This window comes from Roseomonas indoligenes (genome assembly GCF_017813365.1).
Taxonomy (GTDB): domain Bacteria; phylum Pseudomonadota; class Alphaproteobacteria; order Acetobacterales; family Acetobacteraceae; genus Roseomonas; species Roseomonas indoligenes.
The window spans coordinates 1-110812 of sequence record NZ_JAGIZA010000015.1 but is presented as its reverse complement, the minus strand read 5'-3'; the positions used below and the strand labels follow the sequence as shown (position 1 = coordinate 110812).

General features: G+C 70.7%; 106 protein-coding genes, 2 pseudogenes and 1 riboswitch (1 of these 109 cut by a window edge). Of the genes and pseudogenes, 43 read left to right on the top strand and 65 right to left on the bottom strand.

The window, feature by feature from the left end; all coding sequences use genetic code 11:
- From J5Y10_RS28805 to J5Y10_RS20925, 9 genes are all read right to left on the bottom strand, one after another.
- On the bottom strand, window positions 1-3252 hold the 5' portion of the coding sequence (locus tag J5Y10_RS28805) for a glycosyltransferase (protein ID WP_209376063.1). 1413 nt of this gene lie to the left of the window's left edge; the window shows 3252 of its 4665 coding nt (coding positions 1-3252); it begins with the start codon at window positions 3250-3252; its stop codon lies beyond the left edge, outside the window.
- Between the two features lie 51 nt (window positions 3253-3303).
- Complete coding sequence (locus J5Y10_RS20960; RefSeq protein ID WP_209376062.1) at window positions 3304-4167, bottom strand: glycosyltransferase family 2 protein; 864 nt, start codon at window positions 4165-4167, stop codon at window positions 3304-3306.
- A gap of 132 nt (window positions 4168-4299) precedes the next feature.
- Window positions 4300-8079, bottom strand: coding sequence for a glycosyltransferase family 9 protein (locus J5Y10_RS20955; RefSeq protein WP_209376061.1), 3780 nt, complete (start codon window positions 8077-8079; stop codon window positions 4300-4302).
- A 250-nt stretch (window positions 8080-8329) separates the two neighbouring features.
- Window positions 8330-8725, bottom strand: coding sequence for a DUF6165 family protein (locus J5Y10_RS20950; protein ID WP_245214923.1), 396 nt, complete (start codon window positions 8723-8725; stop codon window positions 8330-8332).
- Window positions 8726-9458: 733 nt separating this feature from the next.
- Complete coding sequence (locus J5Y10_RS20945; protein WP_209376059.1) at window positions 9459-11084, bottom strand: ABC transporter ATP-binding protein; 1626 nt, start codon at window positions 11082-11084, stop codon at window positions 9459-9461.
- Window positions 11081-11917: an ABC transporter permease gene (locus tag J5Y10_RS20940; RefSeq protein ID WP_209376058.1), complete on the bottom strand. Its 837-nt coding sequence runs from the start codon at window positions 11915-11917 to the stop codon at window positions 11081-11083. The genes J5Y10_RS20945 and J5Y10_RS20940 overlap by 4 nt, the downstream gene beginning before the upstream one ends.
- Complete coding sequence (locus J5Y10_RS20935; RefSeq protein ID WP_209376057.1) at window positions 11917-12900, bottom strand: ABC transporter permease; 984 nt, start codon at window positions 12898-12900, stop codon at window positions 11917-11919. The genes J5Y10_RS20940 and J5Y10_RS20935 overlap by 1 nt, the downstream gene beginning before the upstream one ends.
- A 9-nt stretch (window positions 12901-12909) precedes the next feature.
- Entirely contained in the window at window positions 12910-14496 is a 1587-nt protein-coding gene (locus J5Y10_RS20930; RefSeq protein WP_209376056.1) for an ABC transporter substrate-binding protein, read from the bottom strand.
- A 501-nt stretch (window positions 14497-14997) separates the two neighbouring features.
- Window positions 14998-15186, bottom strand: coding sequence for a soj family protein (locus tag J5Y10_RS20925; RefSeq protein WP_209376055.1), 189 nt, complete (start codon window positions 15184-15186; stop codon window positions 14998-15000).
- 225 nt (window positions 15187-15411) lie between these two features.
- Here J5Y10_RS20925 and phbB point away from each other — a divergent pair, with 225 nt between their 5' ends.
- From phbB to J5Y10_RS20910, 3 genes are all read left to right on the top strand, one after another.
- Window positions 15412-16134 (top strand): acetoacetyl-CoA reductase, encoded by a 723-nt coding sequence (gene phbB / locus J5Y10_RS20920; RefSeq protein WP_209376054.1) that lies wholly within the window; start codon window positions 15412-15414, stop codon window positions 16132-16134.
- Window positions 16135-16211: 77 nt separating this feature from the next.
- A complete protein-coding gene (locus tag J5Y10_RS20915) occupies window positions 16212-16451 on the top strand; it encodes a hypothetical protein (RefSeq protein ID WP_209376053.1) in 240 nt (79 codons plus the stop codon).
- Window positions 16452-16516: 65 nt separating this feature from the next.
- Window positions 16517-17152, top strand: coding sequence for a YciI family protein (locus J5Y10_RS20910; RefSeq protein ID WP_209376052.1), 636 nt, complete (start codon window positions 16517-16519; stop codon window positions 17150-17152).
- 42 nt (window positions 17153-17194) lie between these two features.
- Here the strand turns inward: J5Y10_RS20910 and J5Y10_RS20905 are convergent, their stop codons facing one another.
- Entirely contained in the window at window positions 17195-17554 is a 360-nt protein-coding gene (locus J5Y10_RS20905) for a phage holin family protein (RefSeq protein ID WP_209376051.1), read from the bottom strand.
- A 105-nt stretch (window positions 17555-17659) separates the two neighbouring features.
- Here J5Y10_RS20905 and yddG point away from each other — a divergent pair, with 105 nt between their 5' ends.
- From yddG to J5Y10_RS20890, 3 genes are all read left to right on the top strand, one after another.
- Window positions 17660-18526: an aromatic amino acid exporter YddG gene (gene yddG / locus J5Y10_RS28800; protein ID WP_209376050.1), complete on the top strand. Its 867-nt coding sequence runs from the start codon at window positions 17660-17662 to the stop codon at window positions 18524-18526.
- 93 nt (window positions 18527-18619) lie between these two features.
- Window positions 18620-19399 (top strand): (Fe-S)-binding protein, encoded by a 780-nt coding sequence (locus J5Y10_RS20895; RefSeq protein WP_209376049.1) that lies wholly within the window; start codon window positions 18620-18622, stop codon window positions 19397-19399.
- Window positions 19396-20028, top strand: a complete 633-nt coding sequence (locus tag J5Y10_RS20890; protein ID WP_209376048.1) for a DUF1345 domain-containing protein — start codon at window positions 19396-19398, stop codon at window positions 20026-20028. The genes J5Y10_RS20895 and J5Y10_RS20890 overlap by 4 nt, the downstream gene beginning before the upstream one ends.
- A gap of 48 nt (window positions 20029-20076) precedes the next feature.
- Here J5Y10_RS20890 and J5Y10_RS20885 read toward each other — a convergent pair whose 3' ends face one another.
- The 8 genes and pseudogenes from J5Y10_RS20885 to J5Y10_RS28995 all read right to left on the bottom strand — a co-directional run.
- Window positions 20077-20844: an SDR family NAD(P)-dependent oxidoreductase gene (locus J5Y10_RS20885; protein ID WP_209376047.1), complete on the bottom strand. Its 768-nt coding sequence runs from the start codon at window positions 20842-20844 to the stop codon at window positions 20077-20079.
- A gap of 23 nt (window positions 20845-20867) precedes the next feature.
- A complete protein-coding gene (locus tag J5Y10_RS20880) occupies window positions 20868-22037 on the bottom strand; it encodes a zinc-dependent alcohol dehydrogenase (RefSeq protein ID WP_209376046.1) in 1170 nt (389 codons plus the stop codon).
- A 28-nt stretch (window positions 22038-22065) separates the two neighbouring features.
- Complete coding sequence (locus J5Y10_RS20875) at window positions 22066-22938, bottom strand: SDR family oxidoreductase (RefSeq protein ID WP_209376045.1); 873 nt, start codon at window positions 22936-22938, stop codon at window positions 22066-22068.
- A gap of 430 nt (window positions 22939-23368) precedes the next feature.
- Window positions 23369-24220, bottom strand: coding sequence for a carbohydrate ABC transporter permease (locus J5Y10_RS20870; RefSeq protein ID WP_209376044.1), 852 nt, complete (start codon window positions 24218-24220; stop codon window positions 23369-23371).
- Window positions 24217-25092, bottom strand: coding sequence for a carbohydrate ABC transporter permease (locus J5Y10_RS20865; RefSeq protein ID WP_209376043.1), 876 nt, complete (start codon window positions 25090-25092; stop codon window positions 24217-24219). Before J5Y10_RS20865 ends, J5Y10_RS20870 begins: the two co-directional genes overlap by 4 nt.
- Window positions 25093-25108: 16 nt before the next feature.
- A complete protein-coding gene (locus J5Y10_RS20860) occupies window positions 25109-26392 on the bottom strand; it encodes an ABC transporter substrate-binding protein (RefSeq protein WP_209376042.1) in 1284 nt (427 codons plus the stop codon).
- A 19-nt stretch (window positions 26393-26411) separates the two neighbouring features.
- Window positions 26412-26768 (bottom strand): TOBE domain-containing protein, encoded by a 357-nt coding sequence (locus tag J5Y10_RS29000; RefSeq protein ID WP_432761260.1) that lies wholly within the window; start codon window positions 26766-26768, stop codon window positions 26412-26414.
- Between the two features lie 243 nt (window positions 26769-27011).
- Window positions 27012-27503, bottom strand: a pseudogene (locus J5Y10_RS28995) (ABC transporter ATP-binding protein); the annotation flags it as partial.
- A 265-nt stretch (window positions 27504-27768) separates the two neighbouring features.
- On the opposite strand from J5Y10_RS28995, the gene J5Y10_RS20850 reads away from it, so the two are divergent.
- From J5Y10_RS20850 to J5Y10_RS28925, 3 genes are all read left to right on the top strand, one after another.
- Complete coding sequence (locus J5Y10_RS20850) at window positions 27769-28596, top strand: DeoR/GlpR family DNA-binding transcription regulator (protein ID WP_209376040.1); 828 nt, start codon at window positions 27769-27771, stop codon at window positions 28594-28596.
- A gap of 92 nt (window positions 28597-28688) precedes the next feature.
- A complete protein-coding gene (locus tag J5Y10_RS20845; RefSeq protein ID WP_209376039.1) occupies window positions 28689-29477 on the top strand; it encodes a glycerophosphodiester phosphodiesterase in 789 nt (262 codons plus the stop codon).
- On the top strand, window positions 29456-29617 hold the full coding sequence (locus J5Y10_RS28925; RefSeq protein WP_408901596.1) for a hypothetical protein: 162 nt from the start codon (window positions 29456-29458) through the stop codon (window positions 29615-29617). The genes J5Y10_RS20845 and J5Y10_RS28925 overlap by 22 nt, the downstream gene beginning before the upstream one ends.
- A gap of 46 nt (window positions 29618-29663) precedes the next feature.
- On the opposite strand, the gene paoC is transcribed toward J5Y10_RS28925, so the two are convergent.
- The 8 genes from paoC to J5Y10_RS20805 all read right to left on the bottom strand — a co-directional run bounded on the left by paoC (window position 29664) and on the right by J5Y10_RS20805 (window position 37941).
- Window positions 29664-31883 carry an aldehyde oxidoreductase molybdenum-binding subunit PaoC gene (gene paoC, locus J5Y10_RS20840; protein WP_209376038.1) on the bottom strand — a complete coding sequence of 740 codons (2220 nt, stop codon included), beginning with the start codon at window positions 31881-31883 and terminating at the stop codon, window positions 29664-29666.
- A 4-nt stretch (window positions 31884-31887) separates the two neighbouring features.
- On the bottom strand, window positions 31888-32838 hold the full coding sequence (locus tag J5Y10_RS20835) for an FAD binding domain-containing protein (RefSeq protein WP_209376037.1): 951 nt from the start codon (window positions 32836-32838) through the stop codon (window positions 31888-31890).
- Window positions 32835-33482 (bottom strand): aldehyde dehydrogenase iron-sulfur subunit PaoA, encoded by a 648-nt coding sequence (paoA, locus tag J5Y10_RS20830; protein ID WP_209376036.1) that lies wholly within the window; start codon window positions 33480-33482, stop codon window positions 32835-32837. The genes J5Y10_RS20835 and paoA overlap by 4 nt, the downstream gene beginning before the upstream one ends.
- A 481-nt stretch (window positions 33483-33963) precedes the next feature.
- Entirely contained in the window at window positions 33964-34749 is a 786-nt protein-coding gene (locus tag J5Y10_RS20825) for an enoyl-CoA hydratase/isomerase family protein (protein ID WP_209376035.1), read from the bottom strand.
- 22 nt (window positions 34750-34771) lie between these two features.
- A complete protein-coding gene (locus J5Y10_RS20820) occupies window positions 34772-35428 on the bottom strand; it encodes a 3-oxoacid CoA-transferase subunit B (RefSeq protein ID WP_209376034.1) in 657 nt (218 codons plus the stop codon).
- A gap of 26 nt (window positions 35429-35454) precedes the next feature.
- Window positions 35455-36150: a 3-oxoacid CoA-transferase subunit A gene (locus J5Y10_RS20815; protein ID WP_209376033.1), complete on the bottom strand. Its 696-nt coding sequence runs from the start codon at window positions 36148-36150 to the stop codon at window positions 35455-35457.
- A gap of 57 nt (window positions 36151-36207) precedes the next feature.
- Entirely contained in the window at window positions 36208-36777 is a 570-nt protein-coding gene (locus J5Y10_RS20810; RefSeq protein WP_209376032.1) for a 3'-5' exonuclease, read from the bottom strand.
- 102 nt (window positions 36778-36879) lie between these two features.
- Entirely contained in the window at window positions 36880-37941 is a 1062-nt protein-coding gene (locus J5Y10_RS20805; RefSeq protein WP_209376031.1) for a transglutaminase-like domain-containing protein, read from the bottom strand.
- Window positions 37942-38147: 206 nt separating this feature from the next.
- On the opposite strand from J5Y10_RS20805, the gene J5Y10_RS20800 reads away from it, so the two are divergent.
- Window positions 38148-38384 carry a hypothetical protein gene (locus J5Y10_RS20800; protein ID WP_209376030.1) on the top strand — a complete coding sequence of 79 codons (237 nt, stop codon included), beginning with the start codon at window positions 38148-38150 and terminating at the stop codon, window positions 38382-38384.
- Between the two features lie 81 nt (window positions 38385-38465).
- On the opposite strand, the gene J5Y10_RS20795 is transcribed toward J5Y10_RS20800, so the two are convergent.
- Window positions 38466-40040, bottom strand: a complete 1575-nt coding sequence (locus J5Y10_RS20795) for an ABC transporter substrate-binding protein (protein WP_209376029.1) — start codon at window positions 40038-40040, stop codon at window positions 38466-38468.
- A 120-nt stretch (window positions 40041-40160) separates the two neighbouring features.
- Window positions 40161-40265, bottom strand: a riboswitch (TPP riboswitch).
- A gap of 142 nt (window positions 40266-40407) precedes the next feature.
- On the opposite strand from J5Y10_RS20795, the gene J5Y10_RS20790 reads away from it, so the two are divergent.
- The 9 genes from J5Y10_RS20790 to J5Y10_RS20750 all read left to right on the top strand — a co-directional run bounded on the left by J5Y10_RS20790 (window position 40408) and on the right by J5Y10_RS20750 (window position 47605).
- Complete coding sequence (locus tag J5Y10_RS20790) at window positions 40408-41388, top strand: NAD-dependent epimerase/dehydratase family protein (RefSeq protein WP_209376028.1); 981 nt, start codon at window positions 40408-40410, stop codon at window positions 41386-41388.
- Window positions 41389-41625: 237 nt separating this feature from the next.
- Window positions 41626-42615 (top strand): Bug family tripartite tricarboxylate transporter substrate binding protein, encoded by a 990-nt coding sequence (locus J5Y10_RS20785; RefSeq protein WP_209376027.1) that lies wholly within the window; start codon window positions 41626-41628, stop codon window positions 42613-42615.
- 258 nt (window positions 42616-42873) lie between these two features.
- Window positions 42874-43167 carry a YciI family protein gene (locus tag J5Y10_RS20780; protein ID WP_209376026.1) on the top strand — a complete coding sequence of 98 codons (294 nt, stop codon included), beginning with the start codon at window positions 42874-42876 and terminating at the stop codon, window positions 43165-43167.
- Window positions 43164-43574: an EVE domain-containing protein gene (locus J5Y10_RS20775; RefSeq protein ID WP_209376025.1), complete on the top strand. Its 411-nt coding sequence runs from the start codon at window positions 43164-43166 to the stop codon at window positions 43572-43574. The genes J5Y10_RS20780 and J5Y10_RS20775 overlap by 4 nt, the downstream gene beginning before the upstream one ends.
- Window positions 43571-43918 (top strand): Rieske (2Fe-2S) protein, encoded by a 348-nt coding sequence (locus J5Y10_RS20770; RefSeq protein WP_209376024.1) that lies wholly within the window; start codon window positions 43571-43573, stop codon window positions 43916-43918. Before J5Y10_RS20775 ends, J5Y10_RS20770 begins: the two co-directional genes overlap by 4 nt.
- 130 nt (window positions 43919-44048) lie before the next feature.
- Window positions 44049-44336: a hypothetical protein gene (locus J5Y10_RS20765; RefSeq protein WP_209376023.1), complete on the top strand. Its 288-nt coding sequence runs from the start codon at window positions 44049-44051 to the stop codon at window positions 44334-44336.
- A 133-nt stretch (window positions 44337-44469) separates the two neighbouring features.
- Window positions 44470-46407, top strand: coding sequence for an acetate--CoA ligase (acs, locus tag J5Y10_RS20760; protein ID WP_209376022.1), 1938 nt, complete (start codon window positions 44470-44472; stop codon window positions 46405-46407).
- A complete protein-coding gene (locus tag J5Y10_RS20755) occupies window positions 46404-46895 on the top strand; it encodes a hypothetical protein (RefSeq protein ID WP_209376021.1) in 492 nt (163 codons plus the stop codon). Before acs ends, J5Y10_RS20755 begins: the two co-directional genes overlap by 4 nt.
- Window positions 46892-47605 carry an isochorismatase family protein gene (locus J5Y10_RS20750; RefSeq protein ID WP_209376020.1) on the top strand — a complete coding sequence of 238 codons (714 nt, stop codon included), beginning with the start codon at window positions 46892-46894 and terminating at the stop codon, window positions 47603-47605. Before J5Y10_RS20755 ends, J5Y10_RS20750 begins: the two co-directional genes overlap by 4 nt.
- Before the next feature lie 169 nt (window positions 47606-47774).
- On the opposite strand, the gene J5Y10_RS20745 is transcribed toward J5Y10_RS20750, so the two are convergent.
- Together J5Y10_RS20745 and hemE are read right to left on the bottom strand one after the other, a co-directional pair.
- Window positions 47775-48755 (bottom strand): Tim44 domain-containing protein, encoded by a 981-nt coding sequence (locus J5Y10_RS20745; protein WP_209376019.1) that lies wholly within the window; start codon window positions 48753-48755, stop codon window positions 47775-47777.
- 104 nt (window positions 48756-48859) lie between these two features.
- Window positions 48860-49921 (bottom strand): uroporphyrinogen decarboxylase, encoded by a 1062-nt coding sequence (gene hemE / locus J5Y10_RS20740; protein WP_209376018.1) that lies wholly within the window; start codon window positions 49919-49921, stop codon window positions 48860-48862.
- A gap of 345 nt (window positions 49922-50266) precedes the next feature.
- On the opposite strand from hemE, the gene J5Y10_RS20735 reads away from it, so the two are divergent.
- Complete coding sequence (locus tag J5Y10_RS20735; protein WP_209376017.1) at window positions 50267-51148, top strand: pyruvate, water dikinase regulatory protein; 882 nt, start codon at window positions 50267-50269, stop codon at window positions 51146-51148.
- 24 nt (window positions 51149-51172) lie between these two features.
- On the opposite strand, the gene J5Y10_RS20730 is transcribed toward J5Y10_RS20735, so the two are convergent.
- The 4 genes from J5Y10_RS20730 to J5Y10_RS20715 all read right to left on the bottom strand — a co-directional run bounded on the left by J5Y10_RS20730 (window position 51173) and on the right by J5Y10_RS20715 (window position 53764).
- A complete protein-coding gene (locus J5Y10_RS20730; protein WP_209376016.1) occupies window positions 51173-51427 on the bottom strand; it encodes a hypothetical protein in 255 nt (84 codons plus the stop codon).
- A 14-nt stretch (window positions 51428-51441) separates the two neighbouring features.
- The gene (locus J5Y10_RS20725) at window positions 51442-52449 is read right to left on the bottom strand and encodes a DNA/RNA non-specific endonuclease (RefSeq protein WP_209376015.1); all 1008 of its coding nucleotides are present in this window, start codon (window positions 52447-52449) and stop codon (window positions 51442-51444) included.
- A gap of 329 nt (window positions 52450-52778) precedes the next feature.
- Window positions 52779-53093, bottom strand: coding sequence for a hypothetical protein (locus tag J5Y10_RS20720; protein ID WP_209376014.1), 315 nt, complete (start codon window positions 53091-53093; stop codon window positions 52779-52781).
- On the bottom strand, window positions 53090-53764 hold the full coding sequence (locus J5Y10_RS20715) for an AzlC family ABC transporter permease (protein WP_209376013.1): 675 nt from the start codon (window positions 53762-53764) through the stop codon (window positions 53090-53092). Before J5Y10_RS20715 ends, J5Y10_RS20720 begins: the two co-directional genes overlap by 4 nt.
- An 87-nt stretch (window positions 53765-53851) precedes the next feature.
- On the opposite strand from J5Y10_RS20715, the gene J5Y10_RS20710 reads away from it, so the two are divergent.
- Complete coding sequence (locus J5Y10_RS20710) at window positions 53852-55162, top strand: NAD(P)/FAD-dependent oxidoreductase (protein ID WP_209376012.1); 1311 nt, start codon at window positions 53852-53854, stop codon at window positions 55160-55162.
- A 32-nt stretch (window positions 55163-55194) separates the two neighbouring features.
- Here the strand turns inward: J5Y10_RS20710 and J5Y10_RS20705 are convergent, their stop codons facing one another.
- Window positions 55195-55593: a response regulator gene (locus J5Y10_RS20705; RefSeq protein WP_209376011.1), complete on the bottom strand. Its 399-nt coding sequence runs from the start codon at window positions 55591-55593 to the stop codon at window positions 55195-55197.
- A 79-nt stretch (window positions 55594-55672) separates the two neighbouring features.
- Window positions 55673-56422, bottom strand: coding sequence for an IclR family transcriptional regulator (locus J5Y10_RS20700; RefSeq protein WP_209376010.1), 750 nt, complete (start codon window positions 56420-56422; stop codon window positions 55673-55675).
- Window positions 56423-56508: 86 nt separating this feature from the next.
- On the opposite strand from J5Y10_RS20700, the gene J5Y10_RS20695 reads away from it, so the two are divergent.
- Together J5Y10_RS20695 and J5Y10_RS20690 are read left to right on the top strand one after the other, a co-directional pair.
- The gene (locus J5Y10_RS20695) at window positions 56509-57492 is read left to right on the top strand and encodes a hydroxymethylglutaryl-CoA lyase (RefSeq protein ID WP_209376009.1); all 984 of its coding nucleotides are present in this window, start codon (window positions 56509-56511) and stop codon (window positions 57490-57492) included.
- Complete coding sequence (locus J5Y10_RS20690; RefSeq protein ID WP_209376008.1) at window positions 57489-58691, top strand: CaiB/BaiF CoA transferase family protein; 1203 nt, start codon at window positions 57489-57491, stop codon at window positions 58689-58691. Before J5Y10_RS20695 ends, J5Y10_RS20690 begins: the two co-directional genes overlap by 4 nt.
- Before the next feature lie 9 nt (window positions 58692-58700).
- On the opposite strand, the gene J5Y10_RS28555 is transcribed toward J5Y10_RS20690, so the two are convergent.
- From J5Y10_RS28555 to J5Y10_RS28990, 10 genes are all read right to left on the bottom strand, one after another.
- A complete protein-coding gene (locus J5Y10_RS28555; protein WP_209376007.1) occupies window positions 58701-59516 on the bottom strand; it encodes a coiled-coil domain-containing protein in 816 nt (271 codons plus the stop codon).
- A gap of 453 nt (window positions 59517-59969) precedes the next feature.
- Window positions 59970-60941, bottom strand: coding sequence for a Bug family tripartite tricarboxylate transporter substrate binding protein (locus J5Y10_RS20680; RefSeq protein WP_209376006.1), 972 nt, complete (start codon window positions 60939-60941; stop codon window positions 59970-59972).
- On the bottom strand, window positions 60938-62524 hold the full coding sequence (locus J5Y10_RS20675) for a hydantoinase B/oxoprolinase family protein (RefSeq protein WP_209376005.1): 1587 nt from the start codon (window positions 62522-62524) through the stop codon (window positions 60938-60940). The genes J5Y10_RS20680 and J5Y10_RS20675 overlap by 4 nt, the downstream gene beginning before the upstream one ends.
- Window positions 62521-64536 (bottom strand): hydantoinase/oxoprolinase family protein, encoded by a 2016-nt coding sequence (locus tag J5Y10_RS20670; protein WP_209376004.1) that lies wholly within the window; start codon window positions 64534-64536, stop codon window positions 62521-62523. The genes J5Y10_RS20675 and J5Y10_RS20670 overlap by 4 nt, the downstream gene beginning before the upstream one ends.
- 334 nt (window positions 64537-64870) lie before the next feature.
- Window positions 64871-65683, bottom strand: a complete 813-nt coding sequence (locus J5Y10_RS20665) for a ParB/RepB/Spo0J family partition protein (RefSeq protein WP_209376084.1) — start codon at window positions 65681-65683, stop codon at window positions 64871-64873.
- A 23-nt stretch (window positions 65684-65706) separates the two neighbouring features.
- Window positions 65707-66546, bottom strand: coding sequence for a ParA family protein (locus J5Y10_RS20660; protein WP_209376003.1), 840 nt, complete (start codon window positions 66544-66546; stop codon window positions 65707-65709).
- Window positions 66533-67138, bottom strand: coding sequence for a 16S rRNA (guanine(527)-N(7))-methyltransferase RsmG (gene rsmG / locus J5Y10_RS20655; RefSeq protein WP_209376002.1), 606 nt, complete (start codon window positions 67136-67138; stop codon window positions 66533-66535). The genes J5Y10_RS20660 and rsmG overlap by 14 nt, the downstream gene beginning before the upstream one ends.
- On the bottom strand, window positions 67135-69027 hold the full coding sequence (gene mnmG, locus J5Y10_RS20650) for a tRNA uridine-5-carboxymethylaminomethyl(34) synthesis enzyme MnmG (RefSeq protein WP_209376001.1): 1893 nt from the start codon (window positions 69025-69027) through the stop codon (window positions 67135-67137). Before mnmG ends, rsmG begins: the two co-directional genes overlap by 4 nt.
- 31 nt (window positions 69028-69058) lie before the next feature.
- Complete coding sequence (mnmE, locus tag J5Y10_RS20645; protein WP_408901595.1) at window positions 69059-70369, bottom strand: tRNA uridine-5-carboxymethylaminomethyl(34) synthesis GTPase MnmE; 1311 nt, start codon at window positions 70367-70369, stop codon at window positions 69059-69061.
- A 5-nt stretch (window positions 70370-70374) separates the two neighbouring features.
- Window positions 70375-70605, bottom strand: a complete 231-nt coding sequence (locus J5Y10_RS28990; protein ID WP_432761261.1) for a (2Fe-2S) ferredoxin domain-containing protein — start codon at window positions 70603-70605, stop codon at window positions 70375-70377.
- Window positions 70606-70904: 299 nt separating this feature from the next.
- Between J5Y10_RS28990 and J5Y10_RS20635 the strand changes: the two genes are divergently transcribed.
- Window positions 70905-71426, top strand: a complete 522-nt coding sequence (locus tag J5Y10_RS20635) for a methylated-DNA--[protein]-cysteine S-methyltransferase (RefSeq protein WP_209375998.1) — start codon at window positions 70905-70907, stop codon at window positions 71424-71426.
- A 10-nt stretch (window positions 71427-71436) separates the two neighbouring features.
- The gene (locus J5Y10_RS20630; protein ID WP_209375997.1) at window positions 71437-72411 is read left to right on the top strand and encodes a quinone oxidoreductase family protein; all 975 of its coding nucleotides are present in this window, start codon (window positions 71437-71439) and stop codon (window positions 72409-72411) included.
- Between the two features lie 163 nt (window positions 72412-72574).
- Here the strand turns inward: J5Y10_RS20630 and J5Y10_RS20625 are convergent, their stop codons facing one another.
- A complete protein-coding gene (locus J5Y10_RS20625; protein WP_245214921.1) occupies window positions 72575-73333 on the bottom strand; it encodes a GNAT family N-acetyltransferase in 759 nt (252 codons plus the stop codon).
- 146 nt (window positions 73334-73479) lie between these two features.
- On the opposite strand from J5Y10_RS20625, the gene J5Y10_RS20620 reads away from it, so the two are divergent.
- A complete protein-coding gene (locus J5Y10_RS20620; RefSeq protein WP_209375996.1) occupies window positions 73480-73728 on the top strand; it encodes a hypothetical protein in 249 nt (82 codons plus the stop codon).
- A gap of 131 nt (window positions 73729-73859) precedes the next feature.
- Here the strand turns inward: J5Y10_RS20620 and rho are convergent, their stop codons facing one another.
- Window positions 73860-75146 (bottom strand): transcription termination factor Rho, encoded by a 1287-nt coding sequence (rho, locus tag J5Y10_RS20615; RefSeq protein ID WP_209375995.1) that lies wholly within the window; start codon window positions 75144-75146, stop codon window positions 73860-73862.
- A gap of 310 nt (window positions 75147-75456) precedes the next feature.
- On the opposite strand from rho, the gene J5Y10_RS20610 reads away from it, so the two are divergent.
- On the top strand, window positions 75457-76719 hold the full coding sequence (locus tag J5Y10_RS20610) for an AmpG family muropeptide MFS transporter (RefSeq protein ID WP_209375994.1): 1263 nt from the start codon (window positions 75457-75459) through the stop codon (window positions 76717-76719).
- 266 nt (window positions 76720-76985) lie between these two features.
- Here the strand turns inward: J5Y10_RS20610 and J5Y10_RS20605 are convergent, their stop codons facing one another.
- Window positions 76986-77426: a DMT family transporter gene (locus J5Y10_RS20605; protein ID WP_209375993.1), complete on the bottom strand. Its 441-nt coding sequence runs from the start codon at window positions 77424-77426 to the stop codon at window positions 76986-76988.
- A 67-nt stretch (window positions 77427-77493) separates the two neighbouring features.
- Window positions 77494-78462 (bottom strand): hypothetical protein, encoded by a 969-nt coding sequence (locus J5Y10_RS20600; protein ID WP_209375992.1) that lies wholly within the window; start codon window positions 78460-78462, stop codon window positions 77494-77496.
- 270 nt (window positions 78463-78732) lie between these two features.
- Between J5Y10_RS20600 and J5Y10_RS20595 the strand changes: the two genes are divergently transcribed.
- The gene (locus J5Y10_RS20595; RefSeq protein ID WP_209375991.1) at window positions 78733-80607 is read left to right on the top strand and encodes an LCCL domain-containing protein; all 1875 of its coding nucleotides are present in this window, start codon (window positions 78733-78735) and stop codon (window positions 80605-80607) included.
- 4 nt (window positions 80608-80611) lie between these two features.
- On the opposite strand, the gene crcB is transcribed toward J5Y10_RS20595, so the two are convergent.
- The 3 genes from crcB to J5Y10_RS20580 all read right to left on the bottom strand — a co-directional run bounded on the left by crcB (window position 80612) and on the right by J5Y10_RS20580 (window position 81940).
- Window positions 80612-81061 carry a fluoride efflux transporter CrcB gene (gene crcB, locus J5Y10_RS20590; protein ID WP_209375990.1) on the bottom strand — a complete coding sequence of 150 codons (450 nt, stop codon included), beginning with the start codon at window positions 81059-81061 and terminating at the stop codon, window positions 80612-80614.
- A 208-nt stretch (window positions 81062-81269) separates the two neighbouring features.
- Entirely contained in the window at window positions 81270-81500 is a 231-nt protein-coding gene (locus J5Y10_RS20585) for a tautomerase family protein (RefSeq protein WP_209375989.1), read from the bottom strand.
- 44 nt (window positions 81501-81544) lie between these two features.
- Window positions 81545-81940, bottom strand: a complete 396-nt coding sequence (locus J5Y10_RS20580) for a (R)-mandelonitrile lyase (protein WP_209375988.1) — start codon at window positions 81938-81940, stop codon at window positions 81545-81547.
- A 221-nt stretch (window positions 81941-82161) separates the two neighbouring features.
- Between J5Y10_RS20580 and J5Y10_RS20575 the strand changes: the two genes are divergently transcribed.
- On the top strand, window positions 82162-83133 hold the full coding sequence (locus J5Y10_RS20575) for a Bug family tripartite tricarboxylate transporter substrate binding protein (protein WP_209375987.1): 972 nt from the start codon (window positions 82162-82164) through the stop codon (window positions 83131-83133).
- 35 nt (window positions 83134-83168) lie between these two features.
- Here the strand turns inward: J5Y10_RS20575 and J5Y10_RS20570 are convergent, their stop codons facing one another.
- Window positions 83169-84182, bottom strand: a complete 1014-nt coding sequence (locus J5Y10_RS20570; RefSeq protein WP_209375986.1) for a threonine ammonia-lyase — start codon at window positions 84180-84182, stop codon at window positions 83169-83171.
- A gap of 68 nt (window positions 84183-84250) precedes the next feature.
- Here J5Y10_RS20570 and J5Y10_RS20565 point away from each other — a divergent pair, with 68 nt between their 5' ends.
- Window positions 84251-85582 (top strand): aminotransferase-like domain-containing protein, encoded by a 1332-nt coding sequence (locus J5Y10_RS20565; protein ID WP_209375985.1) that lies wholly within the window; start codon window positions 84251-84253, stop codon window positions 85580-85582.
- A 16-nt stretch (window positions 85583-85598) separates the two neighbouring features.
- Here the strand turns inward: J5Y10_RS20565 and J5Y10_RS20560 are convergent, their stop codons facing one another.
- Window positions 85599-86477 carry a LysR family transcriptional regulator gene (locus J5Y10_RS20560; protein WP_209375984.1) on the bottom strand — a complete coding sequence of 293 codons (879 nt, stop codon included), beginning with the start codon at window positions 86475-86477 and terminating at the stop codon, window positions 85599-85601.
- Window positions 86478-86612: 135 nt separating this feature from the next.
- Between J5Y10_RS20560 and J5Y10_RS20555 the strand changes: the two genes are divergently transcribed.
- The 4 genes from J5Y10_RS20555 (at window position 86613) to J5Y10_RS20540 (ending at window position 91822) form a co-directional block, all read left to right on the top strand.
- A complete protein-coding gene (locus J5Y10_RS20555) occupies window positions 86613-88139 on the top strand; it encodes a UxaA family hydrolase (protein WP_209375983.1) in 1527 nt (508 codons plus the stop codon).
- Window positions 88140-88159: 20 nt separating this feature from the next.
- Window positions 88160-89704 carry a UxaA family hydrolase gene (locus tag J5Y10_RS20550; protein ID WP_209375982.1) on the top strand — a complete coding sequence of 515 codons (1545 nt, stop codon included), beginning with the start codon at window positions 88160-88162 and terminating at the stop codon, window positions 89702-89704.
- On the top strand, window positions 89701-90759 hold the full coding sequence (locus J5Y10_RS20545) for an Ldh family oxidoreductase (RefSeq protein ID WP_342452977.1): 1059 nt from the start codon (window positions 89701-89703) through the stop codon (window positions 90757-90759). Before J5Y10_RS20550 ends, J5Y10_RS20545 begins: the two co-directional genes overlap by 4 nt.
- 61 nt (window positions 90760-90820) lie before the next feature.
- Window positions 90821-91822, top strand: coding sequence for a Bug family tripartite tricarboxylate transporter substrate binding protein (locus tag J5Y10_RS20540; protein ID WP_209375981.1), 1002 nt, complete (start codon window positions 90821-90823; stop codon window positions 91820-91822).
- A gap of 52 nt (window positions 91823-91874) precedes the next feature.
- On the opposite strand, the gene J5Y10_RS20535 is transcribed toward J5Y10_RS20540, so the two are convergent.
- The 5 genes from J5Y10_RS20535 to J5Y10_RS20515 form a co-directional block, all read right to left on the bottom strand.
- On the bottom strand, window positions 91875-92879 hold the full coding sequence (locus J5Y10_RS20535; protein ID WP_209375980.1) for a Bug family tripartite tricarboxylate transporter substrate binding protein: 1005 nt from the start codon (window positions 92877-92879) through the stop codon (window positions 91875-91877).
- A gap of 67 nt (window positions 92880-92946) precedes the next feature.
- Complete coding sequence (locus J5Y10_RS20530; RefSeq protein ID WP_209375979.1) at window positions 92947-93798, bottom strand: fumarylacetoacetate hydrolase family protein; 852 nt, start codon at window positions 93796-93798, stop codon at window positions 92947-92949.
- Window positions 93795-95384 carry a bifunctional 3-(3-hydroxy-phenyl)propionate/3-hydroxycinnamic acid hydroxylase MhpA gene (gene mhpA / locus J5Y10_RS20525; protein ID WP_209375978.1) on the bottom strand — a complete coding sequence of 530 codons (1590 nt, stop codon included), beginning with the start codon at window positions 95382-95384 and terminating at the stop codon, window positions 93795-93797. Before mhpA ends, J5Y10_RS20530 begins: the two co-directional genes overlap by 4 nt.
- Complete coding sequence (locus J5Y10_RS20520; protein ID WP_209375977.1) at window positions 95381-96274, bottom strand: VOC family protein; 894 nt, start codon at window positions 96272-96274, stop codon at window positions 95381-95383. The genes mhpA and J5Y10_RS20520 overlap by 4 nt, the downstream gene beginning before the upstream one ends.
- A gap of 10 nt (window positions 96275-96284) precedes the next feature.
- On the bottom strand, window positions 96285-97274 hold the full coding sequence (locus tag J5Y10_RS20515) for an amidohydrolase family protein (protein WP_342452976.1): 990 nt from the start codon (window positions 97272-97274) through the stop codon (window positions 96285-96287).
- A 242-nt stretch (window positions 97275-97516) separates the two neighbouring features.
- Here J5Y10_RS20515 and J5Y10_RS20510 point away from each other — a divergent pair, with 242 nt between their 5' ends.
- Window positions 97517-98272: a GntR family transcriptional regulator gene (locus J5Y10_RS20510; RefSeq protein ID WP_245214920.1), complete on the top strand. Its 756-nt coding sequence runs from the start codon at window positions 97517-97519 to the stop codon at window positions 98270-98272.
- Window positions 98273-98352: 80 nt separating this feature from the next.
- Window positions 98353-98721: a response regulator transcription factor gene (locus J5Y10_RS20505; protein ID WP_209375975.1), complete on the top strand. Its 369-nt coding sequence runs from the start codon at window positions 98353-98355 to the stop codon at window positions 98719-98721.
- Window positions 98722-98751: 30 nt separating this feature from the next.
- Here the strand turns inward: J5Y10_RS20505 and J5Y10_RS20500 are convergent, their stop codons facing one another.
- The gene (locus J5Y10_RS20500; protein ID WP_209375974.1) at window positions 98752-100362 is read right to left on the bottom strand and encodes a PAS domain-containing sensor histidine kinase; all 1611 of its coding nucleotides are present in this window, start codon (window positions 100360-100362) and stop codon (window positions 98752-98754) included.
- A 373-nt stretch (window positions 100363-100735) separates the two neighbouring features.
- Here J5Y10_RS20500 and J5Y10_RS28795 point away from each other — a divergent pair, with 373 nt between their 5' ends.
- From J5Y10_RS28795 to J5Y10_RS20485, 3 genes are all read left to right on the top strand, one after another.
- A complete protein-coding gene (locus J5Y10_RS28795; RefSeq protein WP_209375973.1) occupies window positions 100736-101635 on the top strand; it encodes a helix-turn-helix domain-containing protein in 900 nt (299 codons plus the stop codon).
- 149 nt (window positions 101636-101784) lie between these two features.
- Entirely contained in the window at window positions 101785-102558 is a 774-nt protein-coding gene (locus J5Y10_RS20490; RefSeq protein ID WP_209375972.1) for an SDR family oxidoreductase, read from the top strand.
- A 29-nt stretch (window positions 102559-102587) separates the two neighbouring features.
- Window positions 102588-103694 carry an alkene reductase gene (locus J5Y10_RS20485; protein WP_209375971.1) on the top strand — a complete coding sequence of 369 codons (1107 nt, stop codon included), beginning with the start codon at window positions 102588-102590 and terminating at the stop codon, window positions 103692-103694.
- Between the two features lie 336 nt (window positions 103695-104030).
- On the opposite strand, the gene J5Y10_RS20480 is transcribed toward J5Y10_RS20485, so the two are convergent.
- From J5Y10_RS20480 to J5Y10_RS20470, 3 genes are all read right to left on the bottom strand, one after another.
- Complete coding sequence (locus J5Y10_RS20480) at window positions 104031-104993, bottom strand: Bug family tripartite tricarboxylate transporter substrate binding protein (protein ID WP_209375970.1); 963 nt, start codon at window positions 104991-104993, stop codon at window positions 104031-104033.
- Window positions 104994-105261: 268 nt separating this feature from the next.
- Entirely contained in the window at window positions 105262-105669 is a 408-nt protein-coding gene (locus tag J5Y10_RS20475) for a hypothetical protein (RefSeq protein WP_209375969.1), read from the bottom strand.
- A 98-nt stretch (window positions 105670-105767) separates the two neighbouring features.
- Complete coding sequence (locus tag J5Y10_RS20470; protein ID WP_209375968.1) at window positions 105768-107381, bottom strand: PAS domain-containing sensor histidine kinase; 1614 nt, start codon at window positions 107379-107381, stop codon at window positions 105768-105770.
- Window positions 107382-107390: 9 nt separating this feature from the next.
- Here J5Y10_RS20470 and J5Y10_RS20465 point away from each other — a divergent pair, with 9 nt between their 5' ends.
- Both J5Y10_RS20465 and J5Y10_RS20460 read left to right on the top strand, forming a co-directional pair.
- A complete protein-coding gene (locus J5Y10_RS20465) occupies window positions 107391-108068 on the top strand; it encodes a response regulator transcription factor (protein ID WP_245214919.1) in 678 nt (225 codons plus the stop codon).
- A gap of 64 nt (window positions 108069-108132) precedes the next feature.
- Entirely contained in the window at window positions 108133-108501 is a 369-nt protein-coding gene (locus J5Y10_RS20460) for a response regulator transcription factor (RefSeq protein ID WP_209375967.1), read from the top strand.
- Window positions 108502-108535: 34 nt separating this feature from the next.
- Here the strand turns inward: J5Y10_RS20460 and J5Y10_RS20455 are convergent, their stop codons facing one another.
- Entirely contained in the window at window positions 108536-108934 is a 399-nt protein-coding gene (locus tag J5Y10_RS20455; RefSeq protein ID WP_209375966.1) for a limonene-1,2-epoxide hydrolase family protein, read from the bottom strand.
- Between the two features lie 53 nt (window positions 108935-108987).
- Window positions 108988-109374: a hypothetical protein gene (locus J5Y10_RS20450; RefSeq protein ID WP_209375965.1), complete on the bottom strand. Its 387-nt coding sequence runs from the start codon at window positions 109372-109374 to the stop codon at window positions 108988-108990.
- 364 nt (window positions 109375-109738) lie between these two features.
- On the opposite strand from J5Y10_RS20450, the gene J5Y10_RS20445 reads away from it, so the two are divergent.
- Both J5Y10_RS20445 and J5Y10_RS20440 read left to right on the top strand, forming a co-directional pair.
- Complete coding sequence (locus J5Y10_RS20445; RefSeq protein WP_209375964.1) at window positions 109739-110560, top strand: alpha/beta fold hydrolase; 822 nt, start codon at window positions 109739-109741, stop codon at window positions 110558-110560.
- A 54-nt stretch (window positions 110561-110614) separates the two neighbouring features.
- Window positions 110615-110812 (top strand): annotated as a pseudogene (locus J5Y10_RS20440) (efflux RND transporter periplasmic adaptor subunit); the annotation flags it as partial.

Here is a 110812-nt window from a genome sequence, read left to right as displayed (position 1 = left end):
CAGCCGTTCGTCCAGGTTAGGCTCGGATGCCAGCATTTCCTGGCGCTGGAAGGTGCGCCCATGCGGGATCACCCGGAAGTCCCGTTCCGCCAGGTCGGGGAAGTTGCGGAGCATCGTGTCCCGCGCGGATGGCGACGTGGTGACGAAGGCATCGCAGGCCAGGATCGTCTCGGCCATCATCGCCTGCCACCGATGGACGAAGCGATGCCGCAGGGGGGGCACGGATCCGGCCGGCCAGAGCTCGGCGGTGCAGTCCGCCTCCCCGTCCGTGCAGGGGCCGCCGCAGAAGCGCCCTTCCGCGTCCAGCAGCTTCGTGACGGGGCAGGCCATGTAGAAGTCGTGGAAGGACAGCACGACAGGCACGCCCAGCCGCCGGCAGATCTGGGGCAGGCCGAGCCCGTGCCATGCGATGTGGCGGATATGCACCAGCTCGAAGCCATGCCGCAGGATGAGGTTCGCCACATGACGGTCATACTCGGCAGAGCGATGCGTGGCCGGCTCGATCGCGCGCTCGAGGGAGATCGTCTCGATGACAGTATCGGCCCCGCCGGACCCCGCATCCGCGTGGCGGGACAGCGTCAGGGTGCGAGAATCGCAGCGAAGCAGCCAGGATTCGTAACGGTCCGACAGGGCGCCCATCAGGTCGCGATTCGTCTGCGGCGTCCCTCCGCTCTCGGTCGAGATCACGAAGAGCACGCGAGGGCAGGGAATCACGCCGTCCGTGAGGGCATGTTGCACCGCCCGCCGCACCCGCCAGCGCATGGCCAGCATGGCGGGGTCCGTCAGGAACATCCGGGTGAGGAACTGGTATTCCGGGTAGCGCTCCTCCAGCACCGCGCGGCCCTGTGCGTTCAGCGTCACCTTCTCCGAACCGAAGGAGGCGGAGCGCAGGTGCCAGACGAAGGTCCGGTCATCCAGCACGTTCTCGAACCCTGCCCGAGCCGCGCGCATGCAGAAGTCGTTCTCCTCACCATAGCCGCGCGGGAACGCCGCTTCATCGAAGGCGCCCACGGCGTCCAGGCACTCGCGCCGGATATAGAGGCAGAAGCCATGGCCGGTTGGAACCACAGGCAGGAGCGGAAGGGCGGCTCCCCGCACCAGCCTTGCCATGTCGTCCACGCCGAACCAGGCCGGCATGGGGTTGTCGAGGTTGAATTCTGGCACGGAAAAGGCGCCGGCATTGTTCGAGACCGCCGTAGCGGTGCCGGTACGCGGGCCCGAGCGGGCGGCGGCGCGCAGCCCGTCGAGCCAGCCCGGCCCAACCGCGGTATCTGAGTTCAGCAGAACGACGTCATCGCGTCCGGCGAGCGCGATCCCGCGATTGGCGGTTCGGGTGAAGCCGAGATTGCCGGTGTTCCCGTGGATCTCGATCCCGGGCCTGCCTCTCCAGCGCTCAAGGACCTCGGACACCTCGGGCTGCGGGCTCGCGTCGTCGATCAGGATCAGGCGGGCCGCGCCGGTCGTGTGACGCACGACGCTCTCGATGCAGCGGGCCAGCTCGGACGCGGCGTTGTAGATAGGAATGACGACCGAGACGGGCACCCGGCCATCATCGGGCATCCGAAAGGCGATCTCGCCGAAGTCCCTCCGCCAGGCGGGCCGTGCCTCCAGCACGGTTGTCCCCGGTAGCGTCCCGGTTCCATGCCGGGGAACCGCCTCGACCCGAAGCGATCCGCCCTCGCCCGGATGGGCCGGCGGCAGGGCCACGCGAAAGCCGCCACCGCGACGGACAAGGCCAGGCGCGATCAGATCGGGACGTTGGAGATCGGCCTGCACCGTCGTCCAGCGTGTCCCGTCCAGCAGGAGATCGACCGCGTGCTCGTCCTGGGGCCGGCCTCGCTCGGCAACCCACCCAACGGCCTCTGCCCCATCGGTTCGTTCGAGCTTGCCGATCATGTCGCGCCGGGCGACGACTGTCTGGCGGGCGAGTTCGGTGCCCGAGGCGACCAGGACGATCTCGCGCGGCCGGCCGTCAAAGAGGGTGGCGGCGGGATCGTTCTGACGGAGATGCTCGCCCAAGACCTCGAGAGAGACATGGAAGCCGAGCAGCGGCGCTTCCGTGCCATCCTCGAAGGGCAGGTCGGGCCGGTGAACGTTCAGGGGCATCGGCAAGGGCCGGCTGCCCTCGAGCAGGAGCAGAGGCTGCTCGCCGGGCGCGTCGACCGTCCAGCCGCTCACGCCTTCCCGGCCCGGCACGTCCAGTCCGCCCCGCGGGCGGAACGGGGTGGGCCGGAGCAGGGCGGGGGTGAGGGGCAAGGCCTCCCCGGCCAGTTCGAGGGTGGCCGTAGCCGGGTCGTCGGTCTCGGGGCCTTCCAGCAGGACCTGAAAGCCCCGCCCGGCCGGCAGGCCCCCCTGGGCCGGCACGTCCTGCCGCTCACGGAAGCGGCGGAGCGCGATCTCGCGGCGCTCCCCTTCCCAGCGCAGCACCAGCCGTGGCATCCGCTCCGAAAGATCATCCCCGGCGACCTGGAACCAGCCGGCCACGTAGAGGAACCGGCCATGCCGCGCGAAAACCTCGACATGGCCTCGGCCACGCTCCACGGCCTCTGCCCCATCGGTTCGTTCGAGCTTGCCGATCATGTCGCGCCGGGCGACGACTGTCTGGCGGGCGAGTTCGGTGCCCGAGGCGACCAGGACGATCTCGCGCGGCCGGCCGTCAAAGAGGGTGGCGGCGGGATCGTTCTGACGGAGATGCTCGCCCAAGACCTCGAGAGAGACATGGAAGCCGAGCAGCGGCGCTTCCGTGCCATCCTCGAAGGGCAGGTCGGGCCGGTGAACGTTCAGGGGCATCGGCAAGGGCCGGCTGCCCTCGAGCAGGAGCAGAGGCTGCTCGCCGGGCGCGTCGACCGTCCAGCCGCTCACGCCTTCCCGGCCCGGCACGTCCAGTCCGCCCCGCGGGCGGAACGGGGTGGGCCGGAGCAGGGCGGGGGTGAGGGGCAAGGCCTCCCCGGCCAGTTCGAGGGTGGCCGTAGCCGGGTCGTCGGTCTCGGGGCCTTCCAGCAGGACCTGAAAGCCCCGCCCGGCCGGCAGGCCCCCCTGGGCCGGCACGTCCTGCCGCTCACGGAAGCGGCGGAGCGCGATCTCGCGGCGCTCCCCTTCCCAGCGCAGCACCAGCCGTGGCATCCGCTCCGAAAGATCATCCCCGGCGACCTGGAACCAGCCGGCCACGTAGAGGAACCGGCCATGCCGCGCGAAAACCTCGACATGGCCGACTGAACGGGTCGCCCCCTGGTCCTCGGTGACCTCGTTCACGCGATCATCCTCCCTATTCGGCGCCATCCAGGATGCTCCGACGGAAAACGTCTAGCCGAGGTTCCAGGCGTGCCGAAGGTCACGAAGATAGTGACGCATCTTCTCGTCCTGCTCAGCCTTTCGATCCAGGAGCCGTCGCAGTGTCGAGTGCATGGCGACAACCTCCGCGAAGTGACGGACAACGGGTATGGAGCCCGTGACACTCGAGGCGTGACGACGGTGGAGGTTGAACGGACGCGCCTCGTAATGGATGCTTGCATGCATCCGAGCGGCCTCCGTGTAGATCCGCCAGTCACCGGCACAGCGCCAGCGGCCGATGGAATCGCCCAGGCTTTCCAACGCGGCACGCAAGGCCTCAGTGCGCCACAGCACGGCACTGGCGCTGACGACGAGGTTGCGCGGGCAGAGACAGCGGCCGATGAACTCCTGCCCGGTCAGGGTCGCGTCCCCCTTCAGCAAGTCATCGCCCATCATAGCGGCGTATGGCTTACTGCTCTCCGCGGTAACGACGCCGTCCACGTCGATCGCGGCCGAGTCTGAGAATGCGAATGCCGCGGATGGATCACTGGCGAGACGCTGAGCAAGAGCATCCAGCATACCCGGCCTTGCGCTGTCGTCCGCTTCCGCGATCCAGAGGAACGGTGTCCCGGCAGCCTCGGCGCCACGGGCCCATTGCCGGAACACCGATCCGGAATTGACGGCATTGCGCTGTGCCGTGACTGAGATCGAGAGGCCTGCGAGAAGAGGCTCGGCCACCTCCATGCTGTTGTCGCTCGAAGCATCGTCAAGGAAGGTCAGATGCCGGACGATCCGGCCCTGCGCGACGATGGAAGCGAAACGCTCCGGCAAGTAACGTGCATAATTGTAGTTGGGAACAACGACGCTCACCGAGCCCATGAGCGAGCTGGCAGCCATCACGGATCAGCCTGTTGGGAAAGGCGGGCCTGCATCGGCATCAGGGCCCTGTGGCGAGATGGGCTCGACTGGACGAGACCAATCGGACCGAGACGACGATGCACCGCATACCTCATCTCTCCTCGCGCTCCGCTACCCCTGAACATCGTGGAAGGTCATGGCAGGCCATACCTTCCCCTCACCTCCTGCTTCCAGGAGCAGATCGTGGCGCCGTAATTCCGCAAACACGTGGTCGCGGACGGTGCGATAATCCAGTTCCTGGATGCAGCTGCATTCGCTGGAAAGAAAGGTCTTCATGTGGGACGGCCTGATCTCACACGGCGAGCAATCCTTCGTAAGGCCAAGCCAGGAGCTCGTCGGGCGGAGCGGGCCGCGCGTCCTGGGATTGGTGGGGCCGAACAGCGCCGTAAGGGGAATGCCAAGTGCGTTCGCAATGTTCATCAGGCCACTGTCATTGGAGATGAAGTACGAGCAGGTCATCATCCCCTCAATCATCTCGGAGATTGTGCCGCCGGTCAGGTCCAGTGTCTCCGGGACGCGTTCCGTCTCGACTCCAAAGGAGGCCACCTCGTAGCCGTGCTGCTGCAGCTCCCGCGCCAGGTCCACGTAGCCGGGCCACCGCTTGCTTCTCCAGAACCCGTCCTTCGAGCCGCCGTGGATGCCGATCCGGCGGCCGTTCAGGGGTTTCTGGTACGTGTAATCCGCGACGAAGTATCCGGTCACGTCCTCATCGTCGTAGGGGACCCCGAGCAGCGCCTTGGCCGCCTCCAGATTGAACACGGTCTCATGGAACGGCCCACCGGGTTCGAACATCATCCAGTCTCGGGAATATTGCGTCCGGCGTGCCAGGAAAGGCACGCGCGCACTGCCGAACGAGTGTGTGATGAACACCTGATCATAACGCTTGCGCAGCACCGTTTGCCGCAGCGAGAAGGCGGCGTTCACGTAATCCGAGTTCTGCAGGAGAAAGAGACTGCTCTTGTGGTCCTCCGCCACGACAAGGTCGACCTTGCGGCCAAGTCGGCGGGCGATGTTTCGCACCATGGGCGCAACATGCAGCATGTTGCCGATACCGGAGCCGATGCCGATCAGGATCTGGTCGCCGAGGCTGGAGATGATCCCATGGAGCGACCGCCGCTGCCTGTCGTAGCTGTAGCGGGAGGAGTTCTGTTCTGCCCGGGTGACTAGACCGCGGTAGTAGGAGGGATCGTCATAGATCCGCCGCAGCTCGGCGGCCCAGCGGTCCGCATTCTCCGGCAGGACCACGCCTGATTCCTGGAGGAGATAGGGAACATTTCCGCGGTCCGAGCCGAGTACCGGCCTTCCGAAGCGTTGGGCCTCGATACAGACACGGCTAAAGGTTTCCACGAAGTGGTAGCTCGGTACCGCGACCACCTTGCTCCTGCTGTAGAGAAGGTCGATGCGATCGGTCCGGGGGAGGATCGCGACATTCCCGGCACCCGCGTCAGCGACGGCAGCCTCCGCCTCGCTCTGGTCTGATTGGCTGGAGATGGCGACAAACGGGATGTCCGGGCAGAGACGCGCCGTCGCGAGCAGCAGGTCGAAGCCCTTCTCCCCCTTCGCGTTGACGAGCAGAACGAAGTCCCTTCGATCGCCCAGCAGATCCTGGGCTTCCCGCTCCCGTTCCGCTTGCACCGACGGATCCACGTCGCGCGGCAGGGAGTAGATGATGGGCGTCCGGGCATGGAAGGCCTCCTCCAGCACGGCCTGCGTGTAGCTGGAATTGGAGTAGACCGTCGCGGCGCGCTGCAAGATGCGGCGAAAGGCCGGACGCGGAACCGGATCGCGATCAAAATTCAGGAAAAACTGGTTATCGCCCTCTATCAGGCCGAGGCAGTCGCGCCAAAAGTGGACACCATAGACAAACGGGACGTCCAGGTACTCGAGCGCGTCGGCCACCTGGTAGCCGAGCCCCGACAGCACATGAACAATCGCGGGCTTCACCTCCAGGAAGAACTGCCGCATGGCGGCCGCAGTCTCCTCGACGAAGTGGAAGGCGCGGCCGTTCTCCACGCCGGACTGCCCCACCATGTCGGCGCGGGTGCCCACGATGACCGGATCGAAGCCCATCTCCGCGTAGTGCTCGGCCATGCTGTCGAGGAACTGCTCGCCGCCCCCGAACTTGACGACGCCGTGCTTCGACATCAGCACGACGGTCCTGCGGCCCCGCCACCCTGGTGCGTGCGACGACACAAGGGATCCCGATAGATCGATGGTCGCGACCATAGCGGCATGTTCGGCAAGATCGCCCGGGAGTTCGGCCAAACCACGAAGCAGCCCGGACTCAATCAGGAGAGTGATCAGGTCACGGCGCCAGATCTCCAGCGGCGCACCCGCTTCGTCGGCCATCAGCACGCGCCCGCTCCAGCGAAGCCCGTTCTCGTGCAACTTGGCCATCCAGGCCGCAGAAATCACGGGGGGCGCCCGACCGGCGGGGAGGGGTATGACCCATTCGGCAGGCAAGCTGCTGAGCAGTTGCAGAGAATCAACCGCGGGCGGCGTTTCGGGAAGCGCCGTCTCCAGCAGTTGGCCATCCACAACGCTGAAAATCGAGCCGGTCACCGTATCGGCCTGCGGCAGGATCGTCAGCAGAGCCAAGGATTCGCCCCCCGTACGATCCTCATCGTCGTCGATGAGGGTCCGGAGCGAGCGGAGTTGATACTGAGCTCCCTGATGTCCGGGCTCGATCTCGAGGACCCGCCTTGCAATGGCAAGCGCGTCGGCCGGCCGGTTCAGCGCAAGCAGGATGTCACTGCGCAACATCAGCGATGGCACGCCATCCGGCTTCAGCTTCAGCAGCTTGTCCGTCGCTGCCAGCGCCTCCGGAAAGCGGCGCAGATCAAAGAAGTTCCGCGCTATCCGGAATCCCAGATTCTCGGCACGGTTCGGATTGACCTGGATGGCCATCCGGCACGCATCGATGCTCTCCTCCAGCAAAGCCGTTCGGCTGGCCTGATCTGTCGTCTTCTGTCGGGCAAGCTGGCGCAGAACGGCACTCTGGTCGGCAAGAAACTGATCGTTTTTCGGCCGTAATGCGATCGCGCGGCGGCCGAAGCCAACGGACTTCTCGAGTTCATTGTTCCGTGCGAGCGCCACGGAGGAATAGAACTGGATCGTCGCGTCGCTTTCGAATTCCGTTGCAAGACTGCTCAGTAGCCGTGCTGCGGTATCGTATTCCCCGGCGTAGATATGGCTGCGGCCGATCATGGTCTGGATCTCGGCACGCTTCTTTCGCGCGGCCTCGCCAGCCTTATGGAGGGCATTCAGATCGGCCCACTGCTTCTCCCGAAAGAGCTGTCGGACGCGTTTGCCGAGGATATTCTCCTCTAGCTTAGTCCAGAATTCGCCAAGCTCGGCCGCGGGAAGCGTCTGGAGCAGCTGCCCCAAGACCTCGGCCGCCACCGCCGGCGTGGCATAGGCAGGATCCGGCAGGAGGGTGGCAGCCGGCTTGTTCTCCTGCATCGCCCGTTCCGGTCCCAGAACAGGCTCCAATGCCCGCAGGATCTCCGGGCGATGCGCCGGAGAGAGGATGGTCGGACCTGCCGCCGGGTCCCGCAACAGAAGCAGAAGCAAGTCGCGCCATGTGCGCGCCGCGCGCGCAGCGGCTGCGGCCTCCGGTTTCGCGAGGTCGACGATCCAATCGACGAGCGGGGACTGCGGAGAGGCCTGACGGCGCTCGTGGGGCAACGCTTCGCTGCCTGCCAAGCGAAGCACAACATTCTGGAAGAATTCTTTGGACGAGGTCAGACGCTGAAGGAGCGCGACCGGCGACATCCGGGCCATTTCCGCCACTGTCGCGGCGGGGCTTGCCGATCGACCTAGCAACAGGGCGAATGCCGCATGCACCATATCGGTGCCGGCATGCTCCCGTTCGTTCTCCACTACCGTCATGCCCACTTGCCCTGTGTAAATGCGCGGAAATTCTCGGCGCGCCACTTAGATATCGGCCGCCACGGACAGCAGGACATTACCGCCGCCAAAGCTTGCGCCTTCCAACGGTATCCGGCGAAGAGGCAGCCTTGTTCCGATCCACCGTTTGGTGGGCAGCAGAAGCGCCGGACCAAGTCGCCCATGTGGCAACAAGGAAAGCACCCGGATTCCGGAGTAGGTTGATCGGGAACGGGCACAAGCGCGACTGCCGTTAGAATTCCTTATAAGATTTTTCTTCGATGAACTTTGAGCCCAGCATGATGTTGAGCTTTTTCTTCAGAGCGGCTCGCTCGTCATTCGTGAAGTAGACAGCCCGGGCCAGTCGGATGAACTCTTCGCCGAAGTCCTTCAGCCTCTCCCGATCACGTATATCGTCCTCAACCACCCAAAGCGTCTCGTTGACCTTCCGGAGTTGGTCGATCAACTCAGCAGTTCCCTCAGGCGCGGCGGCCTGAATGGGTGAGAAGATCCCCGACAATGCATCCAACTCAAGTCGGATATTATTCAACTTCTCCGAATCCGAAACGAACCGCGCCTTAAGCTCAAGTATTGTGATCTTGTCGATCAGTTCACCAATAGACGTGGGGACGAGAACCTCTTGGGACAAAACTGTCTCCATACTGCTGCACTTCACCCTCCCATGACGATAAGATGCTACTTGCTCGCACGCAAGTACAGCCGATTTCTCTTAACTTGATCTCAGTTGACTGAATCCGTCTATTTTTTGCTCATTTCTTGTGATTTTGCTCAGGAGCGGCGATTGGCTTCGGGTAGTTATTCGGGAACTGCCATGGCTGAGAAGCCAGTGCCAGCCACAGCAGCACTCAGGAGGTAGAGTTCCACGGCAGCAAGCCCCCGCGCCGCTGGCGGCCGCCTCAAGTTGATCAGCGAAGCCGCGGGGGTGAGGGAGGCCTGCGATGTCGAACAGCCTTTTCACGGCGGACGGCGTGCCGGCCAGCGGCCCGCCCGCTGCGACAGCGGCCACGACCGCACCTGCCGTGGCGTTGGGCTCCATGACGTCGCGCGCGTCAGGCACCGGCACGCTCACGCCCGGAACACTGGCCCGGGCTCCGCATGGTTCTTCAGGGCGAAAGGAGAGGATCAGCCGGGCTGCGCTCCCCACCGCCATTCCGGCGTCAGGGGCATCCCCGCAGAGCGGTCGAGCCGTCCATCCGGGCCAGCCGGCTCTTCGCGCGCGGTCTGTCCCGGGGCAAGGGGAGGGATTTCCCTCTACCCCGGCCCCCTCACCATTATCTTCTTCTAGAAGCTGGAGTCACTCAGCTCGCGGTGCGCCTGCAGGGACACGGGCTCTTCCCGATCGGCTACCAGCGTCCTCCCGGTCAGGGAAAGTGCGGCCTTTCCCGCGGAGGCGGTGTCCAACCCCGCCCGGGGATGCTGTCCAGCAGGGCGCGGGTATAGGGATGGGCGGGGCTGGCGAAAACCGCGGCAGTCGGGCCCTGCTCCACGATGGCCCCGCGCTGCATCACGGCCACGCGGTCGCAGATCTCCGCGGCCACGCGCAGGTCGTGGGTGATGAAGAGCATCGTCAGGCCCAGGCGCTTCCGGATGTCGGCCAGCAGGGCCAGCACCTGGGCCTGGACGGAAACGTCGAGGGCAGAGACCGGCTCGTCGGCGATCAGCAGCTCCGGCTCCATGGCCAGCGCCCGGGCGAGGCCGATCCGCTGGCGCTGGCCACCGGAGAACTCGTGCGGGTAGCGGTCCATGGCGCCAGGATCGAGCTGGACGAGGCGCAGCAGTTCCCGCGCCCGGCCCAGGGCCTGGGCGCGGGGGGTGCCATGGGTGATGGGACCCTCCGCGATCGCCTCGCCGACGGAGCGGCGGGGGTTGAGCGAGGCGTAGGGGTCCTGGAACACCATTTGGATCTGGCGGCGGAAAGGCTTCCAGGCCTCGCGGCTCAACGGGCGCAGGTCGGTGCCGTGGAAAAGGATCTCTCCCTCCTCCGGGCGGACCAGGCGGACCACGGCGCGGGCCAGGGTGGACTTTCCGGAACCGCTCTCGCCGACGATGCCGAGTGTCTCGCCCGGGTTGAGGGTGATGTCGGCGTCGTGCACGGCCTGGAAGGACTGGCCCTTGCCGAACCAGCCGCCACCACGGTGATAGGTCTTCCGCACGCCCTTCAGCGCCAGGATCGGGGCGCCGGGCTCCACGGGCGGGCGCTCAGCCGGGGTGCCGTGGGGTACGGCGGCGATCAGGGCCTTGGTGTAGTCGTGCTGGGGGGCGTTCAGCACCTGGGATGCGGGGCCGGATTCCACGATCCGGCCGCGCTGCATCACCGCCACCCGGTCCGCGATCTCCGCCACAACGCCGAAATCGTGGGTGATGAACATCACGCCCGTGCCGCGCCGGCCCTGCACCTCCCGGATCAGCTTGAGGATCTGCATCTGGGTGGTGACGTCGAGCGCGGTGGTCGGCTCGTCCGCAATCAGCAGGGCGGGCTCCAGCGCCAGGGCCATGGCGATCATCACGCGCTGCCGCTGCCCGCCGGAGAGGCGGAAGGGATAGCTGCGGGCCAGGCGCTCCGGGTCCGGCAGGTTCACAGCCGCCAGAAGCTCCGGCACGCGGCGGGCGGCGTCCGCCGCGGCGCCATGGACGCGCAGTGCTTCCGCGATCTGGTCGCCCACGCGCATCAAGGGGTTCAGGGCCGTCATCGGCTCCTGGAAGATCATGGCGAGGCGGGAGCCGCGGAGCTTGCGCATCTCCTCCCGCGGCTTCGCCAGCAGGTCCTCGCCCTGGAACAGGATCCGGCCGGACCGCACGGGAAGGCCGGGCGGCAACAGGCCCATGGCGGCATTGGCCGTCATCGACTTGCCGGACCCGCTCTCGCCGACGACGCAGAGGATCTCGCCGGGCGCGACGGTGAGGGTGATGTCCTCGATCGCGTTCGGGCGGTCGCCGCCCGGGGGCAGGCCGACCGTCAGGCCCTCGACGGAGAGAAGAGTGCTCATCGTTCACCCCTCTTGCGCAGCCGCGGGTTCAGGGCGTCGGACAGGCCTTCTCCGATCAGGTTCAGCGCCAGCACGGTGATGAAGATCGCAACACCTGGGAAGACGCTCATCCACCAGGCGATCTGGATGACGGAGCGGCCGGTGCCGATGAGGAAGCCCCAGGTCATGAGGTTCGGGTCGCCCAGCCCAAGGAAGGAGAGGGAGCTCTCCAGCAGGATCGCGCTGGCGGTGTTGAGGGAGGCGAGCACGATGATGGGCGAGAGGGCGTTGGGCAGGATGTCCGTCAGCACGATGGAGATCGGGCGCTTGCCCAGCACCTCCGCCGCCTGGACGAACTCACGGTTCCGGAGCGAGAGGAACTCCGCCCGCACCACCCGCGCCACCGGCGGCCAGGAGACAATCGCGATCGCCACCACGATGGAGGTGATTGAGGGGGTGAAGATGGCCACGAGCAGGATGGCCAGCACGAAGCTGGGGATGGTCTGGAAGAACTCGGTGAAGCGCATCACCGCGTCGTCCACGATCCCGCCGAGATAGCCGGCGGTGGCGCCCAGCGCGACGCCGATGAGGATGGAGACGACAGTGGCGACGATCCCGACGAGGAGGGACACGCGCGCCCCATAGGCGATCCCGGCGGCGAGGTCGCGGCCGAGGCTGTCGGTCCCGAGCAGCATCCCGTCCTCCCCTGGCGGGGCGAAGGGGGCACCGGCCATGTCCCAGGGGGAGCCGGGGAAAAGCACGGGCGCGAGGAGGGCGGTGGCGATGACGAGGATCAGCGCGACAGCCCCGACCACGGCGCCGGGGTGGCGGACGAAGCGGCGGAGAAGGGCCATCAGGCGACCTCCACCCGCGGATCGACCAGGGCGTAGAGCAGGTCGGTGAGCAGGTTGAACACGACCACCACGACGGAGGTGACGAAGAACACGCCCATCAGCACCCCGTAGTCGCGCGCCAGCAGCGCCTCGAAGGCTAACCGCCCGATGCCCGGCCAGGCGAAGACCGTCTCGACCAGGATGGAGCCACCGACAAGCTGCCCGGCCTGGATGCCGGCGAAGGTGATCACGGGAAGCAGGGCGTTGCGGAGGATATGGGCGCGTAGAACGCGCCCCTCCGGCACGCCCTTGGCGCGGGCGGTCTTCACGAAGTCCTGGTCCGCCACCTCCAGCATCGTCGCCCGCGTCAGGCGCGCATAGACCGCAAGGTAGAACAGGCCGAGCGTGACGGCGGGCAGCACGAGATGCTTCGCCACGTCCAGCGCCAGCGCCAGGCCGGTGGCATTGAGGCCCGGGTCGCTCATACCGAAGCCCGGCAGCCATTCGAGCGTAACGCTGAACAGCAGCACCAGCATCAGCCCGACCCAGAAGAGAGGCGTGGCGTAGAAGGCCAGCGCCACCACCGTGATCACGCTGTCCGCCCAGGTGCCCACGCGCCGCGCCGCCAGCGCGCCCATGGCGACGCCGCCGGCGATGGCGATGAGGAAGGCGGCGCCCGTCAACAGCAGCGTGGCGGGCAGCCGGTCCGCGATCAGCCCGGCCACGCCTGCCTGCTGGCGGTGGCTGTAGCCGAGGTCTAGCTGCAGCACGCCCTTGAGGTAGATCCAGAGCTGCGTCGTCAGCGGCTGGTCCAGCCCGAACTGGCGGCGGAGCTGTTCCATGTAGGCCGGGTCCGCCGCGCCCGACTGGCCCGCCATGACGGTCGCCGGGTCACCCGGCGCCGCATGGATCAGGAAGAAATTGCAGACCACGATCGCCAGCACGACGACGATCGATTTCAGCACCCGGCGCAGAAGGAAGCCGGGCAGGCGCGACAATTCCATAGGACCCCGTTACGCGAGGAAGACGTCGTCGTAGCTGGCGTGGTCGCCGGTGCCGAGCTGGACGGCGTTGTGCAGCTTCTTGTCCGTGATGGTCGGGTAGTTCACCTCCACCACCCAGAGCAGCGGCATGTCCTCCACCAGCGTCTTCTGCACCTCGGAGAAGGCGGCGCGCCGATCCGCCTCACCGCCGGAGACGCGCGCCCTGTTGAAGAGCTCGTCCACCTTGGGGTTGGAGTAGCCGGACGTGTTGGTGAAGAGGATCTTCTGGATATTGGAGGAGACGTAGCTCCGCTCCACGCCCAGCGTCGGGTCGCCGAACTGGTAAAGCACGTTGGAGGTCGTCTCGAAGTCCCAGTTCGCCACGCGCGAGCCCCAAGTGCCCGCATCCGTCGATTCCAGCGTCACCTCGAAGCCGATCTGGCGCATGGCCTGGCGGAAGTACTCGCCCATCCGCGTCCAGATCTCGCCATAGGGCGGGATGAGGTGCTTGAAGGATCCGCGGATGCCCTGCGCATTGGCCCGCACTCCCGCCTCGTCCAGCAGGGCGCGCGCCTTCGCCACATCGAAGGGCGCGACCTTGGCGCTGGCGTCGTAGAAGCGGGTGGTGGAGGCGACGGGGCCCGTGGCGGCCTTGCCCAGCCCGAACCACAGGCGGTTGACGATGAAGTTGCGGTCCAGAGCCATGCTCATCGCCTGGCGCACCCGCTTGTCGTCGAAGGGCTTGATGCGATGGTTCGGCTCGTACCAGAACATGGGGGAGAAGTACTCCCAGCCCTTAGTCGTCACGTTGAGGTTCGGCGCCTGGCGCAGCGCGGGCACGTCGAAGGGCTCAATATCGGTCGCGGTCGCCATCTGCACCTGCCCGCCCGTGAGGGCCACGCGGCGGCTCTGCGCGTCCGGGATCACGCGCCAGAGAATGCCGTCCAGATAGGGCTGGCCGGGCTTCCAGTAATTCTCGTTTCGCTCCATCCGCACGAAGTTGCCGCGCTGCCACTCCACGAACTTGAAGGGCCCGGTGCCGACCGGCTTGGCGTTGAAGGGGTTCGAGCGGATGTCGTTGCCGTCGTAAATGTGCTTTGCCACGATCGGCAGGGCGGTGGCGTCGAAGCAGAGCAGGAAGGGCTGGAAGGCCTGCTTCAGCACGAAGCGCACGGTGTGGGGGTCCGGCGCCGTCGCCTCGGCGATGCCGGAGAGGACGCCGCGCAGGCGGGGCGCGATCTCCCGGTTGAAGGTCATCACGGAATAGATGACGTCGTCCGCCGTAAAGGGGCGGCCGTCATGCCACTTCACGTTCTCCTGCAGCCGGAACACGTATTCCAGCCCGTCCGGGCTCACCGTCCAGCTCTTCGCCAGTTCCGGCAGCGGATCGAGCGTGGGGGAAAACTTCAGCAGCCCCTGCGTGATCTTCGTGCCCTGGATCAGGGTCGGCGTCTGATTGTTGACGCCGATCTGCAGCACCGGCGGCTCGGGGTTGAGGATGACGTTCAGCACCCCGCCGCGCTTGGGCTGGATCCCCTGCGCCAGGGCATGGGAAGCACTCATCAGGACCGGCGCCGAAGCCGCTCCGGCGAGAAGGTTGCGGCGCGTCAGGCTCATCGCGGCATCTCCGATGCGTCAAACCGCGCGAAGGCTAGGTCGGAAGGATACCACGGCGATAGGGGGGGCGTGACGGCCGAAGGAAGGGACGGGGCAAGAGGCTGCACGCCGTTTGGGCATCCTGCCGCACCCTGGGCAGGGAAGAGGTCACCGGAGAGCCTGTTGCGATGAGGCCTTATCCTGGGCTGTGGCTCCGGTGGCCTCAGGGGGAGAGAAGGAATTCTCTCCCCCTGGACCCCCTCTCACCTTTTCTATCGGGCTGCCGCGGGATGCTTCGCTGGCGGCGCGCCTGAGGTCGATGACCTCAGGCGACTGACACGGCGGCCCGGGCCGACATGGTTTTAAAATCGGTTCGGCTCTGCCTTTCGATCATCGCATCCGCGGCGGCCCGATGCAGGTCCAGGGTTGGACCTATAGGTCCAACCAGCCTCCTGGCAGAGGGGTCCGGGGAGGCGGAGCCTCCCCGGGGGCCTCGGAACAACCTGGGCCGGATTGGCCTGGTCAGGCCGCCATCCGCCGCTGGGCACCGTCCTCGGCAAGGCAGGCCGCGGCCTCGGCCAGGTGCGCGGCGGCATCCTCGGCGCCGATCTCCAGGCAGCAGCGCTCCAGATGGGCCACCAGCCGCATCAAGGCGGCCATGTCGCGGCGGGCGTGGTCGGGCCAGAGCACGGCGGCGATCGGGGTATCCATTGGGGTGTCCTTGAGGGAGCGCGGCTCGGGGCGAGGCGGGCGGGGTCCTACACCCGGCCGGGCGGAAAAGGCCAGAATTTGTTTGTGCGGAAAAATCGTGCCGTAAGGTCAAGCGGAAGAAAATCGTTGTTGTGCAGTGCGATAGTGCGCCTGGCGCCCTTGATGGCCCTGCGCGGCAGGGTCAGCTTTGTGCGGGAGACAACGCCTGCGGAAGGAACTTCTCGAATGGGAAAGATCGCACTCGTCACCGGCGGGCAGCGCGGAATCGGCGCGGCCATCAGCGAGCACCTGCAGAAGGCCGGGCGGACGGTGGTCGCCTCCTATGCCGGGAATGAGGAAGCGGCGCGGGCCTTCACGGAGCGGACGGGGATCAAGACCTACCGGTTCGACGTCTCCGACTGGGAACAATGCGCCACGGCGCTGAAGCGGATCGAGGAGGAGGTCGGGCCTGTCGAGATCCTCGTGAACAATGCGGGCATCACGCGCGACAACACGATGAAGCGCATGGACCGCAAGATGTGGGACGACGTGATCGACACGAATCTCGGTTCCTGCTTCAACCTCTGCAAGCTGGTCTGGGATGGGATGAGCAGCCGGAAGTTCGGCCGCATCGTCAATATCGGCTCCATCAACGGCCAGGCCGGGCAGTACGGGCAGGTGAACTACGCCGCCGCCAAGTCCGGCATCCACGGCTTCACCAAGGCACTGGCGCAGGAAGGCGCGCGGCTCGGCATCACCGTGAACGCGGTGGCGCCGGGCTATGTGGACACGGAGATGGTGCGTGCCGTGCCGGCGGACGTGCTGGAGAAGATTATCGCCCGCATCCCGCGCGGGCGGCTGGGCACGGCGGACGACATCGCCCGCGGCGTCTGCTTCCTGACGGCGGATGATGCGGACTTCATCACCGGCTCCACCCTCTCCATCAACGGCGGCCAGCACATGTACTGAGGGCGGATAGCGTTCTGGCGGCCGGAACCATGTGCGGGGCCGGCCGTTAAACTGCCTTCACGCGAAGGGAGGCCAGCATGACGTCATCGAAGCACCCCAAGGGCGGCCCGAACGAGGAGGGCCTGGGCGACGGCGTGCCCCGCCCGCCTTCCGACGACGAGCGCAACCCTGGCATTGGCTCCTCCAAGGGCACCTTCGGGCGCGGCACCGATCCTGCCGCGCTGCAGGCCGACAACACGGACGAGGGCGATGTCGGAAACGAGACGACTCGCGAGGGCGGGGTGAACCCCGGCCATCTCGGCCGTACCAACAAGTAGCGCCTTGCCGGCGGCCCATCGCTCCGCCAGCCTCCTGGGCAGCCTTGCGCGGCGGAGGATGGGCCATGTCGGAATGCCGTTTGGTGCTGGCGCGGGCCTCGGCAGAGGCCGGGGCGCTGATCGGAGGGGCACGCCCCGCGCATCTCGACCTGCTGGGAAGGATGGCGGAGGCGGGAACGCTGATCATCGGCGTGCCCCTGCTGGATACAGAGGGCGGTGGGTACCGCGGCTCCCTCATGCTGGTGAAGGCTGAGGCGCTGGAGGATTATCTGGCGGTCGAGCCATTCCGGCATGGCGGCGTATGGGAAAGCCACGCCGTGCATCCCTTCCGCATCGCAGGTCTTCCCTACCCTCCCTTCCCGGACGGGCCGGTGCCCGAGCGCCCGACACACACCATTGCCGTAGCCTGGGACGGCACGGACGAGGCGGCGAGAGAGCGGCGGCTGGCGGTGCGAGAACGGCATTTCGCCCGTGTCCGCCCTGCGGCCGAGGCCAGTGTGCTCGCCCTGGGCGGGGCGATCCTTGACAGGCCCGGCGGGGCGATGATCGGCTCCGTCGCCATCACGGCCCATGAATCGGTGGACGACGCCCGGGGCTGGTGGGCGGAAGACCCTTATGTGACGGGCGGCGTGTGGGAGAGGGTGGACTGGTACGCCACCCGCATCGCGCCCCTGCCCTATCGGGCGCTGCCGACGGGGTGAGGGGGCGGGGTGAGGGGCAGCCTCGCGGCTGCCCCCGTGTCCTCAGCCGACGGGCTGGACGGTGCGCTCGCCGACCAGCTTGTTGGCGATCCAGGAGACCACCCAGATGATGATCGCCGCGATGAAGGCCGTGCCGAAGCTGGTGATCCGCATGCCCGGCATCAGCAGCGCGGTCAGCGCGAGCATCAGCGCGTTGATCACCAGCGTGAACAGCCCCAGCGTGAGGACCGTCAGCGGCAGGGACAGGGTGGCGACGATCGGCCGGATAAGGGCGTTGACGACGCCGAAGACGATCGCCGCGATGATAAGGTTCGTCAGGCTCGGGAAGTAGAGCCCGGACACGAGGTTCGCGGCGATGTAGAAAGCCACGGCCGTGATGACCGTGCGAATCAGGAAGCCCACCTTGCTCCACTCCTATGCCAATGCGGCGCCGGATGAACCCGGCGGGACGCGGGGGCAACGCGGCCTTCGCGCGACGGTTGCCCCCCGCGACGCGCGACGCGCGCGGTGAGCCGCGCAACGCTCTCCGGTGTGGCCGCGCTGCTGCTCTGGGCCTTCCTGGCGGTGCTGGCGCGCGGCTCGGCAGGGGTGCCGCCGCTGCAGATGACGGCCATGGCCTTCGGCACGGCGGGGGTGCTCGCCACGGCCTGGCTGGCCTTTCAGGGAAGGCTGGGCGTGCTGCGCCAGCCGCCCCTGGCCTGGCTGCACGGGGTGGGCGGACTGTTCGGCTATCACGCGCTGTATTTCGCCGCCCTGGCCTGGGCCCCGCCGGTTGAGGCGAGCCTTCTGAACTATCTCTGGCCGCTGCTCATCGTGCTGCTCTCGGCGCCGGTGCTGGGAATGCGGCTGGGGGCGCGGCGGCTGGCGGGGGTGGTGCTGGGGGGCCTCGGCTGCGCGCTGGTGGTGGGGCCGGGCGCGGAATTCCCGCCGGGGGCCGGACCCGGCTTCCTTTGCGCGGCCGCGGCGGCCTTTGTCTGGGCCACCTACTCGGTCACCTCGCGCCGGATGGCGGCGGTGCCGACGGAGGCCGTGGCGGGGTTCTGCCTTGCCTCGGCCATCCTGGCGCTGCTGGCCCATCTTGGCTTCGAGGCGACGGTGGCGCCGGATGCCCGGCAATGGATCTCGGCGGTCCTGCTCGGGCTGGGGCCGGTAGGGGTGGCCTTTTTCCTGTGGGACGTGGGCATGAAGCGCGGCGACCCACGGCTGCTGGGCACCCTGGCCTATGCGGTGCCGGTGGCCTCCACCCTGCTGCTCCTGCTGACCGGCGAGGGAACGGCAGGGCCGCGCGTGCTGGCAGCGGCGGCGCTGGTGGTGGGCGGCGGCTGGCTGGCCGCCTCGGCGCGCGATCCCGTGACGGCAGGGGATAGGGCTTGAACGGGGGAGGATCGGCCTTGCCGTCGTCCCCCGGAGCCTCCCGGATCCCTCACCCGTGGCGAAGTCCCGGTCCCCGTTCTATCCTGCGCCGCGATGCCTGAGACCAAGCCGCGCGTGGCGCTGTTCGTGACCTGCCTGGTGGACCTCTACCGGCCCACGGTGGGATTTGCGGCCATCCGGCTGCTGGAGGCGGCGGGGTGCCAGGTGGAGGTGCCGGCCGCCCAGACCTGCTGCGGGCAACCCGCCTACAACGCGGGCGACCGGGCGACGGCAAAGGACCTTGCGCGGGCGACTATCGACGCTTTCCTGGGATACGACTTCGTGGTGGCGCCCTCCGGCTCCTGCGCCGGGATGATCGCGCACCACTACCCCGGCCTTTTCGCCGACGACCCGGATTACCGCGCCCGCGCGGAGGCGCTGGCGGCCCGCACGCAGGAGCTGACGGCCTTCCTTTCCGACGTGATGGGGATGGAAGCTTCGCCCGCCCCTTACGACGGCGTCGCCGCCTACCACGATTCCTGCTCCGGCCTGCGGGAGATGGGGGTGCGCGAGCAGCCGCGCCGCCTGCTGGCGGCGGTGCCGGGGCTGACGGTGAAGGAACTGGCGGATCGCGACGTGTGCTGCGGCTTCGGCGGCACCTTCTGCGTGAAGTACCCCGACATCTCCGCCCGCATGGTCACGGACAAGGTGGCGGATATCCGGGCCACCGGAGCGGACACGCTGCTGGCGGGCGACATGGGCTGCCTGCTGAACATCGCCGGCCGCCTGAAGCGCGAGGGTAGCGAGGTGCGGGTGCGCCATGTGGCGGAGGTGCTGGCCGGCATGACCGACGCGGTGCCCCCGATCGGCGAGGCGGAAGAGTCACTCCGGTGATCGTGCCCCGCCTCAGCCGCCGCCCGATCCTGATCTGGGCGCTGGCCGTGGGCGTGCTGGGCTGGGCCACGGCCTGGTTCCTGGGGGCCGGCGGGATCGCCCGCTGGCTCTTCTCCTGGGACGCTGCGGCTGTGGTCTACATGGGCGCCGTGCTGGTGATGCTCTGGGGCGCCGACCCCGACCGGATGAAGAGGCGCGCGGAGGAGCTGGACGAGGACCAGTGGACCATCCTGCTACTTTCCGTAACCGCGTCCCTCGCCTCGATCGCGGCGGTTGCCCTGGACCTGGCGGGGGCGAAAGGCACAGGGCGGGCCGAGGAGGCCGCGCTGCTGGCCGGGGCCACCATCCTCGTCTCCTGGACCTTCGTGCAGGTGCTCTATGCCCATCACTACGCCCATGCCTACTGGCTGCGGGGCGAGGGCCTGGACTTCCCGGGGAACGAGGAACCCGACTTCCCGGAATTCCTCTACTTCGCGATGACCGTGGGCATGACGGCCCAGGTCTCGGACGTGACCACCCAGTCGGCCGCCATGCGCCGCCTGGTGCTGGGCCACTCCATCCTGTCCTTCCTGTTCAACGCCGTGGTGGTGGCAGCGGCGGTGAACCTGGCGGCGGCACTGGTGGGGTGAAGGGGTCCAGGGGGCGGGAGAAGTCCTCTCCCTTCCCCCTGGCCATTGTCAGCCCTTGCCGGGCTCTGCCATCCCGCGATGCATCTGCGCGGTCACGGCGGCCGGCAGCACGTTGGCCACCGCCGATTGCAGCTTGTTCTTCAGCCCGTAGACGACGTCGCCGTCCCCGCGCAGCATCGCCGCGAAGCCGGTCTTCGCCACCTCGGCCGGATCGTCCTTCTTCTGCTGGCCGACGGGCGTGTCCATCAGGTCGCCGCGCTCGAAGAACTCAGTCTCCGTCGGGCCGGGCATCAGGCAGGTCACGCTGACCTGCGTCTCCTTCAGCTCGTTCCTAATGGCCCAGGAGAAGGAGTTCAGGAAGGCCTTGGTGCCGTTGTACACGGCCTGGAAGCTGCCGGGCATGAAGCCGGCAATGGAGCCGGTAATGAGGATGCGCCCGGCGTTCCGCGCGCGCATGCCCTGCCCGACCTTGTGGATCAGGTAGAGCGTGCCGGTGATGTTGGTGTCCACCACCCCGCGGATGCGGTCGAAATCCTGGTCCAGGAAGGCGTGGCCGAGGCCGCGTCCGGCATTGGCCAGCAGGGCTTCCACCTCACGGCCCTTCGTCGCGGCGAGGAGCTTGTCCACGCCCTCCGTAGTGGAGAGGTCCGCCTGCACCGCCTCCACCTTCGCGCCGGAAGCGCGCAGTTCCGTGGCGGCGGTCTCGATCTCCGGCTCGTCGGCCGCGATCAGCAGCTCGTAGCCGTGCTGCGCGGCCTGCCTGGCGAGTTCCAGCCCGATGCCGGTGGATGCGCCGGTGACGATGGCGAGTGCCATGGTTCTTCTCCTTTCCGGAGGGCTCAGGGCTTCAGGACGACCTTGATGCAGCCGTCCTTCTTGTCACGGAAGGTCTTGTAGAGGTCGGGCCCGTCCTCCAGCCCCGCCGTGTGCGTGATGACGAAGGAGGGGTCGATCTTCCCGTCCTGGATCATCTGCAGCAGCCGCGGCAGGTAGTGCTGCACGGGGGTCTGGGCCATGCGGAAGGTCAGGCCGCGGTTGATGGCGGAGCCGAAGGGGATCTTGTCCAGGAAGCCGCCGTAGACGCCGATGATGGAGACGGTGCCGAAGTTCCGCACGCAGTGGATGGCTTGGCGCAGCACGTGCGGCCGGTCCGTTCCCATGAAGGTCGCGACCTTGATGCGGTCGATCACGGAATCGAAGCTCGCCGTGCCGTCCGCCTCGGTGCCGACCGCATCGATGCAGGCGTCGGCGCCACGGCCCTTCGTCATCTCCTGGATGGCGTCGTAGATGTCCACCTCACGGAAGTCGAGCGTCTCCGCACCCGCCGCGCGGGCCAGCGCCAGGCGCTCCGGCACCGTGTCAATCGCGATGACGCGCTCCGCGCCGAGGATGAAGGCGCTGCGGATCGCCATCTGGCCGACCGGGCCGCAGCCCCAGATGGCGATCGTCTCGCCGCCCTGGATGTTGCAGAAATCCGCGCCCATGAAGCCGGTGGGGAAGATGTCGGACAGGAACAGCACCTGCTCGTCCGTCATCCCCTCGGGGACCTTGATCGGGCCCACATCGGCGTAGGGAACGCGCACATACTCCGCCTGCCCGCCGGGGAAACCGCCGAGGATGTGGGAGTAGCCGAACAGACCGGCCGGGGAATGGCCCCACAGCTTCTCCGCCACCTTGGCATTCGGGTTGGAACGCTCGCAGCCGGAGTACCAGCCCTTCTGGCAGAAGAAGCATTCACCGCAGGAGATGGTGAAGGGCACCACCACGCGGTCGCCGACCTTCAGCCTCTTGTTGTCCTTGCCAACCTCGACCACCTCGCCCATGCACTCATGGCCGACGACGTCGCCGCGTTCCATGCCGGGGATCATCCCGTCCATGATGTGCAGGTCGGATCCGCAGATGGCGCAGGACGACACCTTGATGATGCAGTCGCGGCCGTCCTCGATCTTCGGGTCGGGCACGGTCTCACACCGCATGTCGCCCTTGCCGTGCCAGGTGATCGCCTTCATGCGCGTTTTCCCTAAGTTCTGAGAGAGTTCAGCCGTTCACCACGTCACCGCCATTCGGATGCAGCACCTGCCCGTTGATGTAGGAGCTGTCCGAATCCGAGGCGAGAAAGATGTAGGAGGGCGCGACCTCGTCCGGCTGCCCCGCACGGCCCATCTGGGCCGACGCGCCGTGCTCCGCCGTCTTCTCCGCGTCGAAGCTGGCGGGGATGAGCGGCGTCCAGATCGGTCCCGGCGCGACCGCGTTCACGCGGATCTTGCGCGCCTTGTAGAGCTGGTTCGACAGGCTGCGCGTGAAGGCGACGATAGCGCCCTTCGTACTGGAATAATCCACCAGCTGCGGGCTGCCACGATAGGCCGTGACGGAGGTGGTGTTCACGATCGCCGCGCCGTCGGGCATGTGCGGCAGCGCGAACTTCGTCATCCAGAAATAGCCGAAGATGTTCGTGCGGAAGGTCCGCTCCACCTGGGCCGGATCTATGTCCGCCAGGTACTCGCAGACATGCTGCTCCGCCGCGTTGTTCACCAGCACGTCGATCCGACCGCCGAGAAAGGACACAGCCTTCTCCACGGCCTGCTTCGCAAAGGTCGCGTCGCCCACGTCGCCCGCGATGCTTTCGCAGCGGCGCCCCGCAGCCTCCACGAGCCGCTTCGTCTCCGCGGCATCCCCGTGCTCGTCCTTGTAGAGGATGAAGACGTCGGCACCCTCCTTGGCGAAGCCCACCGCGACGGCGCGCCCAATGCCGGAATCCCCTCCGGTCACCAGCGCCTTCTTGCCCTCCAGCTTGCCCGAACCCTTCCAGTCCTCCATCGCCGAGCGGGGGCGCGGCGTCATCTCGCTCTCGACGCCGGGCTGGTGTGCCTGCTGCTGCGGCGGCTGGGGCGGCTTCGGGTTCTCGCTCATGCGGCAGCTCCTTGGAGGCGGTGCCAGAACGGTGCGCGAGGGGGCACGGTTGCGCTGCCTCGGGACCGTTGCTGGAACGCAGTGCCCAGGCGGAACGTTGAATTAGCTTATGTTGATCCGATCGCACTCCGTATGGGGCCGTGCGCGTTGCGCCAGGGGGCGTTGCTTCCCTGGCCCCTCCACCAGGAGCCTGAGGCTCCTGGACCTGCTTCGGGCTCTGCCGCGGATACGATGACGGAGGGCAGCACAAGGGATTCTACATCCGCGTCAGTCCGGGCCGCGCTGTCAGTCGCCTGGGTCATCGACCTCAGGCGCGCCATCGGACGAGCATCCCGCGGCAGCCCGATAGAGGGAGATGAGAGGGGGGTTCAGGGGGAAGAGAATTCCTTCTCTCCCCCAGGGGCCACGAGAACCACCCAAGCCGGATTGCTCAGCGAATCCCGGCGCGCATGAAGGATTGCACGAACTGCCGCTGGAACAGCAGGAAGGCGAGCAGCAGGGGCGCGGCCGTGAGGAGGGTGGCCGCACTGATGATGGGCCAGTCGATGCCCTGATCGGTGGAGGCGAAGACGGCGAGCCCCACGGTTACCGGCCGGGTTTCCACGCTGTTGGTGATCACCAGCGGCCAGAGAAAGTTGTTCCAGTGGTAGGCGACGGAGGTGAGGCCATAGGCGAGATAGGTCGGGCGGGCGAGCGGCACATAGACGCGCCAGAGGATGCCGAAGGTGCCGCAACCTTCCACCCGCGCTGCCTCCTCCAGCTCCCGTGGGACCTGCTTGAAGGTCTGGCGCAGCAGGAAGATGCCGAAGGCGGAGGCGATATAGGGCAGGCCGATGGCGACCACCGTGTCCACCAGGCCAAGGGCGCGCATGGTGCGGTAGTTCTCGACGATCAGCATGTCCGGCATGATCATCAGCTGCACCAGCACCACGGCGAAGAGCAGCCCCATCAGGCGCGAGGTGCTGCGGGCGAAGACGAAGGCGGCCAGCGTGCCGAGTACAAACTGCGCGCCCGTGACGAAGGTCACGAGCAGCAGGCTGTTCAGCATGTAGCGCGGGAAGGGCGCCGCGTTCCAGGCGGCGGCAAAGTTGTCCAGCGTCAGCGGTGCGAAGAGCTCGAAGCGCGTGGCGTAGCCGGTGGGGTGGATGGCGGCCCAGAGGGCGTAGAGCAGCGGCGCCGCCCAGACGATCGCCAGGGTCCAGGCACCCAGCGTCTCCAGCCACAGGCCAAGGCGCAGGCGGGGCTGCGCCGTCGCGGCCGGTATGGTGGTCGTCGCGCTCATTGGTAATGTGTCCGGCGGCCGAGGAAGGCGAACTGCGCCAGGGCGACCAGCATCAGGAGCAGCAGCAGCACCATGGTCAGCGCCGAGGCCTGCGCGGTGTCCCAGAAGCGGAAGCCGACCTCGTAGATGTAGGTCAGGAGAAGGGCGGTGGCGTTGTCCGGGCCGCCCTTGGTCATGACGATGATGTGGTCCACCAGCCGGAAGCCGTTGATCAGCGCATTCACCGCGATGAACAGGGTGGTGGGGCCCAGCAACGGCAGGGTGACGCGCCGGAACACCTCCCAGCGGGATGCACCCTCCACCGCCGCCGCCTCGTACAGCACGGGCGGGATAGCCTGCAGCGCGGCCAGGTAGAAGATCATGAAGAACCCGGCTTCCTTCCAGACAGCGATGACCATCATCGCGCCCAGCGCCGTTTCCCGGCTGCCGATCCAGTTCGTGGCGCCCCAGCCCAGGAAGAAGCGGGTGAGCCGGTCCACCAGCCCGTAATCCGGCGTGTAGAAGAACAGCCAGAGGTTCGCGACGGCGATCATCGGAAGCACGGTCGGCGTGAAATAGGCCACGCGCAGGGCCGCCTTCCCGAGGATGCGGCCGTTCACCCACAGCGCCATGGCCAGTGCCAGCGCGATGGAGATCGGCACCGTGCCCAGCGCGTAGATCAGGTTGTTGGTCAGCGCCTGCCAGAAGATCGGGTCGGCGGCCAGCACCTCGTAGTTCTCCACCCCCACGAAGCGCGAAGGACGCGTCCCGCGCGGGGTGGAGAAGAAGGAGTGCCAGAAGGTCGCCACCACCGGGTAGTGGGTGAAGGCGACCAGCAGCACCATGGCCGGGCCCAGCATCAGCCAGGCGTGAAGGGTCGCGCGTCCGCGCATGGGCCCGGCGGCTCCCTTACCGGTAGCTGCGCAGGACGCGCTCGGCGTCGTCCTGCGCCTTGGTCAGCGCCGCCGCCGGCTGCACGCGGCTGGTCAGCACGGATTGTAGCGCATCCTCCAGCGCCTTCGTCACGCGCTGGTTCTCATGGGTGGAGAGCTCGGCCACCGCGTGCGGCAGCTGGTCGCGCGCTACGGCGGCGGCGGGGAAGCCGGCCACGTACTCTTTCATCTTCGGCGTCTCCCAGGCGGCGGGGCTGCTGGCCACGTAGCCCGTGTCGATGCCCCACTGCGCCGCGCGCTCCGGCTCCGTCAGGAAGCGGGCGAACTTCACCGCCGCCTCGCGCTGGGCAGGGCTGGCGGATTTGAAGACATAGAGGTTGCCGCCGCCGGTCGGGCTGCCGCGCTTGCGGCCGGCCGGCAGCATCGCCACGCCGAAGGGGAAGGGGGCATTCGTCTTCACGTTCGTCAGGTTGCCGGTGGTGGTCCACATCATCGCCACCTTGCGCTCAAAGAAGTCGCGCGGCGTGGTGCCCCACTCAACGATGCCCGGCGGTTGCACCTTGTGCTTCGTGGAGAGGTCCAGCCAGTACTGCGCCGCCTCGATTGCCTTGGGGTCGGCGAAGGAGGTGCGGTCGCCCGCCTCGTTCATCAGGCGCACGTCGTTCTGCGTCGCCATCGCCTGGAACATCCAGTAGGCGAAGCCGTTGCCGGGGATCTGGATGCCCCACTGCGTGGTGTTCTCGCCCTGCCGCTTCGTCAGCTTCTGCGCGAAGCTCACCTGCTCCGCCCAGGTCGCGGGCGCCACCTCGGGGTTCAGGCCCGCCTCACGGAAAGCGTCTTTGTTGTAGTACATCACGATGGTGGAGCGCTGGAACGGGATGCCCCAGGTCTTCCCGCCCGTGCGGCTATTCTCCATGAAGCCGGGGTAGAAGCCGCCGGTCCAGCCCTTGTCGGCGCCGGGCAGCTCGTCCCAGGACACCACCACACCCTCGTCGATGAGGGTGAACATGTCGGTGGAGAGCAGGCAGGCCATCTGCGGGGCATCGCCGCCGCGGGCCGCCGTCAGCGCCTTGGTGATGCTGTCCTGGTAGGTGCCGGTATAGACCGGGCGCACGCGGATGCCGGGGTTCGCGCGCTCGAAATCGGCGCAATAGCCGTCGATCACCTTCGTGATCGGCCCGCCCACGGCCACCGGGTAGTTGAAGGTGATCTGCACCGGCGCCTGGGCGCGAACCGCGGGCGCGGCGAGCACGGGCGTGGCGGCGAGCGCGCCGAGGGCGGCGCGGCGGGTGATCAGCATGGTTCTGGTCCTCTCGTGATCAGGCGAAAGCGGGCGCATGGACCGGCAGGGGCAGGCGTCGGCCCGTGGCGGGGTCGAAGAGGTGCGCGGGTGGCGGCAGCCGCAGTCGGATCGGGCTGCCGGGCGTCATCACGTGGTGGCCGGGGATGCGGGCCTGCACCATCTCGCTCCCCACCGCGCAGCGCAGCACCGTTTCTGCGCCCAGGAACTCCGCGCTGTTGACGGTGGCGGGCAGCCCGGGGTCGTCGGTGGGCGCCACATCCTCGGGGCGAAGGCCGAGCAGGGCGCCGGCGGCCTCGGCCGGGGCCACGGCGTGCTCCGGCGCGCCGGCGATGCAGGCGCCGCCGGGTGCCGCCTCCAGCCGCAGCAGCGACATGGGGGGCGTGCCGATGAAGCCCGCGGCGAAGGCGGTGGCGGGGCGGGCGTAGAGCTCGGCGGGGGTCGCGTCCTGTTCCACACGGCCGTCACGCATCAACACGACTTGGTCGGCCATGCTCATCGCCTCCACCTGGTCGTGGGTGACGTAGACCATGGTCAGGCCCAGGCGCTGCTGAAGCGATCGGATCTCGTGCCGCATCTCCGCCCGCAGCTTGGCATCGAGGTTCGAGAGCGGCTCATCCATGAGGCAGACCGGCGCCTCCGCCACGATGGCGCGGGCCAGCGCCACGCGCTGCTGCTGCCCGCCGGAGAGCTGGCCGGGCCGCCGTTCCAGAAGCGGGGTCAGGCCCATCATGGCCGCGGTGCCCGCCAGCCGCGAATCCCGCTCCACCCGCGCCACCTTCCGCGCGCGCAGGCCGAAAAGGATGTTCTCCGCCACGTTCAGATGCGGGAACAGCGCGTAGGACTGGAACACCATGGAAATGCCACGCGCCGCCGGCGGCAGCCCCGTGACGTCGCGCCCACCAAGGCGGACGACACCCCCTGTCGCCTCCTCCAGCCCCGCCAGCACGCGCAGCAGGGTGGACTTGCCGCAGCCGGAAGGGCCGAGCAACACGACGAGAGATCCGGGCGCGGCGGAAAGGGTGATGTCGTGAAGAGCCACCGTGTCGCCGAACTGCTTGCGCACGGCGTCCAGCTGGATGGTGGCCCCTTGGCGATCGGTGGGGTTCATGGGCGGGCTGATATCCCCGGCTTGCTTCGAATGAATGTTGCTTCGATGTCGGTTTTGTGAAGCTGCGGGCATTCCGGCAAGCGGCCCGGCTGAGCCCTGCACCGGATGAGATCCGGGCCCGAGGCAAGCGTCATCTCAACAGAATCAGGCATTTCGCCGTTCGTGGCCCCGGTTAATCCGGATTCGCCACCCTCCCCGGCGCACAACACCAATCCTTCTCGGGCATGTCACGTCTTTGAAGCACAGCGGCCCTAAGAAGCCGTGCATGAACAGGCCAACCTTTCATATGAACATCGGCGTCGCCTCCCAGGGCCGGCAGGCGATGATCGCTGAGATGCTGAAGACGCGGGATTTCCTGCGCGTGGACGAGCTCGCCCAGCATTTCGACGTGACAACCCAGACCATACGCCGTGACATCAACGGCCTCTGCGAGCAGGGCGTGGCGCGGCGCCTGCACGGCGGCATTACCTGCCCCTCCAATAGCGGCGGCAACATGAGCTTCGGGGACCGCCAGGTGATGAACCGCGCGGCGAAGCGGCAGATCGGCATGGCCGTCGCGCGCCACGTGCCGGACGGCGCCTGCGTCTCCCTCGGCATCGGCACCACGCCGCAGGTCGTGGCGGAATGCCTCTCCGGCCATCGCGGGCTGAAGATCGTGACGAACAACCTGCCCCTGGCCCTGGCCGCGGCGCAGAACCCGGAATTCGAGGTGGCGATCGCGGGCGGCGCGGTCCGCACCGGCGACCTCGACGTCTGCGGTCCGGCGGGGGAGGAGCTGTTCGGCGCCTACCGCGTGGACATCGCCGTCTTCGGCGTGGGCGGCGTGGATGCGGACGGCTCCCTGCTCGACTACTCGCGCGAGGAGGTACGGATCCGCGAGGTGATGATGCGACACGCCCGCCGCACCTTCCTCGTGCTCGATGCCTCCAAGTTCGGCCGCCCCGCGCATGTGCGCGGCGGGCGGATCGAGGATGTCTCCGCCGTCTTCTGCGATGCGGAGCTGCCGCCGGCAATCCGCGACCGGCTGGCGCATTCGGACACGGCGATCGTGCAGTGCCCGCCCCTCCTGGCGGGCGATCCGGCCCACCCCTGATCGCCCGCCTCCGCACCACCCGATAGTCCCACCCGTCCCGGCAACCGGCCGCCGCCCGCGGCCGGGCGGCCAGCCATGCCCCGAGACACCCCATGACCTTCGAGATCTTCGGCCACCGCGGCACGAATCCCTACACCGACCACTCCGCCGAGGCGCATGCCGCAGCCATGGACTGGGGCGCGGACTGGGCCGAGTTCGGCATCCAGATGACGTCGGACGGCGTGCTGGTCGTCGCCCACGACACGGGCACCATCCCTTCCACCACCTATGCCAAGCTGATGGCCTCCAGCCCCGGAACCATGACGCTGAACCAGGCCCTCGACCTCGTCGCCGCGAAGGAGGCGGAGACGGGGCGCGAGATCAAGGTCAGCATCGAGATGAAGAACCCGGCCACCCACGCCGCCAAGGGCTTGGACATGCCCAAGGCGCTCGTGGACCTGCTGGTGGCGCGCGGGATCACCGATGACGCGGACATCTCCGTCTCATCCTTCGACATCGCCTCCACGCAGCGCCTCGCGAACACGCTCTACCCGGCGGCCGGCATCAGCACCTCCATCGACTATGTCGACTACGACTTCAGCAACGTGAACCTCGCCAACGTCGCCAAGTGGGCCGACACCATCTCCGTCAACACGCCCTACATCACCGCCGACCTCGTCGCGAAGGCGCACGCGGCGGGGCTGTTGGTCTCTGCCTGGACCCATACCGGCACGGGCGAGGAGCTGCAGAGCCTCATCGACATGGGCGTGGACGGCGTCTACTCCGACAACACCCGCGTGGCCCGCGAGTACGTGGATTCCGCCGAGGGCTTCAACACCGTCTATGGCGGCACACGAACAGTAATGACGTCGTCTATGGCCTGCAGGGCAGCGACCGTCTGACGGGCGGCCAGGGCGCCGACCTCTTTGTGATCGAGGGCGGCCTCCTTGCCGGGGTGGAGACGATCACGGGCCTCCAGGTCGGCGCCGTCCACCTCCTTGGCGTGTCCGGTGTGTCGGACTGGAACACGCTGATGGGCTGACAGGGCGGCAACCGGGGGGAGGGGTCGTGCCCCTCCCCCCGGGCCGTCAGGCCGGCTCCGGCAGGCGCTCGATGAGCTTGTCGAGCGCGATGGGGTAGTCGCGCACGCGGATGCCGGTGGCGTTGTGGATGGCGTTCGCCACCGCCGCGCCCACGCCGCACAGGCCAAGCTCGCCCACGCCCTTGGCCTTCATGGGGGAGGAGACCGGGTCCACCTCGTCCAGGAAGATCACCTCCTGGTGCGGGATGTCGGCATGCACCGGCACCTCGTACCCGGCCAGGTCGTGGTTGACGAAGAAGCCGTGGCGCGTGTCCACCTCCAGCGCCTCGCTCAGCGCGGCGCCGACGCCCATGGTCATGGCGCCGATCACCTGGCTGCGCGCCGACTTCGGGTTCAGGATCCGGCCCGCGGCACAGACGGCCAGCATGCGGCGCACCCGGGTCTCGCCCGTCATCGCGTCCACGCCCACCTCCACGAAGTGGCCGGCGAAGGTGGATTGCTGGTAGCGCTTGGCGAGGTCGCCGTACTCGATCACGTCCTCCGCCACCATGCCGTCCGGCCCGGCGGCCCCGGCGATCGGCGCGCTGCGGTTGCCCGCCCGGACCTGCCCGTCCACGAACTCGGCCTCGGACGAGTTGAAGCCGAGCTTCTGCGCCACCTGCTCCCGCAGCTTCACGCAGGCGGCATAGACGCCGGCGGTGGAGTTGTTGGCGCCCCACTGACCGCCCGATCCGGCGGAGGCGGGGAAGTCGGAGTCGCCGAGCTTCACGACCACCTTCTCCAGCGGCACGCCCATCATCTCCGCTGCCGTCTGGGCAATGATGGTGTAGCTGCCCGTGCCGATATCCGTCATGTCCGTCTCGACCGTGACGGTTCCGGCGCTGTCCAGCCGCACGCGGGCCGCGGACTTCGTCAGCAGGTTGTTGCGGAAGCCGGCGGCCACGCCCATGCCGACGAGCCAGCGGCCTTCCCGCCGCGTGCCGGGCCGCGCGTTGCGGTTGGCCCAGGCGAAGCGCTCCGCGCCCATCCGCAGGCACTGGACGAGCTGGCGCTGTGAGAAGGGGCGCTCCGGGTGCTCCGGGTCCACCTGCGTGTCGTTCAGGATGCGGAACTCCACCGGGTCCATGCCCAGCTTCTCCGCCATCTCGTCGATCGCGACTTCCAGCGCCATCAGGCCCGGGGCCTCGCCGGGGGCGCGCATGGCATTGCCCTCCGGCAGGTCCATCTCGGCCAGGCGCATGGCGGTCAGGCGGTTCGCGCCGGCATAGAGCAGCTTCGTCTGCGACACCGCCGTCTCGGGCTTGCCGTCCTTCAGGTTGCCGGAGGTGCTCTCATGCGCGATGGCCGTGATCTTGCCGTCGCGCGTCGCGCCGAGGCGGACACGCTGGATGGTGGCCGGGCGGTGGGTGGTGTTGTTGGCGATCAGCGGGCGGGTGAGGGCCAGCTTCACCGGCCGCCCCGCCGCCTTCGCGCCCAGTGCCGCCAGCACGGCATCGGCGCGCAGGAACAGCTTGCCGCCGAAGCCGCCACCGACAAAGGGGCTGTCGATCCGCACGTTCTCAGGCTTCAGGCCGAGCGTCTTCGCCAAGTCCCGCTTGCCCCAGGCGATCATCTGGTTGGAGGTCCAGACGGTGAGCTTCTCGCCCTCCCAGGCGGCGATGGAGGCGTGCGGCTCCATGGCAGCATGGCTCTCGTCGGGGGTGGTGTAGGTCTCGTCGAACTTCACCGGGGCCGCCGCGAAGGCGCCCTCGAAGTCGCCGACGCGATCCTCCGGCGGCGCACCGCTGCCCTCCTCGCTATCGCCGCCGACCAGGGGTGCCCCCGCGGCCTCGGCGGCTAGGTCGAAGCGGCCCTTGGCCCGGGCATAGTCCACACGGATCATCGCCGCGGCGTCGCGTGCCTGCTCGAAGGTCTCTGCCACCACCACGGCGATGGCCTGGTGGTAATGGTCGATCTCCGGCCCGCCGAACAGGACGGCGACGTTCGTCTGCCCCTTCTCCAGCCGGGGCATGTCGAGCGTGCTGACGATGGCGATCACGCCCGGCGCCCGGCGCGCGGCCGCCGTATCCATGGCGTTGACGCGCCCCTTGGCGATGCCGGCACCGAGGACAAAGCCATAGGCCTGGTTCGGCACGACGTCGTGCCGCTCATAGGCATAGGGCGCCATGCCCGTGGTCTTGCGCGGCCCGTCGATGCGGTCCGTCGGCTTACCGACGACCTTCAGCCGGTCGATCGGGTTATTGGTGGCGGGGGTGTCGAACTTCATCGTCTCAGCCCTTCGCCTCGACCAGCACGGCGGCCAGCGCCCGCTCCGCCAGCTTCACCTTGAACGCGTTGTCGTGGGTCGGCTTGGCGCCGTCCAGGATGGCCGCCGTGGCGGGCCTGGCGCCGCGCGGCAGCTCGGCTTCCGCCGCCTCCACCCGCCAGGGCTTGTGCGCCACCCCGCCCAGCGCCACGCGCCCCGTGCCGTCCCGCTGCACCACGGCCGCGACGGAGACAAGCGCGAAGGCATAGGAGGCGCGGTCGCGCACCTTGCGATAGAAGTGCCGCCCGCCGAGCGGGGGTGGCAGGGTCACGGCGGTGATGAACTCCCCCGCCTCCAGCGCCGTCTCGATATGCGGCGTGTCGCCGGGCAGGCGGTGGAACTCGGCGATGGGGATGCGGCGGGTCGTGCCGTCGGCCTTCACCGTCTCCACGGTCGCGTCCAGCGCGCGCATGGCCACCGCCATGTCGCTGGGATGGGTCGCGATGCAGGCCTCGCTGCTGCCGATCACCGCCAACGCCCGCGTGACGCCGCCGATGGCCGAGCACCCGCTGCCCGGCACGCGCTTGTTGCAGGGCTGAGCGGTGTCATAGAAATAGGGGCAGCGCGTGCGCTGGAGCAGATTGCCCGCCGTCGTCGCCTTGTTCCGCAATTGCCCGGAGGCGCCGGCCAGCAACGCGCGGGAGAGCACGCCGTAGTCGCGCCGCACCCGCTCGTCCGAGGCAAGGTCCGTGTTCCGCACCAGCGCGCCGATCCGCAGCCCGCCCTCGGGCGTCGCCTCGATCTTGTCGAGGCCAAGGCCGTTCACGTCGATGAGGTGCGTCGGCACCTCGATCTGCAGCTTCATCAGGTCGAGCAGGTTCGTCCCGCCCGCGATGAACTTGGCGCCCGGCGTACGGGTGGCCGCGGCCGCCGCCTCGGCGGGGGTGCGGGCGCGCTCGTAGGTGAAGGGCCTCATGCCTGCCTCCCCGCGACTTCGGTGATCGCGTCCACGATGTTGGAATAGGCGCCGCAGCGGCAGATGTTGCCGCTCATGCGCTCGCGGATCTCCTCCGCGCTCACCTGGGGCGTCTCCATCAGGTTCGCCGTCGCGTGGCTCGGCACGCCCGCCTTGATCTCCTGCAGCATCGCGACGGAGGCGCAGATCTGGCCCGGCGTGCAGTAGCCGCACTGGTAGCCGTCATGCTTCACGAAGGCGGCCTGCATGGGATGCAGGTTCTCCGGCTGGCCCAGCCCCTCGATCGTCGTGACCTCGTCGCCCTCATGCATCACGGCCAGGGTCAGGCAGGAATAGACCCGCCGCCCGTCCACCATCACCGTGCAGGCGCCGCACTGACCGTGGTCGCAGCCCTTCTTGCTGCCCGTCAGCTGCATGTGCTCGCGCAGGGCGTCCAGCAGCGTCGTCCGGGTGTCCAGTTCCAGGGCACGGGGCTGCCCGTTCACCACCAGCGAGACCTTGGACAGCACCGGGGTTCCGGGGGCGGAAGCGGCGGCCTCCGTGGCAGCCCCCGCCGGGGTTGAGGCCGCGGCCAGGCTGCTGGCGGTCGCGGCCCCGGCCAGAAGGCCGCGCCGGGACATCTCGAGGGCATCCTTCCTCTGCATGATGGTTCGATCCTTTGGCTGGTGGCGCATCCACGTCGGGCCGCACCGCTGTAGCGCGGGGAGGGTTAGCCCGTTTCACGGGACGAACCCTTCCTTCTCCGGGCACACCGTCTTCCCGCGGGAAATCGGCACCCCCGGTCCGGGAGAATGGCTTTGAGGACAGAGATTTAGGGCGCTACTGGCCCGCCGATTACCGGCCCAATCCGGCAAGGCCTTATCGCCTGGCCTAATGAATACCCTGGGCAGCCCGCACGTTGCGCATGGTCGGGGATGCCTCATCCTGCGCTGCCTGCCGCAGATGCGACGACCGAGGATGTCGCCTGGGGCCTTTGGCGCCATGTCAGTCGTCTGAGGTCACAGGCCTCAGGCGCGCCACCAAATAAGCATCCCGCGGCAGCCGTCTAAAAGGAGATGAAAGGGGGTCCAGGGGGAGAGAATTCCTTCTCTCCCCCTGGGGCCACCCGAACCACCCTTTCCAGCCTCAGCTCCCGGTGAACCGCGCCGGCCGCTTCTCCAGGAAGGCTGCCCGCCCTTCCTGATGGTCGGCGGAGAGGAAGAGCGTGGTCTGGAAGTGCCGCTCCGCCTCCAGCGCCGCTTCCAGCCCGGCGGCGAGCATGGACTTGGTCAGGGCCATGGGCGTCGGGGCCTGCTCCGCCAGGTAGCGGGCGCGTTCCAGGGCGCGGGGCAGGGCCTCGCCCCGGTGGACGACCTCCTCCACCAGGCCGATGCGCTCGGCCTCCGCCGCCGTCACCTGCTCGTGCAGCATCAGGATGCGGCGGGCACGGCCGGCGCCCACACGGGCGGGCAGGGTGAAGGGCAGGCCCAGGTCGGCCATCAGCCCCACCTTGCCGAAGCCGGCCATGAAGCGGGCATCCTCCGCCGCCACGATCAGGTCGCAGGCGCAGGCGAGGGAGAGGCCGGCGCCGACGCACCAGCCCTCCACCGCCGCCACCACGGGCTTGGAGCCGGTGGCGAGGAGGCGGATGGAGCGGTGCGCGCGGCGCAGCCTCTCCCGCCCGCCGAGGGCGTCCTTCACCTCCATGCCAGAGAGGTCGCCGCCGGAGCAGAAGGTGCCGGAAGCGCCGGTGACGACGATTGCGCGGATGGCGGGATCCGCCTCCGCCTCCTCCAGCACGTCGGCCATGCGGTCGCGCAGCGGCACGGCCAGGGCGTTGCGGCGTGCGGGGTAGTCCAGGGTCAGCACCAGCACGGCGCCGTCGCGCGCCACGTGCAGCACCATGCCGTCCGGCAGGGGGGATTCGCTCATGCGGCCGATGATTCCTCGCGCGTCAGGCGCCCGCCGTCTCCCGCGCGTCGTGCAGGGGCGCGGCGGTCACGGAGCGGAGGTGGTCGAGGGTCACGCCCGGGGCAAGGTCGAGCACGGCGAAGCCACGATCCGTCACCTCGAGCACGGCGAGGTTGGTGTAGACCCGCGATACCGCCTTCATCGCCGTCAGCGGGTAGGAGCAGCCCTCCACCAGCTTCGGGCGCCCATCCTTGGTGGTGTGCTCCATCATGGCCCAGACGCGCTTGGCGCCGGCGGCCAGGTCCATGGCGCCGCCCACCGCGGGCGCGCTGTCGTTCTCGCTCGTCGCCCAATTGGCGATGTCGCCGTTATCCGCCACCTCGAAGGCGCCGAGGACGCAGAGGTCGATGTGCCCGCCGCGGATCATCGCGAAGCTGTCCGCGTGGTGGAAGTAGCTGCCGCCGGGGTGGAGCGTGACGGGCTGCTTGCCGGCGTTGATCAGCCAGGCGTCCTCCTTCCCCTTCTCCGGCGCCGGGCCCATGCCGAGGATGCCGTTCTCGGAGTGCAGCACCACCTCGCGCCCCTCGGGGATGTGGTCGGCGATGAGGGTGGGCATGCCGATGCCGAGGTTGCAGTACCAGCCGTCCGGGATGTCCTGCGCCGCGCGGGCGGCCATCTGGGTGCGGGACCAGGTTTCCATGTCTCGTTCCTCCGTCGTCCGGGGCGTCAGGCCGCGCTCGCCTCGCCCCAGGGGGCGCCGCGCTTCACGTTGAGGACGCGGTCCACGAAGATGCCGGGCGTCACCACCTGCTCCCCTTCGATCGCGCCCAGTTCCACGATCCTCTCAGCCTGGACGATGGTGAGCTTCGCCGCCATCGCCATCACCGGGTTGAAGTTCCGCCCGCTGCGCCGGAAGGTCAGGTTGCCCCAGCGGTCCGCCTCCCAGGCCTCCACCAGCGCCACGTCGCCGGGCAGGGCCAGCTCCATCACATGCGGGCGGCCGTTGAACTCCCGCTCCTCCTTGCCCTGGCCCAGCCGCGTGCCCGCGGCGGTGGGGGTGAAGAAGGCTGGCACGCCGGCGCCGGCGGCGCGCATCCGCTCGGCCAGCGTGCCCTGCGGCACGATCTCCAGCTCCAGCCGGCCGGCCTTGTACAGCTCCTCGAACACCACGGAGCCCACGCTGCGCGGGAAGGAGCAGATGATCTTCCGCACCCGGCCCAGCTCCATCAGCCGCGCCAGCCCCGTGCGCCCGGTGCCCGCATTGTTGGCCACGATCGTCAGGTCCTTCGCCCCCTGCTCGATCAGCCCCTCGATCAGGTCGTCCGGCTGGCCCGCGGCACCGAAGCCGCCCACCAGCACCGTGCTGCCGTCCGCCACACCCTCCATGGCCTCGGCCATGTCCCGGACGATCTTGTTGATCACGTCGTTCCCTCTCCCATCCCAGCCCGGCCCATCTCAGCCCCGTCTCGGCACGACAGGTCAGGCCGCCATATCGCTCACCCGGTCATTGGTGAAGCCGTGCAGCCGCATCGGCGCGGCCGGCAGCCCGTGCAGCGCCCGCAGCAGGTTCGCCGCCAGCCAGGCATCCTCCAGCGCGCCGTGCAGGTTCCCCTCCCGCGCCAGCCCGCAGGCGGCGGAGGCCTGGGCCAACCCGGCCCGCTCCCCCGGCCGGGCCCGGCGCCAGGCCAGCATGGTGCAGAACTCGCCGCTCCAGGGCCGCGCCATCTCCAGCCGGTCGAACTCCCCGCCCAGCATCCGCCGGTCGAAGGCCATGTTGTGCGCGCAGCCCAGCGCGCCGCCGAAGAAGTCGGCCACCTCCTCCGCATGCGCCGCGAAGCCGGGCTGCTGGGCCAGATAGGCGTCCGACAGTCCGTGCACCCGATAGGCGCCGAAATGGCAGCGCATCCCCGGCGCGAAGACGAGGTGCAGCGTCCCCTCAGGTTCCAGAGACGCGTCCAGCCGCACGGCGCCGAGGGAAACGACCCGGTCCCCGCCGGTGCAGCCGGTGGTCTCGGTGTCGAAGACGATGACGGGGCGGCCAAGGGACATGGGCTGGGAAACTGCCACAGGGGGAAGGGATTGGGGAGGTTTGTGCGGGTGACCCCAGGGGAGGGGGAGAATTCCTTCTCCCTCTCCCCTGCCAGGGCGATGTCAGGTCCCGATCTCACGCGAGCGGATGGCGTAGCGGAAGGCGGCCGGGTCCAGGCAGTCCGGCTCTCCCTTGGCCGTCATGGCGCAGGGGTACATCAGGAAGTTGGATTCCATCGCGCGGGGCGCGCCGGGCAGGGCGATGTTGGTGGCGCTGTTGTAACCCACCCAGTTCATCTCCCAGTTCCCGAACAGGCGCTCCCGCTGTCGGCGGACATGCTCGCTCTCCACCGGCAGGTTCTCCTCCAGCACGACCTTGCGGACGTCGGCGGGGTCCACCGGCACCCACTGGCCGCCGACATGCATCTCCGTCCGGCAGTGCTGGGCGCGGGTGATGTCGGGGCTGCCGGTGCCGAGGGAACGGGAGTTCTCCGAGGGCGCGACGCGGATGCCGTAGACGTCGCGCGCGGGAATGCCGCAGGCGCGGGCCAGGCCGGTCATCAGCGCGTTGATGTCCGCGCACTTGCCGCCGAGCCAGCCGGTTTCCAGCATGGCCTTGATGTCACCCGTGCCGCAGCCGCGGGTGGCACCGTTGCGGAAGGTGTTGTCCACCACCCAGTCATAGAGGGCGCGGAGCTTCGCCTCATCGGTCCTGAGGCCGGCGGTGATGCGCTGCGCCGTCTCGGCCACGATGCCGTCCGTGGGCACGCTCTCGGTCGGCGCGGTCCAGAGGGCGCGCTCGGCCGCGCTCAGCGCCGCGGGCTCGGTGCCCCGGGGCCGGGTGGCGACGGCCTGGGTGACAACCACCCGCTGCTCCCGGGCGGAGGGCCAGGTGACGCGGAGCATCTCCGCGCCGTAGCGGGCGTCGCGCACCCGCTCGGCGCGGCCGTTCGTCTCGATGGCCGGCTCCTCCGCGCGCTGGTAGCCGCCGGCGGTCTGGACCAGGGGAAGCCAGAGGATGGCGGGCTCGTCCCCGGTTTCCACCGTCACCTCGGTCCGCAGCTCGAAGCGGCGCCAGCCGGGCGCAAGAGGTGCCTCCGCACGGGCCAGGTTGGGCAGGAAGGGCAGCCCGGCGGCGCCGGCCAGCAGGGCGCGGCGGGTGAACGGGTTCTGGATCGGCTTCAAGGGGCGTTGTCTCCACACGGGGAACGGATGACGCGGTTCCCTTTCTGGCCGTTTTGCGCCGGAGCGCCAAGCAGACCCCGAGAGTTCCATCCACGAAGCGAATAGCGGCTATACGCTCTTTCGCGTGGCTCAGGCGCAGGATCAGAGACATATCTCACGGCAGAAGATCGGCGCGCCGCCGACACAATCAGTCCAGAGTCCATTTCATGACCCGTTCGCTCCACCTCCTGAGCCTTGCCGCCGGCCTGGCAGCATCCCTTTCCGCCGTTGGAGCCCACGCCGACACGGCGCCCCGCGTCGATGGCACCGGGGCGCGGATCGCCGAGCGCAGTGCGGACGAGGCGATCTACGATGCGCGCTACGGCACGGCGCCCCGGAACGGTGCGGGGCAGACCTCGCTGGAAGGCAGCGGCGCCACCGGCGGTGGCGGTCAGCATGGCTGATTCCACCCCCCGTGGCATCGGCAAAGGGCCGGCGGGCGATCCGTCGGCCCCGCGCCTGTCCTGGCGCCACACCTCTCGGCCTCAGCCCCGGCGCAGGTTCCAGAGGTAGGGGTTAGGCCCCTGCAGCACGCCCGATAGATCCGCGCGGAACCCGGTCTTCAGCACGAAGAGGCCGGAGGGGGCGAAGCCCACATGGTCCCAGGCGCTGCGCTGCACATCGGCAAAGGCCAGGGCCTGGCCCGCGGCGTCGGGGGCATAGAGCCAGTGCTCGATATTTGCCTCCGTCGCGGGGTCGGCCGGCCAGCCGAACCAGGCCGTCGGGCCATCCCCCCGGATGCCGGAATTCACCGCCGGGTTGGCGATGGAGGCGGCAGGGAAGTTCGTCGGGTAGATGCTCCAGCCTCCGTGATTCGCATCCTCCCGGGAGTTGCGGCGGCTGAGCATGGCGGCCCAGTCCATCTCCTGCAGATCCACCTGGAAGCCGAGCTGGCGGCAGACATCGGCGGCCAGCCGGCCCTGGGGCGCGACGGCGGCGAAATCGGTGGGGTTGATCACCACCACCTTCGCGCCTTCCGCCCCCGCCGCGCGGATGGCGGCCCGGGCTTTCGCGAAGTCGCGCGGGGGTGAGGGAAATTCCGTCACCCCGGGCAGGGTGCAGGGGAACAGGGCGTGGCACTCCCGCCAGTCGCCCGGCGCGGCCACGGCGGCCATATGGTCGGGCTGGCTGATGCAGTCGCGCACCGCGCGCCGCACCTCGATCCTGTCGAAGGGCGCGTGCAGGTGGTTGAAGCGGATCACGCCGAGGAAGCCGATGGGGTCGTAGACCTGGGTCTTCAGGTTGCGGTCCCGCTCCAGCACCGGCAGCAGATCCGGCAGCGGGTACTCGACCCAGTCCACCTCCCCGCGCTGCAGGGCGGCGCCGGCCGTCGCGCCGTCCGGGATGATGTGCCACTCCAGCCGATCGAAGTGCACGCGCTTGCCGCCCGAGGCACCCTCGGCCGGCTCGTCCCGCGGCACATAGGCCTCGTTGCGGGCATAGGCCACGAAGCTGCCGGGATTGAACTCGGCGGCCACGAACTTCCAGGGACCGCTGCCGACGATCTCCGACACCGGCCTGGCCGGGTCCGTCATCGCCAGCCGCTCCGGCATGATGAAGGGTGGCACGCCGGCGGGCTTGGCCAGGGCGTAGAGCATGGCGGGGAAGGCGCGGTTCAGCCGGATGGTCAGCGTCCGGTCGTCCGGCGTTCCCCACTCCGCCACGGCCTTGGCGAGCATCCCTCCGAAGAGGTCCCGCGCGCACCAGCGCTTCAGACTGACAACACAATCGCGTGAGAGAACGGGCGCACCATCATGGAAGCGAAGGCCGTCCCGCAGCCGGATGGTCCAGAGCAGCCCGTCCGCGCTCACCTCGTGCCCCGCCGCCATCTGCGGGTGCGGATCGAGCCTCGCATCGGTCGCGAAGAGGGTATCGAAGACGCAGAAGCCGTGGGTGGTGCTGATCGTGGCGTTCTGCACGATCGGGTCCAGCGCCGTCAGCGCGGCCTGCGGCACGAAGCGCAGCGTGCGCGCCCGCGCGGGCTGGGCCAGGGCCGGTTGAGCCAATGGAGCAAGGCCCGCGGAGAGAGCGGCGCCCTTCAGCAGGGAACGACGGTGCATGCGTTTTCCTCCCTCCCGGGGGCGGGCAGAGGCGGCGCGAGGGCTTCTCGCGCCCGCGCAGCACCGCGCCCCGGCCGCGAGCGGCAGGGGGTCGGGCCAGCGCGATCCGGGCGCGGCTTCGTCCTCAGGATGCACCGTCCCTACGCCGGTCCGAACCGGGTCAGGTTCCAGGGGTCGCGGGTTTCCCCGCCTCTCAGCCCGGTATGGGCTCCCCCCGGTGTCCTCGCGCGGTATGGAACGGTGCCGGGGCGGCCCGCAAGACGCATATGGCCCCCAGGCCTCAGCCCTGATACCTGCAGGATCCTATAGAGTGGAAACCGCCATGTTCTCCTGCCCTGCCGCCCGGCCGGCCCGCGCCTTCTGACGGATGGGCCAGGTTCTCGTCACCGGCGCGGCCGGCTTCATCGGTGCCCATGTCTGCCAGGCCCTACTCGCGCGCGGCGAGCAGGTGATCGGCCTCGACAATTTCAACTCATACTACGACCCGGCGCTGAAGGAGGCGCGGCTGGCCGCGCTGACGGGCAACAACCGGCCCGGCGCCTTCACGATGCACCGGTTGGACCTGGCCTCGACGGACGATCTCCTCGCTCTCTTCGCGGCCAATCCCGGCATCGACCGCGTGGCGCATCTCGGTGCCCAGGCCGGGGTGCGCTGGTCGCTGGAAGCGCCCTTCGCCTACACCTCCACCAACGTCACCGGCCACCTGGGCATCCTGGAGGGCGTCCGGCGCAGCGAGGGCCGCATCGGCCACACCGTCTACGCCTCCACCAGCTCGGTCTATGGCAGCCGCACGGACGGCGCCTTCCGCGAGACGGACCGCACGGACACCCCCGCCTCCCTCTACGCCGCCACCAAGAAGGCGGGGGAGGTGATGAGCAGCACCTATGCCGACCTCTACAACCTCCGGCTCACCGGCCTGCGCTTCTTCACGGTCTATGGCCCCTGGGGCCGCCCGGACATGGCCTACTGGCTCTTCACCGACGCCATCCTGAAGGGCCGCCCCATCCGCCTGTTCAACGAGGGGCGGATGCAGCGCGACTTCACCTATATCGACGACATCGTGGCCGGCATCCTCGCCGCGCTCGACAACCCGCCCGTCCAGGGGGGCCACCGCGTCTACAACATCGGCAACAGCCAGCCGGAACCCCTGCTGGACATGGTCTCCATCCTGGAGGACCTCATCGGCATGCCCGCCCGGCGCGAGTTGCTGCCCATGCAGCCCGGCGACGTGCCCTCCACCTTCGCCGACATCTCCGCCATTCAGGGCGACTTCGGCTGGGAACCGACGACGGACCTCAAGACGGGGCTCGGGCACTTCGTGCGGTGGTGGAAGGCCTATTTCGGGTAACGTCGCGCCATCGCGCGCCTCTTCCGATCAGGCCGGAACCAGGGGGCGCCGCCCCCTGGGACCCCCGCCAAGGGCCTGAGGCCGCTGGACCCCCGTCCCGCTGCCACCGCGCCGGACTGGCACGGGGTTCTGGCGTGAAGGATCAAGCCGAACAAGGACGGCGTTCTTTCCCCCCCTCGCTCCTCCCGGTGTCCTGTTGCTAGCCTGCGCGCAACGAGCCCCGGAGGAAGATGGCCCATGACACGCGTGAACCGCCGCGCCCTGCTGCGCCTGCTGCCCGCCGCTGCCCTTCTGCCATTGGCGCGCACGGCCCGGGCGCAGGCGCCGGAGGAATGGCCGGCCCGGACGGTGACCATCATCGTACCCTTCGCGCCCGGCAGTTCTTCCGACATCGTGGCGCGGGCCATGTCCGGGCCGATGTCGCAGGCGATCGGCAAGGCCGTGGTGGTGGAGAACCGGCCCGGCGCCACCGGTGAACTGGGCGCCCGCGCCGTGATCCGCAGCGCGCCGGACGGGCTAACGCTGATGCACGCGCCGATCAGCACCTGGGCCATCAACGTCGCCCTGCGGCCGAACCTTGGCTACGATCCGGTGAAGCAGCTGGCCGGCCTCAGCCAGACGGTCCGCACGCCGAACGTGCTGGTGGTGAACCCGGCGCAGGTTCCCGCGAACGACCTTCCCTCCCTCATTGCCTGGCTGAAGGCGAACCGGGCCTCCTACTCCACCTCCGGCGTTGGCTCCTCGGACCACCTGACGATGGAGATGTTCAAGCAGCTCACCGGCACGGACATCGCCCACGTGCCCTATTCCGGCGGGGCACCCGCGACGACCGACCTGATCGCCGGCAACGTCCAGCTCTCCTTCCAGAACCTCGGCTCCATCGCGCCGCAGATCGCGGACGGTCGGGTGAAGCCGATCCTCATCACCGCGGAGACCCGCCACCGGCTGCTGCCGAACCTGCCCACGGGGGTGGAGGCGGGGCTGCGCGATCTCGTCGTCTATTCCTGGCAGGCTCTGGGCGCCCCGGCCGGCCTGCCGCCGGCGCTCGGCCAGCGCATCCAGGCCCAGGCCGCCGCCGCCCTTCGCGCGCCGGAGGTGACGCGCCGCATGGACGAGATCGGCTTCGAGGTGGTGGCCAGCACCCCGGCCGAGTTCGTGGCCTTCCAGGCGAATGAGATCGCGCGCTGGAAGCGGGTGGTGGAGGCGGGGAATATCGCGCCGGCCTGATCGGCGGCTCCGCCGGGGAAGAAAAAACCCTTCCCCTCAACTTCATCATCCTCTTTTCCGGGCAGCTGCGGCAGCCCGATGCAGGTCCAAAAGGCCTCCTGGCGGAGGGCTCCATAGTGTTCGAGGCATTGCCTCGAACGCCGAAGGCCGCGGCGCCTGCCCGGTGCCACCAGCACCGCCCGGCCCGAGGTTGCACACCCCGCCCAGCGGCGCTTCCATGCGGCCCGCGCCGGAATCGACCGGCGGGGAGGAAGTACCGTGCTGTTCGCCATCGTCAGCTACGACAAGCCGGACGCGCTGGAGCGCCGGCTGGCCGCGCGGCCGAAGCACCTGGTGTGGCTGGACGCGGCGGGTCCTTCGCTGCGCTATGTCGGGCCGCTGCTGGACGAGGGCGGCAAGCAGCGCGGCAGCATCGTGGTGACGGAGCAGCCGGACCTGGAGACGGCGCGGGCCTTCGCGAAGGCCGATCCGTTCTGGGAGGCCGATGTCTTCGGCAGCCAGACCGTGCACGCGTTCCGCGAGATCTTCCGCGACGGGGCCAGGGTGGCGTGACCGCCTACTGGCTGGTGAAGAGCGAGCCGGACGCCTTCTCCTGGAATCAGCAGGTGGCGAACGGGGTGGAGCCCTGGACCGGGGTCCGCAACGCGCAGGCGGCGGCGAACCTGCGGGCGATGAGGGTCGGCGACGAGGCCTTCTTCTACCACTCCAACATCGGCAAGGAGGTGGTGGGCATCGTCGAGGTGGTGCGGGAAGCCTATCCCGACCCGAGCGACGAGACGGGGCGCTGGATCTGCGTGGACATGCGCGCGGTGCGGCCGGTGCCGCGGCCCGTGACGCTGGCGGCGATGAAGGCGGAGCCGCGGCTGGAAGGGCTGGCGCTGATCCGGCAGTCCCGCCTCTCCGTCGTGCCGGTCTCGGCGGAGCACCGGGCGCTGATCCTCTCCATGGCGGGGCTTTGACGGGGGATCGTGCCCTCTGCCGACTGGAGGAGATCCCGGCAGGCGGGGCGCGCGGCTTCCCGCCCGCGCAGGGCGGCTTCACCGGGTTGGTGGCGGTGCGGCGGGGCGGGGCCGTGCATGTCTACGTCAATGCGTGCCCGCATCTCGGCATTCCCCTGGAGAGCCTGCCGGACCGGTTCCTGGACCGCGCGGGGCGCCACTTGGTGTGCACCGCGCACGGTGCGCGCTTCCGGGTGGAGGACGGGTTCTGCGTCTCCGGCCCTTGCACGGGCGAGCGGCTGGAGGCGGTGGAGGCGCGGGTCGAGGAAGGGGTGTTGATCGTTCCCGCGGCGGCAGGCTTGTAACGCTCCGGTACGGCATGCCGTCACGATGCCGCAATTCCGCCGCCGCCTTGCGCCGATTTCTGCGTTCTATCCCTGTGAGGGACCCTGGAAGGTCCAAAAGAAAGAGGAGGCCATCTTGCGGAAACCGTTCGTGCGCATCGTCTCATGGGGCCGAAAGGCTCTCGTCCTCGCGGCGCTGATCGGCGCCCCGGCGCTGGCGGCCGCCCCGGCGGCGCAGGCCCAGCCCGTGCCCGCCGTGATGCTGGGCAGCGGCCCGGCGGCCGAGCTGGTGCCGGTGCAGTATTACGGCCCGCCGCGCGGCTATTACGGCCATCGCCACCGCCACTGGCGCCGCCCGCCGCCCCCGCCGCGCTACTACCGCCACTATGGCGGCTATCGCGGCGGCTACCACCGCGGCCCGCCGCGCCACTGGCGCTGAGGGTCAGGCCCTGAAGGGCAGGGGGCCGGGGCGGTGACGCCTCGGCCCCTCTCTTTCGAGGGGGCGCCTTGACGGGGCGGGGCGGGGGGCCACCATGGGCGGGAAGGGCCTGAAGGCCACCGAGAGGACCGCCATGACCGACAACACCCTCATCGCCGTGAAGCCCGAGATCGCCGCCGGCAGCCACGCCGATGCGGAGCGGCGCACGGCCATGGTGGCCGAGGCCACGAAGGACCCGGACGGCTTCTGGGCCCGCGAGATGAACCGCCTGGCCTGGATGCGCGCGCCGACGAAGATCAAGAACACGAGCTTCGAGGGCGATGTCTCCATCCGGTGGTTCGAGGACGGCGTCCTCAACCTGACGGAATCCTGCCTGGACCGCCATGTGGAGGGCGGGCGCGGCGATGCCGTCGCGATCATCTGGGAAGGCGACGACCCCAAGGCCGACGCGCATGTGACGTATCGCCAGCTGCTGGAGCGCGTGTGCCGGCTGGCCAATGCCATGAAGTCCCTCGGCGTGCGCCGCGGCGACCGCGTGTCGATCTACCTGCCGATGATCGTGGAGAGCGCGGTGGCCATGCTGGCCTGCGCGCGCATCGGCGCCGTGCACTCCGTGATCTTCGGCGGTTTCTCCCCGGACAGCCTGTCCAGCCGCATCCAGGACTGCGAGAGCACCCTGCTGATCACGGCCGATGAGGGCCGCCGCGGCGGCCGCACCGTGCCGCTGAAGGCGAATGCGGACGAGGCGCTGAAGTCCTGCCCGACGATCAGGAACGTCATCGTTGCGAGGAACACCGGCGGCGGCGTCGCGATGGAGGATGGCCGCGACCACGACTGGGCCGAACTGTGCGACGCGCAGTCCGCGGAGTGCGCGCCGGAGCCGATGGGGGCGGAGGACCCGCTCTTCATCCTCTACACCTCCGGCTCCACGGGGAAGCCGAAGGGCGTGCTGCACACCACCGGCGGCTACGGCGTCTGGGCCGCCTTCACGCATGAGCTGGTCTTCGACTACCGCCCGGGCGAGGTCTACTGGTGCACAGCCGATGTGGGCTGGGTGACCGGGCACACCTACATCGTCTACGGCCCGCTGGCGAACGGCGCGACGACGCTGATGTTCGAGGGCGTGCCGAACTGGCCGGATTCTAGCCGCTTCTGGAGCGTGGTGGACAAGCACAAGGTGAACATCTTCTACACCGCGCCCACCGCCATCCGCGCGCTGATGCGGGAGGGCGAGGCGCCGGTGAAGAAGTCCTCCCGCAAGTCGCTCCGCATCCTCGGTTCCGTCGGCGAGCCGATCAATCCGGAGGCTTGGCTCTGGTACTACCGCGTGGTGGGCGACGAGCGCTGCCCAATCGTGGACACCTGGTGGCAGACGGAGACGGGCGGCATCCTAATCTCCCCCTTGCCTGGTTCCGTGGCGCAGAAGCCGGGGTCCGCGACGCTTCCCCTACCGGGCGTCTTCCCCGCGCTGGTGGACAATGACGGGGCGATCCTGGAGGGCGCGACGGAGGGCAACCTCGTCATCACCGACAGCTGGCCCGGCCAGATGCGGACCGTGTTCCGCGACCACGAGCGCTTCGTGCAGACCTACTTCTCCACCTTCCCCGGCAAGTACTTCACCGGCGACGGCGCGCGGCGGGACGAGGACGGCTACTGGTGGATCACCGGCCGCGTGGACGACGTGCTGAACGTCTCCGGCCACCGAATGGGCACCGCCGAGATCGAGAGCGCGCTGGTGGCGCACCCCAAGGTGGCGGAGGCCGCCGTCGTCGGCATGCCGCACGAGATCAAGGGCCAGGGCATCTACGCCTATGTCACGCTGAAGGTGGACGAGGAGCCGACCGAGGCGCTGCGCAAGGAGCTGGTGGCCTGGGTCCGCAAGGAGATCGGGCCCATTGCATCGCCGGACGCCATCCAGTGGGCGCCGGGCCTGCCCAAGACGCGCTCGGGCAAGATCATGCGGCGCATCCTGCGCAAGATCGCGGCGAACGAGACGGACAACCTCGGCGATACCTCCACGCTGGCGGACCCGACGGTGGTGCAGGACCTGATCGGGAACCGCGTGGGGTGAGGTTCCTTCGGCCCGCGCTGGCGCTGCTGCTCCTCGCGGGCCTTCTGCCCGCCCCGGCGGCAGAGGCGGCGCGGGCCGTACGCGGGTCCTGCGAAGGCGGCACCTGCACCTGGTTCCGGGAATTGTCCCGCGACGTGGCCGGGGCCAGCGCCCGCGGGACACTGCTGCGCCTGGAAATCCGCTGGTGGACCAGCGCCGACCGTCAGGGTTCGGGGGAGGAGGAGGGGCGGCAGGAGATCCTGTACTTCCTCTGCTCCGGCAGCGGACCCGCCCTGGTGGGGCGGGAGGGCCGGCGCTGGCGAGAGAGGCCGCTGGACCCGGGCCAGCCCGCCCCGGCGGACCGCGCCGTGGCCACGGCCTATGGCTGGGTCTGCCACGGCATCGTCCCCGGCGCGCGCGGCCCGTCCCTTGCAGACCTCTATCCCAACCGCCCCGCCGCGTTGCGTGAGGGCCGGCTCCTGCAGCGCCCCGAGGACGTTCTTCGATGACCGACCGCACCCCCCAGGAACTCCCCCGCGTCCCTGGCGACCGCCTCCTGCCCGCCGAGCCCGAGGCCTTCCCGATCCTGCCCTCCCGCACCGCCCTGATCGTGGTGGACATGCAGAACGCCTACGCCTCGGAGGAAGGCTACCTGGACAAGGCCGGCTTCGATCTCTCCGGCGCGCAATCCGTTATCGGCAAGGTGACGCAGGTGGTGGCCGCCGCCCGGATGCTCGGCATCCAGGTCGTCTGGTTCCAGAACGGCTGGGACCCCGAGGGCATTGAGGCCGGCGGTCCCGGTTCACCCAATTATTGGAAGTCCAACGCCCTGCGCCTGATGCGCGAGCAGCCCGAACTGGCCGGAACCCTCCTGGCCAAGGGGACCTGGGACTACGCCCTGGTGCCGCAGATGCAGCGCGCGCCCGGCGACATCCTGATCCAGAAGCCCCGCTACGGCGGCTTCAACGGCACCCAGTTGGAGATGATGCTGCGTGCCCGGGACATCCGCGACATCCTCTTCTGCGGCGTGGCCACCAATGTCTGCGTGGAAAGCACCCTGCGCGAGGCCTTCCACCACGAGTTCTGGCCGGTGCTGGTGGAGGACGCCTGCTGGCAGGGCGGGCCGCGTTTCGTGCACGACGCGACGGTCTTCAACGTGAAGACCTTCTTCGGATGGGTGACGGATACGGCGGCGCTGACGGAGCTCGCCAGGGCTTAGCGCCCTGACACGGAGTTTCCGCGTGGTGGGTCCGGTCCTGCCTTTGCAGTCGCCTCGGCTCCACGAGCCGAGGCGCACCGTCAGCCGAGGAAAGCCAAGAACCTAGAAAGAGATGATGGTGAGGGGGCCGCGGAGAGGAAGAATTCCTTCCTCTCCCCGGGACAGACCGTCAGCCGACCTGCTGGATCGCCGAGAGCAGCCAGGTCTCGCGCGGCCGGCGGACGAAGGTCCAGATCTCCGTGGAGGTCTGCCGGGTGTTCGGGTCTCCCTCCACCACCTGGCCGGCGGTGTCGCGGGTCACGTCGATCATGCTGAAGCGCATGGCCACCGTGGCGTATTCCAGGCCGTCCTCCGCCCAGGCCTCGGAGAGGTCGCCGGATTCCAGCCGCACGTCGCGGGTTTCGTTGTGCCAGCCGCGGGCGGAGAGGTCGCGCAGGTCGCCCTCGAAGTAGCGGACCATCTCCGGCGTGGCGAGGCGGGCGAGGGTGCCGGTGTCGCGGTTGGACCAGGCCTGGTTGATGCGGATCAGGGTGTTCTCGAAGGCGGCGAAGTCCGTCTCCGTGATCTGCAGCGCGCGGGTGGCGGTGCGGCCACCGGCGCCACGGCCCATGGCGTTGCCGTCGTCCAGGCTGCGGGCCATGGCGCCGTTGGGGGTGGCCCCTGCCATGGCCGGAGCCGGGCTGCGGTTCCGCAGGGCGCGCAGCACGAACCAGATGATGCCGGCGATCAGGGCGAGCTGGAGCAGGAAGCCCAGGAAGCCCGCGCCGCCGGACATGCCGCCGAAGGCACCATGGCCGAACAGCATCCCGGCGATGCCGGCGCCAAGCAGGCCGCCCATCAGGCCGGACATGAAGCCGCCGCCGAACATGCCGCCCCGGTTGGGGTTGGTGTAGCTCGGCGTCGGGCGCGGCTGGGCGTAGCCGGGGCTGGGCGCGTTGTAGCCCGGGCGCGGCGTTTCCGTACGGTTGAAGGGGTTCGCGGTGCCGGGCGCGGTGCGGGTGCTCGGCGGCGGGGCGTAGCTGCGGCTGCCCCGGCTGCCCGAGGAGAAGCCGCCACCGGGCCGGGCCTCGGCAATGGCGGGGCCGAGCGCGAGGGCCAGGGCGGCGAAGGCGGCCAGGAGGCGGGCGCGGGGGCGGGGGCGGGGGCGCATGGACGGGTTGCTCCCGAGAGGGTTTCTCACAGCCCTGTAATATAGCGCGCGCCGCGCCGGTTTCATCGCCCTGGCTTCATTGCCCTGGCTTCATCGGGCTGCGGCTATCCCGCCTTCACCTGTCGCACCAGCTCGGCCACGTGGTCGACCGGCGTGTCCGGCGTGATGCCGTGACCGAGGTTGAAGATGAAGGGGCGGCCCTTCATGGCGGCGAGGATGGCGGCCGTCGCCTCCTTCATCCCCGGCCCGCCCTGGACCAGGAGGCGGGAGTCCAGGTTGCCCTGCAGGGTGACGTCACGCGGCAGGGTAGAGGCGGCCCAGACCGGGTCCACCGTCTCGTCCAGGCCCATCCCCTGCACGCCGGCCGAGGCGGCGTAGGAGGGCAGCCCAGGGCCGGCCAGGCGGGGGAAGCCGATCAGGGGGAAGTCTGGGCCCAGCCGGGCCCTCAGGCGGGCCGTGAGGACGGCTGTGGGAGCCACGACCCAGCGGTCAAAGAGGTCGGGGGGCAGGAGGCCGGACCAGGAGTCGAAGAGCATCAGCGCCTCGGCGCCCGCTTCGGCCTGGGCGATGAGATAGGCTTCCGCGGCCTCCAGCAGGACATCGTAGAGGTCGGCGAGGAAGTCCGGCCTTTCCTCGGCGGCACGGCGCGCCTCGGGGAAGCCGGAGCCGCCACGGCCGTCGATCATATAGCAGGCGGTGGTCCAGGGGGCGCCGGCGAAGCCGATCAGGGCGGTGCCGGGATGATCCCTTTCCAGTCCCAGGCGGATCCGGGCGACGGTCTCCATGATGGGGGAGGCACGCCGGGCCGCCTCGGCCGGGCGCAGAGCCGCCAGGGCGGCGGCGTCGCGCACCGGGTCCAGGATGGGTCCCACACCCTCCGCTCCACCCTTTCCGTAGCGGAGGCCCTGGCCCATGGCCCAGGGCAGCATCGGCAGGTCTGTGAAGAGAATGGCGGCGTCCAGGCCGGGGAAGCGGCGCAGGGGCTGGAAGGTGACCTCGGCCGAGAGCTCGGGGTTCAGGCACAGCTCCAGGAAGCCGCCCGCACGCTCCTTCGTGGCGCGGTATTCCGGCAGGTACCGGCCGGCCTGGCGCATGAGCCAGACCGGCGGCGGCCACACGGCCTCGCCGGCCAGGGCACGGAGGAAGGGTTTGTCCACGGGGTCCATCGGGCCCCTTTCACTCTAATTGGATTCTTTAAGAAAGATTGGGGTGGTTAGTAGGGGGTGTGAGTCCTGTGGACGCATCCGCCGGCGCATTTCATCCCGAGGGTTTTCCACAGGGCCGGAGGGGCGGGGACTCGCTGACTCGGGCCGAGTCGGTGACTCGCTCCCCGGGGGGTCACAGAAGGGGCGGGGATTCGATCCACCCTGGCGTGAGTCGTGACTCACCCTCCCCATGACTCAGCGGGAGTCGGGGAAGGCCGGGATTCATCCCCAGGACTCACCCCCGCGCCCCGAGTCCTCCCCAGCGGCTTCTCCTCATTCCCGCCCGATCTGGGCTAGGCTCGTCCGATGCCGCGCATCACCAACCTCCACCTCGTCTCGGACAGCACCGGGGAGACGCTGAACTCCATGGCGCGCGCGACACTGGCGCGCTTCGAGGAACCGCACGTCATCCAGCACCGCTGGTTCCTCGTCCGGTCCCGGTTCCAGCTGGAACAGGTGCTGGAGGGCATCCAGGCGGAGCCCGGCCCCGTCCTCTTCACCATGGCGGACAAGTCGCTCCGCCACTCCCTGGAGGAGTTCACGGCCCGCCTGGGCGTCACCAGCCTCTCCGTCCTCGACCAGACGCTGGACCTGCTGCAAGCCGCGATCGGCGAGGCGGCGAAGGAGAAGCGCGCTGCCCAGCACGTACTGGACGCGGACTATTTCCGCCGCATCGACGCCATGCACTACGTGCTGGCCCATGACGACGGGCAGGGCACCGCCGGCATCGCGGAGGCCGATGTCTGCCTCGTCGGCGTCTCCCGCAGCAGCAAGACGCCGACCTGCTTCTACCTGGCCAATCGCGGCATCAAGGCCGCCAACGTGCCGATCGTGCCCGGCACCGTCCTTCCCCCGGAGCTGGAGGCCCCGCCCTGCCCGGTGGTCGGGCTGACGATCGAGGTGAACGCCCTACTGGAGATCCGCCGCCACCGGCTGAAGCTCATCGGCCACAGCCCCGGCGCGATCCGCCAGGAAGCGACCGACTACGTGGACCCGGAGGCGGTGAAGGCGGAGATCCTGTCCGCCCGGCGCCTCTGCACCGCCCATGGCTGGCCGGTGATCGACGTGACCCGCCGCAGCATCGAGGAGACCGCGGCGACCGTGCTGCAACTGATGGAAGGCTGGCACGCCCGCGCCGGCCTCCTCGCCGGGCCGCACGGGGCGAACCAGGGGCCGCCGGCCCGCTAGGGGCCCAACCCGCCCCTGCGGCCGTCAGCCGAAAGGATTGCGGACGGAATCTGTATTCCCGCCAGTCTCGACCGCCTCGGGCAGCCGGTCGGCCTCTGCCTCCAGCACGGCCAGGGCGGCGTCCACCAGCCCTTTCAGCCGCCGGGCACGGTCCAGCCCGGCGCGGTCGCGGGTGAGGTCCAGGCTGCCGTGGAGGGAGACCCGGTCCAGCCGGTTCTCCGCCGTCAGCTCCCCGATGCGGAGCGTGGCGGCCTCGTCGGCATAGGGGTGGAAGGGCATGGCTGGTCCCTTTCTCATCGACGGCCGAGCACGCGGATCAGGGCCACGACCATCACCAACGCGAAAACCCCGGCCAGGATCAGCCCGATGCGGCTGCCCGAGGGCGCAAGCTGCGCCACAGGCCCGGGGGGAGAGGACGGCGCAGGCGGGGCGGGCGGCCGCGTGCCCTCCGGCTGGTTGGCGCAACTTCCGGCGATGTTGCTCGGGCGCGGATCCGGCAGCGTCATGGCGCGCGCCTTCACCGCGGCGGGCAGCGCGGGGAAGGCGTCCAGCCCCGCCACCTCGCGCAGCCCATCCAGCGAGACGGCGCGCCAGGCCAGTCCGGGCGCATTCGGGGCAAGGTAGGCCGCGGCCTCGCCGCGCCCGGGCAGGTAGATCGCCTTATACAGAAGGGTCGGCACCAGCACCCGGCCGTTCAGGCGCTGCAGCGTCGTGCCCTCGAAGATGGGCCCGGTCAGCACCCAGACCTCGCCCTCCTCCATCGCCAGATCCCGCACGGTGCTCTCGATCCCCTCCCACAGGCAGCGGTTCGAGCCGGGGTTCTGGGGAACCATGTTGGCGAGCGAAAAACTGTCCGCCTGCGCCGAGGCGGTCGGCATGTCGCCGGACGGCGCCATGTGGCCACGGTCGAAGCCCGAACGGGCATAGTCGGAGAGCCGCGCCCGCTCATCCTCCGGCAACCCGTCCTCCGCGTGGAAGGCGTCGTCCCGCTCCATTCCCCGTGCCTGCTGGATGCGCCGGCGCGTCAGGTGCTCCGCCGCTGCCAGTGGGGTGCGGGACACGCCGCTATGGACCACCGAATAGGCCTCGAAGCACAACTCCCGCGTCTCGGCCGCCAACGACGGGCGCAGGATGTCCGGGGCCTGGCCACCAGGGTGGTGCTCCGGGCAGGCAGAAGGGGCGGCCTGCGCGACCGAGGGCAGGGACAGCAGGACGAGGAGGAGCAGCGCACCGGCCCAGCCGCGCGCCTTGTCCTGATGAGGCCGGGACCAGGGGGCGCTGCCCCCTGGAACCCCCGCCAAGGGCCTGAGGCCCCTGGATCCCCGGCTGGCTACCGCCGCGCCGGCCTGACACGGGGTTTCGGCGCGAAGGACTTGATCCTGCCCTTGCAGTCGCCTCGGGTCGTGGACCCGAGGCGCACCATCAGCCGAGCCAGACCAACTCGAAGAAAAAGATGATGGTGAGGGGTCCGGGGAGAGGAAGAATTCTTTCTTCCTCTCCCCGGGACAGACCGACCGCGAAGACCTCTGCAAAGCCCCCACCACCCGCGGAGAACCGGCGTCGCCCTGGGGCCTGGATGCTGCGCGGCGTGTCTTGGCGATCATGGGGCGCATGTAGGGAGCGGGCACCATCAGTGCAGGAGCCGCTCCACGGCCCAGATGGCCGCGAGGCCGAGGGCGAGGCCGGGAAGGAGGCGGCGGCCGGTGAGGGTGAAGACGGCCAGCGCCGTGGCTGCTCCGGCCAGGCGTGCCGCAAGGGGCCAGGGGCCGGGCGAGACGAGGGCGAGGACGACCCAGGCGGAGAGGGCGGCCTCGCTGACCGCGGTGGCCCAGGCGATGGCGGGGTGATCGGCCGGCAGGCGCCAGGCGAGGGCGATGCCGGTGCCGCGCAGGGCAAGCATGAGGAGCACGGCCGCCAGCAGCGGGCCCCAGCCGCCCTCCATCATCGGCGCCGCAACAGAAAGGCGGCGGTGCCGCCGACGAGGGCGGCGAGTAGGATGCCCCAGGCCGGGGGAACGCCCGGCGGGAGGAGGAAGGCGAGGGGGGCCGCGACGGCACCGCCGAGGGAGGCGCGCCAGGGGCCGCCCCGGGCCAGGCCGGCGGCGATCATGAGGGCGAAGTAGAGCACGTTGACCATGAGGAGGAGGCGCAGCACGGCCGGGGAAAGGCCTCCGGCCAGGATGTAGCCGAGGGCGGTGGTGAGCAGGCCGACGATCCAGCTGGCGAGGGCGAAGCCGAGGAACCAGCGGGTCCGGTGTGGGGGCGGCAGGTCGGGCAGGCGGCGCATGGCGGCGGCCCAGGGGGTGATGGCGACGAAGGGGACGCAGAGCGGGGCGAGGGGCCCCCGGATGAGGGGGGCGAGGGCCGCGGCCATGGGAAGGAAACGGGCGTTGGCCATCACGCAGCCCGCCACGACCGCGGGGGCGGCCCCGGGGGCGGCACTGAGCAGCACCATCTGCCCGGCCATGCCGTAGACGCCGGCGGAGGAGGCCAGGCCCCAGCCCAGCCCGAAGCCGGCCGCCTGCACCGCGGCGCCGAAGGCGACGAAGGTGGCGGCCATGGCGACCATCTGGGCGCCGAAGGCCTCGGTGATGCCCTGGCGGAAGGCGGGGTGCATCCGCGCAGCCTGCCATGGCGGGGGCTGCGCCGGGAGGCCTGCTCGATCCGCTTGACCGGGGCGGGCGGGCGCAGGAAATCTTCCGCCATGGAACAGAGTGCCGAACCCGACGTCCTCGTGATCGGTGGGGGGCCAGCCGGGTCCACCGCCGCCGCCTTGCTGGCCAAGGCCGGACGCGACGTGGTGCTGGTGGAGAAGGAAGCGCATCCCCGCTTCCACATCGGCGAGAGCCTGCTGCCGCGGAACCTCGACATCCTCGAGCGGCTGGGAATGCTCCAGACGGTGCGGGAAATGGGCGTGCACAAGCCCGGTGCCGAGTTCGTCTCCGACCGGACCGGCCGGTCCTGCGCCTTTCCCTTCGCGCAGGCGCTGAACAAGGCGCGCACCCATTCCTGGCAGGTGCGGCGGTCGGACTTCGACGCGGCCCTCTTCTCCAATGCCCGCCGCCTCGGGGCGACGGCGCTGGAGGAAACGCGGGTGACGGACATCGCCTTCGGGGCGCGGGGCGCGCGCTCCACCGTGACGGCGAAGACGAGAGAGGGCGTGGAACTGGCCTTCCGCCCCCGCTTCGTGCTGGACGCCTCAGGCCGCGACACCTTCCTGGCAGGCAAGCTGCGGCTGAAGGAGAGCAACAAGCACAACAACACCGCCGCCATGTACGCCCACTTCACCGGGGTGGAGCGGCGCGAGGGGGAGTTGGACGGCTACATTTCCATCCATCTGGCGGAGGACGGCTGGTTCTGGCTCATCCCCCTGCCGGGTGATGTGATGAGCATCGGCTTCGTGGGCAACCAGTCGGCCTGGAAGGGCCGCAAGGGCACGGCGCAGGAGCTGTTCCTGGACCGCATCGCCTCCAGCCCCACCGTGTCCGCCCGCACGCGCGGCGCGACGATCGCGAGCGAGATCTACTCCACTGCCAACTACTCCTACCGCGCCACCTCCGGCAGCGGGGAGGGTTACCTGATGATCGGGGATGCCTTCGGCTTCGTGGACCCGATGTTCTCCACCGGCGTGCTGATGGCGATGACGGCCGGCGAGCTAGGCGCCAAGGCCGCGGAGACCTGGCTGGAGAACCCGGTGCGCGGCGCCGCCGCCTGCCGCGCGGTGAACCAGGAGCTGGCGCGGGCGATGGACCGGATCGGCTGGCTCATCTACCGGATCAACGACCCGGTGATGCGCAGCCTGTTCATGGCCCCGCGCAACACGTTTTGGATGCGGGACGGCATCATCAACATGCTGGCCGGCAATCTCGCCGGGGGACGTTTCGGCGATCCCCGCGCGGTGCTGCCCATCCTGTCCTTCAAGGCGGTGTACCACGTGCTGTCCTGGCTCCACCGGCACGGGATGGGGCCGGAGATGCCGGAGGAGCCGCGGCCGGCCATGGTGGCGGCGGAGTAGGCGGTTCGGGAGGAGGGCTGGCCTTCTCCCCCTCAGAAGGTGCTGCGTTCCACGCCCAGGGCCGGCGGCTGGCTGGGCCAAACGCCCATCTCCTGGATGGCGCGCAGAAGTTCCTCGAAGCGGAAGGGCTTGTTCAGGCGGCGCGTCCGTTCGTCGAAGGCCCGCCCCGCCCAGTTGGAGGGCATGCCGGAGAGGTAGATCACCTTCAGATCCGGTCGCGCCGCCCGGGCCCGCTCCACCACGTCGAAGCCGTTCATCGGCTCGCCGAGGTTGATGTCGCTGAGCATGAGGCGGCAGGGCCCGGAGGCCAGGTATTCCAGCGCCTCATCCCCGTGCTCCGCCATCCGCACGGCATAGCCCGCATCCTCCAGCGCCTGGACCATCACGTCCAGCACCAGGTCGTCATCCTCCAGGACGAGCACGTCGCACATGGGGGCCTTGTTCCAATTCTACCGGGAGAAGGGAGAACGCTGGCGGCAGCACCAGGGTAGGGAGGTCACCGGATTGTTTTTACGGGACCTTCTTTGGGCTATCGAAGCCCATGGCTTCGCCGTCCAGCGCCCGCGTCAGCGCCGCCCCGGCGCGCAACAGGGCGGCGGAGAGCGCGGCGTGGTGGTCCGGGTCCCGGAAGCGTGTGCAGGTGCCGCTGACCGTCAGGGCCCCGGCGAGCGCGCCGCCGGCGCGGAAGACCGGCACGCTGATGGCGGCCATCTCCGGCGTCCGCTCGCCGAAAGAGGAGTCCAGAAGGGGCTCGTCCCCGCGCCATCCCCCGGCGAAGCGGGTGAGGGTATGCCCGGCCGCACCCTGCAGGGGGAGCAGGGAGCCGATGGTGATCCAGTCCCGCACGGCCTGCTGGCCTTCCACCCGGGCGAGGAGGAGGCGGCCCTCTCCCTCGCGCACGAAGAAGCCCGCCGTCTCGCGCGTCTCCGCGGCCAGCGCGGCGAGGACCGGGTCCAGGGCCGCCCGCAGGTCGAGCCCGCGCGCGTAGGCGGCGCCGAGCCGGGGCAGGGTGGGGCCGAGCCGATAACGCCCATCCGCCTGCCGCACCGTGTAGCCGCGCCGCTCCAGCGAGGCGAGCAGGCGGAGCAGGGTGCTTTTGTACAGGCCGGTTCTGCGGGCGAGCTCGGCCAGGGGCTGCGGGCCATCGCTGGCGCCCAGCGCTTCCAGCACGGCCAGCCCGCGTTCGAGCGCCGCGACACCCTCAACGCGTGGGCTGTCCGGCTCCTCGGTGCCGTCCTGCTTGACCTTGGGGACCGCCATCGCCATTCTCACTGGAATAGAACAGCAGTTCTGTCAGACAGAACGATTCGGTGTCAACCCTGCCGTGACCTGAAGGATTTACCCTCGTGACTGACCTGCCCCGCCGCGTTTCCATCAACGAGGAGGGCCCGCGCGAAGGCTTCCAGATTGAGCCCGGGCCCATCCCGACTGCCGACAAGGTCGCGCTGATCGAGGCGTTGGCGGCGACGGGCTTGAAGCATATCCAGGTCGCCTCCTTCGTCTCGCCGAAGCTCGTGCCGGGCTGGGTGGATGCGGAGGCGGCTGTGGCCGGCTTCGCGCCGCGGCCGGGGGTGGCCTATACGGCGCTGTGGTTCAACGCGGCCGGGTTGGAGCGGGCATTGGCCTTCAAGGACCGGCTGCACCTCGCCGGATCGATCTCCCTCTCCGCCTCCGAGGCGTTTTCCCGCAAGAACCTCAACCGCGACCGCCTGGGCCAGGTGGAGGCAATGCGGAAGCAAACGGCCGCGCACCTCGCCGCCGGAATTCCGGTGAACCGCATCGGCGTCATGGCCGCCTTCGGCTGCAACTTCTCCGGCGCCGTTACCCCCGCCCAGGTCTTCACCGCGATCGAGGACGGGATGGGCGTTGCCGCGGAGGCCGGGGCTGCGATCACCCGCCTCTCGCTGGCCGACACCATGGGCTGGGCGAATCCCGCGCAGGTGGAGCGGCTGGTGGGCGAGGTCCGCGCCCGCTGGCCGGAGCCGGAGATCACCCTGCACCTGCACGACACGCGTGGCCTGGCCGTGGCCAATGCCCATGCCGGGCTGCGCATGGGCGTGGCGAGCTTCGATGCCACCGTGGGCGGCCTCGGGGGCTGCCCCTTCGCGGGCCACAAGGGCGCGCCGGGCAACATCGCCAGCGAGGAGCTGGCCCTGCTCTGCGAGGAGCTGGGCATCGAGACGGGGATCGACCTGGACGCCCTGATCGAGGCCGGGCATCTCGCCGAGCGCATCGTCGGCCACCCCCTGCCAAGCGCCTTGCTACGCGGCGGCAGCCTCCGCGCCTTCCGCGAGCGCGCGGCCCAGGCCGGTCACGGGGTGGTGGCATGAGCGCCCGTCCGCTGGAGGGGCTGAAGGTCCTCGAGTTCTCCCACACGATCATGGGCCCCTGCGCTGGCCTGCTGCTGGCCGACCTCGGTGCGGAGGTGGTGAAGGTGGAGCCGGCACCGGCCGGCGATCACACGCGCCGCCTGCCCGGCTTCGCCTCCGGCTTCTTCGCCACCTTCAACCGCAACAAGCGGTCGCTGGCGATCGACCTGAAGCGGCCCGAGGGGCGCGATGCCGTGCACCGGCTGGTGCGGGAAGCCGACGTGGTGCTGGAGAACTACGGCCCGGGCACGATGGAGCGTCTGGGCTGCGGCTGGGAGACGCTCTCGGCCCTCAACCCGCGCCTGGTCTACCTCGCGCTGAAGGGCTTCCTCGCCGGGCCTTACGAGCATCGCCCGGCGCTGGACGAGGTGGTGCAGTTCCAGGCCGGCCTCGCCTACATGACCGGCCCGCCGGGCCAGCCGCTGCGCGCCGGTGCCTCGGTGGTGGACATCATGGGCGCGGTCTTCGGCATTGTCGCCGTGCTCGCCGCCCTGCGGGAGCGGGACCGGACCGGCCAGGGACAGCGGGTGGGCAGCGCCCTGTTCGAATCTGCTGTCTTCCTCGTCGGCTCCCACATGGCCGGGGCCGTCACCACCGGTGAGCCCGTGCCGCCGATGCCCGCCCGCCGCGGCGCCTGGGGCGTCTACGAGCCTTTCACCGCCGGCGATGGCGGTCAGGTCTTCATCGGCGTGACCAGTGACGCGCAATGGGTGCGCTTCTGCGAGGTCTTCGGCTTCGGGGACCTCGCGGCCGATGAGCGCCTGCACACCAATGCCGACCGCACCCGCGCCCGCGCCTGGCTGATCCCCGAGCTGAAGGAGCGGATCGCGCGACTGCCGCGCGAGACGGTGGTGGAGAACTGCGAAAGGGCCGCTATCTCCTGGGCACCCGTGGGTAAGCCGGCCGACCTGTTCGAGGACCCGCATCTCCTCGCCGGTGGTGGCCTACTCGCCACGGCCATGTCCCTCCTCGGCGGCGGCACCGGGGAGGCCCTGCTCCCCGCCCTGCCCGTGGAGTTCGGCGGGGCGAAGGAGCGCACCACCCTGCAGCGCCAGCCACCGCGGATGGGCGAGAACAACGCCGAGGTCCTGGCCGAGGCCGGCTTTACCCCGGAGGAGATCGAGGCCCTGCGCCGGGACGGGATCCTGGCACAGGGCTGAGGCAGGCGCTTAGGGCGCGGTGCCCGGGGCGGGCACCGCCTGCCGGCGCTCGGCCAGTTGCCGGTCTAGCGCGGCAGTCTCGGCCTGCAGGGCGGCAAGCCGCCGCTCCGCCTCGGCCACCGCGGCCTGCCGGGTCCGTAGCGTCGCTTCGGCCTCGGCCTGCTGGGCGCCCAGGGCTGCCAGACGCTGCTCACCCTCCGCCGCCTGCCGCGCCGCCCCGGCCTGTCGCTCGGCCAACGCCTGCTGCGCCCGCCCGGCCTCCGCCGTGAGCGCGGCCACGCGGCCCTGCGCTGCTTCCGCCTGCTGCGTCAGCCCAGCCAGCCGCTGCTCCGCCTCGCCCACCTGGCCGCGCAGCGCCGCCAGCTGACCGTCCAGCGCCGTCGTCTCCCGGGCCACTTCGGCCTGACGCTCCGCCAGGGCCCGCTGCGCCTTCTCCGTTTCCGCAGCCAGCGACGTTACCTGGCCCTGGGCCACCTCCGTCTGCTGCCGGAGCTCCGCGATTCGCGCCTCGGCCTGAGTCACCGAGGCTGCCAGCTCCCGGCTGCGGCCTTCCGCGGCCGTGTTCGCCGCTCGCGCCGCCTCCGCCCGCTGCGTCAGCGCGGCGAGATCTCCGGCCGCCCGGCGCTCCTGCGCCAGCGTGCCCTCCAACTCCGTCACCCGCGCCGCCTGAACCCGGCGCGCGTCCTCGGCCCGCTCCAGCCCGGCGCCGCGGGAGAAGGCCAGCGACCAGCCGACAACGAGCAGGACCAGCCCCACCCCGGCCGCGGCCAGGATCGGCCAGGACAGGCCGAGCAAGCCCGCCGGAGGAGCCGGCCGCGGAGCCACCACGGGGGCTGCTATCCTCGAGGGCGGCATGGGCCCGCTCACCCGAGCCCGCGCGTTCTTCCGGTTGCCTGCCATGCTCTCGCATCCCGTCCTGATTCGCGGGGGAGGTAGCACGCTCGCTACGTCCCCCCGAGTGAAGAAGATTGACCCTTTGGTGGGGTGCTGGTGGCCCCAGGAAGGCGCCGCCTCCCTGGACCCTCCGCCAGGAGCCTGGTTGGACCTATAGGTCCAACCCTGGACCTGCATCGGGCTGCCACGGATGCGATGATTGAAGGGCGCCGACGAAGGAATTTGAAAACCGCATCAGCCGAGCCGCGCTGTCAGTCGCCTGAGGTCATCGACCTCAGGCGGGCCGTCAGCGAAGCATTCCGCGGCAGCCCGATAGAAGAAGACGAGAGGGGGTCCAGGGGGAGAGAATTCCTTCTCTCCCCCTGGGGCCACAGGAACCGAACCTCAATCATCGACCTCCACCTTGGCGGCCTGCACCACCTCCGCCCACCGGCGCATATCGGCCCGCCACATGGCATCGAACTCGGCGGCGCCGGCAGGGGAGGGCTGGGCGCCGAGGTTGGCGACGCGGGTGCGGCCGGGTTCGGTCCGCACCGTGTCCATGATGGCGGCAGAGAGCTGTTCGACCGTGCGCGGGTTCATGCCGGCAGGGCCGAAGACGCCGACCCAGCTGGAGACGACGAAGTCCGGCATGCCGGCCTCGGCCATGGTGGGCACGTCCGGCAGGTTGGGCAGGCGCTCGCGCGAGGTGACGGCGAGGGCGCGGAGGGTGCCGCCCTGGATGCCGCCGAAGACGTTGGGCAGGTTGTCGAAGATGACCTGGATGCGGTCGGCCTGCAGGTCCAGCACGGCGGGGCCGCTGCCGCGATAGGGGACGTGGGTCATCTCCAGCCCCGTGCGAAGGCGAAAGAGTTCGCCGGTGAGGTGGATGGAGGTGCCGGTGCCGGAGGAGCCGAAGTTCACGCCGCCGGGGCGGCGGGCGAGGGCGATGAACTGCTGCACCGTGCGCACGGGCAGCGCGGCGGAGACGGTCATGGCGTTGGGGAACTCGCCCACGCGGGCGATGGCCGTGAAGTCGCGCGCGGCATCGAAGGGCAGGTTCCGGCGCAGTGCCGGGGTGACGCCGTGGGTGCCGGCGCCGCCGATGAGAATGACGGTGCCGTCGTTCGTGGCCTTGGCGACGTAGTCGGAAGCGATGGAGCCGCCGGCCCCCGGCTTGTTCTCCACGATGGCGTTCAGGCCCAGGCGCTCGCGCAGGCCCTCGGCGACGATGCGGCCGATAGCGTCGAAACTGCCACCGGTGTAGCCGACCTGGACGCGGACGACCCGGCCCGGTTCCAGCTGCGCGGCGGCCGGGGTGGCCAGTGCGGCCAGCGCGGTGGCGGACAGGATCAGCGAGGCGAATGCGCGTCTCATGAAGGGGTTCCCCAGCCTCCGGCGCCGGCCGTGCCCATGAGGAGCCGGTCGCCCGTTTGCAGCACCGTGGTGAGCTTTGACCGCACTTCCTCCCGCGCGCCGTTGGCGCGGATCACCAGGGCTTCCGCGACACGGCCATCGCCGCCGCCCGCGCTGCCCCTTGCCGCATGGAAATGCCGCTCCCCCCGGAATGTGAGGGTGAGCGGTCCTTGCAGGATCTCGTATTCCCGGTCGATGCCGCAGCCGCCGGGATGCAGCCCCGCACCGCCGGAGCCGCGACGAACGCGGTAGTGGTGCACGCGCACGGGCGCATCCGCCTCCATCGCCTCCACGGGCAGGTTCATGGTGTTGCCGACATCGGTGGAGACGCCGTGCACGCCCGGCATGGCGGCCGAGCCGCCGCTGCCGCCCGTCAGCACCTCCGTCACCACCCAGGCCGTTCCGTCCGCTCGCCGGCCAGAGAGGGCCATGACGGTGGAAGTGCCGGCATTCGCGGCGGGGATGCGGTCCGGCAGTGCCTGGGCGAGGGCGCCAAGGACCGCATTGGTCAGTAGCTTCACCGTGCCCGTGCGCGCGTTCAATGGGGCGGGGCTGCGCGGGTTCAGCAGGGAGCCCTCCGGCAGCACGACGGAGAGCGGGCGGGCGCAGCCGCCGTTGTTCGGGATGTCGGGGCCGGTCACGGCGCGGAGCGCGAAGAAGCAGCCGGCCATGACGCCCGCGGGTGCGGCGTTCACCGGGCCGCGCACCTGGGGGGAGGTGCCGGTGAAGTCGAAGGCGATCTCGTCCCCCCGCACCGTCACCCGCACGCGGATGGGCACGGGGCGGTCCAGTTCCACGCCGTCGTTGTCCAGGGCGTCCTCATAGGTCCAGCTGCCGTCGGGGATGGCGCGGATGGCGGCGCGGGTGGCGGCCTCCGCGCGGCGGACGAGTTCCAGCATCATCGCCATCAGCGCATCGGCGCCGTGGCGGGCGGCGAGTTCCTCCATGCGCGTCGCGGCCACGCGGCAAGCGGCGATCTGCGCCTCCAGGTCCCAGGCGAAGGCTTCCGGCGTGCGCGTGTTGAGGGCGATGATCCGCAGGATCTGCGGGTCCGTCACGCCCGCCCGCGCCAGCTGCAGCGGCGGCAGGCGCAGGCCTTCCTGGAAAATTTCCGTGGAGTTTGTGGGGAGCGATCCCGGGGTGAGGCCGCCCATGTCCTGGTGGTGCAGGATGGTGGCGGCGAGCGCGATCACGCGGTCTTCCGCGAAGACGGGCACCATAAGCGAGACGTCCGGGATGTGCGTGCCGCCGTCATAGGGGTCGTTCATCAGGAACACGTCGCCGGGCCGCATCCCCGTCACCGGGAAGTCGCGCAGCATGCGCTGCACGGCGGGCATCAGGCAGCCCAGCAACAGCGGTAGGGAGACCGACTGCGCCATGACCGTGCCGTCCGGCAGGAAGAGGCTGGCGGAGGCGTCGTTCGCCTCCCGCACGATGGGGGAGACGGCGGAGCGCAGCATCACGCCCTGCATCTCCTCCGCGATGCCCTCCAGGCGGCGGCGGATGATCTCGACCGTTGCGGGGTCCATGCGCTCCACGGTCATGCCGCCTTCTCCATCAGCAGGTGCGCGGGGTGCGCGGTGACGTGCCAGCCGGCGGGCACCACCAGGGTCGTGTCGTCCTGCTCGACGATGGCGGGGCCGTGCAGGGTCTCGCCCGGCGCCAGGGCGGCGCGGGGCACCACCGCGACCGGCCCCGCGATGCCGGCGATGACCGCATGGCGTGTCCCGCGCGGCGGAGCAGGGCGGGGGAGGGCGCGGGCGGCGCGGTCGGGCGAGGGCAGGCGCAGCACGGCGCGGAGCGAGACCAGCCGCACGGGTGCCTGGCGCGCGTGGCCGTAGGCGGCGCGGTGCGCCTCGATGAAGCCATCCCGGATGGCGCGCGCCGGGTCCGGCGCGTCATGAGGGACCGGGACGTCCAGCGTGTGGCCTTGCCCCACGAAGCTGGCGGCCGCGGTCAGGATCACCTCCGCCGCATCGGCATTCACGCCCTCAGCGGCCATGGAGGCGCGGCACTCGGCGATCATCTCCGCGACCGCATCGCGGAGGGTGCCATCCATCCTGTCCACGACGCCGCCGAAGCCGCGCGCTGCGTCGTGCTCCAGCGGCGCGTCCAGCAGGCCTGTGGCGGCCAGCACGCCGGGCGCGGTGGGCACCACGATGGTCCTCTGGCCCAATTCTTCCGCGATGGCGGCCGCGTGCAGCCCGCCGCCGCCGCCCGCGGGCAGCAGCGGCATCTCGCGGGGGTCCACGCCGCGCGCCACGGTCACGGCGCGCACCGCCTCCGCCATGGTGGCATTGATCACGCGGTGGATCGCCACCGCCGCCTCCCGCAGGCCCAGGCCGAGCGGGCCGGTGACATCGCGCCGGATCGCCTCCGCCGCGGCTTCCGCATCCAGTGCCAACTCTCCCGCCGCGAAGCGCGTGGGGTCCACGAGGCCCAGCACGACGGAGGCGTCCAGCACCGTCGGGCGCACCCCGCCACGCCCGTAGCAGGCCGGCCCGGGCGCGGCGCCGGCCGAGCGCGGGCCGACGCGCAGGCCCCCTGCCGCGTCGATCCAGGCGATGGAGCCGCCGCCCGCCGCCACCGCCAGCACGTCGGCCGTCGGCACGCGCACGGGGAAGCGGCCGATCCGGCCATCCGTCCGCAGGGCCGGCGCGCCGCCGCGGATCACCGCCACGTCCGCGCTGGTGCCGCCGACATCGATGGAGACGCCGTCCGGCATCCCCGCGCCGCGCAGGACGGCCGCCGCGCCGATCGCCGCCGCCGAGGGGCCGGACAGGGTGAGCCGGATCGGGCGCCCGCGCGCTGCGGCGCCCCCGAGTAACCCGCCGCGGGAGTGCATCACCTGCATCGGCACGCCGATCCCGGCATCGCCGAGGATGGTCTCGATCCGGCCGAGATAGTCGCTCATGACCGGTTTCAGCGCGGCGTCGAAGGCCGTGGCGCAGGTCCGTTCGTACTCGCGCGGCGCCGGGTCCACCTCGGAGGAGAGGGAGACCGCCATGCCCGGGCACGCCTGCCGCACGATCTCGCGCGCCCGCCGCTCATGCGCGGGGTTGAGGAAGGCGAAGAGGAAGCAGATTGCCACGGCCTTCGCGCCCATGGCGTCCAGCGCCCGCGCGGCTTCCGCCACCCCCGCCTCGTCCAGCGCCTCCACCACGGCGCCGTCCGCGCCGATCCGCTCGGCCACCTCCATCCGCCGCTCCGGCGGGATGAGGTCCACCGGCGTCTGCGGCGGGAAGATCAGCTCGTAGTTCGAGGCGCGCGTCATCCGCCCCAGCTCGATCACGTCGGCGAAGCCGCGCGTCGTGATCAGCCCCGTGGGCGCCGCCGTGTTCTCCAGGATGGCGTTCGTCGCCACCGTGGTGCCGTGCAGGAAGCGGCGCACGGAGGCGGGCGGCGCTTCCTCCCCCAGCAGCCGTGCGAGGGCGTGGCCGACGGCGCGGGCCGGGTCGTCGGGCGTGCTCGGCACCTTCAGAGAGCGCAGCGCCCCCGCCCCGTCGCGCAGCACCGCGTCGGTGAAGGTGCCGCCGATGTCGATGCCGATCTCCATGGTGTCTTTCCCCTGCCGCAAAAGCGGTTAGCGACGATCGTGCCACGACGGTGCTCTTGGCCCCAGGGGGCGCTGCCCCCTGGACCCCCGCCAGGAAGGAGCCTGAGGCTCCTGGGCCTGCATCGGGCTGCCGCGGATACGATGACCGAAGGGCGACGCCGCAGGATTTCTGATCTCAGTTCAGCGCGGGCGGACTTGTCCCGCGCCTCGGGTCATCGACCCGAGGCGAACCGCCAGACGTGCATGCCGCGGCAGCCCGAAAGGAAAAGATGAGGGGTGGGGGTCCAGGGGAGGGGAGAATTCTTTCTCCTCTCCCCTGGGCCGGCTGCAGAACTTACGCCTGAAGCAGGCGAACGATGCCGTCGAGCTGGTCGAGATCCCGGTAGGAGATGATGACCTTGCCGCCCCGGCCTCCATGCTCGACCGTCACGCGGAGGCCCAGGCGTTCCGAGAGTTCCCGCTCCAGGGCGCGCGTGTCGGCATCGACTTGGCGGCGCTGAGCGCGGGGGCGTTCCCCGGCGGCGGCCAAGGCTTCGGTCTGGCGCACGTTCAGGCCGCGCGTCACGACCTGCTCGGCCAGGCGGACCGGGTCCGGGGAGGTGAGCAGGGCGCGGGCATGGCCGGCCGTGAGGCTGCCGCGTCCGAGCATCTGACGAACGGAGGCGGGCAGGCCGAGGAGGCGCATGGTGTTGGCGACGTGGCTGCGGCTTTTGCCGACGGCGTTGCCCAGGGCGTCCGCCTTCAGGCCGAATTCCTCGGTGAGGCGGCGGTAGCCCTCGGCCTCCTCCAGGGCGTTCAGGTCCTCGCGCTGCAGGTTCTCGACGAGGCCGGCGGCCATGGCGGCGCGGTCGTCCATCTCCCGCACCACGACTGGCACCTCGTGAAGGCGGGCGGCCTGGGCGGCGCGCCAGCGGCGCTCGCCGCCAATGATCTCGTAGTTCCCGCCGGAGCCGGGCTTGGGGCGGACGAGGATGGGCTGGAGGACGCCGTGCTCCCGGATGGAGGCGGCGAGCTCGGCCAAAGCCTCCGGGTCCATGGGGCCGCGTGGCTGGAAAGGGCCGGGCTCCAGTGCCTCGACGGGGAGGCTCTGGGGAGCGGTGGCGGCGGCGGGGGCGGGATCGTCGCCCAGCAGGGCGGAGAGGCCCATGCCGAGGCGGGTGGGCTTGCGGCTCACTTCGTGGCCTCCGCGGCCTTGGCGGCACGGGCACGGGCACGGGCCCGATCCCGTTTCAGGAGTTCCGCCGCGAGCTGGATGTAGGCCTGCGACCCTGCCGAGCGCACGTCGTAGAGGATGACGGGAAGGCCGTGGGAGGGCGCCTCGGAGACGCGGATGTTGCGGGGGATCACCGTGTCGTACACCCGGTCCTTGAAGAAGCTCCGCACGTCGCGCGCGACGAGCTCGGAGAGGTTGTTGCGGCGATCGAACATGGTCAGGACGATTCCGTCCAGGGCGAGGGCGGGATTCAGGCGCTTCACCCGGTCCACCGTGCGCGTCATCTGGGAGATGCCCTCCAGCGCGAAGAACTCGGTCTGCAGGGGAACCAGCACGGATTGGCTGGCGACGAGGGCATTCAGTGTGAGCAGGCCGAGCGAGGGCGGGCAGTCGATCAGCATGTAGTCGTAGCGGGCGAGGGTGGCGGCATCCCGGGTGAGGGCCTGTGCCAGGCGCCGCTCCCGGTCCTCCATGCCGACCATCTCGATCTCGGCACCGGCCAGGTCGTTGTCGGCGGGAAGCAGGTCGAGGCCGGGGATCGCGCTGGGGCGGATCAGGTCGGGGAGGGGGCGGTCCCCCACCAACAGGGCGTAGCTGCCCGCGCCACGCGCGTTGCGGGGCACGCCGAGGCCGGTGGAGGCGTTGCCCTGCGGGTCCATGTCCAGCAGCAGCACGCGCTTTGTGGAGGCCAGGGCCGTGGCGAGATTGATGGCGGTGGTGGTCTTGCCGACGCCGCCCTTCTGGTTGGCGAGCGCGATACGGCGCGGGCCAGCGGCGGTCCGATCAGCGGCCGGCACGGTGCAGCCCCGTGATGCGGAAGATCATGGCGCCGGGTTCGGTGCGGCTCTCGAAGCGTTCGGTGTTCATGGTCCACTCCGCCTCTGCGGCGGCGAGTTCATCGGCCGCGCTGCGGCCTTTGGGGAAAAGGGCGGTGCCGCAGGGGGCGAGCAGCCGTTCGGCATGCCCCAGCAGCAGGGTCAGGGGCGCGAGTGCCCGGGCGGTGACAAGGGCGAGGGGAGGGAGGGTCACGGCCTCGATGCGCAGGGCATGCACGCGGACATGAGAAAGGCCGAGCTCGCCGGCGGCGGCGGTGAGGAAGGCGGCCTTGCGGCGATCCGATTCCACAAGGTTCCAGATGCGGCCGGTGTCGGCGATGGCGAGGACGAGGCCGGGGAAGCCGCCGCCGGTGCCGAGGTCGGCCGCTTCGCCGTCTGCTTCCGGCAATAACGACAGGAGCTGGAGGGAGTCCGCGATGTGGCGCGCGCGGAGCGTTTCCGGGTCGCCCTCGGCCACGAGGTTGATGCGGGCATTCCAGCGGAGCAGGAGGGACAGGAACCCGTCCAGCCTCGCCCCTGTTTCACGTGAAACAGCCGGATCAGGTGCTCTCACGCCGCACCTGCCCGTGCGGGGGAGGCACCGCGCCGCAGGTGGCCGGCGAGCGCGACCAGGGCCGCGGGCGTGATACCCGGGACACGTCCGGCAGCACCAAGGGTCGCGGGGCGGGCGGCGCAGAGGCGCTGGCGCATCTCGGTCGAGAGGCCGGCAATGGCGGCGAAGTCCACCTCCTCCGGGATTCGAAGCCGCTCCTCCCGTTCCAGCGCAGCGAACTCGGCGGCTTGGCGGGCAAGGTAGGGGGCGTAGAGGGCTTCCGTTTCTAGCTGTGTGCGGACCCCGGGCGAGAGATCGCGCAGCCAGGGGAAGGCCTGATCCAGGGCAGGCCCCTGGGCGGCGGGCAGGGCCATGACCTCCAGCAGGGTGCGGGGAATGCCGTCCTGGTTCACCGGCAGGCCGGCGGCGGCCAGGGCGGCGGGGGTGGCGGTCTCGGCCCGCGCGCGGGCCAGGGCCTCGGTGACGGCGGTGGCGAAGGCGCGGTGGCGGGCGGCGCGCTCCGGCCCGACGCAGCCCCATTCCAGGCCGCGCCCGGTCAGGCGCAGGCCGGCATTGTCGGCCCGCAGGCGGAGGCGGTGCTCGGCCCGGGCGGTGAGCATGCGATAGGGCTCGGTCACGCCCTGCGTCACCAGGTCGTCCACCAGCACGCCAGCATAGGCTTCGGTCCGCAGCAGCACCCGCGCCTCCGTACCACCGGCGGCGCGGTGAGCGGCGTTGATCCCGGCCAGCAGGCCCTGGGCCGCGGCCTCCTCGTAGCCGGTGGTGCCGTTGACCTGGCCGGCGAGGAAGAGGCGCGGCACAGCCCGCACCTCCAGGCTTGGCCGCAAGGCGCGCGGGTCCAGATGGTCGTACTCGATGGCGTAGCCGTGGCGGAGGATGCGGGCCCGCCTCAGGCCGGGGATGGAGGCGATCACCGCCTCCTGAACGTCGCGCGGCAGGCTGGTGGATATGCCGTTGGGATAGACGGTCGGGATGTCCTCGGTCCCGGGCAGCCCTTCCGGCTCCAGGAAGATCTGGTGGCGTTCGCGGTCCGCGAAGCGGACGACCTTGTCCTCGATGGAAGGGCAGTAGCGCGGCCCGGCCCCTTGGATCTGGCCGGTGTAGATCGGCGCCCGGTCCAGGGAAGCGCGGATGATCGCGTGGGTCCCCGGCGCGGTGGCGGTGATGCCGCAGACCACCTGCGGGTTGGCGATCCGCTCCGTCATCCAGGAGAGAGGTTCGGGCGGATCGTCCCCGGGCTGGGCTTCGATCCCCGCCCAGTCGATCGTGCGGCCATCCAGCCGCGGCGGGGTGCCGGTCTTGAGGCGGCGCACCGGCAGGTCCAGGGCCGCGAGGGCCAGGGCCAGCCCGATCGAGGCCGGGTCGCCGTGGCGGCCGGCCGGCAGGCGCTCTGGGCCGAGATGGATCTCGCCGCGCAGGAAGGTGCCGGCGGTGACGACGAGGGCACCGCAGCCGATGCGCTCCCCCTCGCCCGTCAGCACCGCCGCGATGCCGTTGTCCGGACCCCGCTCCAGCCCTTCGGCCACGCCCTCCTCGATGGAGAGGTTCGGCGTCTCCCGCAGGAGGCCCTGGACAGCGGCGCGGTAGAGGGCGCGATCCGCCTGGGCGCGAGGGCCGCGCACGGCCGGGCCCTTGCTGCGGTTCAGGAGCTTGAAGTGGATACCGGCGGCATCGGCCGCGCGCCCCATCAGCCCGTCCAGCGCGTCCACCTCGCGCACCAGATGGCCCTTGCCCACCCCACCGATGGCGGGGTTGCAGGACATCTCCCCCAGCCGATCCAGCCGGTGGGTCAGCAGCAAGGTCCGGGCGCCGCAGCGTGCCGCCGCCGCGGCCGCCTCGGCCCCGGCATGCCCGCCGCCTACCACCACCACATCGAACATGCGCCCCATGGCGCGGCTATACCGCCACCGCCGGGCGGGGTCACTTCCCGATGCAGAACTCGGCGAAGACGCGGTCCAGAATGGCCTCGGCTCCCACCTTGCCGGTCAGCCGTCCTAGGGCCTGGAGGGCTTCCCGCAGGGCGTCGGCGCGCATTTCCGGCAGAGACGCCACCATCGCTTCACCGAGCCAGCGCAGCGCGTCCCTTACGGCCGCCCGGTGGCGGGGGCGGGCCAGCAGCGCGGCACCGGAGACAGGGGCAAGGCGGGACGCCACCTCCTCCAGCTTCTCCCGCAGTGCCGGAAGCCCTTCCCCGGTCCGCACGGAAACGGCCAGGGCGCCTTCCGGCACCGGCCCGCCGATATCGGCCTTGGACGCCACCAGGATGCAGTCCCGCCGGGCGACGAGGGCCAGGGTCGCCGCATCCGGCGTCGCGCCACAGGGCAGCACAGCCAGCACGATATCGGCCGCCGCGCCCCGGTGCAGGGCGCGGCGCACGCCCTCGGCCTCTATCTCGTCCCCCGCCTCTCGCAGCCCCGCCGTATCGGCCAGGACGGCGGGAAGACCGGCGAGGAGGATGCGGGCCTCCACGACGTCGCGCGTGGTGCCGGCCCGGGCGGAGACGATCGCGGCCTCGCGCCCGACAAGGGCATTCAGGAGGGAGGACTTGCCGGCGTTCGGCGCCCCGAGAATGGCAACGTCCAGTCCCGCGCGCACCCGCTCCCCACCCTCATCCGCCGTCAGCCGCGCCGTCATCTCGGCCGCGAGAACGCCGATGGCGCGGGCCACCTCGTCCTCAAGCGCATCGGGCAGGCCCTCATCCTCGAACTCGATCAGGGCTTCCTGACGCGCGAGGAGGCCTGTGAGGCGGCCCGCCCAGGCCGCGCAGAGGGCGGTAAGCCCGCCCCCCGCCAGTCCGAGCGCCTGGCGGGCCTGAGCGGCCGTTTCCGCCTCGATTAGGTCGATGACCCCCTCGGCCGCGGTGAGGTCCATGCGGCCGTTCAGCACGGCGCGGCGCGTGAACTCCCCGGGCTCGGCGGGGCGGGCGCCTGACCCGGCCAGGGCTTCGCCCACCCCGGCCACGACAGCCGCGCCGCCGTGGAGGTGCAATTCCGCCGAATCCTCGCCCGTGTAGGAGGCGGGGCCGGGCAGCCAGAGCACCAGGGCCTCGTCGAGCACGGTGCCATCTGGCGCGCTCAGACGCCGGAGCGCGGCACGCCTTGGCGCCGGCAGCCGGCCGGCAAGGGCTTCCAGCATTCTCCGGCTCTCCGGGCCGGAGAGGCGCATTACGGCGATGGCCGCGCGCCCGGGGGCGGTGGCGAGCGCGAAGATCGTGTCCATGATGAAGGGCAGGGGCCTCAGCCCTTGCCCGGTGGCAAGTCCGCTTCGGTCAGCATCAGCCGGTGAACGCGTCCATGCCCGATGACATGCGTCTGCAGGATCTCGTCGATGTCCTCGCGCGTTTCGGCGCGGTACCAGATGCCCTCCGGGTAGATCACCATGACCGGGCCGAACTCGCACCGATCGAGGCAGCCCGCACTGTTCACGCGGATGCCGGGTATGCCCAACTCCTTGGCCCGCGCCTTCATGTAGTCCCGCAGCGGCTCGCTTCCCCGGGCGGCACAGGACCCGCGCCGATGCCCGTCCGGACGCCGGTTGGTGCAAACGAAAAGGTGGACCTGGAACCAGGGCCGCGGATCGGTCCCTGTTTCACGTGAAACGGCGACGCTGTCAGGCAAGGCGGACACCCCTCGGTGGCGGCGGGAAGGCTGCCCCACATCTAGGGTGAGGCAGGGCAGGAGGCGAGGGCAGGGGATGAACGCCGGGGCGCACCAATCCCGGCTTGACGCGGGGCCCGGGCGGGCCGACGAATGCCGCTCGCCAGACCATGCCACAGACCTTCCTCCACACGCCCCTCGGCACCCTCACCCTGTCCGAGGAGGACGGTGCGATCGTGGCCCTCGACTGGGGCCAGGGCCGGGACCGCGAGGAGACGCCGCTGCTGCGGCGCGCCGCGGACCAGTTGCAGGACTACCTGGACGGCCTGCGGACCGGCTTCGACCTGTCCCTGAACCCGACGGGCAGCCCCTTCCGCCAGCGTGTCTGGCAGGCGCTGCGCGACATTCCCCATGGGGAGACCCGCAGCTACGCGGATCTGGCCCGTGTTCTCGGCACCGCATCCCGCGCCGTCGGAGGCGCCAACGGCGCGAATCCCATTCCCATCATCATCCCCTGCCACCGGGTGATCGGGGCCGGCGGCGCCATCGGCGGCTATTCCGGCGGCGATGGCCTTTCCACCAAGCGATGGCTGCTGGCGCTGGAGCGCCGCAGCCGCCGCCCCGACCCCCTCAGCCCCGATCTGCTGGACGGCCCCAACCCGCCCACGCGCCGCGCCGCCGGCGCGTCCTAGGAACCCCGCCATGAACCACGCCATTCGCCTGCACGAGCCCGGCGGCCCGGAGAAGCTGGTCTGGGAGGAGGTGCCGCTGCCCAGCCCCAAGCCCGGCGAGGCGCTGGTGCGCCACCACGCCGTGGGACTGAACTTCATCGACATCTACTTCCGCACCGGCCTCTACAAGGCGCCTTCCCTGCCCGCCGTCATCGGCATGGAGGCGGCCGGCACGGTGGAAGCGGTGGGGGAGGGCGTGGAGGACCTCCGGCCCGGCGACCGTGTTGCCTATGCCATGGGCCCGATCGGCGCCTATGCTGAAGCCCGCACCATTCCCGCCAAGGTGCTGGTGAAGCTGCCGGACGACATCGGCTTTGAGACGGCAGCCGCCATGATGCTGCAGGGCCTGACCGCGCAATACCTGCTCCGCCGTACCTACAAGGTGAAGGCCGGCGAGACGATCCTCGTCCACGCCGCGGCGGGCGGCGTCGGCCTGATCCTCTGCCAATGGGCGAAAGCTTTGGGAGCCACCGTCATCGGCACCGTGGGCTCCGAGGCGAAAGCTGAGCTGGCGCGCGCCCACGGCGCGGACCACGTCATCCTGCAGGGCGAAGACCTGGCCGCCCGCGTGAACGACATCACACGCGGTGCCCGCCTGCCCGTGGTCTATGACAGCGTCGGCCGCGACACCTTCTCGCCCTCTCTCGACTGCCTGGCGCCCTTCGGCCTCCTCGTCTCCTACGGAAATGCCTCCGGCCCTGTGACCGGCGTGGATCTCGGCATCCTGGCCGCGAAGGGCAGCCTCTTCGTCACCCGCCCCACCCTGGCCACGCACACCGCCAAGCGGGCCGACCTGCTCGCTATGGCCGATGAGCTCTTCTCTGTGGTCCGCAGTGGTCAGGTGAAGATCGAGATCAACCAGACCTACGCGCTGCGCGACGCTGCGACGGCCCACCGGGACCTAGAGTCCCGCAAAACGACCGGCAGCAGCTTACTTGTTCCGTAATTCATCCTGCGCTGGTCGAATCTGATCAATTCGGGACTACTTCCGGCAAGAAACCCTGAATGCAGGAAAAATTGCTAATATCAGCCGAAATAGCGTTGGCCTTTCCCTCAAAGGCCCGACAATCCGCCTCGGCTAAACTGTCGCGGGACGCCGGGGCCGATCGCTAGTTGCGCAGGAAGTAGCGGTAAGCATAAACCTCCGCGAAGCCTGCCGCTGCATAGACCCGGCGCGCTGCGGCATTACCCGGCGCGACCTGCAGCCAGCAGAGGCCGGCGCCCTGGAGGGCTCCCCAACCGGCCAAGGCACCCAGCAGGCGGCGACCCAGGCCCTGGCGCTGGAATTCCGGCCGCACGGCCAGGTCGAAAAGGCCGCAGAGCCGCCCGTCTGCGACGGCATGGCCGCATGCCGCAGCCATGCCGTCGATCCGGAGCACGAGCCAGGTGGCCGGGCGGGCCATCAACGGCAAGGCCTCCTCCTTTTCCGCCCGGCGGGTCTCGCTCTGGTACTCGGCAGTGGCGAGAACGGAGAGCCATTCCGCGTCAGGTCCCTCGCACCAGTGCGCCGCCGGGTCCTCGGTCTCGGGAACGCGGCCGGTCATCACCAGCGCGCCCTCAGCCTCTCTGTAGCCCCGTTCGAGGAGCAGGGGCGCCAGCCCGGGTGGGTCGAGCGGTGTGGAGCGAAAGCGGCAGGGTAGGCCGAGCCGGGCGTAATGCGCCTCCACCCGGGCTATGCGGGCCGGCAGGTCCGGGTCGTCGGCAGGGTCCAGCGAGGAGGCGGCGTTTGCCCGTCCGGTGCCTCCGTGAAAGGCGCGCAGCACGAAAGGGCCATCCCAGGCAACGCGCGGGGCCGGCACGGCGTTCAGCGCCGCCCGCTCCAGGAGCGCGGCATCCATTCCCGCCATCTCCGCCGCGTGATCCATCATGCCCTCGGGTCCGTTGCGGCCGTCAGGATGAACCTTCGCCAGCACCCTGCCAAATGGCCGGGGCTTCCGGTCCGCCGAACGAAACCGACTCGGGAAGGACGCGTTGGTCACCGGCAGACGAAATAGATCAGAAGAGGAAGACAGTGATGAAGACCACCACTCTCGCGCTCGCTCTCGCCGCCGGCCTGATCGCCGCGCCGGCCTTCGCCCAGGTTTCCACGGCCCCCACCCCGAGCGCGCCGGGCGGCGTGACGCGCGACCAGGGCGCGGGCGCCCCGGGCATGGCCGCCTCCCCCGCCGCCCCGCTCGGCTCCGCCGGCGGCCCGCCGAACCCGCAGGCCGGCGCGCAGGGCACGCAGCCCCAGTCCCAGCAGGGCGGCAGCGGCAGCAACTGATCGACGGACCCCGGGCTGACGCCCGGGGGCTGGTCGCCAGAGGCTGATACAAGAAGGGCCCGTCCCGGGAGACCGGGGCAGGCCCTTTTCCTTTCCGCGGGGCAGGGGACGCCAGGCCCCCTGCGGGCGGATCAGGTGTTCATCGCGTCGAAGAAGTCCTGGTTCGTCTTGCTGTACTTCAGCTTGTCGAGCAGGAACTCCATCGAATCCTGCGTGCCCATCGGATTCAGGATCCGGCGCAGCACCCACATCTTCGAGAGCTCGGAGCGCTCCACCAGGACCTCTTCCTTGCGGGTGCCGGACTTGGTGATGTCGATGGCGGGAAAGACCCGCTTGTCGGAGAGCTTGCGGTCCAGGACGATCTCGGAGTTACCCGTGCCCTTGAACTCCTCGAAGATCACCTCGTCCATGCGGCTGCCCGTGTCGATCAGGGCCGTCGCGATGATGGTGAGGCTGCCGCCCTCCTCGATGTTGCGCGCGGCACCGAAGAAGCGCTTCGGCCGCTGCAGCGCGTTCGCGTCCACGCCGCCCGTCAGCACCTTGCCCGAGGACGGCACGACCGAGTTGTAGGCGCGGCCGAGGCGGGTGATGGAGTCCAGCAGGATCACCACGTCGCGCTTGTGCTCGACCAGCCGCTTGGCCTTCTCCAGCACCATCTCCGTCACCTGCACGTGCCGCGTCGCCGGCTCGTCGAAGGTGGAGGCCACGACCTCGCCGCGCACGGTGCGCGCCATGTCCGTCACCTCCTCCGGCCGCTCGTCGATGAGCAGCACCATGAGGAAGACGTCGGGGTTGTTGGCGGAGATGGACTTGGCGATGTTCTGCAGCATCACCGTCTTGCCGGTCCGCGGCGGCGCGACGATCAGCGCGCGCTGGCCCATGCCGATCGGGGAGACGAGGTCGATCACCCGGTGGGTGTTGTCCTTCGGCGGCCCCTTCTTGTCCGTAATCGCGGCGGCCTCGACCTCCGGGTTCTCCATCCGCAGGCGGCGGGTGGGATACAGGGGCGTGAGATTGTCGAAGTTCACGCGGTGCCGCACGGCCTCGGGCGGCTCGAAGTTCACCGAGCTGACCTTCAGGAGCGCGAAGTAGCGCTCCCCGTCCTTCGGGGCGCGGATCTGGCCCTCCACCGTGTCGCCCGTGCGCAGCGCGAAGCGGCGCACCTGGGCGGGGGAGACGTAGATGTCATCAGGGCCGGGGAGGAAGTTGGACTGTGGGTTGCGCAGGTAGCCGAAGCCGTCGGACAGGATCTCCAGGGTGCCATCCCCGTAGATCGCCTGGTCGTTGTCGGCGAGCTGCTTGAGGATGGCGAAGAGCATGTCCTGCTTGCGGAGCGAGGAGGCGTTCTCGACGCCGGTCTCCTCCGCAAAGGCGAGCAGGTCGCCGGGGCTCTTGGCCTTCAGTTCGGATAGATGCATTCAGGTGGTCTCGATCGGCGTGGCCGAAGGGAGGAGGATGCGCGGAACCTGGATCGACGCTGGGACGCGCCTCCGCCGGGCGGCGGGATTCCGAGTCAGGGCCTGGCGGGCAATGGCCTGTATGGGGCGATGCACGGGGCGGTGGCGGCCGGCGAGGATCTCCGGAGGAGATCTTGCAGCCCTGCACCGGAGCGGACCCTAGAAGGGCAGCGGACCGGGCGTCAAGCGGGAAGATGGGTGAAAATGTCCTGAATTCAAGGCTTCTCTCGCCCCTCCCGCGCGTCCCGCACCCGTGGCACGGTCCGCAGCGATGCACCCGCTCCGCGAACGCCGCTTCCTCGTCCTGCTGGCCCTGGGCTTCTCAGCCGGCGTCCCCCTGCCGCTGGTGGCCGGTCAGGTGCTCCGCCAGTGGTTCACGGAGAGCGGGCTTTCCCTGACCGATATCGGCCTGACCGCGCTCATCGGGCTGGCCTACTCGCTGAAGTTCCTCTGGTCCCCGGCGCTGGACGCCGTGGCGCCGCCACTGACGGCACGGATGGGCCGGCGGCGCGGCTGGCTGCTGCTGATCCAGCCCCTCCTGATCCTCGCCATCCTCGCCACCGGGTTCAGCAATCCTACCGCCGCGCCGCTGACAACCGCCGCCCTCGCCGCCTTCGTCGCCTTTCTCTCCGCCAGCCAGGACATCGTGGTGGACGCCCACCGCATCGAGATCCTGGAGGAGAAGGAGCAGGGTTACGGCCTGGCCTGCTACATCTGGGGCTACAGGCTGGCGCTGCTTGCCAGCGGGGGCGGCACGCTCTGGCTCGTGGGCGCGCTGGGCTGGGGCGGCGCCTATGCCTATGCCGCGGCGCTGATGCTGGTGGGCGTGGCCGCCACCCTTGCCTCGCGAGAGGGACCGGCGCGCCCCGCCCCCGTCCTCTCCTGGGCCGGTCGGCTCGGCGCCTCCGTCGTGCAGCCCTTCGCCGACTTCATGCAGCGGCCCTACTGGCTGGCGATCCTGCTCTTTATCGTCCTCTTCAAGCTGGGCGAGGCGCTGGCGGGCATCATGACCACGCCCTTCTACCGCTCCCTCGGTTTCAGCCGGGAAGACGTGGCGGCGGTGGGCACCGTCTTCGGCCTCTTCGCCACCCTCGGCGGCGCGCTGGCCGGCGGATGGGTTGTGGCGCGGCTCGGCACGGCCCGTGCCCTCGTCATCACCGGCCTCGGCCAGATGCTCTCCAACCTCATGTACGTCGCACTCGCCTATGCCGGGCACGACCTGCCGATGCTCTGGCTCCAGGTCGGGATCGAGAACTTCACGGACGGGCTGGCCGACGCGGCCTTCGTCACCTACCTCTCCGGCCTCACCAGCCGCGCCTTCACGGCCACCCAATACGCACTGCTGTCCTCGCTGGCGGCCGTGCCGCTGCGCACGCTCGGCGCCTTCTCCGGCAGCCTTGCGGAATCCCTGGGCTGGCCGGGCTTCTTCCTCATGACCACCGCGGCGGCCCTGCCGGCCATGGCCATCATGCTCTTCCTTCTCTGGCGCCTGCCCCCTGCGGAACCGGCGCGGATCGTGGAGCCCCTCGTGTGATCCCCGCGGGCGGTTTGTTCCGGGGAGAGGAAGAAGGAATTCTTCCTCTCCCCGGACCCCTCACCATCATCTTTTTCTGGGCTTTGATTTTCTTCAGCTGGCGGTGCGCCTCGGCTCGATGAGCCGAGGCCACTGCAAGGGCAGGAACAGGCTCGCCACGCCGAAACCTCGTGTCAGAACGGCGCCGCGGCAGCCCGAAGCAGGTCCAGGAGCCTCAGGCTCCTGGCGGGGGTTTCAGGGGGCGGCGCCCCCTGGTCCCGGACAGATCAGAACCGCGCCACCAGCACCACCCCGGCCACCATCAGCGCGCCACCGAGGAGGCGCAGGGCGGAGGCTGGGTGCACCTCGAAGCCAAGCAGGCCGAAATGGTCGAGCACGAGGCTGGTGACGACCGCGGCGGTCAGCGTCACTGCGGTGAAGGGGCCGGCGCCCATGGACTTCGCCTGGATGAGGGTGACGACGACGTAGAAGGCGCCCAGCATCCCGCCAATCCAGCCCCACCAGGGAACGGTGGCGGCGTTGCGGAGCATTCCCTCGGCCGGCTTTCCGATGAAGGGTGCGGCGGCGAGCACGCCGAGAATGCCGACGAGATAGACGACGAGGGCCGGCACCACGGGGCCGGCCTCCAGCCTGTCGTTCAGGGTTGCGTTGGTGCCGGACTGCAGCATGTTGAGGATGCCGGCGATCGCCGCGAGGAGGTAGGCCATTCCAGGGACTCCGGGGTGCCGACCGGCGTAACGCGCGGGCGGCGTGCCCGCTCAGCCCGGCACCCGTTTAATCCTCCTCGTCCCGCAGTTCCTGCGGGCCCTGCTCCAGGCGGCTGCGCACGGCGGTCAGTTCCTCCAGCCAGCGGTCCAGCATGGCGCGCAGGCCCTCGGGGGTAACGCCTTCCACCCCATCGAGGCGGGAGACGACCACGCGCTTCTCCTCCGGCAGTTCCACCCGGGCCCAGCGGGTCAGGGCGTGCAGGGCCAGGGCCAGGGCGAGCGCGTCCCCTTCCTCCACGTTGATGGCGAGGGAGAAGACGATGGTGCCGTAGTGCCAGGCGAGGGCGGGCGGGTCCTCCTCCTCCACCGGGTCGGTCAGCTCCACCTGGAAGGGCAGGGGGGCGCCGTGCTGGACGAGGAAAGCGGGGGCGGAATCGTCGTCCTCCGGCTCGCCTTCCACGATTTCCAGCCCGGCCTCGCGCAGCAGGCCTTCGACATGGATGGGGCGCAGCCCTTCCATGAAGGCCTCGGTCTCGCTGAGCGCCGTCTCATGGATCACGGAGGCCTGGAGGGGGATCTCGGGCGTCCAGCCGAAGGCGCCGGTCAGCGCCTCCAGCACGGTGCGGGCAAGGGAGGCGCAGCCGGCCTCGTCCAGCGGCGGAAGGTCGCGGGACCAGTCCTCCCGGCCCTGGGGCGGCAGGGTGAGGCCGAGCTCCTTCAGCACGGCGGCGCGCTTGCGGGCGGAGACGGGCAGCTTCGTGAAGGCGCCGCGCCGCGCGAAGCGGCCGGAGGCCACCTCCACCGCGCTGCTGGCAAAGGGGGCGGAGAAGACCTGGGCATAGGCCGCCTCCCCCATGTCCGGCAGCATGGCCGAGATGGTGAGGAAGCGCATGTCGCCCAGCGCCCAGGAGATGCCCTCCTCCTCCGGGTCCCAGAGGCAGACGCCCATGATGGCGCGCGTCAGCTTGCGCAGCACCTCCGCCGGGGTGCCGCGCCCGCCGCGGTGCAGGGTCCAGCCCCGGGTCCGTCGTTCCATCGTCATGCCGCCATTGTTTGCGCGGGGCGCCGGATCGCCAAGAGGCGGCCGCCAGGGATCCTCCCTTATGGGTTGCGGATCCCGGGGTGGCGATTCCCGAAGGTCCGGTGCACGGGTGTCTTGACCGGCAGGGCCTTGCCCCTGCCGCCTTTTCGCGCCGGGAGGCCCGCGTAGAAATCGCGTGAGGAATCGGGGAGGCACCCAGGGCGGTTTGCGATTTGGGCGGGCAGGCGAATAGTCTCGCTGCCGGAACCGTCCTGCAGGCCAGAGATGCCCATCGTCCTTCGTCTTTCCGCGCTGCTGGCGCTGCTGCTGGCCGGGGTGCCAGCGATGGGGCAGGGCTCTGCCAAGCCGCCGCCGCTGGGGGCGCCGGAGGTGACGGCGCCCGCAATGCCCTCCCCGGCGCCTGCCACGGCGGCCCCGACCCAGTGCCCTGACGACATGCGGACCTATGCGGGATCGGGCGAGACGCTGGCCTGCCTCTGCCCCGCCAATGCGAGCGGGCCGGTCTGGGGCAGCGAAATCTACACGGCGGACAGCCGGGTATGCCGGGCGGCGGTCCACGCGGGCGCCACCGGGCCCCGCGGCGGGCCGGTGACGGTGGAGATGCTGCCGGGCCAGCCGCGCTACCCCGGCTCCACGCGCAACGGCATCCGCTCCGACAACTACGGGGCCTATGACGCGAGCTACCGCTTCGCCGGGCTGGCTCCGCCTGCGCCCGCAACGGCCGGTGCGCCGGCCACCAGTGCGGTGGCGGCCCCCAGCCAGTGCCCGGACAACATGTCCGCCTATGCCGAGAGCAGCGAAGTGGTGACCTGCACCTGCCCCGCGACGCCCGCGAGCGGCCCTGTCTGGGGCAGCGAAACCTACACCGCCGACAGCGCGGTCTGCCGGGCCGCGGCGCATATGGGTGCCATCGGGCGCGGGGGCGGCACGGTGACGGTGGAGATGCTGCCGGGCCAGTCGCGCTATCCCGGCTCCACCCGCAACGGCATCCGCAGCGACAACTACGGGGAGTACAAGGCGAGCTTCCGCTTCGCCGGCCTGACGCCGGCCCCGGCCCCTGGCTCGGCCCCGTCCCCGGCAGGTCCGGCGCCGGCCGCCGCTACATCGGCTCCGAGCCAGTGCCCGGACAACATGTCCGCCTATGCCGAATCGGACGAGGTGGTGACCTGCACCTGCCCCGCGACGCCCGCGAGCGGACCTGTCTGGGGCAGCGAGATTTATACCGCGGACAGCGCGGTCTGCCGGGCCGCGGCGCATATGGGCGCCATCGGGCGCGGGGGCGGCACGGTCACGGTGCGGATGCTGCCGGGCCAGTCGCGCTATCCCGGCTCCACCCGCAACGGCATCCGCAGCGACAACTACGGGGAGTACAAGGGCAGCTTCCGCTTCGAGGGACTGACCCCGCCGGCCCAGCCGGCGGCGGCTTCCGCGCCCGCCCCCCTCGCGGCCACGGGCCCGACCCAGTGCCCGGACAACATGGACGCCTACCGGGACTCGGACGAGAGCCTGACCTGCCTCTGCCCCGGCGAGGCGACGCTGCGCGGCACTCTCTGGGGCACGGACACCTACACGGCGGATAGCGGCGTCTGCCGCGCGGCGGTCCATGCGGGCGCCATCGCCCAGACCGGCGGGATGGTGACGGTGCAGATGCTGCCGGGGCAGCCGCGCTATCCCGGCACCACGAAGAACGGCATCCGCTCCGACAATTTCGGCGCCTACCGGGCCAGCTTCCGCGTCGCCGGCTCGGGCCCCCGTGCCAGCGCGCCGGTGCAGGCGCCGGTGGCGGAGGCGATCCGGCGCACTGGGCAAGTGCAGCTCTACGTCACCTTCCGCACCAACTCCGCCGATCTCGACATCGCGGCCGCGCCGGTCCTGGCGCAGGTGCGGGACGCGATGGTGGCCGATCCGGCGCTGCGGCTGCGGCTGGTGGGCCATACCGACAATACGGGCAACGACCGGATCAACACGCCGCTCTCTGCCGCCCGGGCGGATTCCGTGCGCGCCTGGCTGGTGGCGAATGGCGTGGAGGCCGGCCGGCTGAGCGCCGAGGGCCGGGGACCGGCGGAGCCCATCGCCGACAACAAGACCGAGCCCGGGCGGCAGCTGAACCGCCGCGTGCAGGCCTTGCGGTTGCAGTAGCCGGTCAGCCCCGGGCCGGCGGCACCGGCGCGGGGCGGTCCGGTTCCGCATTCGCGGACACCGCCGATGGGGGGGCGGGCGGTGCCGCCAGGGCATAGCCCGCCGCCGTGGCAGCGAGGCAGAGCAGCACGGAACCGGCGACGTTCCCCAGCGCGGCCAGCCCTCGCCCCTCCCTCAGCAGTTCCAGCGTCTGCAGGCTGAAGGAGGAGAAGGTGGTGAAGCCGCCGCAGATCCCGACCATGACGAGGGCGCGGAGATCGGCATTTCCCGCGAAGCGCCCACCCGGAAGGGTGAGCGCGGCGAAGAGCCCGATGAGGAACGACCCGCCCAGGTTGATGGCCACCGTGCCCCAGGGAAAGCCCACGCCCCACCAGCGCGCGGCGGCGGTGCTGAACCAGCCGCGAGCCAAGCTGCCGATAGCGCCACCGATGGCGATCAGGATGTAGGCGGGCATGCTGCTTCTCCGCTGGCGGGACGTGCCGGGGAGGGGGTGGAGGGCATCACCCCTTCCCGGACCCCTGATACGGCCGACCAGGTCCACCAACCCCCCCAGACGGCACCCCGGCTGGGAGAGAACATCCGTACCGGGGCGTGGGACATGCCGCCCAGGCATGAGGCCTCATTCAGCGTCCCGGTCCCGCGAGGAGCGGCGGGCGGTGGCGCTACCGGGGCTCGTAGCCCGGCTTCTTGTAGAGGGTATCCGGCTTCTCGAGGATGTCCGGCCGGTACACCGCCTCCGTCCAGTCGCTCGGCTGCACGTCCTCGATGCTGACGGACACGGCGTCCGCCCCGTTGTCGGTGGTGGCCATGATGGCCTTGGTCACCTCCTCGGCGATCCGGTTCTTCTGCTGCTCCGACCGTCCGGCGAAGAGCTTGACGATAACGTGGGGCATTTCATTCCTTTGGGAGGGGCAGCGACCGGCGTGCGGATCGGATCCTAGCGCTGATACTGCTCGTCCGTGACGTGTTCCAGCCAGTTCACCGGGGAACCGTTGAGCTTCTCCTGGACCGCGATGTGGCTCATGGCCGTCGTCGCCGTGGCGCCGTGCCAGTGCTTCTCGCCGGGGGGGAACCAGATCACGTCGCCGGGGCGGATCTCCTCGACCGGGCCCCCCTCGCGCTGCACCCAGCCGCAGCCGGCCGTGACGATCAGCGTCTGCCCGAGCGGATGCGTGTGCCAAGCCGTGCGCGCGCCCGGCTCGAAGGTGACCAGGGCGCCCGCGACGCGGGCCGGGTTGGGCGAGCTGAACAGCGGGTCAATGCGGACCGTGCCGGTGAAGTACTCGGCCGGTCCCTTGCCGGAGGGCTGCGCCCCTGCGCGCGTGATGTCCATCGCTTCTGTCCTTGTGCCTCGGGAGCACCCGCCACCTTGGGCAGCGCGTGGCGATCCGGCCAGAGAGTTAGGGGAAGGAAGGCCCGGGGATTAGGGCCTGAAACTGACATGAACTTATCAGCAGGGCTTCTGAACCGATCGGGTGTGGGGGGCGTGGCCCCGATAGCTCGAAACCCTTAGCCTGAGGGGCCTGAGAACAGAAAAAGCCGGAGGAGACCCAGATGGACCGTCGCGCCCTTCTTGCCGTCGCCAGCGCGTCGCTCGCCGTGCCGCGGATCGCGCGCGCGCAGGCCGGCTATCCCGACCGGCCCATCCGCCTCATCGCCCCTTTCCCACCCGGCGGGGGCACCGACATGATCTCGCGCGAGATCGGCACGCGGGTCGCGGCCGCGACCGGCTGGACCGTGGTCGTGGAGAACCGCCCGGGGGCGGGCGGCAACATCGGCCTCGACGCGGTAGCGAAGTCGGCGCCCGACGGCCACACCATCGGCATTGGCCAGACGGCGAACCTCGCCATCAACCCCGCCCTCTACCGCAACATGCCCTATGACGTTCTGCGCGACTTCACCCCGATCGGGCTGGTCGCGCAGCAGCCGAACATCATCGTGGTCGGGAAGGGGGCGCCGGTGCGGAGCCTCGCCGATCTGATTGCGGCCGCGCGGGCGCGGCCGGGCCAGCTCTCCGCCGGCCATCCCGGCAACGGCACCGTCGGCCACCTCTCCGGCGAGGTGCTGAACCGCTTGGCCGGCGTCCAGATCGTCCAGGTCCCCTACCGCGGTGCCGGCAACGTGGTCACCGACCTCCTGGCCGGGCGGCTCGATGTGTATTCGGCCAATCCCCTCTCGGTGAAGGGCGTGCTGGAGGCGGGCGATGTCCGCGCCATCGCCGTGACATCGGCCACGCGCGCCCGCGCCTTCCCGGAGGTGCCGACGGTGGCCGAGCAGGGCTTCCCCGGCTTCGAAGCGATGAACTGGACCGGCCTGGTGGCACCGGCAGGGTTGCCGGAGCCGATCCTCGCGCGATGGAATGAGGAGCTGCGCAAGGTCCTTTCCGGCCCGGAGATCGCCGCCCGCCTCGCGACGGAAGGCAGCGAGCCCGTCGGATCGACGCCCGCCGAGTTCCGCGCGCGGCTTGCGGCAGAGATCGCGAAATGGGGACAGATCGTCCGCGAGGGCAATTTCGGGCTCGACTGACAGGACCGGGGCGGGCGTCGCGCCCCCGATCCTGCCTAGCTCCCGCTGGACAGCGCCCGCCGATACATGGCGGGATCCACGTTCGCGCCGGTGAGGGCGACGGCCACGGTGCGCCCCTCAATGGGAAGGCAGCCGGACAAGGCCGCCGCGAGCGCGACGGCGCCGCCCGGCTCCACCACGAGGCCCAGATCCTCGAAGGCGACGCGCATGGCCGCGAGCGCCTCTCCATCGCTCACCACCAGCCCTCCTCCGAGGCGGGGCGCGTTGATGGCGAAGGTCAGGGCGCCCGGCATCGGCGCCAGTACCGCGTCGCAGAGCGAGGTCGCGCCGGGCGCGTTGCCCAGCCGCGTCCCGGCCGCGAGGCTGCGGGCGGTGTCGTCGAAGCCTTCCGGCTCCACCGCGAAGACCCGGGCGGCGGGCAGCAGGGCCTCCCAGGCCAGGGCACAGCCGGCGGTGAGGCCGCCGCCCGCGCAGCAGACCAGCAGGGCATCCGGCCTCGCCCCCATCGCCTCGGCCTGCCCCACCACTTCCAAACCGAGGGTCGCCGCCCCGGCGATCACCCGGCGGTCGTCATAGGGCGGTACCAGGATCAGGCCGCGCTCCGCCGCGAGGCGCCGTCCCAGCGCCTCGCGATCCTCGGTCGCCCGATCGTAGAGCACGACCTCCGCCCCCCAGCCCCGTGTCCGGTCGATCTTCGCCGCGGGCGCGTCCGCCGGCATGGCGATGACCACCGTCCCGATGCCTAGGCGCCGCCCGGCCCAGGCCACGGCCTGGGCGTGGTTGCCCGAGGAGAAGGCGACCACGCCGCGCGCGCGCTCCTCGGCCGAGAGAAGCGCGAGGCGGTTCCAGGCGCCGCGCGCCTTGAAGCTGCCCGTCCGCTGCAGCCCCTCGGCCTTGACCAGGAGACGGCCGCCCAGCCTCGCGTTCAGCCGCTCGCTCTCGAGCAGCGGGGTTTCGACGAGCACGCCTCGGATGCGGCCGGCCGCCTCCTCGATCTCCTGGAAGGAGGGGGCGGTCAGGTGCCAGGGCAGGGGAGCGAGGTCGTTCATGCCCCGAGGTTGAAAGCCGGGCGAGGCTGAGGCAATCGAAGGATTGTCTCAGAGACAATGGGAATTCGATGAGCCCTGGCGCCCGGACCATCGCTGCGGCCCTGGAGGCGGAGATCCGGGAGGGAGGGCTCCTTCCCGGCACGCGATTGCCCACGCATCGCGAGCTCGCCTTCCGCCACGGCGTCGCGCTCAACACGGCATCGCGCGCCATGCGCCTGCTCGAGACGCGCGGCCTGGTGGTGGGGGAGGTCGGGCGCGGCAGCTTCGTCCGCGCGCCCGGGCATGTCGACGCGGCCTCCTTCCGGATCGAGGAGAGGGCGCCCGGCATCATCGATCTCGCCCGCAACGTCATGCCGCTGCCGGGGCTGGCCGACCGCTTCGAGAGGGCGGCTCGCCTCGTCCTCCGGCGCGAACGGGCCGCTCTTGCCGACTATCAGCCCCATGCCGGCCGGGCGGCCGACCGGGCGGCGGGGGCCGCCTGGATGGCGCGGCGCGGCCTGCCCGACGATCCCGCCCGCGTGGTCATCTGCGCCGGCGCGCAGCACGCCGTGACCGTCGCCCTCATGGCAACGACCCGGCCCGGCGACACGATCGCGGTGGAGGCGCTGACCTGGCCGGGCATCCGGGCCAGCGCGGCGGCGCTGGGGCTGGAGGTCGTGCCCGTGCCGATGGACGGGGAAGGCCTGCGCCCGCGCGTCCTGCTGCGGCTGGCCCTGCGCCACCGGATCGCGGCGCTGTACCTGATGCCGTCCCTGCAGAACCCGACGGGCGTGACCATGCCGGCGCGGCGGCGCGAGGCGGTGGCGGCGATCGCGCGGCGTCTCGACTTCCGCCTCATCGAGGACGACGCCTACGGCTTCCTGACGGAGGAGGACCTGCCGGTCCCGCCGCTCGCGACCCTGGTGCCGGAACTGGCCTGGTATCTCCGCTCCACCTCAAAAAGCTTCGCGCCCGGCCTGCGGGCGGCCTGGATGCTCGTGCCGCCAGGACAGGAGGAGAGGGCCGCGAACCTGATCCGCGCCACGGTCTGGACCGCGCCGCCCCTGGGGGCGGCCATCGCCTCTCTCTGGGTCGGCGACGGCACCGCGGCCCTGCTGGAGGCCGCGAAGCGCCGCGAGGCCCGGGCGCGGCAGGCGCTCGCCGCAAGCCTGCTGCCGCTTCGCGCGGCGCCCTCGGCCCATCCCGCCTCCATGCACCTCTGGCTCGACCTGCCGCCCGCCATGTCGGCCCAGGACATGGTCCAGCGGGTCGCGGCGCAGGGGGTGAGCATCACGCCGGGAGCGGCCTTCGCGGTCGGCAGCGCGCCGAACGGCATCCGCCTCGCCCTTGGCGCACCGGTGGAGCGCGCCGAGCTGGAACGGGCCCTGTGCATCATCGGGCGCAGCCTGAGGGCGGGTTGACGAACCCTGCGGAACGCTAGAGGCGCTGCAGCAGCCCCTGCAAGGGTCCGAGCGCCGCGTTGTCGTTCTCGGCCTTCCACACGGCGTAGAGCTCCACCGTCAGGCCGGGCGGCACGGCGACCGGCCGGATCGCCACGTTCGCGAAGCCGATCTGTCGCGCATCCGAGGGAAGCAGCGCCACCCCCATCCCGGCGCTCACCAGGGAGAGGATCGTCTGCGCCTGGGCGACGGACTGCACGATGCGCGGCGTCACCCCCGCCCCGCTCAGCGCCCGCGCGACGAGGCCGCGCATGTAGGGGCCTTCCTCCGAGTAGCCGATGAAGTCCTGGTCCTGCAGATCGCGCAGGACGAGGCGGCGGCGCGCGCCGAGCGGGTGGGCCAGCGGAAGGGCGAGGACCAGCTCCTCCTTGGAGACGCACCGGGAGGACAAGGTCAGCATGTCCTGGGAGGGACGGACGAGGCCGATGTCGAGGCGGCCGACCCGGAGGGCCTCGAGCTGCGCCGCGCCGCTCATCTCCCGCAGCACGATCTCCGTGCCCGGCAGTTCCGCGCGGGCGCGGGCGATGAGCTTCGGGAGGAAGGCATAGGTGCTGGCACTGAAGAAGCCGAGCTTCACCGCGCCGCCGGTGCGGTGCTCCATGGCGCGGCGCGCGGTCTGGACCGCCCTCTCGCCCGCCGCCAGCACGGCGCGGGCTTCCGCCAGGAAGGCCCGCCCGGCCGCCGTCAGCGCGACGCCGTGGCGCGAGCGGTCCAGCAGCACGGCCCCGAGCCTCGCTTCCAGCAGCTGGATCTGCCGGCTCAGCGGCGGCTGCGTCATGCCCAGGCGCCGGGCGGCCCGGCCGAAATGCAGCTCCTCCGCCACGCAGACGAAGGAGCGGAGATGCCCGAGATCCATGGCGCGCCAGTCTCCCGTGATGTCGATCGGGTATCACCACGATGCTGGATGGGTGTTAGACACGCATCAAGCCGGAAATAGAATGGCCGGATAAGAAGCACCGGTGGCCGGATGGCCCCCGGGCGGGAGGATCCGATGTCCCTGGGCCATGCCGCGCCGCTGCTGCGGCCGATCGACACCATCCGCGCGGACCTGCGGGACAACACCGCGACCGCCCTCCGCCTGCTGCCGGCCGGCGCCGTGCTGGAGGGCGGGATCACCGCGCGGGAGGATGTGCCGCCCGGGCACAAGCTGGCCCTGCGCGACATCCGGCGCGGCGAGCCGGTGCTGAAGGCGGGGATCCCGATCGGCGTGGCGGCGTTCGATATCCCGGCCGGGGCGCGCGTGCACGCCGCGCTCCTGGGACGGGCCATGCCCGTGGCACACCCCCTTGCCGGCTCCGCCCGCGCGGTGGCGCCCGCGAGTTTCCAGGGCTTCGTGCGGGAGGACGGGCGCGTGGGCACCCGCAACTTCCTCGGCGTGGTCATCGCCAGCAACTGCGGCGCGACCGCCGCGCGGCAGGCCGCCGACTGGTTCGACGAGGAACGCCTGGCCGAGTTTCCCAACGTGGACGGGGTGATCCCCCTGATCCATGCCATGGGCTGCGGCATGGAGATGACGGGGGAGCCGATGGACCTGCTCCGCCGCACCCTGTCCGGCGTGATCCGCAATCCCAACATGGCCGGCGCCGTGATCGTCGCCCTGGGCTGCGAGCGCAACAACCTGAAGGTCTTCCTGGAGAAGGAGGGGCTGCAAGTCGGCGACCGGCTGCAGACGGTGACGCTGCAGGAGGTGGGCGGCACCCGGGCGGCGGTGGAGGCGGCGAAGGCGGGGGTCGCGGCGATGCTGCCGGCGGCGAACGCGGCGCGCCGCACGACGGTGCCCGTGTCGCGCCTTGTGCTCGGCCTGCAGACCGGCGCGGCGGACGGGCTCTGCGGCCTCTCCGCCAATCCCGCGCTCGGCGTGGCGGTGGACATGCTCGTGGCCGGGGGCGGGACGGCGATCCTGTCGGAGACGCCGGACATGCTCCTCTCCGGCGGCGCCTTCGCAGGGCGCGCGGCCAGCCCCGAGATTGCGGCCGCCCTGCGGGAACGGCTGGACTGGTGGCAGGCCTATGGCAGCGGGCGCGAGACGCGGCTGGACGGCGGTCTCGACCGCGGTGGCGAGCGCGGCGGCTTCGCCAGCGGGCTGGAACGGGCGCTGGACGGGCTGGGCAAGGCGGGCAGCACCCCGATCGCCGCGGTGCACCGCTACGCCGAGCGGGTGAGCGGCCCCGGCCTCGTCTTCATGGACAGCCCGGACCACGATCCCGTCTCCGTCACCGGGCAGGCGGCCGCGGGCGCGACGCTGATCGCGATGACGACGGGCCTCGGCAGCGACTTCGGGTCGCTCCCCGCGCCGACGCTCAAGATCGCCTCCAACAGCGAGACCTTCCGTCGCATGGCCGACGCCATCGACGTGGATGCAGGCCCGGTGCTGGACGGCGCGGAGACGGTGGAGGCCGCGGGGGAGCGGATCTTCGCGGCGATCCTGCGCCATGCCTCCGGCGAGAGGACGAAGGGCGAGATCGAGGGCATGGGCGAGAGCGGCTTCGCCCCCTGGCCCATCGGCGTCTGCTCCTGAACGAGAGAGAGGGCATCACCATGGATGGCGACATCGCCCGCCCCAACTACAACCCCTTCATTCGCCTGGACCTCAGGGACAACGTGGTGGTCGCGCGGCTGCCCGTGGCGGCGGGCACGGCCGTGCCGGCGGAGGGCGTGGTCACGCTGCAGGACGTGCCCGCCGGCCACAAGATCGCCACGCGCTTCATCGCCAAGGGCGAGGCGGTACGGAAATACGACACGGTGATCGGCTTCGCGTCCGAGGATCTGGCGCCGGGCACCTGGATGCACAGCCACAACATCCTGTTCGACGCGGTGGAGAAGGACTACGCCTATTCCCGCGACTACCGCCCGACGGAGTTCGTGCCGCAGCCCGGGCGCGCGACGTTCCAGGGCATCCGCCGCGCGGATGGGCGCGTCGGCACACGCAACTACATCGGTGTCTTCGCCCTCGGCGCTGCGGGCGCCACGGCCGCGCGCCGGATCGCCGCCTATTTCACGCCGGACCGCCTGGAAGCCTTCCTGATGGTGGATGGGGTGGCCCCCTTCGCGCATGAGGGCGGGGACGGGATGGAGCGCGGCGGTGAGCCCATGGCCCTGCTGCGGCGGACCATCGGCGGCACGCTGCGGAACCCGAACACCGCCGCCGCCCTCGTCATCGCCTCCGCCGCGGAGGTGAACGACCTGGAGGGATTCCTGGCCGGGCAGGGGCTGGAGCGCGGGCCGGCGCTGCGGACCCTGGTGATCGGCGAGGAGGGCGGGTTGCGCCGCACGGTGGAGGCGGGCATCGCGCTGGTGCGCGAGATGCTGCCCCTGGCGGATGCGGTGACGCGGGAGACGGTCTCCGCCGAACACCTGACGATCGGCATGCAGTGCGGCGGCTCGGACGGCTTCTCCGGCCTCTCCGCGAACCCCGCCCTCGGCGTGGCGATGGACATCCTGATCCGGAACAGCGGCACTGCCATCCTCTCCGAGACGACGGAGATCTTCGGCGTGGAGCACACGCTGACGGCGCGCGCCGTGACGCCGGAGGTCGGCCGGAAGCTGGTGGAGCGGATGGATTGGTGGCTGCGCCACAGCGAGGGCCGGGACAGCCAGATCAACGGCAAGGTTGCGCCCGGCAACAACGCGGGGGGCCTTGCGAACATTCTGGAGAAGTCGCTCGGCGGCTCCAAGAAGGGCGGCAGCACCGGGCTGATGGCGGTGTACGAGTACGCGGAGCCGGTGACGGCGAAGGGCTTCGTCTTCATGGACACGCCGGGCTACGATCCCGTGGCGGCCACCGGCCAGATCGCCGGCGGGGCGAACATGGTGATCTTCACCACCGGCCGCGGCTCCTGCTTCGGCTCGCTGCCCGCGCCGACGATGAAGCTTGCCTCGAACACGCCGATGTACGAGCGCATGGAGGCGGACATGGACGTGAACTGCGGCACGATCATCGACGGGGAGGAGACGCTGGAGCAGGCGGGGCGGCGCATCTTCGAAAGGCTGCTGCGCCATGCCTCCGGCGAGAGGACGAAGAGCGAGCTGGCGGGGGTGGGCACCAACGAGTTCGTGCCCTGGCCGATCGGCGTCACGGCGTGAGCGCGGTGGAAAGCCGGGTGGGCGACCGCCACGAGGCCGGGGCGCTGCGCCGCTTCGCCGCCGATCTCTTCGCCGCGGCCGGGCTGGAAGCACCGAAGGCCGAGGCGGTCGCCGACATCCTCGTCGAGGCCGACATGCTCGGCCACGACACGCACGGGCTGGAACTGGCCGTGCGCTATCTCGGCGAGATCGAGGCGGGGAGCATGACGCTCTCCGGCGATCCGGAGGTGCTGTCGGACCGCGGGGCCTGCCTGGCCTGGAACGGCCGGCGGCTGCCGGGCCCCTGGCTCGTGACGCGCGCGATGGAGACGGCCTTCGAGCGGGTGGCGCAGTATGGCACTGTCAGCGTCGCCATAGGCAACGGCCACCATATCGGCTGCCTCGCCGCCTATCTGCGCCGCGCGGCGGAGCGCGGGCTGGTGCTGTCCATCCACTCCTCCGCGCCGGGCATCGCGACGGTCGCGCCCTTCGGCGGGCTGCGCGCCGCCCTCTCGCCCGCGCCCTTCTCGATCGGGTTTCCCACGGGCGGCGATCCCGTGATGATCGATGTCAGCGCCTCCATCACCACCAACAACATGGCGATGCGGCTCTCCCGCGAGGGGCGGCGCTACGACCGGCCCTGGCTGATGAGCGCCGAGGGCGAGGCCAGCGACGACCCCGCCGTGCTGCAGCGCGGCGGCACGGTGCTGCCGGCGGGCGGGCAGGATCACGGCCAGAAGGGCTATGGCTGGGCGCTGACGGCGGAGGCGCTGAGCCAGGGGCTCTCCGGGCAGGGGCGGGCGGACGGGCCGAAGGGCATGGTGAACGCCGTGTTCCTGCAGGTGATCGATCCCGCCGCCTTCGCGGGGTTGGATGCCTTCACCCGGCAGGCCGGGGCGATCGCCGATGGCTGCCGCGCCAGCCCCCCGCGCCCGGGCCTCGGCCCCGTGCGCCTGCCGGGCGAGGCCGGGCTGCGGCGCTACCGGGACGCGGAGGCGAAGGGCGTGGCGCTGCGCGAGGGCATCCTCGACGCGCTGCGGCCCTGGGCCGGGAAGCTCGGCGTCGCCATGCCCTAGCCCGGCGGCCGAGCAAGTTCAGCGCCACGACAAGAAACGGCGCGATGGAGGAAGCGGAACGATGACAACACTCTCCCGGCGGGAGGCGCTCGGCGCCGCGCTCGGCCTGACGGGGGCGGCGCTCTCGGCGCCGGCCCTGGCCCAAGGGATGGCGCAGGCGCGGGAATGGCGGCCCACTCGCCCGATGCGCTACATCGTGCCCTTCGCGCCGGCGGGCACGGCCGACATCCTCTCCCGCATGATGGCGGAAGCCATCTCCGCCCGCCTCGGCCAGCCCGTCATCGTCGAGAACCGGGCCGGCGCGGGGGGCGGCATCGGCACGGAGGTGCTGGCGAAGGCGGAGCCGGACGGCCACACGATCGGGCTGGTCACCGTCGGCACGGGCGCGATCAACTACGCCATGTACCGCAACCTCGGCTATCGCCCCGCCGACATCGCGGCGGTGTCGAACATCTGCACCGTGCCGAACGTCATCATGGTGGCCAACCGCATCCCCGCGCGGACGCTGGGCGAGCTGGTCGAGCTGATCCGCAAGACGCCGGGCGGCTTCAACTTCGGCTCCTCCGGCGTCGGAACCAGCCTGCACCTGACCGGGGAGATGCTGAAGAACGGCAACGGGCTGGACATGACGCACATCCCCTTCCGGGGCGCGGCGCAGATGCTTCTGGAGGCGGCGGCGGGCCGGGTGGAGATCCTGGTGGACAACCTCCCCTCGGGCCTGCCGCAGATCAAGGATGGGCGGGTGCGCGCGCTGGCCGTGACGGACACGCGCCGCAGCGCCTCCCTGCCCGATGTGCCGACGACGACCGAGGCGGGCTTCCCCGACGTGCAGGCCGTGGCCTGGTTCGGCACGGTGGCGCCCGCCCGCACGCCGCGCCCGGCGATCGAGGCCATCTCCGCCGCGTTGCAGGAGGCGGCACGCCAGCCCGCCTTCCTGGCGAAGCTGACGGAGCAGGGGGCGGAGCCCGTCGGCAACTCGCCCGACGCGTTCGAGGCCTTCATCAAGGACGAGATCACGAAGTGGGACGACGTGGTCCGCAAGGCGAAGGTGCAGATCGAGTGACGATCCGGTATCGGCTGCGCCCGGCATAGAAGGCCAGGCGCAGCCGCCGCCATCAGTTGCCCGGCCGCACGCCCGCCAGGCGCACGATCTCCGCCCCCTTGGCGCGCTCCTCCTCGATCAGGGCCGTGAACTCGGCCGGGGTGCTGCCCGAGGGAACGTAGCCGCCGGGCGCGATGATCCGCTCGCGGTAGCCTGCGCTGTGCACCACGGCGTGGACGGCCCTGGCCACCCGCTCCACGATGGCGGGCGGCGTGTTCGCCGCGGTCGCCAGGCCCCACCAGGCACCGGTATAGGGGAAGTCGTAGCCGATCTCGTGCATGGAGGGCGTGTCGGGAAGCTGCGGGATGCGGCTGGCGCCGAGCACCGCGAGCGGCTTGATCCGCCCGGCCTGGATCTGCGGCAGGGCGAGGCCGAGCGCGACGTAGGAGGCCTGCACGCGGCCGGCCGCGAGCTCGTTGATCGCCTCCGACACGCCGCGATAGGGCACGTGCTGCATTTCCAGGTGATCGCGCGCCTTGATCCATTCCCACAGCAGGTTCTGCGAGGAGCCATTGCCGGAGGAGGAGTAGTTCAGGTCCCGCTTGCCGCGCGCCCAGGCGACGAATTCCGGCAGGGTACGTGCCGGCACCTCCGCGCTCGCCAGCAGCACGCCGGGGCTGGAGACGATCTGCGTGACGGGGCGGAGCGAGGCGTAGCGGGCGAAGAGCTGCGGCTCGACATAGGGGTAGGTGGACATCACCTCCACCGAGACCCCGCAGAAGGTGTAGCCATCCGCCGCCGCCACCGCGCAGGCCTCAAGCCCGATCACGCTGTTGCCGCCAGGCCTGTTCTCCACCACCACCGGCTGGCCCAGCTCGGCCTGCAGTCCTTCGCTCAGGGAGCGGACGATGATGTCGAGGTTGCCGCCGGGCGGCTGCGGCACGATCACGCGGATGGGGCGGTTGGGCCAGTTTCCCTGCGCCCTTGCGGGAGAGAGCGCCGAAGGGGCGAGCAGCGCCGCGAGGGCGGCCAGCACCAAGGTGCCGCGGCGCGGCAGGATCCGGGGCAGCGTGCCCATGGTTGTGTTTCCTCTCCTGGACGCTTTCTTTCAACCGTGCCGCGCCCGTGAAGGCGCGGCGCGGGCCTCAGCCCGCCGTCTCGTCCGCCACGCTGTTCCGCAGCAGCCCGACGCGGTCGATCTCGACCTCCACCGTGTCGCCCGGCTTCAGCCAGAGCGGGGGCTGGCGCTTGGCGCCCACGCCGCCCGGCGTGCCGGTCGCGATCACGTCGCCCGGCTCCAGTCGCGTGAAGGCGGAGCAGTACTCGATCTGCCGGGGCACATCGAAGATCATCTGCTCGATCAGGGCGTCCTGCACGACCTGCCCGTTCACGCGGGTCTGCAGCCGCAACCTGGCGAGGTCGCCCACCTCGTCCGGCGTCACCATCCACGGCCCGAAGGCGCCGGTCTCCGGGAAGTTCTTGCCCGGGGTGAACTGGTGCGTGTGGCGCTGCCAGTCGCGCACGCTGCCGTCGTTGTAGCAGGCGTAGCCCGCGACATGCGCGAGGGCATCGGCCTTGCTCACGTACCGGCCGGGCCTGCCGATGATGACGGCCAGCTCGCCCTCGAAGTCGAGGTCCTGCGAGACGCGCGGCCGCAGGATGGGCGCCAAGTGGCCGGTCTGGGAATTGGCGTAGCGCGCGAAGATGGTGGGGTTCTCCACCTCTGAGCGGCCTGTCTCCTTGCGGTGCGTCTCGTAGTTCAGGCCGACGCAGAGGATCTTGTCGGGGTTCGGGATCACGGGCAGCCAGGTGATCTCGGACAGTGCGATGCGCGCGGCCCCCGCGGCATCCCGCGCCGCGTCCAGCGCGCCCGCCGCGATAACGGACTTCAGGTCGGGGAAGCGGTCCCGCAGGGCGGCGCCGGTGTCCAGGATGGTGTCGCCCTCGACGACGCCCCAGCTGGTCGTGCCGCCGTGGCGGAAGGTGGCGAGCTTCATTCTGCGTGCTCCGGTGATGTCGCGAGGGGAAGGAGAAGGTTCGGCAGCCGCGCGCGGAGGTCGTCGAGCAACCGCGCGAGGCCGACGCTGTCCGCGGCTGTGCCGAAAACGTAGTGGTCCGGACGCACGATGGCGGCGCGGGCGCCGTGGCGCGCGAACCAGGCCGCGGCCACGCCGTCCAGCTCCGTGGCGGCAAGCCCCGCCCCGGGCGCGGCCTCGCCGGGTTCGAGGAGGTGCAGGACGGTCAGGTCGCCACTCGCCGCCGGGCCCGGCATCCCCCGCAGGACGAGGCGCCAGCCATGGCCGGCGACCGTGTCGAGCCGGACGCGGCCCCCAGTCCCGTCCCGCACCCAGGGCTGCGGGAAGAGGGTGCCGTTGGCCGGGTGCGCCCCGGCCGCGAGAAGGCCCGCGGAGAGCGGCGGCACGATCTCCTGCCGGGTCACGGTGCGCGCGGTGCCGCCCCCTTCGGCGAGCAGCCGCGCGTCGCGGGCGCGGGCGGCCTCGGGATCGCGCTCGCAGATGTATTCACCGATGTGCTTGATCCGGGCGGTCAGCTCGCGGACATGCGCGTCCCGCTCCCTCCCGTAGGTATCGAGCAGGGCGTCGTCCGGCCCGGTGCGGTGCACCTGCGCCAGCTTCCAGGCGAGGTTCGCCACGTCGCGCACGCCCTGGCACATGCCTTGGCCGATGAAGGGCGGCTGCTGGTGCGCCGCATCCCCCGCGAGGAAGACGCGGCCCTGCCGCCACTGCGCGGCGACGAGCGCGTGGAAGCGGTAGCTCGAGGCCCGCCACAGGGTCGCGTCCTCCGGCGTCACCCAGCGGGAGAGCAGGCGCCAAACCGCCGCCTCCGCCTCCATCGCCCGCGGGTCCTCGCCGGGCAGGAGCATGATCTCCCAGCGGCGATGCCGGCCGGGGCCGACGATGTAGGTGACGGGGCGCGCGGGATCGCAGTACTGCGCGGCATTGGCCGGCAGGTGGGCCAGGGCGTCCTCATGGACGAGCACGTCCACCACGAGCCAGGGCTCGTCGAAGACCAGATCCTGGTAGCGAATGCCGAGCGCGCGGCGCACGGTGCTGGTCGCGCCGTCGCAGCCGATGGCGTAGTCGGCGGTGACGGTCCGTTCCGCGCCGTCTTCCCCGCGCAGGCGCAGCGTCACGCGCTCCGCGTCCTGCTCCAGCGAGAGCAGCTCGACGCCGAGCGCGACCTCCGCGCCGGGAAGGCCGGCCGCGTGATCCCGCAGCGCCGCCTCGACCGGCGGCTGGGTGAAGACCATGGTCGGCACGTAGCCCAGCGGATAGGGCTCCGGCACCATGTCGATGCGGCGGATGAGCTGGCCCTGCGCCCCGAAATGCTCGGAGGCCGGGAAGGGCGCGACATGCGGCAGGACGCGCTCGGCGACGCCGAGATTGTCGAGGACGCGCAGGATCTCGTGGTCGATCGCGATGGCGCGCGGCTTGTCCCAGACCTCCCGCGCGCGGTCGATGGCGAGCGTCCGCAGCCCCGCCTGGGCCAGAAGGGCGGTCGCGACGGCGCCGGAAGGGCCGAAGCCGATGACGGCGACGTCGTAGTGGTCCGGCGCCCTCACGGCACGTAGCCGATGGCGAGCTGGGCCGCCTTCACCGCCTCGGTCTTCGCCGGCGCGATGCCCCACTGGTCCGTGCGGCCGGGCGGCCACACCCACTCCTCCGGCCCGCGCACGCGGTAGTCGTCGTCCACCTGCAGCACCTCGGCCGTGTGCTCCACCACGATGCCGAAGGGATCGAGGAAATAGGTGAAGACGTTGTCGCCGGGCCCGTGGCGGCCTGGGCCCCAGGCGATGGGATGGCCGGCATCCACCAGGCGCCCGGAGGCGCGCATCACGCCCTCCAGGCCTGGCAGCAGGAAGGCGACGTGGTTCAGCCCGTCCACCGGCGCGTCCGCCAGCACGATGATGTGGTGATCGGCCGAGGAGCGCTCGAAGGCCATGAGCTTCGAGCGGTCGGAGAGGACGAAGCCGAGCGGTCCCTCGAAGAAACGGCGCACCGCATCCACGTCGCGGCAGTTGAGGTTCACATGGGCGAGACGCTCCGGCCGGTCCGCGACGGCGGGGGAGGGGGCGCGCCGCTCATCCCCGGCCACGAGGCGCAGCGCTGCGCCACCGGGGGCGCGCAGCGTCGCGCCGAGGCCGCCACCGGGTTCCGCCAGCGGCGCGGGCGGCGCCAGGACCGTGGCCCCCTCCGCCTCCGCGGCCGCGACCATCCGCCGCAGCGCTGCCTCGTCCGCCGCGCGGAAGGTGACGGAGCGCAGGGCGGGCCTGGCCCCCGCGTGCAGGGCCAGGACATGGTCGTCATCGCCGGTGGCCCGCAGCCAGGCGGAGCCGCCCTCGCGCGCCGAGAGATCGAGGCCCCAGGTCGCGGTGTAGAACCCGACGGCGCGGTCGAGGTCCGGCACGGTCAGATCGACGCTGCGCAGGCCGGAGACGGGAAAGGCGGGCATCTGGCGTCCCTCAGGAGAGGCCGAGGAAGCTGCGGGCATTGCCGGAGAGCAGGCGGTCGCGCGCGGCCTCGTCGGGCACGGCCTCGAGGATCCGGCGGACCGGCTCGGAGTCGTGGAAGGCGAAGGGGTGGTCGGTTCCGATCATCACGCGGTCATCCCCGAAGGTCGCGACGAGGTGGCGCAGCATCGGCGTGTCAAAGACGAGGGCGTCGTAGTAGAGGCGCCGCGCCTGCTCGGCGGGCGAGGCCTGGATGGCGTCCCTCATCGCGGGGAAGGTCTTCCAGCCCTGCTCCAGTCGCGGCAGGAGGGAGGCGAGGGTGCCGCCGCCATGGGAGAAGGCGATGCGCAGCCGGGGCCGGCGCAGCATCAGGTTGGAGCAGAGGACCGAGGCGGCGGCGAGGCCGACATCGGTCGGGTAGGCCAGCACCTGCTGCAGGTTCTTCGGCCCGACGAGGCGCTCCATCCCGGCCGGACGCAGGGCATGGACGAAGACGGCCATGTCCAGCGATTCCGCCGCCTCGAAGAAGGGATCGAGCGAGGGATGCCCGACGGGGACGCCGTTCACGTTGCTGCCGATCTCGACCCCGGCGAAGCCCAGTTCCTCCTTCGCCCGCGCCAGCTCCTTCAGCGCCAGGTCCATGTCCTGGAGCGGGACGGCGCCGAGGCCGAGGAGGCGGCCGCCGGATTCCGCCACCATCGCGGCGGTCTCGTCGTTGATGTAGCGCAGCAGCTCCGCCGCATCCGGCGCGTCCATCCAGTAGGAGAGCAGCTCCGGCATCGGGGAGACGGCCTGCAGCGAGAGGCCCATTGCCTCCATGTCCGCGATGCGCTTCGGCACGTCCCAGCAGCGGTCGGAGACAGTCCGGTAGTTCCGGCCGTCGATCATGACATGGGCGTGGCAGGAATCGTCGGCCATCGCCATGGCGGGCCAGCCGGACGGCACGGGATCGCGCAGCGCGCGCGGGAAGGAGGCGGGGATGACATGGGCATGCACGTCCACGCCGCATCCGCACCGGTGCTGCCATGGCGTGGTCACGCCCGGGAGGCGCCCAGGCGGCGACGCGGCTTCATCCACCCTTCCATTCGCGTTCCTCCGGTAGCCTTTCGTTATATTCGAACGATATCCATCATCGGGCCTGTGTCAACAGAATGATATACATTTTGGCGGGACGAAGAGGGCCGTGCATATTCCGCTCCGGAGGCGCCGGATGGGTCGGAGCGCGCGATGAGGAGGCGAGAGAGATGATGGACGGTCAGGCTCCGCCCTCCGAGGGCATGCCGGGAATTGCCCGCGCGGCGGTGCCGACCCATGCCACCGGCGTCTATGACCGCATCCGCGACGACCTGCTCGAAGGGCGGCTGCGGCCCGGCGCGCGGCTCCAGATCCGCGCGCTGATGGAGCGCTATGCCATCGGCCAGACCCCGCTGCGGGAGGCCCTCAACCGCCTGACGGCGGATGGGCTGGTGGAGTGCCGCGACCAGCGCGGCTTCACCGTTCCCGGCGTGAGCGCGGAGGAGCTGACGGAGCTGACGCGCACGCGCTGCTGGCTGGAGGAGCGCGGGCTGCGGGAATCCATGGCCGCCGCCAACCCGGCCTGGGAGGAAGGGCTCGTCCTCGCCCATCTCCGCCTGGCCCGGACGCCGCGCGTGCCGACCGGGGAGGATGCGGCGGGGATCACCGAGTGGGAGGCGCGGCACCGGGCCTTCCACCGGGCCCTGATCGCGGGCTGCGGGTCCCGCTGGCTGATCGCCTTCTGCGAGCAGCTCACCGACCGGCACCAGCGCTACCGGCGCCTGGCGGCGCGGCGGGCCTTTCCCGGACGGGACGTGGAGCGGGAGCACGCCGATATCCTGGCCGCCGTGCTGGCGCGCGACGTGGACGGCGCGGTGGCACTCCTGGTGAGCCACTACGAGGCCACGGCCGCCGTCATCCTGGATGATGCGGTCCTTTTCGCCGCCGCCACCCCGGCCAGCGGCGCCCCTCATCCTCGCGTATGATTTCACGGGGCGCCCGCGCCCCCCATAGTGGCAGAACCGTGCGGCCATGGCGGCGGTACGCGGTGCGAGGAATGGCAGAGGTGGACGGTATCCCGCTGATCGCCGTGGTGGACGATGACGAGGGCATGCGGCGCTCGCTGGACGGGCTGGTCCGCAGCCTCGGCTACCGGGTGGCGACCTTCTCCTCCGCCGAAGCCTTCCTCAGCTCGGCCGAGCGGGACGGGAGCGCCTGCGTGATCAGCGACGTCCAGATGCCCGGGATGAGCGGCGTCGAGCTGACCGAGGCGATCAGCGCCTCCGGGGCCTGCACCCCGGTCATCCTCATCTCCGCCTTCCTCGACGACCGCGTGACGGCCCAGGCCCGTGCCGCGGGCGTGCGCTGCTTCCTCCGCAAGCCCTTCGACGGGGACCGCCTCATCAGCTGCCTCGACAGCGCCCTCGCGTCCTGAGGGGCCGGGGCGGCTTCCCCGCCAGGGAACTCAGGCGCCCCCGCCGTCCGGCCCGCCCGAAGCCCGCGCGGGTTCCGGCACCGGGATGCCGAAGGAGAAGACCGCGCCCCCCATGGGGGCGCCCCCCGCGCGGATCCAGCCGCCATGCGACTCGACGATGGTCCTCGACACCGAGAGGCCCATGCCCATCCCCGATGCCTTGGTCGTGTAGAAGGCCTCGAAAAGGCGCGGGACCGCCTCCTCCCCGATCCCCGGCCCGGTGTCGCTGACCTCGACGACGACCGTCCCGGCCCGCTCGCCTGAGGCCACCACGACGAGGCGCGGTCCCTCCGGCCCTTGCAGCATGGCCTGCGCGGCGTTCACCACCAGGTTGATGACCACCTGCTGCAGCTGCACCCGGTCCGCGAGGACGGGCGGGAGGGCCGGCGCGAGGTCCAGGCGGAGTTCCGCGCCCAGCGACGCCACCTGGCGGCGGACCAGCGCGGCGGCATCCTCGATCATCCCGTTGGGGTCGAAGAGCGCGCGCTTCGTCGTTCCCTTCGTGGCCAGGGCCCGCGTGCGGGCGATGATCTCGGAGGCCCTCCGCCCCTCCTCGATCACACGCCGGATCGCGGCCTCGACCTCGTCGAGGTCCGGGACGGGCCTCCGGAGCCAGCGCAGCGCCGCGTCGCCATTTGCCGTCACCGCCGCGAGCGGCTGGTTCACCTCATGCGCGATGGAGGCAGTCAGCTCGCCGAGCGTGGCGACCCGGGCAGCATGGGCGAGGTCGGTCTCCAGCTGCGCCAGCCGGCGGTCCTGCCGGACGCGCGCGCCGATATCGATCACCCCGAGGAAGACCCGGTCCTGCCGTTCCCCCTGCTGCGGGAAGGCGCTGGTCAGGCGGACCTCGAGCGGCTGGCCATCGGCCCGGAGCATCACCGTCTCCTCCTCGAAGCCCCTCTCCCCGCCGACATAGGCCAGGAGGTTGGCCGCGAGGACCGGCTCCGCGGCCGGTGGGCAGAGGGCGCCGAAGACCGTGCCGATGGCCGCCTCGCGGTCCAGCCCGAAAAGGGAGGCCGCCTTCTCGTTCAGGTCGGCGAGATGCGTCAGCCCGACGAAGCGCCGCACGAAGCCGGGATCGGAGGCGATCGTGGCCGCGAGCCTCTCCACCCCCTCCGCGCGCAGCTGCTCCAGGGTTCCGGCGAGCCGCGACAGGTCGAGCTCGAGGAAGGCGATGCCCTTGCCGTCGAACAGGCTGTGGAAGCGGTGCTGGTGGACGGCCGTGTCGAAGACGAGCACGTGGAAGCCGAGAAGGCCTTGCGGACCGTGGCGGGGGCGGTAGCGGATCGCGGCGTCCCGCCATGTCCCGTCGGCATGCGGCACGGTGGCGTCGAAGGATACCTCCTCCCCCGCCAGGACTCGCCGCAGGAACGGCCCGCGCGACACATAGCCCCGCTCGCCCAGGAATTCACGCATGTGGAGGCCGACCATCTCCTCCGGCGGCCGCCCGTACCACTGGCGGTGGTAGGCGTTCGCGTAGCGGCAGATCAGGTCCGCGTCGAAGAAGGAGAGCAGGGCGGGAACCGCATCGGCCATCGCCCGCAGGTCAGCGGCCGAGCCATAGGCCGGCACGTCCGGACCGGCGGTCGAGCCCTGCATCATCCCCGGCCGCTGCGGTCGGCCGCCACGATCCCCCCCGGTGTCAACGCTGCCCGCCTCATCGTCCTTCGCGCACTGGAAACCCATTGCCTGTCGTATCCGGCTCCGCCCAGGACCGCCAAGGGGCGGCTATGGCCCCGCGGCGGCTCCGTGCCGCGCTCCAGCGACACCGGGCGCCGCAACGGGCCGGGATTAACGGCAAGTCACGGATCCGCGCCTAGCACGTTCCTGCGCGGCGGCATGGATTTTCCTGCCCCGGCCCGGGGACCGTGGAGGTGGCGCCATCGACGTCCCCGATCCGCTCGGCCTAAACCATGCCCCGGCGCCGCTCCTGTCGGGGATCGCGGCCCTGGCGCGAGAGGAGCGAGGTTCGGGCGTGTCGGGGAAGAACAACATCGGGATGGAGTATTTCCGCCCGACCCAGGCCTCCATCCTGACGACGCGCAGCGGCCACCCGGCGCCGATCGCGATCGGCCGCATCCGTGGCATGGCAAGCGACAAGCCGCTGAGCCGGCACATCGTGGAGGACGCCTTCCTCTTCTGCCTGGCGCGCGCGCCCTGCCGCTCCGACATGACCTGCGACGGCCGTTCCATGTCCGTCAGGCTCGCCCAGCCCGGGCAGATCCGCGCCTACGACTACCGCCACGACTGGACCTGCGTGCTGATGGATGATTTCGACCAGGTGAACTGGCACATCCCCCGCGCCGTCTTCGAGGCGCTGGAGCCGGACCACCGCGGCACCGTCTTCTCCGAGCTGTCCGTCCCGGAGGCGAGCAGCCTCGTGGATCCGGTCGCCCGCCAGCTGGCCGATCTGGTGGAGCCCGCCTTCCTCTCTCCCGAGGCCACCAACACGCTCTTCGTCGATCACCTCTCCTGGGCGGCCGTCGCCCATTTTGCGAAGACCTATGGCACCTACAAGCCGATCAGTCCGAAGGGCGGCCCGCGGCTGAGCCCCCGGCAGGAACGGCTGGCGAAGGAGATGATCGCCGCACGGCTGGACGGCGAGGTTCGCCTCGCGGAGATGGCCACGGCCTGCGGCCTCTCCGTCAGCCACTTCTCCCGGGCCTTCCGCGCGACCACCGGCACCCCGCCCCATCGCTGGCTGCTGCAGCGGCGGATCGAACAGGCGAAGGCGATGCTGGCGAACCCGCGCGTGACCGTGGCCGAGGTGGCCGCCGCCACGGGCTTCTTCGACCAGAGCCACCTCACCCGCGTGTTCACGCGGCAGGTCGGCACGGCGCCGTCGGCTTGGCGGAAGGGCCAGGCCCTGCGGTGACGCGGGCAGCCCGAGGCCGCCATCGCCACAGCACCCCGGCCAGCCTCTCGGGTATGACGGGGATGAACCAGAGTATGATTTCCGGCTGAACGGCGCGGCGTCACTGTCCTCCTCAACGGCGCCGCAGCGGCGCCCCTGAGGAGCCCACCATGAGCCAGACCCTTTCCCGTTCCCCGACCGTCGCGCAGCCGGCCCCGGCGCCGTCCTCTGCGCTCGCGGGCCGCGTCGTCGTGATCTTTGGCGGCACCTCCGGCATCGGCCTCTCTGCCGCGATCCAGGCCAAGGCGGCCGGCGCCCAGGTCACCGTCATCGGCTTCGAGCCTGACCGCGCCGAGGCGGCCGCCGCCGAGCACGGCTTCGCCGGCTGGCGCGCCGCCGACGTGACCCGCCCCGAGACGATCGAGACGGCGCTGGCGAGCATCCCGCAAGTGGACCATCTCGTCCTGCTCGCCGGAAGCTTCGTCGTCGGCAAGGTGCTCGAGGCCGATGTCTCCCGCCTCCACCGCGCCTTCGACGAGCGCGTCTGGGCCGCCGTGCACACCCTCCGCGCCCTCGGCGACCGCCTGGCCGGGGATGCCTCCATCACCTTCGTCTCCGGCGCGCTGGCGGACCGGCCGAACGCCTACGGCACCGCCGTGCTCGCCGCCGCCTCCGCCGCCATGGAGGCGCTGGCACGGGGCCTCGCGCTGGAGCTTGCCCCGCGCCGCGTGAACACGCTCTCGCCCGGCCCAATCGACACGCCCCTGCTGGGCAAGGCGCTCGGCGAAGGTCGCGACGCCTATGTCGCCGGCCTGAAGGCGAACCTTCCGCTGCACCGCCTCGGCACCCCAGAGGAGGCCGGCGCGGCCGTCGTCTTCCTCATGAGCAACGGATGGATCAACGGCGCCACCCTCCACCTCGACGGCGGCTCGCGCCTCGTCTGATCCGCGCCACGCCTCCGGGAGACACGGGAATGCCCACCCTCTTCGACCCGATCCGGCTCGGCGCCATCCGGGCGCCCAACCGGGTCCTGATGGCGCCGATGACCCGCGCCCGCGGCACGCGCGAGCACCTGCCGACGCCGGTGATGGCCGAGTACTACGCCGCGCGCGCCTCGGCCGGCCTCATCATCTCCGAGGCGATCGGCATCAGCCGGCAGGGCCTCGGCTGGCCCTACGCCACCGGCCTCTGGTGGCCGGAACAGGTGGCGGGCTGGCGGCGCGTGACCGATGCGGTCCACGCCGCCGGCGGCCGCATCATCGCGCAGCTCTGGCACATGGGCCGCGTCGTCCACCCGAGCTTCCTCGACGGCGCCGCGCCCGTCTCCGCCTCCGCCACCACCGCCCCCAGGGAGGCGCATACCTACGAGGGCAAGCGCCCCTATGAGGCAGCGCGCGCGCTGCACCGGGACGAGATCCCCGGCATCGTCGCCGACCACGCCGCCGCCGCGCGCAACGCGATGAAGGCCGGCTTCGACGGCGTGCAGATCCACGCCTCGAACGGCTACCTGATCGACCAGTTCCTGCGCGACAGCGCGAACCTGCGCGACGACAGCTACGGCGGATCGGTCCTCAACCGCATCCGGCTCCTCAGCGAGGTCAGCCAGGGCGTGGCGGAGGCCATCGGCGCGGACCGGACCGGCGTGCGCCTCTCGCCCAACAGCGACACCCAGGGCGTGCGCGACAGCGACCCGTTGCCGCTGTTCACCGCCGCCCTGGAGGCCCTCTCCTCCATCGGCATCGCGCACCTGGAACTGCGCGAGCCGCCGGTCGACGGCACCTTCGGCGTGGGCCACCTGCCGCCGCTGGCACCGCGCCTGCGCCACGCCTTCAAGGGACCGGTGATCCTGAACTCGGACTTCGACCTGCCGAAGGCACGGGCGGCCCTGGAGGCTGGCACCGGGGACGCCATCGCCTTCGGGCGACCCTTCATCGCCAACCCCGACCTGCCGCGCCGCCTCGCGCAACGCCTGCCTCTCGCGGTGGACGATCCGGCGACCTGGTTCACCCAGGGCAGGGAGGGCTACGTGGACGACCCCGGCGCATCGCAGACCGACACTGCGGGCGAACACGCGGCCTGAACGCGCTAAAGGTGTTTAGGCTGCTCCTGCGCTGATGGTTTGTTCCGGGGAGAGGAAGAAGGAATTCTTCCTCTCCCCGGACCCCTCACCATCATCTTTTTCTGGGCTTTGATTTTCTTCAGCTGGCGGTGCGCCTCGGCTCGATGAGCCGAGGCCACTGCAAGGGCAGGAACAGGCTCGCCACGCCGAAACCTCGTGTCAGAACGGCGCCGCGGCAGCCCGAAGCAGGTCCAGGAGCCTCAGGCTCCTGGCGGGGGTTTCAGGGGGCGGCGCCCCCTGGTCCCGGACCTGTCAGGACAAGCGCCACGCTGTGAGGGATCACCGGCGCATTGCCCGCTACTCCAGCCGGAGGTTCGCCTGCTGGATCACCTCGTGCCACCGCGCGATGTCGGAGACGAGGACGGTGCGGAGGGTCTCCGCGCCACCGCTGACAAGTTCCACGTCGGCATCGGCGAGGCGCAGCCGCGTGGCGGGATCCTCGGTGGCCGCCCGGAGCGCCGAGGCCACGCGGGCCAGCACGGCCGCGGGAACGCCCGCGGGGGCAAAGAGGCCCTGCCAGAAGAAGACCTCGAGATCCGGCACGGTGCCGAGGATGGAGGGAAGCGCGGGGTAGCCGGGAAGGGGCGTGGCGGCGGTGACCGCGAGGCCCCGCGAGCTGCCGTCCCGCAGGACCGCCTTCGCTTCCTGGGGGGCCTGGAAGACGGCGTGGACCTCGCCCCTGCGCAGCCCGAGCGCCGCGTCGGTGCCGCTGCGATAGGGGACGTGGACGACATCGATCCCCGTCCGCGCGCGGAACAGTTCCAGGCAGAGATGGCTGACCGATCCGGTGCCGGGGGAGCCGAACAGGACCCGGCCGGGGTTCCGCCTGCAGTGCCCGATCAGCTCCGCGGTGTCGGCGGCCGGGACCTCGGGGTGAACCTGCAGGATGAAGGGCGTGCGGAACACCATGCCGACCGGCTCCAGCTCGCGCACCGGGTCGCGGGGTGTCAGCTGCGGCTGGAGCGTAGGATTGATCGCGAGGGTGGTGGTGCCCATGACGAGGGTATGGCCGTCAGGCCGCGCGCGGGCGGCGTGGGTGGCCGCGACGGAAGTGGCCGCGCCCGGCCGGTTGTCCACCACCACGGGCACGCCGAGATCGCGCGCCATGACGGCGGAGACGGCGCGGGAGACGAGGTCCGTCACGCCGCCCGGCGGATATCCCTCGATCAGGACGATGGGGCGGTCGGGCCAGGTCGGCTGCGCCGCCGCGCGGGTGACCGGGAGGGCGAGGGATGCGCCCAGGAGAGAGCGGCGGTGCATGCTGTTGCGTTCTCCCTGTCCCCAGCCCGCTTTCCCGGCGCTGTTGGCAGGACCGGGCCCTGGCCCATCATGGCGCCGGCACCGGATCGTCCGCCGGGCCGGGAAGCTGCCACGGGCTTCCCGAGGGAACAATGGCCTTGCGCCCACTGGACGGCAGGCGGGCGGAACGCGAGTGGCCCGGCCACATCGGATGTGGCCGGGCCTCGCGTGGGGGTTGTGGCCTTGCTGCGCCCCGGGGCTCTTTCCCCGTCGCGAACCGGCCGCGCGGTCAGTCGTGGTTCGCGCTCTGGCGGCTCATGTCGAAGTTCGCACCATCGGAGTAGCCGCTCTGACGGCTCATGTCGAAGTTCGCGCCATCGGAGTAGCCGCTCTGGCGGCTCATGTCGAAGTTCGCGCCATCGCTGTTCGCGCTCTGGACACCCATGTCAAAATTGGCACCGTCGCTGTTGGCGCTCTGCCGGCTCATGTCGAAGTTGGCGCCATCAGTGTTCCCGCTCTGGCGGCTCATGTCGAAGTTCGCGCCGTCGGTATAGGCGATGCTGGCCACGGGGGTGCGGCCGCCGGACTGCGTCCAGCCGCTCGCGACGGTCTGGACGGGGGAGGTCTCGCTCCTCGCGGAGACGGCGGCGCCGGCGACCAGGGCGATGGCGAGGGTGGCGGAAGCAATGCTGCGCATGGGATGTCTCCGGGCTGGGACCGGAGCCCCATCGGCGCCGGTAAGGGGAGAATGCGCCGCGCCCGTTCCCCGCGAAATTCTACGCGGGTGTGCCGGCCTCATACGCGTGTATGAGGCGCATCCTCCGCGGCGTTGCCGTTCTGCCGGTGCGGCACGGTGAAGGTGAAGCGGGCGCCGCCGGAAGGCGCCGGCCGGAGATCGATGGTGCCGCCATGCGCCTCCACGATCGTCTTCGACACCGAGAGGCCCAGGCCCATCCCCGTCGGCTTCGTCGTGTAGAAGGCGTTGAAGACCTGGGCCGCGGAATCGGCACCGACGCCGGGTCCTGTATCGGTGACCTCGAAGGCGGTGACGCCGCCCGCCGCGCGCGTGGAAACGGTGATCCGGCGCGGCGCGTGCGCCTGCTCGGCCATGGCCTGCGCCGCGTTCACCATGAGGTTGATGGCGACCTGCTGAAGCTGGATGCGGTCCGCCAGGATCTCCGGCAATCCGGGCTCCAGTTCCAGGAGGAGTTCCGCGCCGAGCGACACGACCTGCCGGCGCACCAGCGCGGCGGCCTCCTCGATCATGGCGTTGGGGCAGAAGAGCGTGCGGCCCGCCGTGTGCCGGCCCGCCAGGGCGCGGGTGCGCACGATGATCTCGGAGGCGCGGACGCCCTCGTCGATCATGCGGCGGATGGCCGACTTCGCCTCGTCCAGATCGGGCTCGGCCCGGTTCATCCAGCGCAGCGCCGCGTTGCCGTTGGTGACCACGGCCGCCAGCGGCTGGCTGACCTCGTGCGAGATGGAGGCCATCAGCTCGCCCAGCGTGGCGATCCGCGCGGCATGGGCGAGATCCGATTCCAGCCGCGCGAGCCTCCGCTCCTGCCGGATGCGCGCGCTGATGTCGATGAGGCCGAGGAAAACCTTGCCGCTCCGCTCGCTGTCCGGCGGATAGGCGGTGGTGAGGAGGACGTCGATGGCCCGGCCATCGGCCCGGCGCATCACCGTCTCCGCCTCGAAGCTCGTCATCCCCCCGACATAGGCCAGCAGGTTGGCGGCCAGGGCGGGTTCCGCCGCGGGTGGGCAGAGCAACCCGAACCCGGTCCCGACCGATTCCTTCCGGTCCAGGCCGAACAGCTCCGCCGCCCTGTCGTTCATGGCGGTGATCGGCGTCGCGTCCAGGGTGCGGCGGATGAAGCCAGGATCGGCGGCCAGGGTCGCCGCCAGCTCCTCCGCCGTGGCGGACGGCACGTCTTCCAGCGCGCGCCCGAGATTGCCGAGGTCCAGCTCCAGGAAGGCGATCGCCCTTCCCTCGAAGACGCTGCGGAAGCGGTGGTGAAGGACCGCGGTGTCGAAGACGAGGATGTGGAAGCCCTCGAAGCCCTCGGGCCCGAGCTTGGGGACGTAGCGAATGGCGGCCTCGTGCCAGGAGCCGTCGCGGTGCGGCACCGCCGCGTCGAAGGAGACCTCCTCGCCGGCCGCGACCCGCGCGAGGAAGGGCAGGCGCAGCGCGTAGCCCTCCTCCCCCAGGAAGTCGCGCAGGTGCAGCCCGACCAGCTCCCCCGGCGTGCGGCCGTACCAGTGGCAGTGGTGCTCGTTCGCGTAGCGGCAGACCTCGCCCGCGTCGAAGAAGGAGATGAGGGCGGGCATGGCATTGGCCATGGCCTGGATATGGTCCGGCGTGCCGAAGCGGGCATCCGGCGGGGTGCTGAGGGCGGTGTCGGTCAACATGCCGCATCATTGACGCCCGGGACGGCCTGCTTCAACATCCCGCGCGCCATGAACACGCCGTCCCTCCCCATCCCAGAGGACGTGCAGGCCGTCCATGTCGTGGACGACGATGCCGGCCTCCGGCAAGCCCTCGACAGCCTCTTCCGCTCGGTCGGGTACGGGACGCGCCTCTACGGCAGCGCCGCCGAGTTCCTGCAGTCCGGCGATGCGCGGGCGGCCGGCTGCCTCGTGCTCGACGTGCGGATGCCCGGGATCAGCGGCCTCGACCTCCAGGGGCAGCTGAACGAAGCGGGCGTGACGATGCCGGTGGTGCTGATGACCGGGCACGGTGACATTCCCATGACGGTGCGGGGCATGAAGGCGGGGGCGGTGGACTTCCTGCCGAAGCCCTTCCGCGACCAGGACATGCTGGATGCCGTCGCCTCCGCCCTGGCGCGGGACGCCGCCACACGCGCGGAGCGCGGCCAGGCCGACGAGCTGCGCGCCCGCCTGGCCACCCTCTCCCCACGGGAGCGCGAGGTGATGGCGCGGGTGGCCACGGGCAAGATGAACAAGCAGATCGCCTTCGACCTCGCGCTGAGCGAGATCACCGTGAAGATCCACCGCGGCAACGCCATGCGGAAGATGGAGGCGCGCACGCTCGCCGACTTCGTCAAGATGGCGGAGACCCTGAAACTCAAGGCCTAGCTCCCGGGTTGAGTTGCTGCCCCCTGGGGGCACCGGCCGGCGGAACGAGCGAGGCGTGGGCGAGGTGGCAGAGGCTCCCCTGATCTCCGTGGTGGATGACGACGAGGGCGTGCGGCGCTCCCTCGACGGCCTCGTCCGCAGCCTCGGCTACCGCGTCGCGGCCTTCGCCTGCGCGGAGGATTTCCTGGCCTCCCCGGATCGCCACCGCTGCGCCTGCATCATCAGCGACGTCCAGATGCCCGGCATGAGCGGGATCGAGATGACGGCGGCTCTGGGCGAGGCGGGAAGCAGGGTACCGGTCATCCTCATCTCCGCCCTTCCGGACCGGGATACGCGGGCGCAGGCCGATGCGGCCGGGGCCTACGACCTCTTCCGCAAGCCCTTCGACGGCGACGCGCTGGTGGATTGCCTGGACCACGCGCTGGCCGCCTGATGCGGCCACCCGAGGATGGGCCGAGCGGCGCCGGTCAGGCCTTCATCGCGGCGGCCTGCCGCTCGAAGCTCGCCAGGTCGAAATAGTCCCGCCACTCCGTGATCACGTTGCCATCCAGGACCATGCTGCCCATCGTCGGCAGCACGATCCTGCGGCCGTCCGCCTGCGTGAACAGGTCCATGCGCTCCGTGAGGACGGCGTTCCCCGCCTGGGCGATGCGGGTGATCTTCCAGTCGGCCCTGATGCTGGTGCCGATGCCGAAGCCCTTGTGGAAGGCGCGCACATTCTCCCGGCCCGTCATCTCCGGCAAGGGGATGTTATGGTAGAGGACATCCGCCGCCAGCATGTCGACCGCCTCGTCGAACCGATCGCGGCTGATCAGGTCGAAGAAGGTCTTCACCGCAGTGATCTCGGGCGTGTCGCGGGGCATCATGGAACTTCCTTTTGTGTTCGGGGTGAAAGGCGCGGGCTGGACCGGTCGGCGCCTCAGGTCCACTTCGCGCCGGCCGGGGTCATGCAGGCCTGGCCAGCGGCAGGGCGGATCGAAGTGCGCAGGCCGGGCATGCCGGCCGTGACGCGCTGCGCGATGTTCGTCGTGTCCGCATCAGGACGATAGAACATCAGGACGTTGAAGCCGGGGACGCAGACGTTCTCATCGAGGGAGGATGGCGCCTGACGGCGGGACGGGGCCGCCCGCGCCGCGCCCCGCCGCGTCTCCGCCCGGATGGCGGTTGGGTGCTGCGGCCGGGATGCGGTGGCGCCATGCTGCGGCGGCGACGCCCGCTGCGCCTCGGCGGCTCCTGCCGGGAGAGCGGCGGCGCAAACCGTGCCGAGCACGGCGAGGGCTGCGGCCAGACGTTCGAAGCGGTGCATGGCATGTGTCCGGGCTGGTGGGCGGCGGGGCCGTTCCTGATGCCGGGATAGTGCTGCGAGGGCCGGGCGCGCCGACATCGGACGCGCGTCTGGGGCGCCCATACCTTGGTATGAGGCCGTCTGCGCCGCCGGGGCCGCGGAGCGTCGCGGCAAGGCTTCCAATCCCCACCGCGGCCTTCGGAATGCGGCCTCAACCGCGCGGGGGACGCGCATCCAGCCGTGCTTGAGCCGCAGCGCCGCTCAGGCGCAGGTCTGAATCCTTCATACCTTCGTCTGATTTCGCGTGCCGGCCCCGTGCCGCAAGTCTGCCGCCGCAGAGCGCGATCCCGTTGTGGGAGCGCAAGACCGGCCACCGGAGCAGACCATGCCCTTCCTCACCACCCGCGACGGCACCCGCATTTTCTACAAGGACTGGGGCTCGGGCCGCCCGGTCGTCTTCTCCCACGGCTGGCCGCTCTCCTCGGATGCCTGGGACATCCAGATGATGCTGCTGGGCCGGCAGGGCTTCCGCGTGATCGCGCATGACCGCCGCGGGCATGGCCGTTCCGAATCCACCTGGGACGGCAACACCATGGACGGGTACGCCGACGATCTGGCCGAGCTGATCGAGGGGCTGGACCTGCGCGACGCCGTCCTGGTCGGGCATTCCACCGGCGGCGGCGAGGTCGCGCGCTATCTTGGCCGCCACGGCACGGGCCGCGTCGCCAGGGCCGTGCTGCTGAGCGCGGTGCCGCCGCTGATGCTGAAGACCGATGCCAACCCGGAGGGCACGCCGATCGCCGTGTTCGACAGCATCCGCGAGGGCACGCTGACCAACCGCGCGCAGTTCTTCCGCGAGCTCTCCGTGCCCTTCTACGGCTTCAACCGCGACGGCGCGGGCCCTTCCGAAGGGCTGCGGGATTCCTTCTGGCTGGCCGGCATGCAGGCCGGCATCAAGCCCGCCTATGACTGCATCCACGAGTTCTCCGAGACGGACTTCACGGAGGACCTGCGGAAGATCGACATCCCCGTGCTCGTCGCGCATGGCGAGGACGACCAGATCGTGCCGATCGCCGCCGCCGCGCTGAAGACGGCGAAGCTGCTCCGCAACGCCACGCTTCGCACCTATCCCGGCGGCAGCCACGGGCTCGCCCAGGTCACGCCCGACGCCTTCAACGCGGACCTGCTCGCCTTCGCCCGCGGCTGAGCCGCGACCCCCTGCCCTGACGCGGTCGGCATGACCGACCCCTGGAGACCGGACATGCCGACCACCACGCGGCGCCGCCTGGCGCCCCTCCTCCTCGCCCTTGCCCTTCCCGCACTTCCCGCCTTGGCGCAGCCCGCGCCGCCCACGGTCACGGTTTCCGAGCCCGTCCGCCGGAACATCACGGAATGGGAGGAGCACATCGCCCGGCTCGAGCCCTCGGCCCGGGTGGAACTGCGCGCCCGCGTCTCCGGC

Coding starts and splice junctions, on each gene's coding strand:
- J5Y10_RS20960 (WP_209376062.1), bottom strand. CDS start 4,167: ATGGCTGCCAGCTCGCTCATGGGCTCGGTGAGCGTCGTTGTTCCCAAC.
- J5Y10_RS20955 (WP_209376061.1), bottom strand. CDS start 8,079: ATGACGGTAGTGGAGAACGAACGGGAGCATGCCGGCACCGATATGGTG.
- J5Y10_RS20945 (WP_209376059.1), bottom strand. CDS start 11,084: ATGAGCACTCTTCTCTCCGTCGAGGGCCTGACGGTCGGCCTGCCCCCG.
- J5Y10_RS20940 (WP_209376058.1), bottom strand. CDS start 11,917: ATGGCCCTTCTCCGCCGCTTCGTCCGCCACCCCGGCGCCGTGGTCGGG.
- J5Y10_RS20935 (WP_209376057.1), bottom strand. CDS start 12,900: ATGGAATTGTCGCGCCTGCCCGGCTTCCTTCTGCGCCGGGTGCTGAAA.
- J5Y10_RS20930 (WP_209376056.1), bottom strand. CDS start 14,496: ATGAGCCTGACGCGCCGCAACCTTCTCGCCGGAGCGGCTTCGGCGCCG.
- J5Y10_RS20925 (WP_209376055.1), bottom strand. CDS start 15,186: ATGGATACCCCGATCGCCGCCGTGCTCTGGCCCGACCACGCCCGCCGC.
- phbB (WP_209376054.1), top strand. CDS start 15,412: ATGGGAAAGATCGCACTCGTCACCGGCGGGCAGCGCGGAATCGGCGCG.
- J5Y10_RS20915 (WP_209376053.1), top strand. CDS start 16,212: ATGACGTCATCGAAGCACCCCAAGGGCGGCCCGAACGAGGAGGGCCTG.
- J5Y10_RS20910 (WP_209376052.1), top strand. CDS start 16,517: ATGTCGGAATGCCGTTTGGTGCTGGCGCGGGCCTCGGCAGAGGCCGGG.
- J5Y10_RS20895 (WP_209376049.1), top strand. CDS start 18,620: ATGCCTGAGACCAAGCCGCGCGTGGCGCTGTTCGTGACCTGCCTGGTG.
- J5Y10_RS20885 (WP_209376047.1), bottom strand. CDS start 20,844: ATGGCACTCGCCATCGTCACCGGCGCATCCACCGGCATCGGGCTGGAA.
- J5Y10_RS20880 (WP_209376046.1), bottom strand. CDS start 22,037: ATGAAGGCGATCACCTGGCACGGCAAGGGCGACATGCGGTGTGAGACC.
- J5Y10_RS20875 (WP_209376045.1), bottom strand. CDS start 22,938: ATGAGCGAGAACCCGAAGCCGCCCCAGCCGCCGCAGCAGCAGGCACAC.
- J5Y10_RS20870 (WP_209376044.1), bottom strand. CDS start 24,220: ATGAGCGCGACGACCACCATACCGGCCGCGACGGCGCAGCCCCGCCTG.
- J5Y10_RS20865 (WP_209376043.1), bottom strand. CDS start 25,092: ATGCGCGGACGCGCGACCCTTCACGCCTGGCTGATGCTGGGCCCGGCC.
- J5Y10_RS20860 (WP_209376042.1), bottom strand. CDS start 26,392: ATGCTGATCACCCGCCGCGCCGCCCTCGGCGCGCTCGCCGCCACGCCC.
- J5Y10_RS29000 (WP_432761260.1), bottom strand. CDS start 26,768: ATGTCGCTGCTGCGGCTGGAGGCGGCACCCGGCGGCGCCTGCATCGCC.
- J5Y10_RS20850 (WP_209376040.1), top strand. CDS start 27,769: ATGAACAGGCCAACCTTTCATATGAACATCGGCGTCGCCTCCCAGGGC.
- J5Y10_RS20845 (WP_209376039.1), top strand. CDS start 28,689: ATGACCTTCGAGATCTTCGGCCACCGCGGCACGAATCCCTACACCGAC.
- paoC (WP_209376038.1), bottom strand. CDS start 31,883: ATGAAGTTCGACACCCCCGCCACCAATAACCCGATCGACCGGCTGAAG.
- J5Y10_RS20835 (WP_209376037.1), bottom strand. CDS start 32,838: ATGAGGCCCTTCACCTACGAGCGCGCCCGCACCCCCGCCGAGGCGGCG.
- paoA (WP_209376036.1), bottom strand. CDS start 33,482: ATGCAGAGGAAGGATGCCCTCGAGATGTCCCGGCGCGGCCTTCTGGCC.
- J5Y10_RS20825 (WP_209376035.1), bottom strand. CDS start 34,749: ATGAGCGAATCCCCCCTGCCGGACGGCATGGTGCTGCACGTGGCGCGC.
- J5Y10_RS20820 (WP_209376034.1), bottom strand. CDS start 35,428: ATGGAAACCTGGTCCCGCACCCAGATGGCCGCCCGCGCGGCGCAGGAC.
- J5Y10_RS20810 (WP_209376032.1), bottom strand. CDS start 36,777: ATGTCCCTTGGCCGCCCCGTCATCGTCTTCGACACCGAGACCACCGGC.
- J5Y10_RS20800 (WP_209376030.1), top strand. CDS start 38,148: ATGACCCGTTCGCTCCACCTCCTGAGCCTTGCCGCCGGCCTGGCAGCA.
- J5Y10_RS20795 (WP_209376029.1), bottom strand. CDS start 40,040: ATGCACCGTCGTTCCCTGCTGAAGGGCGCCGCTCTCTCCGCGGGCCTT.
- J5Y10_RS20790 (WP_209376028.1), top strand. CDS start 40,408: ATGGGCCAGGTTCTCGTCACCGGCGCGGCCGGCTTCATCGGTGCCCAT.
- J5Y10_RS20785 (WP_209376027.1), top strand. CDS start 41,626: ATGACACGCGTGAACCGCCGCGCCCTGCTGCGCCTGCTGCCCGCCGCT.
- acs (WP_209376022.1), top strand. CDS start 44,470: ATGACCGACAACACCCTCATCGCCGTGAAGCCCGAGATCGCCGCCGGC.
- J5Y10_RS20750 (WP_209376020.1), top strand. CDS start 46,892: ATGACCGACCGCACCCCCCAGGAACTCCCCCGCGTCCCTGGCGACCGC.
- J5Y10_RS20745 (WP_209376019.1), bottom strand. CDS start 48,755: ATGCGCCCCCGCCCCCGCCCCCGCGCCCGCCTCCTGGCCGCCTTCGCC.
- hemE (WP_209376018.1), bottom strand. CDS start 49,921: ATGGACCCCGTGGACAAACCCTTCCTCCGTGCCCTGGCCGGCGAGGCC.
- J5Y10_RS20735 (WP_209376017.1), top strand. CDS start 50,267: ATGCCGCGCATCACCAACCTCCACCTCGTCTCGGACAGCACCGGGGAG.
- J5Y10_RS20730 (WP_209376016.1), bottom strand. CDS start 51,427: ATGCCCTTCCACCCCTATGCCGACGAGGCCGCCACGCTCCGCATCGGG.
- J5Y10_RS20720 (WP_209376014.1), bottom strand. CDS start 53,093: ATGATGGAGGGCGGCTGGGGCCCGCTGCTGGCGGCCGTGCTCCTCATG.
- J5Y10_RS20715 (WP_209376013.1), bottom strand. CDS start 53,764: ATGCACCCCGCCTTCCGCCAGGGCATCACCGAGGCCTTCGGCGCCCAG.
- J5Y10_RS20710 (WP_209376012.1), top strand. CDS start 53,852: ATGGAACAGAGTGCCGAACCCGACGTCCTCGTGATCGGTGGGGGGCCA.
- J5Y10_RS20705 (WP_209376011.1), bottom strand. CDS start 55,593: ATGTGCGACGTGCTCGTCCTGGAGGATGACGACCTGGTGCTGGACGTG.
- J5Y10_RS20700 (WP_209376010.1), bottom strand. CDS start 56,422: ATGGCGGTCCCCAAGGTCAAGCAGGACGGCACCGAGGAGCCGGACAGC.
- J5Y10_RS20690 (WP_209376008.1), top strand. CDS start 57,489: ATGAGCGCCCGTCCGCTGGAGGGGCTGAAGGTCCTCGAGTTCTCCCAC.
- J5Y10_RS20680 (WP_209376006.1), bottom strand. CDS start 60,941: ATGAGACGCGCATTCGCCTCGCTGATCCTGTCCGCCACCGCGCTGGCC.
- J5Y10_RS20675 (WP_209376005.1), bottom strand. CDS start 62,524: ATGACCGTGGAGCGCATGGACCCCGCAACGGTCGAGATCATCCGCCGC.
- J5Y10_RS20670 (WP_209376004.1), bottom strand. CDS start 64,536: ATGGAGATCGGCATCGACATCGGCGGCACCTTCACCGACGCGGTGCTG.
- J5Y10_RS20665 (WP_209376084.1), bottom strand. CDS start 65,683: ATGGGCCTCTCCGCCCTGCTGGGCGACGATCCCGCCCCCGCCGCCGCC.
- mnmG (WP_209376001.1), bottom strand. CDS start 69,027: ATGGGGCGCATGTTCGATGTGGTGGTGGTAGGCGGCGGGCATGCCGGG.
- J5Y10_RS28990 (WP_432761261.1), bottom strand. CDS start 70,605: ATGAAGGCGCGGGCCAAGGAGTTGGGCATACCCGGCATCCGCGTGAAC.
- J5Y10_RS20635 (WP_209375998.1), top strand. CDS start 70,905: ATGCCACAGACCTTCCTCCACACGCCCCTCGGCACCCTCACCCTGTCC.
- J5Y10_RS20630 (WP_209375997.1), top strand. CDS start 71,437: ATGAACCACGCCATTCGCCTGCACGAGCCCGGCGGCCCGGAGAAGCTG.
- J5Y10_RS20625 (WP_245214921.1), bottom strand. CDS start 73,333: ATGATGGATCACGCGGCGGAGATGGCGGGAATGGATGCCGCGCTCCTG.
- J5Y10_RS20620 (WP_209375996.1), top strand. CDS start 73,480: ATGAAGACCACCACTCTCGCGCTCGCTCTCGCCGCCGGCCTGATCGCC.
- rho (WP_209375995.1), bottom strand. CDS start 75,146: ATGCATCTATCCGAACTGAAGGCCAAGAGCCCCGGCGACCTGCTCGCC.
- J5Y10_RS20610 (WP_209375994.1), top strand. CDS start 75,457: ATGCACCCGCTCCGCGAACGCCGCTTCCTCGTCCTGCTGGCCCTGGGC.
- J5Y10_RS20605 (WP_209375993.1), bottom strand. CDS start 77,426: ATGGCCTACCTCCTCGCGGCGATCGCCGGCATCCTCAACATGCTGCAG.
- J5Y10_RS20600 (WP_209375992.1), bottom strand. CDS start 78,462: ATGGAACGACGGACCCGGGGCTGGACCCTGCACCGCGGCGGGCGCGGC.
- J5Y10_RS20595 (WP_209375991.1), top strand. CDS start 78,733: ATGCCCATCGTCCTTCGTCTTTCCGCGCTGCTGGCGCTGCTGCTGGCC.
- crcB (WP_209375990.1), bottom strand. CDS start 81,061: ATGCCCGCCTACATCCTGATCGCCATCGGTGGCGCTATCGGCAGCTTG.
- J5Y10_RS20585 (WP_209375989.1), bottom strand. CDS start 81,500: ATGCCCCACGTTATCGTCAAGCTCTTCGCCGGACGGTCGGAGCAGCAG.
- J5Y10_RS20580 (WP_209375988.1), bottom strand. CDS start 81,940: ATGGACATCACGCGCGCAGGGGCGCAGCCCTCCGGCAAGGGACCGGCC.
- J5Y10_RS20575 (WP_209375987.1), top strand. CDS start 82,162: ATGGACCGTCGCGCCCTTCTTGCCGTCGCCAGCGCGTCGCTCGCCGTG.
- J5Y10_RS20570 (WP_209375986.1), bottom strand. CDS start 84,182: ATGAACGACCTCGCTCCCCTGCCCTGGCACCTGACCGCCCCCTCCTTC.
- J5Y10_RS20565 (WP_209375985.1), top strand. CDS start 84,251: ATGAGCCCTGGCGCCCGGACCATCGCTGCGGCCCTGGAGGCGGAGATC.
- J5Y10_RS20560 (WP_209375984.1), bottom strand. CDS start 86,477: ATGGATCTCGGGCATCTCCGCTCCTTCGTCTGCGTGGCGGAGGAGCTG.
- J5Y10_RS20555 (WP_209375983.1), top strand. CDS start 86,613: ATGTCCCTGGGCCATGCCGCGCCGCTGCTGCGGCCGATCGACACCATC.
- J5Y10_RS20550 (WP_209375982.1), top strand. CDS start 88,160: ATGGATGGCGACATCGCCCGCCCCAACTACAACCCCTTCATTCGCCTG.
- J5Y10_RS20540 (WP_209375981.1), top strand. CDS start 90,821: ATGACAACACTCTCCCGGCGGGAGGCGCTCGGCGCCGCGCTCGGCCTG.
- J5Y10_RS20535 (WP_209375980.1), bottom strand. CDS start 92,879: ATGGGCACGCTGCCCCGGATCCTGCCGCGCCGCGGCACCTTGGTGCTG.
- J5Y10_RS20530 (WP_209375979.1), bottom strand. CDS start 93,798: ATGAAGCTCGCCACCTTCCGCCACGGCGGCACGACCAGCTGGGGCGTC.
- J5Y10_RS20520 (WP_209375977.1), bottom strand. CDS start 96,274: ATGCCCGCCTTTCCCGTCTCCGGCCTGCGCAGCGTCGATCTGACCGTG.
- J5Y10_RS20510 (WP_245214920.1), top strand. CDS start 97,517: ATGATGGACGGTCAGGCTCCGCCCTCCGAGGGCATGCCGGGAATTGCC.
- J5Y10_RS20500 (WP_209375974.1), bottom strand. CDS start 100,362: ATGATGCAGGGCTCGACCGCCGGTCCGGACGTGCCGGCCTATGGCTCG.
- J5Y10_RS20490 (WP_209375972.1), top strand. CDS start 101,785: ATGAGCCAGACCCTTTCCCGTTCCCCGACCGTCGCGCAGCCGGCCCCG.
- J5Y10_RS20485 (WP_209375971.1), top strand. CDS start 102,588: ATGCCCACCCTCTTCGACCCGATCCGGCTCGGCGCCATCCGGGCGCCC.
- J5Y10_RS20480 (WP_209375970.1), bottom strand. CDS start 104,993: ATGCACCGCCGCTCTCTCCTGGGCGCATCCCTCGCCCTCCCGGTCACC.
- J5Y10_RS20475 (WP_209375969.1), bottom strand. CDS start 105,669: ATGCGCAGCATTGCTTCCGCCACCCTCGCCATCGCCCTGGTCGCCGGC.
- J5Y10_RS20470 (WP_209375968.1), bottom strand. CDS start 107,381: ATGTTGACCGACACCGCCCTCAGCACCCCGCCGGATGCCCGCTTCGGC.
- J5Y10_RS20455 (WP_209375966.1), bottom strand. CDS start 108,934: ATGATGCCCCGCGACACGCCCGAGATCACTGCGGTGAAGACCTTCTTC.
- J5Y10_RS20450 (WP_209375965.1), bottom strand. CDS start 109,374: ATGCACCGCTTCGAACGTCTGGCCGCAGCCCTCGCCGTGCTCGGCACG.
- J5Y10_RS20445 (WP_209375964.1), top strand. CDS start 109,739: ATGCCCTTCCTCACCACCCGCGACGGCACCCGCATTTTCTACAAGGAC.